Source organism: Microbulbifer epialgicus (genome assembly GCF_041447265.1).
Taxonomy (GTDB): domain Bacteria; phylum Pseudomonadota; class Gammaproteobacteria; order Pseudomonadales; family Cellvibrionaceae; genus Microbulbifer; species Microbulbifer epialgicus.
The window spans coordinates 1-112968 of the sequence record NZ_JBGMEK010000008.1 but is presented as its reverse complement, the minus strand read 5'-3'; the positions used below and the strand labels follow the sequence as shown (position 1 = coordinate 112968).

110 protein-coding genes are annotated in these 112968 nt (G+C 53.2%); 51 read left to right on the top strand and 59 right to left on the bottom strand.

Going from position 1 to position 112968, the window contains the following annotated elements:
* Positions 1 to 168: 168 nt before the first annotated feature.
* Complete coding sequence (locus ACCI49_RS06010) at positions 169 to 1293, bottom strand: aminopeptidase (RefSeq protein WP_371838063.1); 1125 nt, start codon at positions 1291 to 1293, stop codon at positions 169 to 171.
* Between the two features lie 101 nt (positions 1294 to 1394).
* Here ACCI49_RS06010 and ACCI49_RS06005 point away from each other — a divergent pair, with 101 nt between their 5' ends.
* From ACCI49_RS06005 to ACCI49_RS05995, 3 genes are all read left to right on the top strand, one after another.
* Complete coding sequence (locus ACCI49_RS06005; RefSeq protein ID WP_371838062.1) at positions 1395 to 1628, top strand: hypothetical protein; 234 nt, start codon at positions 1395 to 1397, stop codon at positions 1626 to 1628.
* Between the two features lie 102 nt (positions 1629 to 1730).
* The gene (locus ACCI49_RS06000; RefSeq protein WP_371838061.1) at positions 1731 to 1931 is read left to right on the top strand and encodes a DUF3149 domain-containing protein; all 201 of its coding nucleotides are present in this window, start codon (positions 1731 to 1733) and stop codon (positions 1929 to 1931) included.
* Positions 1894 to 2133 (top strand): hypothetical protein, encoded by a 240-nt coding sequence (locus ACCI49_RS05995; protein WP_371838060.1) that lies wholly within the window; start codon positions 1894 to 1896, stop codon positions 2131 to 2133. Before ACCI49_RS06000 ends, ACCI49_RS05995 begins: the two co-directional genes overlap by 38 nt.
* Positions 2134 to 2239: 106 nt before the next feature.
* Here ACCI49_RS05995 and tatC read toward each other — a convergent pair whose 3' ends face one another.
* The 8 genes from tatC to ubiE form a co-directional block, all read right to left on the bottom strand.
* Positions 2240 to 2989 (bottom strand): twin-arginine translocase subunit TatC, encoded by a 750-nt coding sequence (gene tatC, locus ACCI49_RS05990; protein WP_371838059.1) that lies wholly within the window; start codon positions 2987 to 2989, stop codon positions 2240 to 2242.
* On the bottom strand, positions 2986 to 3552 hold the full coding sequence (gene tatB, locus ACCI49_RS05985) for a Sec-independent protein translocase protein TatB (protein WP_371838058.1): 567 nt from the start codon (positions 3550 to 3552) through the stop codon (positions 2986 to 2988). The genes tatC and tatB overlap by 4 nt, the downstream gene beginning before the upstream one ends.
* Positions 3553 to 3582: 30 nt before the next feature.
* The gene (tatA, locus tag ACCI49_RS05980) at positions 3583 to 3852 is read right to left on the bottom strand and encodes a Sec-independent protein translocase subunit TatA (RefSeq protein ID WP_371838057.1); all 270 of its coding nucleotides are present in this window, start codon (positions 3850 to 3852) and stop codon (positions 3583 to 3585) included.
* Positions 3853 to 3983: 131 nt separating this feature from the next.
* Positions 3984 to 4322 (bottom strand): phosphoribosyl-ATP diphosphatase, encoded by a 339-nt coding sequence (locus tag ACCI49_RS05975; RefSeq protein ID WP_371838056.1) that lies wholly within the window; start codon positions 4320 to 4322, stop codon positions 3984 to 3986.
* An 8-nt stretch (positions 4323 to 4330) separates the two neighbouring features.
* Complete coding sequence (gene hisI, locus ACCI49_RS05970) at positions 4331 to 4732, bottom strand: phosphoribosyl-AMP cyclohydrolase (protein ID WP_371838055.1); 402 nt, start codon at positions 4730 to 4732, stop codon at positions 4331 to 4333.
* Between the two features lie 46 nt (positions 4733 to 4778).
* Positions 4779 to 6389: a ubiquinone biosynthesis regulatory protein kinase UbiB gene (gene ubiB / locus ACCI49_RS05965; RefSeq protein WP_371838054.1), complete on the bottom strand. Its 1611-nt coding sequence runs from the start codon at positions 6387 to 6389 to the stop codon at positions 4779 to 4781.
* A 2-nt stretch (positions 6390 to 6391) separates the two neighbouring features.
* Positions 6392 to 7021: a ubiquinone biosynthesis accessory factor UbiJ gene (locus ACCI49_RS05960; RefSeq protein ID WP_371838053.1), complete on the bottom strand. Its 630-nt coding sequence runs from the start codon at positions 7019 to 7021 to the stop codon at positions 6392 to 6394.
* A 53-nt stretch (positions 7022 to 7074) separates the two neighbouring features.
* Complete coding sequence (gene ubiE / locus ACCI49_RS05955) at positions 7075 to 7824, bottom strand: bifunctional demethylmenaquinone methyltransferase/2-methoxy-6-polyprenyl-1,4-benzoquinol methylase UbiE (RefSeq protein ID WP_371838052.1); 750 nt, start codon at positions 7822 to 7824, stop codon at positions 7075 to 7077.
* A 126-nt stretch (positions 7825 to 7950) separates the two neighbouring features.
* Between ubiE and ACCI49_RS05950 the strand changes: the two genes are divergently transcribed.
* On the top strand, positions 7951 to 8766 hold the full coding sequence (locus ACCI49_RS05950; protein ID WP_371838051.1) for a CHAD domain-containing protein: 816 nt from the start codon (positions 7951 to 7953) through the stop codon (positions 8764 to 8766).
* 59 nt (positions 8767 to 8825) lie between these two features.
* Here the strand turns inward: ACCI49_RS05950 and ACCI49_RS05945 are convergent, their stop codons facing one another.
* The 5 genes from ACCI49_RS05945 to hslV form a co-directional block, all read right to left on the bottom strand.
* On the bottom strand, positions 8826 to 10397 hold the full coding sequence (locus tag ACCI49_RS05945) for an alkaline phosphatase (RefSeq protein WP_371838050.1): 1572 nt from the start codon (positions 10395 to 10397) through the stop codon (positions 8826 to 8828).
* A 15-nt stretch (positions 10398 to 10412) separates the two neighbouring features.
* The gene (locus ACCI49_RS05940) at positions 10413 to 11948 is read right to left on the bottom strand and encodes an alkaline phosphatase (RefSeq protein WP_371838048.1); all 1536 of its coding nucleotides are present in this window, start codon (positions 11946 to 11948) and stop codon (positions 10413 to 10415) included.
* Positions 11949 to 12202: 254 nt separating this feature from the next.
* On the bottom strand, positions 12203 to 12577 hold the full coding sequence (locus ACCI49_RS05935; RefSeq protein ID WP_371838047.1) for a gamma-butyrobetaine hydroxylase family protein: 375 nt from the start codon (positions 12575 to 12577) through the stop codon (positions 12203 to 12205).
* Complete coding sequence (gene hslU / locus ACCI49_RS05930) at positions 12578 to 13894, bottom strand: ATP-dependent protease ATPase subunit HslU (RefSeq protein ID WP_371838046.1); 1317 nt, start codon at positions 13892 to 13894, stop codon at positions 12578 to 12580.
* A 79-nt stretch (positions 13895 to 13973) separates the two neighbouring features.
* Positions 13974 to 14513 carry an ATP-dependent protease subunit HslV gene (hslV, locus tag ACCI49_RS05925; protein ID WP_020414014.1) on the bottom strand — a complete coding sequence of 180 codons (540 nt, stop codon included), beginning with the start codon at positions 14511 to 14513 and terminating at the stop codon, positions 13974 to 13976.
* 223 nt (positions 14514 to 14736) lie between these two features.
* Between hslV and ACCI49_RS05920 the strand changes: the two genes are divergently transcribed.
* Positions 14737 to 14874 carry a hypothetical protein gene (locus ACCI49_RS05920; protein ID WP_371838045.1) on the top strand — a complete coding sequence of 46 codons (138 nt, stop codon included), beginning with the start codon at positions 14737 to 14739 and terminating at the stop codon, positions 14872 to 14874.
* Between the two features lie 48 nt (positions 14875 to 14922).
* On the opposite strand, the gene ACCI49_RS05915 is transcribed toward ACCI49_RS05920, so the two are convergent.
* Together ACCI49_RS05915 and ACCI49_RS05910 are read right to left on the bottom strand one after the other, a co-directional pair.
* Positions 14923 to 15483 (bottom strand): SPOR domain-containing protein, encoded by a 561-nt coding sequence (locus ACCI49_RS05915; RefSeq protein ID WP_371838044.1) that lies wholly within the window; start codon positions 15481 to 15483, stop codon positions 14923 to 14925.
* A gap of 82 nt (positions 15484 to 15565) precedes the next feature.
* Positions 15566 to 17779 (bottom strand): primosomal protein N', encoded by a 2214-nt coding sequence (locus ACCI49_RS05910; protein ID WP_371838043.1) that lies wholly within the window; start codon positions 17777 to 17779, stop codon positions 15566 to 15568.
* Between the two features lie 284 nt (positions 17780 to 18063).
* Here ACCI49_RS05910 and rpmE point away from each other — a divergent pair, with 284 nt between their 5' ends.
* The 9 genes from rpmE to rsd all read left to right on the top strand — a co-directional run bounded on the left by rpmE (position 18064) and on the right by rsd (position 24985).
* A complete protein-coding gene (gene rpmE, locus ACCI49_RS05905; protein WP_083922744.1) occupies positions 18064 to 18276 on the top strand; it encodes a 50S ribosomal protein L31 in 213 nt (70 codons plus the stop codon).
* 351 nt (positions 18277 to 18627) lie between these two features.
* The gene (locus tag ACCI49_RS05900; protein ID WP_371838042.1) at positions 18628 to 19881 is read left to right on the top strand and encodes a malic enzyme-like NAD(P)-binding protein; all 1254 of its coding nucleotides are present in this window, start codon (positions 18628 to 18630) and stop codon (positions 19879 to 19881) included.
* Between the two features lie 122 nt (positions 19882 to 20003).
* Positions 20004 to 20435, top strand: a complete 432-nt coding sequence (locus tag ACCI49_RS05895) for a hypothetical protein (protein WP_371838041.1) — start codon at positions 20004 to 20006, stop codon at positions 20433 to 20435.
* An 80-nt stretch (positions 20436 to 20515) separates the two neighbouring features.
* On the top strand, positions 20516 to 22099 hold the full coding sequence (gshA, locus tag ACCI49_RS05890) for a glutamate--cysteine ligase (RefSeq protein ID WP_371838040.1): 1584 nt from the start codon (positions 20516 to 20518) through the stop codon (positions 22097 to 22099).
* Positions 22100 to 22148: 49 nt separating this feature from the next.
* Positions 22149 to 22751 carry an acyl carrier protein phosphodiesterase gene (locus tag ACCI49_RS05885; protein ID WP_371838039.1) on the top strand — a complete coding sequence of 201 codons (603 nt, stop codon included), beginning with the start codon at positions 22149 to 22151 and terminating at the stop codon, positions 22749 to 22751.
* The gene (locus ACCI49_RS05880) at positions 22748 to 23239 is read left to right on the top strand and encodes a disulfide bond formation protein B (protein ID WP_371838038.1); all 492 of its coding nucleotides are present in this window, start codon (positions 22748 to 22750) and stop codon (positions 23237 to 23239) included. Before ACCI49_RS05885 ends, ACCI49_RS05880 begins: the two co-directional genes overlap by 4 nt.
* A gap of 38 nt (positions 23240 to 23277) precedes the next feature.
* On the top strand, positions 23278 to 23670 hold the full coding sequence (locus tag ACCI49_RS05875; protein ID WP_371838037.1) for a CidA/LrgA family protein: 393 nt from the start codon (positions 23278 to 23280) through the stop codon (positions 23668 to 23670).
* The gene (locus tag ACCI49_RS05870; protein WP_371838036.1) at positions 23663 to 24349 is read left to right on the top strand and encodes an LrgB family protein; all 687 of its coding nucleotides are present in this window, start codon (positions 23663 to 23665) and stop codon (positions 24347 to 24349) included. Before ACCI49_RS05875 ends, ACCI49_RS05870 begins: the two co-directional genes overlap by 8 nt.
* 168 nt (positions 24350 to 24517) lie before the next feature.
* The gene (gene rsd / locus ACCI49_RS05865) at positions 24518 to 24985 is read left to right on the top strand and encodes a sigma D regulator (RefSeq protein ID WP_371838035.1); all 468 of its coding nucleotides are present in this window, start codon (positions 24518 to 24520) and stop codon (positions 24983 to 24985) included.
* A 186-nt stretch (positions 24986 to 25171) separates the two neighbouring features.
* Here rsd and bamJ read toward each other — a convergent pair whose 3' ends face one another.
* Positions 25172 to 25960 (bottom strand): BamJ family beta-barrel-assembly machinery protein, encoded by a 789-nt coding sequence (gene bamJ, locus ACCI49_RS05860; protein ID WP_371838034.1) that lies wholly within the window; start codon positions 25958 to 25960, stop codon positions 25172 to 25174.
* Between the two features lie 453 nt (positions 25961 to 26413).
* Here bamJ and ACCI49_RS05855 point away from each other — a divergent pair, with 453 nt between their 5' ends.
* The gene (locus ACCI49_RS05855) at positions 26414 to 27304 is read left to right on the top strand and encodes a hypothetical protein (RefSeq protein ID WP_371838033.1); all 891 of its coding nucleotides are present in this window, start codon (positions 26414 to 26416) and stop codon (positions 27302 to 27304) included.
* Positions 27305 to 27496: 192 nt separating this feature from the next.
* Here ACCI49_RS05855 and ACCI49_RS05850 read toward each other — a convergent pair whose 3' ends face one another.
* Entirely contained in the window at positions 27497 to 27997 is a 501-nt protein-coding gene (locus ACCI49_RS05850) for a TIGR02444 family protein (protein WP_371838032.1), read from the bottom strand.
* 108 nt (positions 27998 to 28105) lie between these two features.
* Here ACCI49_RS05850 and ACCI49_RS05845 point away from each other — a divergent pair, with 108 nt between their 5' ends.
* Entirely contained in the window at positions 28106 to 30022 is a 1917-nt protein-coding gene (locus ACCI49_RS05845) for an ABC-F family ATP-binding cassette domain-containing protein (protein WP_371838031.1), read from the top strand.
* A 147-nt stretch (positions 30023 to 30169) separates the two neighbouring features.
* Here the strand turns inward: ACCI49_RS05845 and ACCI49_RS05840 are convergent, their stop codons facing one another.
* Positions 30170 to 31048 carry an outer membrane beta-barrel protein gene (locus ACCI49_RS05840; RefSeq protein WP_371838030.1) on the bottom strand — a complete coding sequence of 293 codons (879 nt, stop codon included), beginning with the start codon at positions 31046 to 31048 and terminating at the stop codon, positions 30170 to 30172.
* 757 nt (positions 31049 to 31805) lie between these two features.
* Between ACCI49_RS05840 and ACCI49_RS05835 the strand changes: the two genes are divergently transcribed.
* Positions 31806 to 32807 (top strand): hypothetical protein, encoded by a 1002-nt coding sequence (locus ACCI49_RS05835; protein ID WP_371838029.1) that lies wholly within the window; start codon positions 31806 to 31808, stop codon positions 32805 to 32807.
* A gap of 97 nt (positions 32808 to 32904) precedes the next feature.
* Here the strand turns inward: ACCI49_RS05835 and trmB are convergent, their stop codons facing one another.
* The 6 genes from trmB to ftsY form a co-directional block, all read right to left on the bottom strand.
* Complete coding sequence (trmB, locus tag ACCI49_RS05830) at positions 32905 to 33633, bottom strand: tRNA (guanosine(46)-N7)-methyltransferase TrmB (protein ID WP_371838028.1); 729 nt, start codon at positions 33631 to 33633, stop codon at positions 32905 to 32907.
* An 86-nt stretch (positions 33634 to 33719) separates the two neighbouring features.
* A complete protein-coding gene (locus ACCI49_RS05825; RefSeq protein WP_371838027.1) occupies positions 33720 to 34112 on the bottom strand; it encodes a DUF423 domain-containing protein in 393 nt (130 codons plus the stop codon).
* A 97-nt stretch (positions 34113 to 34209) separates the two neighbouring features.
* Positions 34210 to 35064 carry an RNA polymerase sigma factor RpoH gene (gene rpoH / locus ACCI49_RS05820; RefSeq protein ID WP_371838026.1) on the bottom strand — a complete coding sequence of 285 codons (855 nt, stop codon included), beginning with the start codon at positions 35062 to 35064 and terminating at the stop codon, positions 34210 to 34212.
* Positions 35065 to 35287: 223 nt separating this feature from the next.
* Complete coding sequence (gene ftsX, locus ACCI49_RS05815) at positions 35288 to 36304, bottom strand: permease-like cell division protein FtsX (protein WP_371838025.1); 1017 nt, start codon at positions 36302 to 36304, stop codon at positions 35288 to 35290.
* A complete protein-coding gene (gene ftsE / locus ACCI49_RS05810; protein ID WP_371838024.1) occupies positions 36285 to 36971 on the bottom strand; it encodes a cell division ATP-binding protein FtsE in 687 nt (228 codons plus the stop codon). Before ftsE ends, ftsX begins: the two co-directional genes overlap by 20 nt.
* A gap of 33 nt (positions 36972 to 37004) precedes the next feature.
* On the bottom strand, positions 37005 to 38135 hold the full coding sequence (gene ftsY / locus ACCI49_RS05805; protein WP_371838069.1) for a signal recognition particle-docking protein FtsY: 1131 nt from the start codon (positions 38133 to 38135) through the stop codon (positions 37005 to 37007).
* A gap of 250 nt (positions 38136 to 38385) precedes the next feature.
* Here ftsY and rsmD point away from each other — a divergent pair, with 250 nt between their 5' ends.
* The 3 genes from rsmD to ggt all read left to right on the top strand — a co-directional run bounded on the left by rsmD (position 38386) and on the right by ggt (position 41342).
* Complete coding sequence (gene rsmD, locus ACCI49_RS05800; protein WP_371838023.1) at positions 38386 to 38985, top strand: 16S rRNA (guanine(966)-N(2))-methyltransferase RsmD; 600 nt, start codon at positions 38386 to 38388, stop codon at positions 38983 to 38985.
* A 99-nt stretch (positions 38986 to 39084) separates the two neighbouring features.
* Positions 39085 to 39561, top strand: coding sequence for a pantetheine-phosphate adenylyltransferase (gene coaD, locus ACCI49_RS05795; protein ID WP_371838022.1), 477 nt, complete (start codon positions 39085 to 39087; stop codon positions 39559 to 39561).
* A gap of 62 nt (positions 39562 to 39623) precedes the next feature.
* Entirely contained in the window at positions 39624 to 41342 is a 1719-nt protein-coding gene (ggt, locus tag ACCI49_RS05790) for a gamma-glutamyltransferase (protein WP_371838021.1), read from the top strand.
* A gap of 48 nt (positions 41343 to 41390) precedes the next feature.
* On the opposite strand, the gene ACCI49_RS05785 is transcribed toward ggt, so the two are convergent.
* From ACCI49_RS05785 to radC, 7 genes are all read right to left on the bottom strand, one after another.
* On the bottom strand, positions 41391 to 42995 hold the full coding sequence (locus ACCI49_RS05785) for an amidohydrolase (protein WP_371838020.1): 1605 nt from the start codon (positions 42993 to 42995) through the stop codon (positions 41391 to 41393).
* Positions 42996 to 43207: 212 nt separating this feature from the next.
* Positions 43208 to 43747 carry a disulfide bond formation protein B gene (locus ACCI49_RS05780; RefSeq protein ID WP_371838019.1) on the bottom strand — a complete coding sequence of 180 codons (540 nt, stop codon included), beginning with the start codon at positions 43745 to 43747 and terminating at the stop codon, positions 43208 to 43210.
* A 13-nt stretch (positions 43748 to 43760) separates the two neighbouring features.
* Positions 43761 to 43910 (bottom strand): DUF5993 family protein, encoded by a 150-nt coding sequence (locus tag ACCI49_RS05775; RefSeq protein ID WP_371838068.1) that lies wholly within the window; start codon positions 43908 to 43910, stop codon positions 43761 to 43763.
* Between the two features lie 245 nt (positions 43911 to 44155).
* Positions 44156 to 44971, bottom strand: coding sequence for a bifunctional DNA-formamidopyrimidine glycosylase/DNA-(apurinic or apyrimidinic site) lyase (gene mutM, locus ACCI49_RS05770; RefSeq protein WP_371838018.1), 816 nt, complete (start codon positions 44969 to 44971; stop codon positions 44156 to 44158).
* Positions 44972 to 45066: 95 nt separating this feature from the next.
* On the bottom strand, positions 45067 to 45222 hold the full coding sequence (gene rpmG / locus ACCI49_RS05765) for a 50S ribosomal protein L33 (RefSeq protein WP_020413983.1): 156 nt from the start codon (positions 45220 to 45222) through the stop codon (positions 45067 to 45069).
* Positions 45223 to 45258: 36 nt separating this feature from the next.
* Positions 45259 to 45495, bottom strand: coding sequence for a 50S ribosomal protein L28 (rpmB, locus tag ACCI49_RS05760; RefSeq protein WP_020413982.1), 237 nt, complete (start codon positions 45493 to 45495; stop codon positions 45259 to 45261).
* Between the two features lie 213 nt (positions 45496 to 45708).
* Positions 45709 to 46383, bottom strand: coding sequence for a RadC family protein (radC, locus tag ACCI49_RS05755; RefSeq protein ID WP_371838017.1), 675 nt, complete (start codon positions 46381 to 46383; stop codon positions 45709 to 45711).
* Positions 46384 to 46533: 150 nt separating this feature from the next.
* Between radC and coaBC the strand changes: the two genes are divergently transcribed.
* From coaBC to slmA, 4 genes are all read left to right on the top strand, one after another.
* Positions 46534 to 47742 (top strand): bifunctional phosphopantothenoylcysteine decarboxylase/phosphopantothenate--cysteine ligase CoaBC, encoded by a 1209-nt coding sequence (gene coaBC, locus ACCI49_RS05750; RefSeq protein WP_371838067.1) that lies wholly within the window; start codon positions 46534 to 46536, stop codon positions 47740 to 47742.
* Positions 47743 to 47769: 27 nt separating this feature from the next.
* Entirely contained in the window at positions 47770 to 50154 is a 2385-nt protein-coding gene (locus tag ACCI49_RS05745; RefSeq protein WP_371838016.1) for a phosphomannomutase/phosphoglucomutase, read from the top strand.
* A 168-nt stretch (positions 50155 to 50322) separates the two neighbouring features.
* Positions 50323 to 51225, top strand: a complete 903-nt coding sequence (argB, locus tag ACCI49_RS05740; RefSeq protein WP_371838015.1) for an acetylglutamate kinase — start codon at positions 50323 to 50325, stop codon at positions 51223 to 51225.
* A gap of 127 nt (positions 51226 to 51352) precedes the next feature.
* A complete protein-coding gene (gene slmA / locus ACCI49_RS05735; protein WP_371838014.1) occupies positions 51353 to 51961 on the top strand; it encodes a nucleoid occlusion factor SlmA in 609 nt (202 codons plus the stop codon).
* A 90-nt stretch (positions 51962 to 52051) separates the two neighbouring features.
* Here the strand turns inward: slmA and ACCI49_RS05730 are convergent, their stop codons facing one another.
* Both ACCI49_RS05730 and pyrE read right to left on the bottom strand, forming a co-directional pair.
* The gene (locus tag ACCI49_RS05730; RefSeq protein ID WP_371838013.1) at positions 52052 to 52639 is read right to left on the bottom strand and encodes a hypothetical protein; all 588 of its coding nucleotides are present in this window, start codon (positions 52637 to 52639) and stop codon (positions 52052 to 52054) included.
* A 74-nt stretch (positions 52640 to 52713) separates the two neighbouring features.
* Positions 52714 to 53367 (bottom strand): orotate phosphoribosyltransferase, encoded by a 654-nt coding sequence (gene pyrE, locus ACCI49_RS05725; protein WP_371838012.1) that lies wholly within the window; start codon positions 53365 to 53367, stop codon positions 52714 to 52716.
* 114 nt (positions 53368 to 53481) lie between these two features.
* On the opposite strand from pyrE, the gene ACCI49_RS05720 reads away from it, so the two are divergent.
* Positions 53482 to 54249 carry an exodeoxyribonuclease III gene (locus tag ACCI49_RS05720; protein WP_371838011.1) on the top strand — a complete coding sequence of 256 codons (768 nt, stop codon included), beginning with the start codon at positions 53482 to 53484 and terminating at the stop codon, positions 54247 to 54249.
* A 108-nt stretch (positions 54250 to 54357) separates the two neighbouring features.
* Here the strand turns inward: ACCI49_RS05720 and rph are convergent, their stop codons facing one another.
* Positions 54358 to 55077 carry a ribonuclease PH gene (gene rph / locus ACCI49_RS05715; protein WP_371838010.1) on the bottom strand — a complete coding sequence of 240 codons (720 nt, stop codon included), beginning with the start codon at positions 55075 to 55077 and terminating at the stop codon, positions 54358 to 54360.
* Positions 55078 to 55187: 110 nt separating this feature from the next.
* Between rph and ACCI49_RS05710 the strand changes: the two genes are divergently transcribed.
* Together ACCI49_RS05710 and ACCI49_RS05705 are read left to right on the top strand one after the other, a co-directional pair.
* Positions 55188 to 56075, top strand: a complete 888-nt coding sequence (locus ACCI49_RS05710; protein ID WP_371838009.1) for a YicC/YloC family endoribonuclease — start codon at positions 55188 to 55190, stop codon at positions 56073 to 56075.
* Positions 56076 to 56667: 592 nt separating this feature from the next.
* The gene (locus ACCI49_RS05705) at positions 56668 to 58401 is read left to right on the top strand and encodes a S8 family peptidase (RefSeq protein ID WP_371838008.1); all 1734 of its coding nucleotides are present in this window, start codon (positions 56668 to 56670) and stop codon (positions 58399 to 58401) included.
* A 74-nt stretch (positions 58402 to 58475) separates the two neighbouring features.
* Here the strand turns inward: ACCI49_RS05705 and ACCI49_RS05700 are convergent, their stop codons facing one another.
* Positions 58476 to 59021, bottom strand: a complete 546-nt coding sequence (locus ACCI49_RS05700) for a carboxymuconolactone decarboxylase family protein (protein WP_371838007.1) — start codon at positions 59019 to 59021, stop codon at positions 58476 to 58478.
* Positions 59022 to 59080: 59 nt separating this feature from the next.
* Between ACCI49_RS05700 and ACCI49_RS05695 the strand changes: the two genes are divergently transcribed.
* From ACCI49_RS05695 to ACCI49_RS05670, 6 genes are all read left to right on the top strand, one after another.
* On the top strand, positions 59081 to 59689 hold the full coding sequence (locus tag ACCI49_RS05695; RefSeq protein ID WP_371838006.1) for a TetR/AcrR family transcriptional regulator: 609 nt from the start codon (positions 59081 to 59083) through the stop codon (positions 59687 to 59689).
* A 139-nt stretch (positions 59690 to 59828) separates the two neighbouring features.
* A complete protein-coding gene (locus ACCI49_RS05690; RefSeq protein ID WP_371838005.1) occupies positions 59829 to 61073 on the top strand; it encodes a sterol desaturase family protein in 1245 nt (414 codons plus the stop codon).
* 226 nt (positions 61074 to 61299) lie between these two features.
* The gene (gmk, locus tag ACCI49_RS05685; protein ID WP_371838004.1) at positions 61300 to 61920 is read left to right on the top strand and encodes a guanylate kinase; all 621 of its coding nucleotides are present in this window, start codon (positions 61300 to 61302) and stop codon (positions 61918 to 61920) included.
* Positions 61921 to 62021: 101 nt separating this feature from the next.
* Positions 62022 to 62285 carry a DNA-directed RNA polymerase subunit omega gene (gene rpoZ, locus ACCI49_RS05680; protein WP_020413965.1) on the top strand — a complete coding sequence of 88 codons (264 nt, stop codon included), beginning with the start codon at positions 62022 to 62024 and terminating at the stop codon, positions 62283 to 62285.
* Between the two features lie 55 nt (positions 62286 to 62340).
* On the top strand, positions 62341 to 64458 hold the full coding sequence (gene spoT / locus ACCI49_RS05675) for a bifunctional GTP diphosphokinase/guanosine-3',5'-bis pyrophosphate 3'-pyrophosphohydrolase (RefSeq protein ID WP_371838003.1): 2118 nt from the start codon (positions 62341 to 62343) through the stop codon (positions 64456 to 64458).
* Positions 64459 to 64596: 138 nt separating this feature from the next.
* Positions 64597 to 64980 (top strand): RidA family protein, encoded by a 384-nt coding sequence (locus ACCI49_RS05670; protein ID WP_371838002.1) that lies wholly within the window; start codon positions 64597 to 64599, stop codon positions 64978 to 64980.
* 52 nt (positions 64981 to 65032) lie between these two features.
* Here the strand turns inward: ACCI49_RS05670 and ACCI49_RS05665 are convergent, their stop codons facing one another.
* Both ACCI49_RS05665 and ACCI49_RS05660 read right to left on the bottom strand, forming a co-directional pair.
* The gene (locus ACCI49_RS05665) at positions 65033 to 65917 is read right to left on the bottom strand and encodes an NAD-dependent epimerase/dehydratase family protein (RefSeq protein ID WP_371838001.1); all 885 of its coding nucleotides are present in this window, start codon (positions 65915 to 65917) and stop codon (positions 65033 to 65035) included.
* Between the two features lie 224 nt (positions 65918 to 66141).
* Positions 66142 to 66402 (bottom strand): GlsB/YeaQ/YmgE family stress response membrane protein, encoded by a 261-nt coding sequence (locus ACCI49_RS05660; RefSeq protein ID WP_371838000.1) that lies wholly within the window; start codon positions 66400 to 66402, stop codon positions 66142 to 66144.
* Between the two features lie 189 nt (positions 66403 to 66591).
* Here ACCI49_RS05660 and ACCI49_RS05655 point away from each other — a divergent pair, with 189 nt between their 5' ends.
* Both ACCI49_RS05655 and recG read left to right on the top strand, forming a co-directional pair.
* On the top strand, positions 66592 to 67515 hold the full coding sequence (locus ACCI49_RS05655) for a hydrogen peroxide-inducible genes activator (protein ID WP_371838066.1): 924 nt from the start codon (positions 66592 to 66594) through the stop codon (positions 67513 to 67515).
* Positions 67494 to 69596, top strand: coding sequence for an ATP-dependent DNA helicase RecG (gene recG, locus ACCI49_RS05650; RefSeq protein WP_371837999.1), 2103 nt, complete (start codon positions 67494 to 67496; stop codon positions 69594 to 69596). Before ACCI49_RS05655 ends, recG begins: the two co-directional genes overlap by 22 nt.
* A gap of 11 nt (positions 69597 to 69607) precedes the next feature.
* On the opposite strand, the gene ACCI49_RS05645 is transcribed toward recG, so the two are convergent.
* Positions 69608 to 70927: a dicarboxylate/amino acid:cation symporter gene (locus tag ACCI49_RS05645; RefSeq protein WP_371837998.1), complete on the bottom strand. Its 1320-nt coding sequence runs from the start codon at positions 70925 to 70927 to the stop codon at positions 69608 to 69610.
* Positions 70928 to 71073: 146 nt separating this feature from the next.
* On the opposite strand from ACCI49_RS05645, the gene ACCI49_RS05640 reads away from it, so the two are divergent.
* The 4 genes from ACCI49_RS05640 to phoR all read left to right on the top strand — a co-directional run bounded on the left by ACCI49_RS05640 (position 71074) and on the right by phoR (position 74831).
* Positions 71074 to 71658 carry a chorismate--pyruvate lyase family protein gene (locus ACCI49_RS05640; RefSeq protein WP_371837997.1) on the top strand — a complete coding sequence of 195 codons (585 nt, stop codon included), beginning with the start codon at positions 71074 to 71076 and terminating at the stop codon, positions 71656 to 71658.
* Between the two features lie 66 nt (positions 71659 to 71724).
* The gene (gene ubiA, locus ACCI49_RS05635) at positions 71725 to 72567 is read left to right on the top strand and encodes a 4-hydroxybenzoate octaprenyltransferase (protein ID WP_371838065.1); all 843 of its coding nucleotides are present in this window, start codon (positions 71725 to 71727) and stop codon (positions 72565 to 72567) included.
* Between the two features lie 109 nt (positions 72568 to 72676).
* Entirely contained in the window at positions 72677 to 73381 is a 705-nt protein-coding gene (gene phoB / locus ACCI49_RS05630) for a phosphate regulon transcriptional regulator PhoB (RefSeq protein ID WP_371837996.1), read from the top strand.
* A gap of 124 nt (positions 73382 to 73505) precedes the next feature.
* Positions 73506 to 74831 (top strand): phosphate regulon sensor histidine kinase PhoR, encoded by a 1326-nt coding sequence (phoR, locus tag ACCI49_RS05625; protein WP_371837995.1) that lies wholly within the window; start codon positions 73506 to 73508, stop codon positions 74829 to 74831.
* A gap of 25 nt (positions 74832 to 74856) precedes the next feature.
* Here phoR and ACCI49_RS05620 read toward each other — a convergent pair whose 3' ends face one another.
* From ACCI49_RS05620 to ACCI49_RS05605, 4 genes are all read right to left on the bottom strand, one after another.
* Entirely contained in the window at positions 74857 to 75216 is a 360-nt protein-coding gene (locus tag ACCI49_RS05620; protein WP_371837994.1) for a hypothetical protein, read from the bottom strand.
* Positions 75216 to 75830: a DUF938 domain-containing protein gene (locus tag ACCI49_RS05615; protein ID WP_371837993.1), complete on the bottom strand. Its 615-nt coding sequence runs from the start codon at positions 75828 to 75830 to the stop codon at positions 75216 to 75218. Before ACCI49_RS05615 ends, ACCI49_RS05620 begins: the two co-directional genes overlap by 1 nt.
* On the bottom strand, positions 75827 to 76603 hold the full coding sequence (gene yaaA, locus ACCI49_RS05610) for a peroxide stress protein YaaA (protein ID WP_371837992.1): 777 nt from the start codon (positions 76601 to 76603) through the stop codon (positions 75827 to 75829). Before yaaA ends, ACCI49_RS05615 begins: the two co-directional genes overlap by 4 nt.
* A gap of 150 nt (positions 76604 to 76753) precedes the next feature.
* Positions 76754 to 77233, bottom strand: a complete 480-nt coding sequence (locus tag ACCI49_RS05605; protein ID WP_371837991.1) for a DUF4265 domain-containing protein — start codon at positions 77231 to 77233, stop codon at positions 76754 to 76756.
* Positions 77234 to 77302: 69 nt separating this feature from the next.
* Between ACCI49_RS05605 and ACCI49_RS05600 the strand changes: the two genes are divergently transcribed.
* Positions 77303 to 78586 carry a M48 family metalloprotease gene (locus ACCI49_RS05600; protein ID WP_371837990.1) on the top strand — a complete coding sequence of 428 codons (1284 nt, stop codon included), beginning with the start codon at positions 77303 to 77305 and terminating at the stop codon, positions 78584 to 78586.
* A 70-nt stretch (positions 78587 to 78656) separates the two neighbouring features.
* On the opposite strand, the gene ACCI49_RS05595 is transcribed toward ACCI49_RS05600, so the two are convergent.
* The 7 genes from ACCI49_RS05595 to ACCI49_RS05565 form a co-directional block, all read right to left on the bottom strand.
* Complete coding sequence (locus tag ACCI49_RS05595; protein ID WP_371837989.1) at positions 78657 to 79514, bottom strand: putative porin; 858 nt, start codon at positions 79512 to 79514, stop codon at positions 78657 to 78659.
* A 292-nt stretch (positions 79515 to 79806) separates the two neighbouring features.
* Positions 79807 to 80121, bottom strand: coding sequence for an antibiotic biosynthesis monooxygenase family protein (locus ACCI49_RS05590; RefSeq protein WP_371837988.1), 315 nt, complete (start codon positions 80119 to 80121; stop codon positions 79807 to 79809).
* Positions 80122 to 80203: 82 nt separating this feature from the next.
* Positions 80204 to 80905 (bottom strand): phosphate signaling complex protein PhoU, encoded by a 702-nt coding sequence (phoU, locus tag ACCI49_RS05585; RefSeq protein ID WP_020413945.1) that lies wholly within the window; start codon positions 80903 to 80905, stop codon positions 80204 to 80206.
* Between the two features lie 25 nt (positions 80906 to 80930).
* Entirely contained in the window at positions 80931 to 81806 is an 876-nt protein-coding gene (gene pstB / locus ACCI49_RS05580; RefSeq protein WP_371837987.1) for a phosphate ABC transporter ATP-binding protein PstB, read from the bottom strand.
* 33 nt (positions 81807 to 81839) lie between these two features.
* The gene (pstA, locus tag ACCI49_RS05575; protein WP_371837986.1) at positions 81840 to 83126 is read right to left on the bottom strand and encodes a phosphate ABC transporter permease PstA; all 1287 of its coding nucleotides are present in this window, start codon (positions 83124 to 83126) and stop codon (positions 81840 to 81842) included.
* On the bottom strand, positions 83119 to 84498 hold the full coding sequence (gene pstC / locus ACCI49_RS05570) for a phosphate ABC transporter permease subunit PstC (protein ID WP_371837985.1): 1380 nt from the start codon (positions 84496 to 84498) through the stop codon (positions 83119 to 83121). Before pstC ends, pstA begins: the two co-directional genes overlap by 8 nt.
* A 140-nt stretch (positions 84499 to 84638) precedes the next feature.
* A complete protein-coding gene (locus tag ACCI49_RS05565) occupies positions 84639 to 85691 on the bottom strand; it encodes a PstS family phosphate ABC transporter substrate-binding protein (protein WP_371837984.1) in 1053 nt (350 codons plus the stop codon).
* Between the two features lie 183 nt (positions 85692 to 85874).
* Here ACCI49_RS05565 and ACCI49_RS05560 point away from each other — a divergent pair, with 183 nt between their 5' ends.
* From ACCI49_RS05560 to ACCI49_RS05540, 5 genes are all read left to right on the top strand, one after another.
* Positions 85875 to 86447, top strand: a complete 573-nt coding sequence (locus ACCI49_RS05560) for a TRAP transporter small permease subunit (protein WP_371837983.1) — start codon at positions 85875 to 85877, stop codon at positions 86445 to 86447.
* The gene (locus ACCI49_RS05555) at positions 86444 to 87802 is read left to right on the top strand and encodes a TRAP transporter large permease (protein WP_371837982.1); all 1359 of its coding nucleotides are present in this window, start codon (positions 86444 to 86446) and stop codon (positions 87800 to 87802) included. Before ACCI49_RS05560 ends, ACCI49_RS05555 begins: the two co-directional genes overlap by 4 nt.
* A gap of 435 nt (positions 87803 to 88237) precedes the next feature.
* Positions 88238 to 89131 (top strand): ABC transporter ATP-binding protein, encoded by an 894-nt coding sequence (locus ACCI49_RS05550; protein ID WP_371837981.1) that lies wholly within the window; start codon positions 88238 to 88240, stop codon positions 89129 to 89131.
* 19 nt (positions 89132 to 89150) lie between these two features.
* Positions 89151 to 92732, top strand: a complete 3582-nt coding sequence (locus ACCI49_RS05545) for an ABC transporter permease/M1 family aminopeptidase (RefSeq protein WP_371837980.1) — start codon at positions 89151 to 89153, stop codon at positions 92730 to 92732.
* Between the two features lie 177 nt (positions 92733 to 92909).
* Positions 92910 to 93308: an acyl-CoA thioesterase gene (locus ACCI49_RS05540; RefSeq protein WP_020413936.1), complete on the top strand. Its 399-nt coding sequence runs from the start codon at positions 92910 to 92912 to the stop codon at positions 93306 to 93308.
* Positions 93309 to 93384: 76 nt separating this feature from the next.
* Here ACCI49_RS05540 and ACCI49_RS05535 read toward each other — a convergent pair whose 3' ends face one another.
* Positions 93385 to 94530: a TRAP transporter substrate-binding protein gene (locus tag ACCI49_RS05535; RefSeq protein WP_371837979.1), complete on the bottom strand. Its 1146-nt coding sequence runs from the start codon at positions 94528 to 94530 to the stop codon at positions 93385 to 93387.
* Between the two features lie 134 nt (positions 94531 to 94664).
* A complete protein-coding gene (uvrD, locus tag ACCI49_RS05530; RefSeq protein ID WP_371837978.1) occupies positions 94665 to 96869 on the bottom strand; it encodes a DNA helicase II in 2205 nt (734 codons plus the stop codon).
* Between the two features lie 139 nt (positions 96870 to 97008).
* On the opposite strand from uvrD, the gene hexR reads away from it, so the two are divergent.
* Positions 97009 to 97863 carry a transcriptional regulator HexR gene (gene hexR, locus ACCI49_RS05525; protein ID WP_020413930.1) on the top strand — a complete coding sequence of 285 codons (855 nt, stop codon included), beginning with the start codon at positions 97009 to 97011 and terminating at the stop codon, positions 97861 to 97863.
* A 651-nt stretch (positions 97864 to 98514) separates the two neighbouring features.
* On the top strand, positions 98515 to 99774 hold the full coding sequence (locus ACCI49_RS05520; protein WP_371837977.1) for a multidrug effflux MFS transporter: 1260 nt from the start codon (positions 98515 to 98517) through the stop codon (positions 99772 to 99774).
* Between the two features lie 28 nt (positions 99775 to 99802).
* On the opposite strand, the gene gstA is transcribed toward ACCI49_RS05520, so the two are convergent.
* From gstA to ACCI49_RS05505, 3 genes are all read right to left on the bottom strand, one after another.
* Entirely contained in the window at positions 99803 to 100399 is a 597-nt protein-coding gene (gene gstA / locus ACCI49_RS05515; RefSeq protein ID WP_371837976.1) for a glutathione transferase GstA, read from the bottom strand.
* Between the two features lie 65 nt (positions 100400 to 100464).
* Positions 100465 to 101436: a glutathione S-transferase family protein gene (locus ACCI49_RS05510; RefSeq protein WP_371837975.1), complete on the bottom strand. Its 972-nt coding sequence runs from the start codon at positions 101434 to 101436 to the stop codon at positions 100465 to 100467.
* A 60-nt stretch (positions 101437 to 101496) separates the two neighbouring features.
* The gene (locus ACCI49_RS05505) at positions 101497 to 101895 is read right to left on the bottom strand and encodes a DoxX family protein (protein WP_371837974.1); all 399 of its coding nucleotides are present in this window, start codon (positions 101893 to 101895) and stop codon (positions 101497 to 101499) included.
* A gap of 422 nt (positions 101896 to 102317) precedes the next feature.
* On the opposite strand from ACCI49_RS05505, the gene ACCI49_RS05500 reads away from it, so the two are divergent.
* Together ACCI49_RS05500 and ACCI49_RS05495 are read left to right on the top strand one after the other, a co-directional pair.
* Positions 102318 to 103625 carry a cation:proton antiporter gene (locus tag ACCI49_RS05500; protein ID WP_371837973.1) on the top strand — a complete coding sequence of 436 codons (1308 nt, stop codon included), beginning with the start codon at positions 102318 to 102320 and terminating at the stop codon, positions 103623 to 103625.
* 13 nt (positions 103626 to 103638) lie between these two features.
* On the top strand, positions 103639 to 105495 hold the full coding sequence (locus ACCI49_RS05495) for a monovalent cation:proton antiporter-2 (CPA2) family protein (RefSeq protein WP_371837972.1): 1857 nt from the start codon (positions 103639 to 103641) through the stop codon (positions 105493 to 105495).
* Between the two features lie 23 nt (positions 105496 to 105518).
* Here ACCI49_RS05495 and ACCI49_RS05490 read toward each other — a convergent pair whose 3' ends face one another.
* The 4 genes from ACCI49_RS05490 to ACCI49_RS05475 all read right to left on the bottom strand — a co-directional run bounded on the left by ACCI49_RS05490 (position 105519) and on the right by ACCI49_RS05475 (position 110413).
* Complete coding sequence (locus ACCI49_RS05490; RefSeq protein WP_371837971.1) at positions 105519 to 107180, bottom strand: Na+/H+ antiporter; 1662 nt, start codon at positions 107178 to 107180, stop codon at positions 105519 to 105521.
* Positions 107181 to 107250: 70 nt separating this feature from the next.
* Positions 107251 to 108066 (bottom strand): class II aldolase/adducin family protein, encoded by an 816-nt coding sequence (locus tag ACCI49_RS05485; protein ID WP_371837970.1) that lies wholly within the window; start codon positions 108064 to 108066, stop codon positions 107251 to 107253.
* Between the two features lie 281 nt (positions 108067 to 108347).
* On the bottom strand, positions 108348 to 109367 hold the full coding sequence (locus ACCI49_RS05480; protein ID WP_442928484.1) for a zinc-binding alcohol dehydrogenase family protein: 1020 nt from the start codon (positions 109365 to 109367) through the stop codon (positions 108348 to 108350).
* A gap of 200 nt (positions 109368 to 109567) precedes the next feature.
* On the bottom strand, positions 109568 to 110413 hold the full coding sequence (locus ACCI49_RS05475) for an alpha/beta fold hydrolase (RefSeq protein ID WP_371837969.1): 846 nt from the start codon (positions 110411 to 110413) through the stop codon (positions 109568 to 109570).
* A 1435-nt stretch (positions 110414 to 111848) separates the two neighbouring features.
* Here ACCI49_RS05475 and ACCI49_RS05470 point away from each other — a divergent pair.
* Both ACCI49_RS05470 and ACCI49_RS05465 read left to right on the top strand, forming a co-directional pair.
* Positions 111849 to 111989, top strand: coding sequence for a hypothetical protein (locus ACCI49_RS05470; RefSeq protein WP_226643980.1), 141 nt, complete (start codon positions 111849 to 111851; stop codon positions 111987 to 111989).
* Positions 111990 to 112382: 393 nt separating this feature from the next.
* A partial coding sequence (locus tag ACCI49_RS05465) for a transposase (protein ID WP_371837968.1) occupies positions 112383 to 112968 on the top strand: 586 nt, incomplete at its 3' end.

The following is a 112968-nucleotide window of genomic DNA, read 5'->3' as shown; positions in this document are numbered from 1 at the left end:
TCTTCGCCTCTATGTCAAGCTAGTTTTTGTCCGTTTTTTGACCCATGAAACTCTAAACTCTAGTCTAATACTTAAAACGAAAGAACATTTCGGCCCTAGGAAGCATCTAAAGCCCTTAAGTATATCTGCAGAATCTTTGAAAGATTCTTATCTATATAAATCCCACCCCTAAGGTGAGTTTACCGTCATACAGGTCTTCGCCTCAAAAGTACTTTGCGCATTAATCACACTATTCGAAAGACTGTACTCCTCACTTAGCTGATGCAACTTCTGTTCGCGATCATTTTTATCCATTTCTCCCACCCACTGCGTCGCGTTATAAAAAGCTTCCCAACTGTCGCTCTCCAAATACAACTGCTTAAAAGCCGGCACCAGAGATTCGTACTCAGCGACCAATGCGAGAGTGGCGTTGTTGGCTTTTTCTATATAGGCCTGGTAGCGCGTCGGATTGGGCCAGTCTTCGGATATTTTTCGATAACATTGACGCAGTCGTGCCAGCACTAAATTTTTCTGCTCGAGCTTGAGACTGTCTGATTCAGAAGAGTTGTAAATCGGCTTAAGCTGCTTACGCGCCATATTCATCAGTTGACGTACGGCCATTGTCTCGGCACGGGCTTGGGTGGCGGAACCGGTCAGGCCCTGACTGGCAAGCCAACCCGGCAGGGCAATTTCCGAGACGGCAGTTGCGAAACTTTCATTGAATTGGGTATCACCAGAAATATATACCCGCCTGTGCGCCAACTCATGGAATAGCAACCCGGCTAGACGCTCTGGTGGCCAATTTACAAAACTGGAGAGTACTGGGTCATCAAACCAGCCAAGAGTACTGTACGCGGGTACCGGCCCCAGATAAATATCGTAACCCTGTGCTCTCAAACTATTGGCTTTCGCGATTGCGGCAGACTTCCGGAAGTAGCCTCGATAGCTGGCGCAACCAGCAACAGGGTAGCACCAGCGTTTTGGGGTTAGGGAGAATTCAGGAGCAGCCAGAACATTCCAGATGGGATATTGATCTTCCAGCTGTACGTAAGAGCTGTAAGCTTCGCCCACCGGCAAATCCAGCTGTTGAGCGGCATAAGCCCGTATCTCCTGCACCAACATTAACTGTCGCCTCAGTTTCTCATCAGTGTCGGGCTCCTGTACCACCTTTTCAATTGGCTGGCGCGCGGAGAGAATCCGCCACTGACCCGCTGCAGCTTGAGCGTAATAACCGACTGTCTCGCAACCACAAAGAAACAGTGTGATGACTAATAGCCAGATATGCCTGCTATGAGGACTTAATACAGACTTCAAAACTCCAATGCTGATATACACTTTTGTCCTATTTTCCTTTTTATGTAGTGCCATATCTGTGGATCTACCCAGTCTTCGCCAAATCTTCAATGGGTTATAGCATGTTGCCAGTTAGTGCAATTCTGATGGTATTTGCCCTGGCTTTCACCTCCATTGCCTGGTTGCGCTTACTTAGAGTCTGCTTTTCTGATAGCCCCCTAGCTGGGTGCTTTGCGCTGTTTTTACCTCCCCTGGCGCTGATTTTACTCCTGCCCCGCTGGCGTGAGGAAAAGGAGTTATACCAACTACTGGGTGCAGCCTGTATCTGTTTGATACTGAGCCTGACGCTACAGTAAACCCCACCGAGACTAACTCGGCTCCGGTTGATTTAGGTCAAGAGGCTTACTTTTCGACTCCATACACTGCTTAGATGAAGCATTGGCGTACTGGAGAGAGAGATGGATGCCTTGATTGATCTATTTACCAGTTTTTCCGGCTTGCTCAGCCTGGCCGTAATCGGGTTTATATTACTGATGGCATTTTATTTTTATCGTTTGGTTCGCAACAATGTGGAAAAGGCGGTGGCAGAGCAAGAAAGGCAAGAAAAGGCGGCGGCTTCCCATGGGAATAAGCCAGCTGGCGCTGCTGTATCCCGCTGAGGTTCAGGATCTCAGGGTGATTAATATTAGCCGCGAAGGTTTTGCGGCTAAAGGCGATTTAGCAAAGCCCGCTTTGCAAATTCGTCGATTTATCAAGCTGACCGCCCAGTTTTTGTCGCGATGGGGGCTTGCTATTAGTGGCACAAAAGCCGGGATCGATCAGCTTTATCTTGCATGGAACGCAGACTGCCCTTACACCTGAGCAACTCTTGTATTGAGAGCACAGGGTTACAGTTAGGGGTAGGGCAGATAAAACAACAGGGCTATTGCCCCGGTGGTTTCGACCGCCGGGGTACTTTAGCATAGGGCTATTGAGCCTGTTCTTTGTTGGAATCCCTCTTTATCCATCGGCCAAACAAAATTCCCACCTCAAACAACAGCCACATAGGTACTGCCAGTAGCGACTGGGAAATAACATCCGGTGGCGTGAGTAGCATACCAATCAGGAAGCACCCCACAATGACAAAGGGTCGCTTACGCCCCAGGGTTTTGGCATCCACTGCGCCACTCCAGATCAACAATACAGTGGCAATAGGTATCTCGAAGGCAAAGCCAAACGCAAAAAACAACTTCAGTACCAGATCAAGGTAGCTGCGCATATCCGGCATCACTTTGATATCTGCGTGGGCGGAACCGACGAAAAAATCAAATAAAATGGGAAATACAACAAAATAAGCAAAAGCGACGCCAGCATAAAAAAGAAACACGCTAGTGACCAGGATTGGTACCGCGATGCGCTTTTCATTTTTATACAACCCGGGGGCAATAAATGCCCAGGCTTGGTAGAGTACGAAGGGGATCGCAATAAAGAAAGATACTATAAATGTGGTTTTAAATGGGGTCAGAAAGGTGGAAGTGACTTCCGTGGCAATCATTCCCGCATCACCTACCAACCTCTCCTGCAAAGGATTGGCAATGAAGTTATAAATATCCGAGGCAAATGGTACGAGACAGGCGAATAAGACCACTACCACCAACAGAGTACGCAGCAGGCGATCGCGCAATTCGATCAAATGATCGATAAACGGCTGCTGGCTGTCTTGTGCTTGATCGCTCATTGTTGCTTGTCTTTTTCCTGTTGCGATTCTTTTTCTTCATCCAGCTCAACATTTTCAGGGTGATCCGGATTCATTTCCGGATCGCCGAAGTCGTGCCAGTGTTCGGGATACTCGGGGTCTTGCAACTCCTCCGTAGTTTCATCCTGTTCGGGCAGGTAGTCCTCTTTTTCCGCACGGGGATGGGCCGGTTCCTCAGACATTTTGGGTGAGTTTTTTTCTGCTGACTCCAGAGCGCTCTTCCCGGACTGTTGCGTGGGAGGCTTTTCCTCCTCAGGTTCCTGTAAAGATTCTTTCACTTCTCGATTGGTCTCGCTGAAAGTGCGCTCCATTTCCCGGCGACTTTCCTCGATCTCGCGTAGGATGCGCTCATTGTGCAACTCGCGACGAATATCATCAGCGCCCACTTCCTTTTCCAGCTCCTCACGGGCGCTGTGCAAAGTGCGCTTTAAGCCGGACCACCAACGGGCTGTGGTGCGGATGGCGTCGGGTAGGCGCTCGGGCCCAACCACGAGCAGGCCCACCACGGCGACCAGCAGCAGTTCAAAAAAGCCTATATCAAACACGGAGCATTACTCGCGTTAATGGTTGCCGAATTATTTGTCCTGGGATTGCTTGTCTTTTTCCTTGGTGGCACTGCCTTGTTCTGGCTTTTCTTCCTCGTCGTGCTGCAGGCGCTCTGGATCTTTATCCTCATCGGCATCTGCGTCTTTTTTCTTGTCCTCATCCTTGATCGCTTTGCGGAAGCCCTTGATAGCTCCACCGAGATCACCACCAAGGTTTTTTAGACGCTTGGTTCCGAACAGCAGAAGGACAATGACCAGAATAATCAACAGCTGCCAAATGCTAATTCCACCGAATCCCATAATTATCTCCATGTCATTTAATGCGATAGCCAGACGCTAGGCGACCACAGGCTATCATTGGTAAAACTACAATTTTTGGAAACCTTCAATTACAACAGCAAAGGCTCCTGAATACTTTCATTACGCGCTTGTCAGCCCTCTTTGGATCGAGCGGCTTTCTCCTCCAGACCTGAAAGGCCAAAACGCCGACCCAATTCCTGTAATACATCCTGCGAACCCGCCCCCAGGTGAGAGAGCATCACCATCGAGTGAAACCACAAATCCGCCGTCTCGGCGATCATATCCTGATTATCGCCGCTGGACTGTGCGTCCTTCGCCGCGAGAATAGTTTCTGTAGCCTCCTCGCCAACCTTTTCCAGGATTTTGTTCAAACCCTTTTTATGCAGGCTGGCCACATAGGACTTCTCAGCATCGTCTTCACACTTGCGGCTTTCCAATACGGCGTCGAGTTGCTGTAATAGTTCACTCATGCTGGGGCTCAGTTGTAGATGGCTTTAGGGTCTTGAATCACAGGCTGATTCACCTGCCACTCACCGTCCTGTAGAAGGTTGTAGAAGCAGCTGCTGCGCCCAGTATGGCAGGCGATACCACCTTGCTGTTCCACCATCAGTAGCACTGTGTCTCCATCACAGTCGAGGCGTATTTCACGCACCTTCTGTAGAAAGCCGGAAGTTTCACCCTTGCGCCATAGGTTCTTGCGCGAGCGCGACCAGTAAACCGCGTAGCCCTCGCTGGCGGTAAGGGCCAGGGATTCGCGATTCATCCATGCCATCATCAACACCCGCCCACTTTTATAATCCTGGGCTATGGCTGGTACCAGGCCATCACTGTTCCAATTGACCTGGTCAAGGAAACCGGTTGTCGCTTTTGCTTGAGTCAATGTCCCTTCCTTCAGAGTTCCAAGTGTAGGTCGGCCCGAGCCGTACCTAAGGCCAGAGCAACAATACCAGGGCGGCAATACCCAGGGCCCAGCCCGAGGGTGGCAACTGCTCTAGCCATTGGGGTTTGCTCAAGGCCAGGGCTCCTGCGGCGAGGAATACACCGCCAACACGACGGAGGTACTGCCAACGCCCGCGGCGCTGACCACTCGCCAACTTTTCACCGATATTCTCCAACTGTGGTGCCAGTTCCCGTGACTGCTCCAGGGCGGAATACACCAGCTGCGGCATCTGCGGGAATTTCTCCAGCCACTCGGGGCCGTAGCGTTTAATCTCACCCACAATGGTTTTCGGGTGGATGCGATCACGCATCCAGCGTTCCAAAAATGGATGAGCAGTCTTCCATAGATCCAGCTGCGGATAAAGCTGTCGACCCAAGCCCTCAATATTCAACAGGGTCTTTTGCAGCAATACCAGCTGCGGCTGAACCGCCATATCAAAGCGGCGTGCGGTCTGGAACAGACTGATCAATACCCGCGCAAAAGAGATTTCTCCCAGCGGTTTCTCAAAAATGGGTTCGCATACCGCGCGGATCGCCGCCTCAAAAGTATTCACCGGCGTATCGGCCCGCACCCAACCACTCTGCACATGCAGCTCGGCCACCATACGGTAATCGCGGCGGAACATGGCTAGCAGGTTGCGCGCCAGGTAGTACTGGTCCTCACGTGAAAGGCTGCCGACGATTGCAGTGTCGATGGCAATATACTGCGGGCGTTGCGGATGTTCGCGGGAGACAAAAATATTGCCCGGATGCATATCTGCGTGGAAGAAGTTGTTTTCAAATACCTGTTTGAAAAAGATCTCCACACCGCGCTCTGCGAGCAGTTGCATATTGGTATCCTGAGCGCGCAACTGCGCCAGGTCGGTAACCGGAATGCCTTCAATACGCTCCAGTACCAATACGCTCTCACGTGTGTATTCCCAGTACACCTCGGGGACATAAAGCAGCGGAGAGTTATTGAAATTACGCCGCAACTGGGTGCCATTGGCCGCCTCACGCACCAAGTCCAGCTCTCCCTCAATGGTGTGGCGATAGTCCTCCACTACCTCCACCGGGCGCAGGCGTCGCCCATCCGGCACAAAGCGCTCAATACCGCGGGCTAACACTCCCAGCAGGCGCAGATCTTCCTGGATTACTTCACCGATACTCGGGCGCAACACTTTTACAACCACCGATTCACCGGTGGTGAGCACGGCCGCGTGTACCTGTGCCACCGAAGCCGCCGCCAGTGGCTCGCGCTCAAAACTCGCGAAGACCTCATCGACACTGGCCTCCAGCGCTTCTTCAATCAGCGCGGCACACTCATCGCTGGGGAAGGGGGGCACCTTATCCTGCAGGTAATCGAGTTGTTCTACGATATCCGGCGGCAACAGATCGGGCCGGGTAGAGAGCAACTGGCCAAATTTGACGAAAATCGGCCCCAATTCTTCCAGGGCTCGGCGCAGGCGTTCACCGCGCTCCATTTTTGGTTGCGGTAATAGTTTGAGTGGAGCCAGTATTCCGCGCAGCCACAGCGGGCGGCGCTCGACAGGTAGCAATTGATCGAGACGGTAGCGCAGGAAAACCCGCGCAATGGTAAAACTGCGGAAAAGCGGCAAAACTACTCGGCCTCCCTGCGGGAAAACTGTTCTTGCAGCAAGCGCACCCGCGCCTCCAGGCGCTCAGTGGCCAGGGACAGCTCGGCAAGGTCATCGGCAAAGGCTTCAAATTGTGCCTGTGGTGGAGTCAACTGCCACTCTTCGCTGATGGTCTCCGCCGCCGCAACTGGCGCGCGGCTGAGACTGGCGCTCAACCAGCTACTGGCACTACGCAACACACTGCCAATGGAGTGGGCGGGAATATCGCCAACCAGTTGCGCCAGCGGCGCCTCCCAGTCGATATCCAGGTCACTCATAATCCACTGCAATTCCGCCAGCAGGGCACTGGAACCGCTGATTGAGACTCCCAACGCCGCGGGAGTGGCATCCGGATCTTTTAGCAGGCGCATGAAAGCAATAGCCGAACCACTGACAGAGGTGGTGACATCTCCCTCCCAGTGTTGGCGCACACGCACCTGATCACCTTCAATGCACAAGCAGCACTGCAACTTTGGCGCAGTCAGATTGAGTGCCATAACTTTGCCATCCAGCCCCTGCAGGCGTGCGCGGGTGGTGGGATCATACTGCAGCGCGGTATTAATGGCGGTTTCCAGCGCGGCGTCAAAGCCTGCGCGGTAAGTCGGATCACTCATGGGGGCTACTGGCCTCGTGCCATCACTTGGGAGTAAATCACGTCAAGCGCCGCTCAGGGCTTGATGCCACGGTGCAACGCCACGATGCCGCCGGTCATATTGTGATATTCACAATCGACAAAACCGGCATCCGCCATCATCTGCTTGAGGGTTTCCTGGTCCGGGTGCATGCGAATGCTCTCCGCCAGATAGCGGTAACTATCCGCATCGTTAGCCACCAGCTTGCCCATAAATGGCAGTAGCCGGAAGGAATACTGATCGTAGACTTTTTCCAGCAGCTTCGACTCCGGCTTGGAGAACTCGAGCACCAGCAAACGTCCACCGGGTTTTAGCACCCGTAACATGGAGCGCAGCGCCAGATCCTTATCAGTGACATTGCGCAGACCAAAAGCGATGGTGATGCAGTCAAAGGTATTGTCAGGGAAGGGCAGATACTGGGCATCCGCCTGTACTGGCACTACATTGCCGGCGACACCGCGGTCAAGCAGGCGGTCGCGGCCAACCCGCAGCATCGATTCATTGATGTCCGCTAGCACCACTTGGCCGCTGGCGCCCACAATGCGCGAGAAGCGTGCGGTGAGGTCGCCAGTGCCCCCGGCGATATCCAAAATATGCTGTCCCGGTCGCGCACCGGATAATTCAATGGTAAAACGTTTCCAGAGGCGGTGGATGCCCCCGGACATCAAATCGTTCATTACGTCGTAACGTGCCGCCACTGAGTGGAACACTTCTGCCACACGACCGGCCTTTTCCTCCACCGGAACCTCTTGGTAGCCGAAGTGGGTGGTCTTGCGATCCTTCATGCTGTGCTGCCTGCTGAGCCAAAATCAGGGGGCCATTGTACATCTACGAAGCCGACGGAACACCGCCCAACATCAGCTCCTTGGAAACTCACTAGAATTATCAGAACGATATACTGGACAAGATCCATGAGTTACCGGCTCGATTGCGATCTCCTTCCTGAGCATGGGTTGCGGCTTGTCGCCCAGGCAGAAGTCACTACGGCAATCAGCCATACAAAACGGCTTCTCGACGAGCATGCAGTGCATGAATTACGCAAACACTGCAAGAAATTGCGGGCCCTGCTGCGCCTTGTACAACCAGATCATCCACTCTTGTTCCAGAGCGAAAATATTCACTACCGCAACCTGGCGCATAGCCTCGCCCAAAGCCGCGATCCGGTTTCTATACGAGGTGCCCTGCTTGCGATAGCCCCGCCACACCACTTCCCCACAATGCACACGCTGCTGCGCCATATGCTGTATCAAAAAATAGATAAAAGGACCTTGGCGCAGGTCGAGTTGTTACTAATCAAAAGGCGTGGGCGTATCGAGAGCTGGTCATTAGAGGGGGTTCGCTGGGCGCACCTCGAACGTGGATACCGTAGAGGTTACCGACGAGCGCGCAGTGCCTGGCTTCAAGTGCAAAAAGTGGATAGTGCGGAGACTCTGCACCAACTGCGTAAGCGGGTGAAAGATCACTGGTACCACAGCCGCTTGCTTGAAGAAAAATTTCCACAGTCGGCTGCATTGCGATGCGAACCACTAAAACAATTGGCCCAAGCACTGGGTGACTGGCGCGATATCTATCTACTATGTCGCCTGGCAATTGCCACGGGGGAGAGTCTGGGAAAAGAATTAATACCAATCTTGGAGCTGGGAGACTGGCGCAAGATGCGGCTGCGCCGGGAAATAGAAACACTGTGCTCTGCGCTCTTCACCAGGGCAAAGCTAAAAGTCGATTGAATGCAAAACGGCGCAGGGAAAATACCTGCGCCGTCGCATTGTAACTACCAGCCACGAAATTATTCGGCGCTCTGCTCCAACAAGCCGCCTGAGCGCGCCATCACATGGAACAGGTAGTTCTGCTCATTGGTACCGCTCACCAGGTGTGCACCCGGCCCGCGAGCCCAAACACCAACATCTTCACCTGCGTGAGATTCACTGCTCATAGGCACCAGAGCATCCTGCTGATAGTCGAGTGCCGCGGTATCAGCACTTGTGAGATCACCTCGGCTGCCATCATCATTGGCGCTGTAGCCTGGGCCATTGGCATAAGTCAGGGTTGTGTAGGGCAGGCCATCTTCAGCCAGTGCAGGGGAGATTTCCGCCTCACCACTACTGTCATTACCAATCACCTTGCCAAGAATCGGGTTGCCGCGAGTGGGATAACCGGCAATCGTCATCACGTGGCTGTGGTCCGCAGTGACGACTATCAGAGTATCTTCTGCACTGGTGTTGTCCATCGCGTATTGGATAGCCTCAGCAAACTCCACGGCATCGGTCAGTGCGCGGTGGGCGTTGCCGGCGTGATGGCCATGGTCAATACGGCCGGACTCTACCATCAGGAAATAACCCTTTTCGTTTTTCTGCAGGAGTTCAAGGCCTTTAGAGGTCATCTCAGTGAGGGAGGGCTCACCGGCAGTATCGTCTTCGCGGACAGCTTCATACTCCATGTGGGAAGAGTTGAACAAACCCAGTAACTTGTCAGTTGCAGCGCTATCTACAGCGTTAAAGCCGGTAGTGTCTTCAACATAAGCAATATTGTTCACACCGTCGTTGTAACGGGTCTTCCACTCATCCACCAAGTTGCGCCCGTCTTCACGGCGCCCGGCTTCCCCTTCTATATCGGTGATATCACTGGGCAGAAAGTTGCGGCGGCCTCCACCCATTACAACGTCGATACCATCACCGGCCTCCAATTCAACTAACTGTGTGGCAATATCAGTGCAACCATCAGGGGCAGATGATTCCCAGCCGCGCTCAGGTACCTTGGCATAGGTGGCTGCTGGAGTTGCGTGGGTGATGCGCGCAGTGCTGATAATACCGGTGCTCTTGCCCAGATCCTCTGCCAGCTCAATGGCAGTGGTAAGAGGACGCTCCAGGCTGGCTGCACAATCGCCGCGCGCCACATCTTCCGCAACACTTAATACGCCGGCCTTGGTTTTAACCCCGGTAACCAGAGCCGTCATGGTGCCGGCAGAGTCCGGAGTTTGCTGGTTGGTATTGTAGGTTTTCACCAAACCGGCAAAAGGCATTTTTTCAAAGCTCAGCTGGTGCTCCTCACCCTTGAGCCCTTGCTGCTGACCGGCAAGAATACGGGCTGCGGTCACTGTGGAAATGCCCATGCCGTCGCCGACAAACAAGATAATATTCTTAGCAGCTCCGGGAGTATTGTTAATTACCTGCGCCTGCGCAGCCTCTACAGCCTCTTGGCCCTGTTTGAACCAGTCGCTATCGAGCTGCCCTTGGGGCAGGTTCAGCACATCTTCTGGCTCTGGGAGTTCAACAGGGTTGGAGCTGGACTTATCGTCACTGCAACCAGCAGCCATCAGGGCTACGGAGAAAGCCAGCAGGGTCTTTTTAAAATGTCTCATGGTGAATACCCCCAGTTATTCTTCTGTCAACGACAGGTCAGTCGCCGCAGTCATCACATGGAAAAGCGCACTTTGCTCCAGGCTACCCTGTACCAACTTGGCGCCGGCACCAATGGCATGCAGGCTGATATCTTCACCCGCGTGGCTCTCAGAACCTAGATGCACTAGAGCTTCCTGGTGAAAGCCCGGTGCCTCGGTGTCTATGCCAGAGAGATCCTTGCGACCGGCATCAGCAGCTATCTCATAACGCTCATCCGCATCGGTGTTCTCACCCAGGTCGGCAAAGCCCAGACCATTGGCGTAGGTCAGCGTGGTATACGGCAAGTCGTCATCTGCGGTTTCTACTTCCGCCTTGGCTGCACCGCTATCGTCATTCTCAATCACTTTGCCGAGAATGGAGTTACCACGGGTTGGGTAACCGGCAATAGTCATCACATGGCTGTGGTCCGCAGTCACCAAGATCAGGGTGTCCTCCAGGTCCACCTTATCCAGTGCCACCTGTACGGCATCGGCGAAGGCAATCGCATCGTGCAGCGCGTTATAAGCATTACCTGCGTGGTGGCCGTGGTCGATTCGACCGGATTCCACCATCAGGAAGTAGCCATCACTATCTTTCTGCAGGAGTTCGATCGCGATACCGGTCATCTCGGCGATACTCGGCTCATCACTCTCTTTGGCAATGCGGTCCGCATCGTAACTCATATGGCTGCTGGTGAAGAGCCCCAACAGCTTATCTGTAGAGGCGAGATCCACGCTTGCCAGCGCAGTTCCAGTCTGCACATATGCAGCACTCTGTTCACCTTCATAGCGCTGTAGCCACTCACTGGTAAGGTCGCGTCCGTCTTCACGCTTGCCACCTACATCGGTCGTTGTAAAGCTGCGACGACCACCACCGAGCATCACGTCGATGCCGTCCCCATATTCCAGTTCAATCATTTGCGTGGCGATATCTACACAATTTCCTTCAGCTTCATATTCCCAGCCACGCTCTGGACTACGCGAATAAGTTGCGGCAGGCGTAGCGTGGGTCAGGCGGGCAGTAGAAACAATGCCGGTAGACCTGCCACGGTTCTCCATCAATTCGAGGAAGGTATTCAGTTCTTTGCCTTCGGCACTGGCGCAGTCAGCGCGCAATGCATCTTCATCAATATTGATCACACCCGCGCGGGTTTTCACACCGGTCATCATCGCGGTCATGGTGCCCGCAGAGTCCGGGGTCTGCTGGTTGGTGTTATACGTTTTGATCAATGCGGAATAGGGGAACTCCTCAAAGGAGAGGGCATTTTCCTCACCGTTCTCACCGCGCAGTTGGCCCTCGAGAATACGTGCAGCGGTCAGCGTGGAAATACCCATACCATCACCCACAAACAGGATGACATTTTTCGCAGTTTTTTCTTCACGAGAGAGAGCAACACGCTCTTCCAGGCGTTCAATGCTGTCGGTAAACCAAGCGCTATTGGTTTGATAATCGGGCAGGCTCGCAGCCGAAACTGCGGAAGCGAGGGGGATTAAACAAAAGGCGCTGAATGCGCGGACAAGTTTTTTTGCCACTGTGGGCCTCCAGAACTCGTGAAATTTCGCGAGCATTAGAGTCCGGAAATATGACAAAAGAATTACGCGCCGGTTAACTTGTAAAATTATCTGTTAAATAGGCGTAAATAATTTATCTAAGAGCAAAAGCACTGACATACTTTTGTTACAGTAACAATAAAATTACTTTGAAACAGTTGTTTTTAAACACTTTTTTTGGGGGGGCGTAAAAAGTGCGCCGCGTTGCATAAGCTACGTAGATGGCACACACAGCTTTAACCTATAAATTTCACCACGCTCTCATCGGGATCACGTCCTTTGCCTTCAGAGCGTAAGCGCTGCAGGTAACTCTCCCAATTCGCACTGTAATTTACAGCCAACTCTCGCAGGTACTCCCAGGTATAAATGCCTGTATCGTGGCCGTCATCAAAATCAATTTTCAGCGCATAGCGACCGGCGGCCTCGACCCTGTCGATACCCACATGCATTTTGCCATCCACCAGAACCGGAGCGCTGTTGCCGTGGCCTCGCACCTCGGCACTGGGGGAGTAGACGCGCAAATACTCTGCCGGCAAAGTAAATTCACCATCGGCAAATAGTAACTGCAGGCTTTTCTCTGCGCGATTCAATCGGATTTTTAGCAGTTTCATTTACAGGATAAAACGCGACAGATCCTCGTTTTGGCTGAGTTCACCCAGGTGACTGTCCACATAGGCGGCATCCACGTTCACCGTCTTGTCACCGTCACCAGCGTCAAAAGAGATCTCTTCCAGCAAGCGCTCAAGCACTGTGTGCAGACGGCGCGCACCGATATTTTCCGTGCGCTCATTGACCTCATAGGCCACCTCGGCAATGCGGCGGATACCGTCATCAGTAAACTTCAGATTCAGACCTTCGGTGGCGAGCAGAGCCCTCTGTTGCTCGGTCAAAGAGGCAGAGGGCTCTGTGAGGATACGCTCAAAGTCTGCCGAAGTCAGTGAACTCAATTCCACCCGGATCGGCAGGCGCCCCTGCAGCTCGGGAATCAGGTCCGATGGCTTGGACAGATGGAAAGCACCAGAAGCGATAAATAGGATGTGGTCCGTCTTCATCATGCCGTACTTGGTATTAACGGTACTGCCTTCAATCAGCGGCAGCAGGTCGCGCTGCACGCCTTCGCGGGACACATCGGCACCGCCGCTTTCCTGGCGTTTGGCCACTTTGTCGATCTCATCGATAAAGACGATACCATTCTGTTCTGCGGCACGAATTGCACGGGTTTTAATATCTTCATCGTTAACCAGCTTGGCCGCTTCTTCATCGGTCAGCTGCTTCATGGCCTGCTTGACTGGTAGCTTGCGCTTGCGGGTCTTGCCCTGGGACATATTCGAGAACATGCCCTGCAGTTGGTTGGTCATCTCCTCCATCCCCGGGGGCGCCATTATCTCCACCCCCATAGGCGCGGCGGCCATATCCAACTCGACCTCTTTGTCGTCCAGCTCACCTTCGCGCAATTTCTTGCGGAACAACTGGCGGGTGCTGGAATCTTTATCGCTGGGCTCAGTGGAGCGCGCCGGAGGCAACAACGCGTCGAGTATACGTTCCTCAGCGGCATCCATAGCGCGCTGCTGAACACCAGCCATTGCCTGTTCGCGCTCTTGCTTGACCGCCATTTCAACGAGGTCACGCACGATGGATTCCACATCGCGACCCACATAACCCACTTCGGTAAACTTGGTCGCCTCCACCTTGATAAAGGGGGCATTGGCCAGCTTGGCCAGACGGCGGGCAATTTCAGTTTTACCCACGCCGGTGGGGCCGATCATCAGGATGTTCTTCGGGGTAATCTCTGCACGCAGATCCTCGCTCACCTGCATGCGGCGCCAGCGGTTGCGCAACGCAATGGCTACGGCGCGCTTGGCGTCCTGCTGGCCGACAATATGGCTGTCGAGTTCATGGACGATTTCACGGGGGGTCATCTGGGACATACAAATTCCTGCAAAACATTTAGGCGAATTACTCGGGGCAACCCGCCAGGCCACTGGCGCCAGAAAGGTGCCGAGGCACTTAAAAATTCAATTCTTCGATGGTGTGGTTCTGGTTGGTGTAAACGCAGATATCACCGGCGATTTTCAGACCCTGCTCAACGATTGCACGGGCATCCATATCGGTGTTGTCGAGTAGCGCCCGTGCCGCAGACTGGGCGAAAGGCCCACCAGAACCAATAGCGATCAGATCGTCTTCCGGCTGAATAACATCGCCATTGCCGGTCACTATCAGACTGGCGGTCTCATCTGCCACCGCCAGCAGGGCCTCCAGGCGACGCAGGGCGCGGTCGGTGCGCCAGTCTTTGGCCAGCTCTACCGCTGCGCGGGTGAGTTGACCACCGTGGGCTTCCAGCTTGGCCTCAAAGCGTTCAAATAGGGTAAAGGCGTCGGCGGTACCGCCGGCAAAACCGGCAATTACCTTATCCTTGTACAGGCGGCGCACCTTGCGCGCATTGCCTTTCATGATGGTGTTACCCATAGACACCTGGCCGTCGCCGCCGATCACGACTTTGCCATTGCGGCGACAGGATAAAATGGTGGTTCCGCGATACTGTTCCAATGGAGACCTCTCGGATTACGCGTGTGCTTCAGCAGCGAGCGTTAGCTATTTCTCGCGCCGGGAATTTCATTCAGGTTAGATAAGTGAGGACGGCATACGCCGATTTCAATAAGAGGAGGGGTAATTACTATACCCAGAACCCGCTATCCACTACAGATTTCCTTTTGGCTGCCTTCCCTTTACGGTATTTCAATCGGTTTTTACCCTTGTTATGAGCCGGCTGATGTCAGGGGAAATTCCGGAGCAATCCCCTTTTCTCATGGGAGAATGGAAATTAGATTCATCGTGGTATGGGTTAGGCTTTATTGCTGGTCTCGGTTATCTCAATGGCGCTGCCGCCGCCAATCAGACCATTGATTAACAATTAGCGGCACATTGGGCGGGGCCGGACGGAAGTCCAGCCTTTGAATCAGTTGGCCGGGCGCTTCAATACCAATGGCATCAGCCTGTGCTCGGCTAATACCTGGCGCGCCTTGGCCATACGCGAGCGGTTGTCGAAGGGACCCACCAACACCCTATGCCAGGTGCCGCGGCTGTCGCTGGCGGACTCCACTTTCACATCCAGATTGGCCAGGGTGAGCCGCGCTCGCAAACGCTCGGCCTCCGTCGCCTCGCGAAAAGAAGCTGCCTGCAGAATATAGACTTGCCGAGAAGACTCACTGGGCGCCTTTTGCGCAGGGCCGGAAGTCTGCTGGTGACGCGCGGGCTTGGCCACCTTGGGTGGCGGCACAGACACCTCGTTCTCCTTCAGCATGGTGTAGAAGTCAAAGCGCGGCTGGGATGGTTCCTTTACTGCCGGCTTGGCCGCCTGCTGCTTGTCACCGGTAGAGCTTTTACCCTCACCAGCAATACCGTAGTGAAGGAGCAGGAATACTGTGAAGCCGCCGACGATATTGCCGAGAAAAAACCAGCCCCAGGCGGGCTTTCCCGCGGAACTCTTACTGCGGCGATTGGTTTTGCGACGGCTCATTGAGGCTCTCTTCCCTGGTTAGTCTGCTCAGCGTGCGAATTGTACCGTCAATTCGGTCCGGGGCAGTGATTTCCGGCAATATTCACGATAATTCCTGTGCATCCATATCCACCGCCCAGCGCAATCGACGGTTCCTATTGCCTTCCGCCCAAGCGCACACACGCACTAGAAGTGACTGTAATAAACCGCGGTTCTGCGCGGTAATCTGCAAATAGAATCGGAAACGCCCGGACTTACGCTCCAGCAGCGCCGGCACGGGTCCCAAGTATTGCAGCTGTGGGGAGGGCGGCACCAGTGACTGCATAAACATTCTCGCATTCTGCAGGAACTCTTCAGCCCAAGCCGGCTCCTCGCACTCCGCCCGCACCAAGGCCATAGCACTTATCGGAGGCAGCTGTGCTAGCGCGCGATCTCGTAAGAGTTGGCGTGCAAAAGTACCGTAGCCCTTCTCCAGCAACATTTGCAGCAGCGGGTGCTCAGGGAAACGGGTCTGTACCAGCACCCGACCACTCAAGCTGCCTCGGCCAGCACGGCCGGCAACCTGCTCCAGCAACTGACCGGTACGCTCAGGGGCGCGGAAATCTGCACTAAAAAGACCCCCATCGGCGTCCTGGATCACCACCAGGGTCACTCTCGGCAGGTGATGCCCTTTAGCTAACATCTGGGTACCCAATAGCAGGCAGGGTTCACCATCGCGCGCGAGTGCCAGCAATCGGTCCAAGGCCTGCTTACTGGCGGTGGTGTCCCGATCGACACGAATTACCGGGTAGTCAGCGAAGCGCCGCGTAAGCAGTTCCTCGCTTCGCTCGGTGCCCCCTCCCAGAGCCGAGATGGAGCGGCTGTGACACTGGGGGCAGCTGTCCACTAACGGGCGGCAGTAATCGCAGTGGTGGCAGCGCAACTGACGCTGACGCCGATGCATTGTGAGCTTACTGGAGCAATGTGGACAATCGGCCAACCAACCACAATCATCACAAGTTAGGGCTGGGGCGAAGCCGCGCCGGTTGATAAATACCAGTACCTGTTCACCACGCGCCAGGGTATCGCCAATATGGCGCAGAGCCTGAGGGGAAAACCCCTCCTCAAGCGGTTCACGCAAAGTGGGCACTACATGGATTTGCGGCGGCCGGGCATCACCGGCACGCTGGCGCATATGCAGGTGTTGGTAGCGGCCGCTGAGCGCATTGTGCAGGGTTTCCAGGGACGGCGTGGCAGACCCCAGCAGTACTGGGACATTGGCATTACGCGCCAAAACCACCGCTAGATCACGAGCCGAGTAGCGCACACCATCCTGCTGTTTAAAGGAAGCATCATGCTCCTCATCCACCATCACCACGCCAAGCCTCTGCAATGGCGTCATAATCACTGAACGGGTGCCAATCACAATATCCGCCTGGCCAGCCACAGCTGCAAGCCAGGACTGGGCGCGCTCCCCCTCAGCCAGCCCCGAATGCAGGGCCGCAATACTGTATTCGGGAAAGCGCGCGGCAATACGCCGCAGGGTCTGCGGAGTGAGGCCTATTTCCGGCACCAGTAACAAGGCCTGGCGCCCCTCGGCCAACACCCGCTCCATCAGGCGCAGGTAGATCTCTGTTTTACCGCTGCCAGTGGTTCCCTCCAGCAAGGTGGCGGAAAAATGGCTGCAATCCACCGAATCCAACACCTGCTGCTGCTCATTGTTCAATTGCGGGGCCGGCGACGGCTCCGCCTCAGGCAGCGGTGGTGGTACCGTGGGGCCCGCTATCCACTCCACCAAGCCGCGCTCCTGCAGGGCTCGCACTACTGTTGCGCTGTGCCCCTGAGCTTTCAGGCGGGTACGGCTCTGCGTCCCTTCTTTTAGCAACAGTTGCAGCAAGGCTTGTTGTTTTGGCGCCCGCGCCAATGCCGACTCGGGTAACCCCTTACCTTCGGTGGAAAGTTGCAGCCACTGCTCGGCCCAGTGGTCCGCCGGCTTGCCCTTGCGCAGAGCAGTGGGCAGGGCAGCGGCATAGACTTCTCCGATTGGCGCTTGATAATAGTCAGCAATCCAGGCAAGGAGTTTGCGGCTGTTTCGGTGGAACAGCACCGCCTTGTCAACCAGTTCCAGCGCAGACTTTAGCTCCGCCAGTGGCGACTGCTGTACTATATCTACCAGTACCGCCAACAGCTTACGTCCAGCGAAAGGCACCCACAGGCGTTGACCCGGAGCTAGCTCCCCAGGATCCAGCCCCTCCGGAGGTAAATAGTCGAACAGGCGCCGCAGCGGCACAGGCACCGCCAACCTTAAGATGATTTTTTGTTGGACCGCCTGTTGCACCCCACCCCCAAGACCGTATTAAAAGGCGCTAGTGTACTGGTTGGCGCGGCCAGGTACAGTGAGTAATAGGTTGCTGACCAAGCTAGCTCACTAGAAAGGAGATCGCATGTGCAGATTCAGCGAAGCAATTACTACAGTAGGGCCCAGTAACAGGCTTGAACCCCGGCGCTAATCTGATAGTATGCGCCGACTTTTTAATCGGCCTGGAACCAGTCCGGTTCCTACTCCAACGACGATACCGTGCCCGGCAACAGATCGAGTGGCGGTTTCGAAAAGAGGCAATCATGAAAGCAGATATCCATCCTAACTACACCGACATCACGGCCACTTGCTCCTGCGGCAATGTAGTCAAGACTCGTTCCACTCTGGGCAAAGACTTGCAGATCGACGTATGCTCCCAGTGCCACCCCTTCTACACTGGCAAGCAGAAGCAGGCTACCACCGGTGGACGCGTAGACCGCTTTAAGAAGCGTTTCGGCAGCCGTATCGGTAAGTAATCCGAACATTGAGGCACCTCGGCGCCTCGGAAAAAGGCACCAGGGGGTTCCCCCGGTGCCTTTTTTTGTGCCCGAAGACCCGGATTTACGCTCTTGGGTATCCGGGACGTAATTTCGATGTGAATCGCTTAATGTTGTCGATTTTGACGGTAAATTTATCCTTTAAATTTGCGATTTAACAATTGATCATCCTTAAACTAGCCATTTGTTAAGGGCAAATTAGTAAGAAATCCTAGCCCCGCCACCATTCGAACTTGTGGCTCCAAGCGCCCCTCGGTTATTCTCTTGCCACCGCAGTAACCGGGATAACATAGTAATGTTACCCCCAGTATTCGAGAGAACAGCCCCCAAATGACGGATTCATTGCGCCAGGCAGCGCTCGATTACCACGCGCTCCCCAGCCCCGGAAAACTTTCAGTTGAGCTAACCACCGCCGCCGAAACCCAGCAGGACCTGTCCCTGGCCTATAGCCCGGGCGTAGCGGAACCGGTGCGCGAAATTGCCAAAGACCCGGAGTCAGCTTACCTCTATACCGGTAAGGGCAACCTGGTGGCGGTTATTTCCAATGGCAGCGCCATCCTCGGCCTCGGCAATCTGGGACCATTAGCTTCCAAGCCGGTCATGGAGGGCAAGTCTCTATTGTTCAAGCGCTTCGCCAACATCAATTCGGTGGATATCGAGGTGGATGCCAACAGCCCGGAACAGTTTATCCAGACCGTTGCCGCCATCGCCAACACCTTTGGCGGTATCAACCTCGAGGACATCAAGGCTCCAGAATGCTTCCATATTGAAGAGGCTCTGATCGAACGCTGCCCGGTACCGGTATTCCACGACGACCAGCACGGCACCGCTATTGTGACCGTTGCCGGAATGCTCAACGCACTGGAAATTCAGGGCAAAAAGATCAGCGAAGTACGTATGGTATGTCTGGGTGCCGGCGCCGCCGCCACCGCCTGCTGCAAACTGCTGCTGGCTGCCGGTGCACGCAAGGAACAAATCACCATGCTCGACAGCCGAGGGGTGATTCACTCAGGCCGTACCGATATCAATGCCTACAAGGGTGAGTGGGCACGGGATACGGATATGCGCACCCTCGATGACGCCATCACCAATGCCGATGTATTTCTCGGGGTATCCGGGCCAGACCTGCTCTCCGCCGAGCAGCTACGGCGCATGGCGCCCAAGCCTGTAGTTTTTGCCTGCTCCAACCCGAACCCGGAAATCAAGCCGGAGCTGGCTCACAGTGTACGCGACGACCTGATTATGGCCACCGGGCGCTCCGATTACCCGAATCAGGTCAACAATGTACTGTGCTTTCCGTTTATCTTCCGCGGCGCCCTGGATGTACGCGCGGCGCGTATAAATGAGGAGATGAAGCTGGCTGCAATCGAAGCCATCCGCAAGATCGCCCACCTGCCGGTACCGGACTCAGTGCGCGAGGGCTATGGGGGCGTAGAGTTAAGTCTTGGCTCCGACTATATCCTGCCCAAGCCCACAGACCCTCGCCTGTTACCGGAGGTAGCGGCAGCCGTGGCTCGCGCAGCGGTCGACAGCGGCTGTGCGCGCCTGCCATATCCAGAGCACTATCCACTGAAAACTCTCTAGTGATCCCCACCTCAACCCACGAGAGCGGGCGTTTGCCGCGTTCGCTCTCACAGACTTCTTGAGCCGCACAGCACCCGTCGCTAAACTGCCTTTCTGTCACAGTATCAAAGTTGCCCAACATAATGAGTCACGTGTACGTGCTGACCAACCAGCACCAGCAGTTCCTGAGCAAAAGCGGCGAATGGCTGGATGGCCGCGAGCCAAATAAACTGTTTCGCAGCGAACATAAAGACGTCGCCATAAACCAGATGTTCGAGGCCAATACCCGTGATGTCAGCCTGCGCATTGAGTTGCTGCAGTGCGAGTTGAATACCAAGGGCCACCCTCTGGTACCGGAAGACTCCCTGGCAGATATTTCAGAAACACAGGGTGATCCGGAAATCGAGCCAGCGACACCAGAGGAAATCCCCGGGGAGGACACCCCCGAGGTGGACCCGCAGCCTCAACCGGAAATCCCCCCGGAACAGGCTCCCGAGGTTACGCCGGAACAGGCCCCAGACGAAACGCCCGCTCAACCTGGCGAGAACAAATCGGAATCGGAGTCCGCCGCCTGAGCGGCGACTCTTTTAAAGCCGGCACAGTCGCCCGACCCAGCGACCAAAAATAGAGATCCGGTAGTACCAAGGAGATTCGAGTGCCTATCCCCCATCTCGCCGCCCTATCTCAGGCCAAGCCTGTACAACTTCTAAAAGGCATCCGCCGCGGCCTCGAAAAAGAGAGTCTGCGGGTCGCCAGTGACGGCACCCTGGCACAGACGCCCCACGCACAGACACTTGGTTCTGCCCTCACTCACGAGAGTATTACCACCGACTTTTCCGAAGCACTGCTGGAATTCATCACACCACCAGTCACCACCCCCGAAGAAGCCCTGCGAGTTCTTGATCGCATCCATCGCTATACCTACAGCCAAATCGGTGAGGAGCGCCTATGGGTCAACAGCATGCCCTGCGTAATCGGCACCGACAGCGATATTCCAGTAGCCCGCTACGGCGATTCCCATAGCGGCAATATGAAGACCATCTACCGCCTTGGCCTCGGGCTGCGATATGGCCGCGCCATGCAAACTATTGCCGGTATCCACTACAATTTTTCACTGTCCGATGAATTTTGGCAGTGGCTACATGAATTTGAGGACAGCAGCGAGTCACTGAGCGAATTCAAGACCCGCCGCTACTTCGATCTGATTCGCAATTTCCGTCGCAATTACTGGCTGCTGATCTACTTGTTTGGTGCAGCTCCAGCAGTCTGTGCCTCATTTGTAGAAGGTCGCGAGCACAAACTGGAACCGTTTAACGGCGATGAACATACCCTTCATGTCCCCCATGCCACTTCTTTGCGTATGGGGGACCTGGGTTACAACAGCGATGTCCAGAAGTCCCTCATCGTCTGCTACAACAACTTACGCAGTTATCTTTCCACCCTGTGTTCGGCCATCAGCCACCCCTTTGACCCCTATCACGAGCTGGGAATAAAAGATACAGAGGGTGATTACCAGCAACTTTCCACCGGCATATTGCAGATCGAAAATGAATTCTACTCGCCCATCCGGCCCAAAAATCCAACCGAGCGCGGTGAGACGGCACTGGCCGCTCTGGATAATCGTGGGGTCGAGTATGTAGAGGTCCGCTGCCTCGACCTGAATCCCTTTTTACCCCTCGGCATCGACGCGCAACAGATGCGTTTCCTCGACAGTTTCCTGCTGCACTGCCTGCTCACCAACAGCCCTAAAACCAACGATGCGGACTACCGTGCAACCCAGGAAAACCAACAGCGCATTGTCTATCGCGGCCACGAACCAGGCCTGAAGCTTCGAAACAGTGACGGGGAGCGAGAAATCGGCGACTGGGCCTCCCAACTGCTGGGAGAGATGGATTCCGTAGCCGAATTGCTCGACCGCGCTTGGGGCGGCGATCAATACCGTAGCGCCGTAGGAGTGCAGCGCGCTAAAGTAAGGGGCGAAATTCCCACACCGGCGCAGCAAATACTGGCTGAAATGGAGGAGCAGAACCTGAGTTTCTACCAGTGGGCCATGGAGAAAGCCGAGCAGCACCGCCATTATTTTCTCGAGCGCCCCCTCGACAGCGATTCAGTGCGGGACTTCTCCCGCCAAGCTGAGAAGTCACTGCTTAGGCAGAAGCAGATAGAAGCTGAAGATAAGGGCTCTTTCGAGGAATTCCTCAGCCACTACTACGCACAATACATTTGTTGCCAGGGCTAGCCGGCAATCGGCGCGGAGCCAAGAGTGTGGGACCCAGCGGATTGAGCGTATGAATTATCTCGCACACTTATTGCTTTCCGGCCCTGAAGCACGCTGGCGTTTAGGCGGACTGCTGGGCGACTTTGTCAAAGGACCGCTGAAAGGCGAACGACCCGCCGACATTGAAGCGGGCATCAAGCTGCACCGCCGAATCGATGCAACGACTGATTTACACGGAGCTTACCGCGACGCCCTGGCACATTTGGACCCCAAATGGCGCCGATACGCCGGCATCGCCCTGGATATCTGGTTCGATCATCTGTTGGCGCAGAATTGGCAGGTATGGCATCCACAGGACCTGGAAGATTTTTGTGCTGAGTGTTGGAGAGACTTTCGCAACGACAGCCGGTATATTCCGCCGCGCGCCAAAGAATTTATGGTGCGCGCAGAACAATTTAAACTGCTGCAGAGTTACCGCGAAGAGCGGGTGATCGGTCTCACCCTGGAGCGTGTCGGCCAACGCCTGCGCCACCCGGTCGCTTTGCAAGAGGTTCTGCCCGAACTGAGTGCCGGGCGGGAAACCCTGGAACACAATTTCAATAAACTAATGAACGACTTGAATCTCGAAGCCCTCCGGTTTCGGCAGCACTATTCAGGATCCGATAAATCATGACCTTACCCAATCCGCGTATCACTTTTCTGCTGGTTTTCCTTATTGTTGCCTCCCTGCTTGGCGCTGCGTTCTACCTCGAGTACGTTCGCGGCCTGGAGCCCTGCAAACTATGTATCACCCAACGGGTTATGTTCCTCGGCGTAGGGCTGGTCTCACTGATCGCCTTCCTACACAACCCGGCCACTATCGGCAGACGAATCTATGGCCTGCTAGTTTCCGTCTGGGCGCTGGGCGGACTCTACTTTGCCGGCCGCCAACTGTGGCTGCAGAGCCTGCCTGAGGACCAGGTACCCGCCTGCGGCCCCAGCGTCAGCTATATGTTGGAAGCCTTCCCCATGGCCGATGTACTCAAAGCACTACTCACCGGTGACGGCAACTGCGCAGAAGTGCAGTGGACAATGATGGGCCTGAGTATTCCTGGCTGGTCCGCGCTCGGTTTCGCTGGTCTGGTCCTGTTTGGCGGCTGGCAGGCATTCCGCAAAACCTAATAACAAGCTGCGGCTCCACGGAGCCGCACTCTCCCCAAATGACCCTTCCAAGTCTGCACAACATAGTCCATTGGCTGATTGGCGCCGCCATACTTTTTGGCTGCGAGCGTCTTGGCAGCCTAGCCAGTACCATTCTTGTGCTGCCGGTACCCGGCGCGGTGGTGGGCATGTTACTGCTGCTGTTCGGCCTAATGATTTACGGCGGTGTACCCCGGGGCCTGGCCCAGGTCAGTGGCCAGCTACTGTTCCTGTTGCCGCTGCTGTTCCTACCCGCCGCTGTAGGAGTTTTCTTCCTGCGTAACCTGACCCTGTCTGACTGGCTCGCACTCCTCGCCGCTATTGTTGTCGGCACCGTGATCAGTTTGGTTCTGTGTGCCCTGCTGCTGCGCAAGCTGTTGGAAAAATCTGGTGAGGTAGGCAGGGATGAATGAATTTCTTCACAGCCCACTATTTGCCCTACCGCTGAGCCTGAGCGCTTTTTGGGCCGGGGTATGCATTTATCGACGCAGTGGCACCGTATTGTTCCACCCAATAGTGACCGCCAGCCTATTGGTGACGGCGCTACTATATACCCTGGATATTCCCTACGGAGACTACCAACAGGCCAGTGCATTGCTGTATGCACTGCTCGGACCCGCAGTGGTAGCCCTGGCCGTACCGCTGAAGCAGAATCTGACGGTGCTCCGCCGAGCCGGCTGGCCCCTGCTCGTGACAATTACGGTGGGTGCCTTTCTCGCCCCAACGGTGGCCGTCCTAATCGCACTGCTATTCGGCGCCGGCGAATCTGTACTGCTCGCGCTCAGCGGCAAATCCATTACCACGCCAATCGCCCTCACAATTGCCGAAAAAATCCACTCCGCAGTGAGCCTCACTGCAGGCATCGTAATCCTAACCGGGGTGGTAGGTGCTCTAGCCACACCGCCGCTGCTTAAGCGCCTAAGCATTCGCGATGAACGTATCTTAGGTGTGGTACTCGGTATCAATGCCCACGCGGTAGGCACCGCGCGCGCACTGGAAATCAGCGCCCTGTGCGGTGCCTGTGCCGCCTTCGCCATGGGGCTTTGTGGTGCACTGACCGCTCTGGTATTGCCACTGATTGTGGGCGGCTGAGTAGTGCGCTATCCCGCTATCAAAATCACAGACTTGTCACAGTATTCTGGCGTAGTTTGCACTACCCAACTTGCTGCCGGCGGGGGAATCTCCTATCTTCCATAGGGCCTCCACGATCAGCAATAAAGCTGGCCACTGCGGCAACTGTAACAAAAGGACATTTTCAGGATGCTGGAAAATTGCAAGTCAGCGCGGGAGCGCTGGGGTGGTGTCAGTGAAATTATCGACCGCTGGCTACAATCACGCCAAAATCTATTGGTGAGCTTTTATCACCTATCTGAGATAAAGGAATTTACCGAGGAAGACCCTGAAACCGAAGACCGGGTACGCCAGTTGTGCCAACTGCTGGTCGATTATGTCTCGGCTGGCCACTTCGAGGTTTACGAACAGTTGATGCGCGAAGGGCAAGCTTTCGACGATAAGCAGGGCCTACAAAAGGCCTGTGAGCTCTACCGGGATATCGATACCACCACCGATATTGCCGTAGACTTCAATGACAAATACCTGGAGACTGATGACCTAACCAGCCTGGCTCCAGATCTGTCAGAGCTTGGGGAAGCCCTGGAAACCCGCTTCAGCTCAGAAGACAAAATGATCGCCTTGTTGCACACTGCACATAAAAACCAGATTGTATGAGACTGAAATCCCGCAGGTAACCTATTTGTTTTACCGCGCCCCAGAAGAAATTCTCCGGCCGCAACGAGCATGTGGCATTTAGCCGGTTATTCGCCCCCCGGTTGTTATTTTTTTATATCGTCACTTACTCAAAATGCAAAGGGGCGCCCAACGGCGCCCCTTTTCGAAAAAGTCTGGAGAGTCAGATTATTCAGACTCCGACTCCTCTTTCTTTTCTTCTTCTTTCTTAGGCTCAGCTTCGCCACTGACATTAGCTTTGTGCAGTTCCACTTCAAAAATCAGAGTCGCATTCGGGCCAATTTTACCACCGGCACCACCTGGACCGTAGGCCAAATCAGAAGGAATATAGAGTTCCCACTTGGAACCTTCCTTCATTAGCTGCAAGGCTTCAGTCCAGCCCTTGATTACGCCGTTAACCGGGAATTGTACTGGCTCTCCGCGAGCGTAGGAGCTGTCGAACTCCTCACCATTAATCAAGGTACCCTTATAATCGACTTCAACGGTGCTCTCGGCGGTAGGAGTACTGCCGCTGCCTTCAGTAATTACCTTGTATTGCAGACCGGAATCAGTGGTGATCACGCCCGCTTTTTTGGCATTCTCTGCGAGGAACGCCTTACCTTCTGTCAGGTTTTTCTCAGCAGTCTCTTTGAACTCTTGTTCCTGCTGAGCCAACATTTCCTGCTGCTTCTTCTGCATTTGCTCCTGGAAGGCAGCGATGGTCTGCTGCTTTTCTTCGTCAGACAGGCGCGAGTCGTGGTCACTGGCAACATCATTAAGCGCCATCAATACCACCTGCGGGTCCAGCTTCACATCCTGGGCTTGAAGACGCTTGGCCATATCTTCAGCAATGATATAGCTGACCTTCTTCTCCTGAGTATCCAGGGTAACTTCTTTTTCCTGCTCAGATCCCTGTTCGTTACAGCCGGTCAGCGCTAGGCCAAGGGCAATTGCTGCAGCCAAAGGGTATTTATTCATGAGTGTTGTCTCTTTGTCCGTATTGCGTTTATGGATTCGCGCTTGACCTTGGGCCAACGCCATCGGCGATTTCTCAAGCAACCCTTTTGCGGCCTATAGCCACCAGGAGCACAGTATTCGCCAGTGCGCTCAAGTCTAACCTAAGGCGACAGCCGGTGCATACCGATGACTTCTACACTGTGCAGGACACCACATTCCCCCTACAGGTTCCAGCTTCCAGCATAAAAATGTGCAACCTGCGTTTTTTCATCTCACACGGCATACATTTTTTTTTAAAACAGCGCTATTATCGACCAGTCACCGGTTGTTGTCCCGGACTGTTTGAGGTGCTTTTCAGTTTCGGACAATGTGCAGTGCGCACGTCTGCTCATTGGTGGTATCCACCATGTTTACAGTATGGCGCGTGCACCCCCCGGAAGTGCCAATCGATAATAAACGTCAGGACATTTACTCATGGCTGCCAAACGAATAGCTGTCAATCCGGTCGCAGAGCTGGAAGCACAAATTTCCAAACTCACCGTAAAATTGGATAAAGCTCGCAACAAAAAAGTCACCGATGCCGGAAAAGCGGTACTAAAAGCTGGAAAAGCTCTGACTTCGGCAAAAGAAAAACTGGCCAAGGCCAAAAGCAAACTGAGCGAAGCCCGTACTGCGGCAAAAACCACCAAAACTGCCGCCGCAAAGAGACGGGTTGATACCGCGAAGGCCAATGTAGAAAAGCTCAACGAAGCATTTCAACTTGCCAAGGGATCGGCAGCCGAAGCCAAGGATATGCAGGCTCGAGCAAAAGCCGAACTGAAGGCAGCAGAGGCGGTGCGAAAAATCGCGGCCAAGACGGAGAAGGAGCTTACCAAGAAGCAGCCCAAAACCGTAAAACCCACTGCGATGAAAAAGAGTACAAAGAAGGCTGCAGCCAAGGTGACAAAAGCAGTTGGTACTAAAAAAACCGTATCTAAAAAAGCTACAGTAAAAAAGGTTGCAGAAAAAGAAACTAGCGCACGCAAAGGCTCAGTCAAAACCGCAGCTACCGCGAAGAAGGCTGCAGCCAAATCTACAAAGACCACCGCCAAACAAAAAGCAGTAAAGCCCGCCAATAAAAATACAGTGAAGTCCAAGCCCGTAGCGCCGGCAAAATCTCCTGTAGCGACCAAACCCAAAAGTGAAAAACCCAAACCGACGGCGGACAGTGGAACTGCTGCAGTGGAAAAAGCCAAAGAGGATGTAAAAACCTTTGCGGCGGCTGAGGAAAAAAAGCCAATCGAGCCCACGCCACCAGCACCAACTATTACGCCAACCACGCCCGCCAACAGCCTGTTTTCCCCTGAAGGACACAGCGGCGAGTAAGGTTACCGGCGATTGGCTTTCCGCTCACAGCGCCCTCGCCGGTTTTCCCATTCCCGGCAGGGGCGCAAGCGCAGTAGGTTTACTGTGCTTGCGAATCCCCCCATCATCCAGGCCCGCATGGTATGTGGTCGTTTTTCCCCTCCGCCAAATGCACGGTCTTATGCCGCTTTGGTAAACAGAGCAGACAAATTTCTACACGGTGTCCGCATTTTTCGAGCTTGTCATAAAACTCTCAATCAAATCTGACCATCGGGCCAGTTCCTTGTGCAGCAGTCCGTATTGCTGTCCAGCAAGCTCCAGAGCATGGCAATCCCCCGGCCACTCCTCGGCACAGATTTTCCACAGTGCCGCCAACTGTAGTCGTTCGAGGTGCAGTTCATAGCGTTTGCACATCTCATAAATCCGCAAGCTATGCGGGTGAAAATGCCCCAGTAGGCGTCGCAGGTTGCGTACGCTGATAATCATGCGCCGCCTTGGTGCCAAGCCACGATCCGCCACCCTCCAACTCTCTTCACTCAACTGACGCCCGCAGGCAGTGGCGTAGCTCGCCCATAGCATCAAACACACATCAGCACCCTTTCTATCCTGGCAGTCGAGCAGGAATGGCTCGACATCTGCGTGGCGGTAAAAGTCCAGACTGAACTGCCACAGTGGATTTTCCTCTGGAGAATATGGAGGTAAAGAATCTGTCACGTTAGAATCCCGACCTTTTGTGGATCGGCGCGTTATACGGGCGGCGATTGGGCTCAAATACGACAAATAGCCTAGCATCCATCAGCCTGTTCATATGAGGTTTTTCCAGTGATCAATTTGCAAGGTGTCTCCCTTCATCGGGGTGAACGAGACTTGTTAGACGGCGCGGATTGCCGGATTTTTCCGGGCCATAAAGTGGGAATTATTGGTGCGAATGGCTGTGGTAAGTCAACATTATTCAAACTTTTGCTCGGCCAGCTGGAGAGCGATGCTGGGCAAGTTTACCTGCCCAGCACTTGGCGAATTGCCCATATGGCTCAGGAAGTTGAAGCCAGTGAACAATCCGCCCTAGATTATGTACTTGATGGCGATCAGGAGCTTCGCCAACTGCAGGAGCAGCTGACGCTGGCGGAGAGTAGCGGTGATACCGATGGCCACAAGCTGGGAGAGCTGCATGAACGCATGGCCAGCATCGACGGCTACAGCGGGCCGGCGCGCGCGGCACAGCTGCTCGACGGCCTGGGTTTTTCACACGCCGATCAGCAACGGCCTGTACGCAGCTTTTCCGGTGGTTGGCGTATCCGCCTCAATCTGGGCCGGGCTCTGATGTGTCCCGCAGACCTAATGTTATTGGACGAGCCCACCAACCACTTGGACCTTGATGCCACTCTTTGGCTGGAACAGTGGCTACAGCGCTTTCCCGGTACCTTACTTATTATTTCCCACGATCGGGATTTTCTCGATGCAGTAGTCGACGGTATTGTCAGTTTTGAGCAGCACAAGCTGGTGCTTTACAGCGGGAACTATAGTGCTTTTGAGCGCTCCCGCGCCGAACGTCTGGCACAACAGCAAATACAATACGAAAAACAGCAGGCAGAGCGTGCGCATATGGAGGACTTTGTGCGACGCTTCCGAGCTAAAGCCAGTAAAGCCAAGCAGGCACAGAGCCGGTTGAAGGCTCTGGATCGTATGGCCCAAATTGCCCCGGCCCATGTGGACTCCCCCTTCCATTTCACCTTGCCGTCTGCAGATAAAACCTCCAACCCACTAATCGACTTACGCGAAGCAAACATCGGCTATGCCGATAAAGTGGTGGTACATCAAGTACAACTGGGTATTCAGCCCGGCCGCCGCATTGGCCTTCTCGGTCCCAATGGCGCGGGTAAATCCTCGCTAATCAAAACCCTTGCAGGGGAGCTCTCACCACTGAGTGGTAAGCGACAATGCGGGGAACACCTGGCGATCGGTTACTTTGCCCAGCACCAGTTGGAAGCCCTCGACAGTGCCGCCTCACCACTGTTGCACTTGCAAAGGCTAAGTCCAGATGCCAGCGAACAGTCCCTGCGGGACTTTCTTGGTGGCTATGGTTTTATCGGCGACCGGGTTTTTGAAACCGTGGCGGGTTTTTCCGGTGGTGAAAAAGCACGCTTGGCATTGGCGATTTTGGCTTGGCAAAAACCCAACCTGCTACTGCTTGACGAACCCACTAACCATCTGGACCTGGAAATGCGCCACGCCTTAACCATGGCACTGGCGGAGTTCCCTGGCGCGTTGGTGTTGGTCTCTCACGATCGACACCTGTTGGCCAACACCACCGATGAATTTATTCTCGTAGCCGATGGACGTGCCGCCCCCTATAGCGGCGATCTTGATGACTATAAGCAGTGGTTATTGGGTTTTAATCGAGACAAACGCCGCGAGGAAAAATCCACAGAAGAATGTGAATATACAATCAGACCCAGCGAAGTTAAAAAGGCACAGCGCCGCGCTGCCGCCGCACTGCGCGAGCAGCTGAAGCCTCTCACTAACAAGCTGAAGACCATTGAACGGCAGATAGCCTCCACAGAGGAAAATCTAAATCAGATCCAGGAACTACTTGCGGATGAAAACCTGTACAGCGGTGGACAGCAGGAGGAAATCTCCCGCCTCAATAAAGTACAGGCAGAACAGCGCGAGATACTCGATACACTGGAAATGGAGTGGCTTGACATCTCTGAACAGGTGGAAGCAATGCAGGGGAAATGATCGCCCCGTCTCCGCTGCCCATCCATAAAAGCAGAATTTTGATGAATTTGTTTCTTTGCGGTTAGTAATCAGCATCATGAATTTCTTCCCGTCCGGATGCAGTCAGAAGATGGTGATGCTCTGCGACAAGTCTTTTCCCTCCAATTTCTAGCTGCGGATGCAGCCGTATTCATCCACAGCTATTCCAATAGGGGTATTTGGGCACTGGTCAATATAGGTAGGTACGCCATCGAAATCTGAATCGAGAGGACAACCATCAAGCCCCACATCCACACCGACTGGTGTCTGTGGGCATTGATCCGTAGCATCAATCACACCATCAGCATCCTCGTCATACCAGAAATCCGGATATTCAATCCACTGATAGCCCACAGCAAGACTGGCAAAGCCGTCCAGCCCGCCTTCCTCTATACCTTGGAATAGTCGTAAATCAGCACGTGCCTGCCAACGTGGTCCAAGAGTGTATTTCACGCCGATACCGAGGTTTGCCATTGTTTGGCGATCATGCCAATTACAAATGTATTTAGGGTAATAATACCCATAGGGGTATTCATGCTTGTAATGACAGTCATATCGATATTTGCCGTCTTTATCTTTGTAGTACCTTTTTGGCGCATCATCGAAATTAATACGAATTTCACCAAGACCAAAGACAACATAGGGCTGCCAGCAAAAATCACCACAAAACTGCCCTCCAAACTGATAGAGAAGATCCAGGTGATAGTTATAGACATCAACTTTTTCAGGAATCTCTTCGATATTAACCACGAAGTAATCGGCAACCCCCTCCATTGCCCAGTAGTTCGTTAGATTGAAACCAAATCCACCACCAACACCAGTCGTATCCTGCATAGTTAACCCATGAAATGGCGTGCCATTCAGTCGGTCACTATTGAACCAATATTTCCCGCCATTAGTGTAGAGATTCAGGGTGCCAACAAAATCAGCAGAGGTCCCTGAGCTAAAAAAGACAAGAAGAAAAAACACTCTGTGGTAGGTTGAAAGCAGCGAGCGATACTTCCTCATTAGAGACACCGAAATTCCTTTTCCAGCCAATCCCCCTAAGTTTTTATTTACATCAGGCTTTTAAATAGAAATTATTTGACTTAAAAATACATTTTTTACTGCGCTTTTAACCCAAACTGATAATTAATAGTACGCTCCGTAGCAGGAACCCGCTGAAGAATTCCGTAATATCTCTTCGGGACTTTCAGAGGCTCCCTAAATCATAGACTGGAAATAGAAAAATCCATTGATAAGGGCAGGTGATATAACCGATGCTGCCAGTATGCCCTTTTCAATTTTCAGCAATACAGATTTCCCCCCTTACTCGCCACCACTTAAAAAAGCGCGCCAAAAAATTATGCTTTCGCCCATTCCCACCTGACAGCTTTACTAATCGAATAATTTCCTAAACCATATATTACCTTTGAGGGGCACTTCGACCTCTCTACGTAAAGTTCCAAATATCGCCTTTTTTCGATACTTTGGAACAAATATAATGTGATACCTGGGATAATGGTTGCCATGAGCTTGGCTCTGCCAATCCCTCATATTACCTGCTAGTAGAACTTGGGTTCGCTTCATGGGAGGTCGTATTCTCCATCCTGCATCACTGAAGGGCTGAGCCATGTCGAGTGTCAGTGCCGGAGGCGGTGGTTTACCTAGGTGTTAATTAGTTTAGGGAATAGTGATAGGCACTTCACTCAAAAAATCACAGGCAGTAAAAATAACATTAGTTAAAAAAACACGGGAACCCGACACACACAAGGAGCCAACCTTAATGTTGCCAGCTAATATAGATACGTATATTCGCAATATAGCCCAGACAGACCAACTCCAGACTAGGTGCCAGCCATCACAGCTTTTTCGCGAATATGCGACAGATTTTCAGAGAAATTCTCAGTCCGGCTGGCACAGCCGGAGTGGGGATGGCCTGGACCGAATCGATGATATAGTAAGATCAGCTGCACAAATACAAACTTTGGATTATGTGCGCATCGCCTATGTCTCCAGACTCCTGGTTATGGCGTTGTATCAATGGTTAATCGGTAATAATTCTTCAAATCCGAACCAAAGACTCAGCGTCAAAAGTATTAACCGGCGCCGGGATGCCATCATTGCTTTGACGGGAGGAGCTTACTGTTGGTACCGGCAGAGCTATGAAGCTGCCAGCTCAGAGCAAATCGGCCTTAATAATATTCAAACTCAAACCGATATATCTTTTAACCTTTACCGATATCGTTTTAGCCGCCCGGGATACAACCTGCACATGAGCCCAGGCCGGCTCTATCGCGGCGATACCCGTTCACCGGCGGTACTCTGGCGGTCCGGGGGATTCTTTCCAAAGATGGCCAACCCAATCTGCTACGACCCCCATTTTAATGACGGCGCATCACAGCAGGTGATATCCAGCACAGATGACCTTAACCTGGTCACTCGTTTCGCATGGCATAACCCTGCCTATTGCCCGAGAAGGTTCTACTGCCTACACGGAACCAGCAATGCCGATAAACCAATTGCCGGCTTTATCTATGAGTTCGACAAGAGTGGGCATGAGTGTTTAGAAGTGGCCAATGTACCCGCAGGGCGTGAAGCCGCCTACCTGGCAATACCCAATCAATTTATACGCCGCTTTCGCATGCGCTATTATGCGGGCAGCCAAAATAACATCGTGCTCTCAGACTGGATGTACTATAACGACCGCTCAATTCAAAATATCAGAATCTTTGCCGACAGGCAGACCTGGCAACAAGCTCAACGGCATTGGCACGCTACGCATTAAAGTCTCGGGCTTTTGCCTCAATATTCTGGCCAAAAGCCCGACCTATCTGTAACAGTTTGGAAAACCAGCTCGGTTGGGCTTACTAATCCAGAAAAGTCTATCTAGCTTCAGGCAAACGCCGATATACCAGGTCCCACACCCCGTGCCCAAGGCGCTGGCCTCGGCGTTCAAACTTGGTTTCCGGGCGCCACTCAGGGCGTTCAACATAGTCTTTATTGGGAGAAGTATTTTCCAGTAACTGCTCTGCCTGCAGTACCTCCAGCATATGCTCGGCATAGTTTTGCCAGTCTGTTGCCATATGCATAAGCCCACCGGTCCTCAGCTTGCTACAGACCAGGCGCACAAATTCCTGCTGTACAATGCGGCGCTTGTGGTGCTTTTTCTTGTGCCACGGATCGGGGAAATACAACTGGAACCTGTCCACGATACCTCCACTGATACAATCGTTGAGAACATCCACCGCATCAGCCATATAGACCCGCAGGTTCTCCACACCAGCTTTACCGGCACCGTTAATCAACCTGCCGACACCCGGGGGATGCACTTCGATACCAATAAAATTCTTGTCCGGCTCCGCCTGGGCCATAGCGAGCAGGGAATCCCCCATGCCGAAACCGATTTCCAGGACTAGCGGGGCCTCGCGCCCGAAAGCCTCATTTGGATCGAGTGGCCCATCAAAAAGCGACAGGCCATATTGCCCCCAGTAGGTATCAAAAGCGCGACGCTGACCCTCAGTCATTCGCCCTGCGCGAATCACATAGCTGCGGATGGACTTTTTCTTGTACTCGGTGCGGTAGGGAAACTCCTCCGCAGATTCGTCTTGCATTCTTCGCGACCTCTTATGCGAAACGGTTTTCTCTCATCGGGAATCGAGTTTACCGGGCGCCAACTTAATAAATAAAACTGGCTCGTCTATTTGGAATAATTTACAGCGGCAAAAAGAAGGGTAATCCAGCCGGCAATCATCAGGGTCCCACCAATTGGGGTGACTGGCCCCAACCAGCGCGGCCCTCCAAGAGCGAGGGCATAGAGACTACCGGAAAAAAATATCATGCCAAACACAAAGAAAGCACCGCTCAGGGTGAGAGACAGGCGCCCACCCCAATTCTGGATCAACAATGCCACGCCAAGCAGCGTCAGGGCATGAAGCATTTGATATTGCACCCCGGTCTTATAGGCCTCCAGCAGACTTTCTGTCACCTTTCCCCGCAATCCATGGGCACCGAGGGCACCGAGAGCGACGCCACTGGCGCCGAACAGTGCAGCGAGCATCAGATAGAGTTTGGCCATCACTTGCCCTCTCATCAGTTGCCTCCCAGGGTAGACACCGGGAGCTCATATTCACGGAAATAAAAAAACCGCGCCTCTGCGCGGTTTTCTACCGAACTGTCAGTGCGTGAAATCAGGCCTCCATGGCCGCACGCACTTTCTTCATGGCATTCTTTTCCAGCTGGCGGATACGCTCAGCGGAAACACCATACTTGTCTGCCAATTCATGCAGCGTGGACTTCTCCTCACTCAGCCAGCGTGCCTGGATAATATCGCGGCTGCGCTCATCCAGTTGTTCCATAGCATTGGCAAGGCTGCTGAGGTTGGTTTCCTGCCAGTTATCACGTTCCAACTGGGCGGCTGGGTCGAAACTGCGATCTTCCAGATAATGCGCCGGTGCCTGCCAGGCGGTGTCGTCATCGTCATCTACACCCGCATCGAATGCGGCATCATGTGCAGCGAGACGGCCTTCCATCTCATGGACCTGGGCAACGTCCACATTTAAGTCTTTTGCCACAGCCTTGGCTTCATCGTTGCTGAGCCAAGCCAATTTCTTCTTTTGCCCACGCAGGTTAAAGAAGAGCTTGCGCTGTGCCTTGGTAGTGGCGATCTTCACGATACGCCAATTTCGCAGGATAAACTCATGGATCTCTGCCTTGATCCAGTGAACCGCAAAAGAAACCAGGCGCACCCCTTTTTCGGGATTAAAGCGCTTGACCGCTTTCATCAAGCCAACATTGCCTTCCTGTACCAGGTCAGCCTGATTGAGGCCATAACCGGAGTAAGATTTGGCAATATGCACCACAAAGCGCAGGTGGGACATCACCAGCTGGCGTGCGGCATTAATATCTTCACGGTAGTAGAGGTCTTCTGCCAGGCGCTTTTCCTCTTCGGCAGTCAGCACATCGAAGCCGCTGACCGTTTGGATATAAGCTCCCAGGTTGGCGCCCGGAGACAGCGTATGCACTGGCTGTAGGCTGGTTCCCATTCAGGTCTCTCCTTTCATTATTAGTCGGCCGGCTCCACCGGCCGCTGTCGTCGGATACTGTTTCCCGCGACAAGCTGGACTCAGTGTAGCACTTGCACAGGCGGATAAGAAAGTCCGCCGCCACTTGCCGTATTCCGCTGTATTGCGGGCAATTAGAGGGCCGAACAGCCCCAGGGGTTCCCACTGCTGCAACAGCTTTACGATTCTTGATGGAACTAACCGGTCAAGTGGGTTCAATGGCCCGAATATGTCGGGTTGCTGCCAGCCAGGCACCCGACAACCCCAAGAGGGCGGCACCAGCGGTCAGCCCTATAAAGTAGCTGAATCCGGGACCTGCCAGAGCATAGTTGCTTCCATAACTGGAAGAGAGGCCCGCAATTGGCCCCGACAACAACAGTACGCCGCCCAGTAACAACAACCAGGCCAGTATTCCGCCACAGAAGCCATAACAGAGGCCGCTGTAAAGGAAAGGCCTGCGCACAAAGGCATTGGTACCCCCCACCAGTTTTACCACCAAAATCTCCTCGCGGCGGCTCTCGATATGCAGGCGAATGGTATTGACCACCACCAGGATCACTCCCAGTGCCAACAGGACCGCAAGCCCGGCAGAGAGGCGCTGCCCCACCTCAGTGAGCTGGGTAAGGCGCTGCACCCAAGCCAAATCCAGCACCACGGAGTCAGTCAGGGCCTGTTGCTGCAAGTTCGCCACCAATATCTGCAACTTGTCATCATCCTGGGTATCTCGTGGGCGCAATAGCAATACCGCTGGCAGAGGGTTCGCATCGAGCCCCGCCAACACATCACCCAACCCCGATGCCTGCTCGAACTCAGCCAGGGCCTCCTCCGGGGAGATATAGGTCACTTCGGCAATCGCAGGATCACTGCGCAGTTTTGCAGCAAAAGATTCCACCGCAGCATCCCGCGCATCCTTATGTAAGAAAACCGAAACTTGCGGCTGTCCATCCCAACCAGCCACGGCACGCTGAAAATTCGCCAGCCCCAACTGCAGAGCAGCGGGCAAGGCTAAAGCTATCGCAATAACCAACGCTGTCATGGTGCTTGCCATGGGTGTAGCAAAAAAACGTCGCAAGGATTCCAACGCCACCTCTCGATGGTGGCCAAGCCAGCTGCGCCATAGGTCGCCAAAACCGGTGCGGGCTGCTACCGCCCCGGTGCTGCGCGTGCGCTTATCGGCGCCGGGGCTGGCCTGGCGCTGTGCCCTAGACTGGGTTTGCTTCACGGCTTGGGACTCCGTCATAAATCAACTGGCCAGCCTGCAGCGTCAATACCCGCCGGCGCATTCGCGCAATCAATTCCAGGTCGTGACTCGCCACCAGTACAGTAACGCCCACCGCATTAAAATCCGCGAACAACCGCATAATTTCCTGGGATAGTTGCGGGTCAAGGTTGCCGGTCGGCTCATCAGCCACCAGGATGGCCGGCTTGTTCACTACCGCGCGGGCTATACCAACTCGCTGCTGCTCTCCGCCGGACAACATAATGGGATTTTGCTTTTCCTTGTGCAGGAGGCCAACCTTGTCCAACGCAGCGCGTACCCGGCGGCCCAGTTCGCGCTTATTACAACCGGCAACTGACAGGGGCAGGGCAATATTGTCGAAGACACTGCGATCAAAGAGCAGCTGGTGGTTTTGGAATACGATGCCCAGGTTGCGACGATAGTAGGGAACCTGGCTATTGCGCAGGCGATTGAGGTTCTGCCCAGCAACCAGGATAGTCCCCTTGGTGGGACGTTCTATCGCAGTAAGCAATCTCAGCAGGGTGCTTTTGCCCGCACCGGAGTGACCGGTGAGGAACACCATATCCCCGCGGGGAATTTCCAGGCTGATACGCACCAGGGCATCTTGCCCCGATGCATAGCGCTTGTTCACATTGTCAAAGGTGATCACGGTTTCTAATTCTTGTTATTCCCTAACGGACAGTCAGGCGGTATCGCGGCCAAACAGTGCCGAGACGAACTCGCGCGCCCGGAAAGGCTGCAGATCTTCCGCCTGCTCCCCCACACCGATAAAGCGTACTGGGATGCCGAAACGGCGCGCCAGGGCAAATATCACCCCACCTTTGGCCGTGCCATCTAGTTTGGTAAGAACCAGCCCGGTAACACCAGCCGCCTCGCGGAATTGAGAAGCCTGATTGATCGCGTTCTGGCCTGTACCGGCATCAAGCACTAGAAGCACTTCGTGGGGAGCACTGGGGTCCAGTTTGCCCATTACCCGACGCACCTTGGCCAGCTCATCCATCAGGTTGGATTTGGTATGCAGACGCCCTGCAGTGTCAGCAATTACCACATCGATGCCGCGAGCCTGAGCTGACTGGACCGCATCAAAGATAACTGATGCGCTGTCCGCACCGGTATGTTGGGCAACAACTGGAACATCGTGGCGCTGACCCCAAACCTGCAACTGCTCCACAGCAGCAGCGCGGAAGGTATCGCCTGCGGCGAGCATGACCGACTTACCCTCACCAAGAAAACGATGCGCCAGCTTGCCGATTGTGGTGGTCTTGCCAACACCGTTGACACCCACCACCAGGATCACATACGGCTTCTTACTCGTATCAATTGTCAGCGGCGCATCGACACTCTCAAGCAGCTCCGCCAGTTCCTGTTGCAGAGCCTTGTACAGGGCATCACCATCGGCAAGCTCGCGACGGGACACCCGCTCGGTCAGGCGCTCGACAATCTCGCTGGTGGCCTCCACACCCACATCTGCCATCAGCAATTGGGTTTCCAGCTCTTCGAGTAAATCCTCATCGATTTCCTTGGCGCCAAGGAACAGATTACCCATTCCCTCGACGAACTGGTTGCTGGTGCGGCTAAGACCGCGGCGGATTCGGGCAAAGAAGCCCTCTCTTTTTTTCTCACCAGGTTTTTCCTGAACTTGCGCAGGTTTCGCAACCGGCTCTGGTACCCGCTCGGCAGCGGATACTTGCTCCGCAACAACCTGCTGCCGCTCGGGTTCAGCCCCAGCTTTTTCATCCGTGACTACTGCGGGCTTTTGTTCCGGAGGTGCCGGTTCGGGGGCCGCAGTAGGTTCCTCTCGCCCTTCAGTGATAGGCTTTTCAACTACGGGAGACACATGCCCCGCTACTGGAGCGCCAGTTTCCGGAGTCGAGGGCTCTTGCTCAGTGGAAAGCTCCTCAGAGGAAGCGGCAACTTCCGCATGCTCCTGCTGGGACTCGCTTTGTTCAGGCTTGCGCTTTTTCTTTTTACGCAGGAAATCAAAGATCATTCGTGTATCCGGGTGTACCGCTTGCAGAAAGACGCTAATCTTAGCATCGCTAAGCCCCCAGTAGAGAGTTACCTTGGCCAGAAGTTCACCACGCAAGCCTACCCCACAACCCCTTTCCCAACTTCGCATCATCGGAGGGCAGTGGCGCGGACGCAAACTACACTTCGCGCCGGTAGAGGGACTCAGGCCCACCGGTGATCGCCTGCGCGAAACCCTGTTCAACTGGCTGCAGTTTTACCTGCCTGCCGCCCGCTGCCTGGATCTGTTCGCCGGTTCCGGAGCCCTTGGCCTGGAAGCCTTGTCTCGCGGCGCCGCCTTAGTGGATTTTGTCGAGCTGAATCCTCATGCGGCACGCACCCTCAAGCAGCAATTGCAGTTGCTGGGCGCACAGGGAGCCCAGGTGCATAACTGCGGGGCAGCCGATTTCCTGGCGAGTAGCGACAGGCAATACGATATTATTTTTGTCGACCCACCGTTTGCCGAAGACCTGTGGCAGGATAGCTTGAGCGCCCTTGAGGGCCATCTATCTGCGGAAGCATTGGTATATATCGAAACCCCTCGCAACACGCCTCCGCCGGTATTGCCAAACTGGCAATTAACCAAGGAAAAGCGCGCAGGTCAGGTTTGTATGCGCCTATATAGCGGCACCAAACAGAGCTCAACTGGATACTGAGGAGCCAAGAAAATTATATGAATGCACCCGGTTTTGAGCCTTAGCCGTAAATTGTTTACCATTCGCATCTCTTTCGGCCCGCATTAAAAGCCTTGGCGTATGAAAAAAGTCGTCTATCCTGGAACATTTGATCCAATCACCAATGGCCATCTGGACTTGGTAGAGCGGGCCTGTCGCCTGTTCGACCATGTTATCGTCGCTGTGGCCGCCAGCAGCCGCAAAAACCCGCTGTTCACATTGGATGAACGAGTGGAGTTATCCCAACAGGTACTCGGCCACCTACCCAATGTGGAAGTCATAGGCTTCGATATCCTGCTGGCCGATCTGGTACGCCAGGTAGACGCCTACGGCGTGCTGCGAGGTCTTCGAGCAGTATCCGACTTCGAGTACGAGTTCCAGTTGGCCAATATGAACCGGCAGCTGGCCCCCAATATGGAAAGCCTGTTCCTGACCCCAGCAGAACATTTGTCCTACATTTCCTCGTCATTAGTGCGGGAAATTGCCTCCCTGAATGGTGATGTCACCAAATTCGTTCCAACGGCAGTACAGGATGCACTCCAGCAGAAATTCCGCTAAAACGGGATCTGGTTATTTCTGATACACTCGAGCGGATTTTTCCACAATCTGCGGAGTGTGTTGTGCGCTACCTTCTCCTCGCATTTGCCGTCTTTTTGACCCCAGCAATAGCCGACGAGCCGCAACCGGAGATCGATACCGGTCGCAGTGCGATCAAGTCGGCCACGGCTGATACTTTTATGGCGGTAACCGCTAATCCGCACGCCAGCCAAGCCGCCGTACAGATTCTCTCCCGTGGCGGTACCGCTGTGGATGCTGCAATAGCTGCGCAAATGGTATTGGGTTTGGTGGAGCCTCAGTCATCGGGCATCGGTGGCGGTGCCTTCATGTTGAGCTACGATGCCAGGCTCAAGAAGCTTCACTATTACGATGGGCGGGAGACCGCGCCTGCTGAAGTGGATGAAGATTACTTTATGCACGATGGCCAGCCGCGCTCGTTTATACAGGCTGTCATCGGCGGCTATTCTGTGGGGGTACCAGGGGTTGTCCGTATGCTGGAGATGGCACATAAGCGCGACGGCAAACTGCCCTGGAAATCCCTGTTCCAGCCGGCGATCCAACTGGCCGAGTCCGGTTTTGAAGTTTCCCCCCGACTGCACCAACTTCTACTCAGACTTCCCAAAGTCTCAGCCAGGCCGGCTATCGCCAATTACTTCTTTAACAGTGACGGCAACCCCCTACCGGTAGGGCATAAGCTCAAGAACCCCGAGTATGCCCAGACACTGCGGAAGATCGCCAGCGGGGGAGCTGACGCCTTCTACCGAGGGGGAATCGCCAGAGCCATAGTGGCAGCCGTACAGGGCGATCCGGAAAACCCCGGCTTACTCAGCCTTGAGGATATGGCCAATTACCAAGCAAAACAACGAGAACCTCTTTGCTCCGCCTTTCTCGAATACCGAGTCTGCGGTGCCAATGCACCCTCCTCAGGCGGCACCACCGTAGGCGGGATACTGGGCATGCTGCAGCAGTTCCCACTAGACGATATGGAGGCCGGAGATGACCTGCTTACCCACCTGTTTATCGAGGCCTCAGAACTAGCATTTGCCGACCGCAACACTTACTCTGCCGATGCGGATTTCGTCAGTGTACCCAGCAAATCCCTGGTATCTCCCGGTTATCTAAGCAGCCGTGCAGCATTAATTGACCCGGATAGCGCCAGTGTGGCTCAGCCCGGCAACCCCATGGCCGACACAAATAAACGCACGATGACACAGTCACCGGAGATGCCCAATACCAGCCACCTTGTGGTGGTGGACCGCTACGGAAATGGTGTCAGTATGACTACCAGTATTGAAACCGGTTTTGGCTCGCGCCTTCTGGTAAAAGGGTTCTTACTGAATAACCAACTGACTGACTTCTCTTTTACTCCCAAGCGGGCGAGTGGGCAGCTTGTAGCGAACCGTATCCAGGCGGGAAAGCGACCGCGCTCTTCCATGTCCCCCACTATCGTTTTTAATAGGGATGGCAGTATGCGTTTACTGGTCGGCTCACCCGGCGGCTCCCGTATTATCGACTATACAGCGCGCACCATCCTCTATCATCTGGGGCTGGATGTACCAATCGCCGACGCCATTGCTGCGGGTAATATCGGCGCGATCGGTAAGCATGTGGAGCTGGAACCGGGCCTCTTCAGCGAAGACACAGTAAGCAGGCTTAGGGCGCGCGGGCACCAGGTTGTCGAGCGCAATCTCAACAGCGGCATCCATGCGATTGCGCTGAAAAATAATAAGCTCTATGGCGGTGCCGATCCCCGCCGCGAAGGCAGCGCCCTGGGACATTAATTGCCGGGCAGTAGTCCCTAAAAAATTCCCTGCTTAGCTTCAGTTTTTTCAGTCGCTGGGGTATTTCCCGCTATCGCTTTCATGGACCAACCGCCCCTTATAGTAGGTGCGCAATATACTGGCTTTATGGATATCCCCCACAGGAATCTGAAATAAGTTGCGATCCAATACGATGAAATCCGCCCATTTACCCTGCTCAAGACTGCCGGTTTCCGCCTCCAACCCATGAGCATAAGCTCCATTAATGGTGAAGGCCTCAAGCATCGCTGCCAGGGGGATACTGCGTTCGACCCCGGATTGAATACCAGACAGTGGGCTGTCTACTTCGCTTGGCGACCAAGAACATCCAGATACCAGGGTCAGCCCCTTGGGGAAAAAACCCTCGCCGTTAGCTCCAATTAGACCCCATTGCAAGGGTATCTGTGCAGGGTGTAATACAACTACAATTTTTCCCTGAACAAACTGCTGTAATTCCCTGGCATCAGTAATAGAGGCGTTCAGTATACTGTTACGTAAATTTTGACGCTTTGCCATTTCATTTAGTTTCGATAAAGCCTGTAGGGCTCGTTCAGTGCTTTCCCGGTCGCGCACATGGAATTGTACGGAAAAATTGTGGATATTAGCCTGCTCAATCAGCCGGGTAACTGTATCCACAGAAATTGTTTCAGAGGGGATAGTATCAGTGCTTCTCCCTTTCTGTAGTGGGGTAAAACCACTTACACTGACGGACCCTATTTGAAAATCCTCGCCAGAATAACGTTTTGCAAGAACCTGTAGTGCCCGGAATTGTGCGGCAGTAATATTGGGCTGCACAGTAAAGGAACCCCTGACCCGTACATTTAGTGGGGTCAGACCAGATAGCTTATCCAAGGCCTTCATTTGTCCCCCATCATTCACCAGGGGCGTATTGGTCTCATAAAGTGTTGTCACCCCCCAACTCGGGGCCAACTTACTGATACGTAAAATATCTTCCCAGTAGTTTGTTGGACCGCTTTGCGGTATTAATTTTTTCAGAAGTACAATGGCATCATGCCCACTCATATACCCAACCGCTATGCCATGTTCATTTTTAGCGATAAATCCATTCGTGGGATTTTCTGTATCATTATTGATACCTGCGGCGGCGAGCCCTTCAGAATTTGTCCAGGCGCTAGTGCCATCGGCAGAAAAGAGAATAATAGGAATTAAATCATTAATTTGGTCCAAGATCCCCTTATGAGGCAATTGAGACGAAAACACTTGAGAACGCCACCCATAACCAACAATTATCTGCTTTTTTGAATTCTCATCTATATACTTTTTAATCATCTGCCGGTAGTCCTCAATAGACTTACCCGAGAACAGATCAATACCGGTAGCGGCTCCCCGTATTTTTGCTCCCTGAATAAATCCGGGTAAAATCAACTTCCCATGAAGGTTTTCAATTTTTGTGCCCGGACCAATATAATCTCCAACTCCATTAGCTTTACCCACATAAACAATCTGCCCATCCCTGATTGCCATTGTCGAAGCGACTGATCGAGCCTTATCCACGGTATAGATATGTGCATTTTTCAACACCAACTGGGCTGGTGCAATCACAGATTCCCTTTGGGTATCTTCCCGATCACAAGACAACAATAAAAGGCCAAATAAAATCCAGAGAAAACGCATTTTGCAATCTCCACATTTTTGAAGGGGCACCCTAAATTTCTGGCTTCACCGAAAAACCCACCTCGTTAGCACATTACTCAGGTAGCAAATAGAATTTATCGGTATAACCATTATTTACATATAAAAAATTTTAAGGAGAACTTAGGTGAGAATATAATTCACAATAGCTGTGACAAATTATAGAAAAAGGAAAGAAAATTTGTTTCGAGCACCTAAGACCAGAGCCAATGATAACCAAAAGAGCCACTGGTACAGGGACCTAGCCCACACTCGAAAATGGTGCTGACCAGGTTAACCAGGACTACTGTTAAAAAGGCTGCAGCAATAAATTTCTCGGGAAAACTAAATCGACGCGGAGCAAAGTTACGCCGCGTAAAGCCCAGCATCATAGCCACACCGCAATAAACCAGCAGCCCAAAGAACGCCACTACGGCCCACGTATACAAGTGCAATCCCAAAAAAGAATCTCCAAAACCAGGGCTCCCTGGTAGGATGTGCAACAATACCTGCCGTCCCGCCGCTGCCAGTCCAGCAATGCTCGAGAGAATAACAATGCCATAGTGCGCTGGGCGCACACCAAAGCGGAGGTTCATCAGCAGGCCGACCCCCACCATGGAGAAGGCTACACGCTGCAGCAGGCATAGAGGGCAGGGAAGCTGGTGCAACAGCAACTCCATAAAAAAGACAACCAACAGAGCAACTGTAATAATCAGAAGAGTCAGGGCATCGAGTTTTCGCACCGTGTAAACCATGACGATACCTGCCCTAAAAAGAGAGGTTCAACTCACTGGTTATGTGATAAGCGAACCAGATGATATAGACCACCATCGTTACCATCCACCAGCCTATCGCCACCTTCGGGCGCCCTTTCCATATATACCAGACAGACATAAGGATGGTCAGGAAAGGCAACATCATTACCACGAGCTATCTCCGCAGACAGCAATGGGTTGATAGTAGTATTGGCGACTGTGGTTCCCCAGCCCCCCTAATTACTAACAGACTGTTGAAAAAGTCATCCTGACTTTCTCAACGCACGCAAAGGATAAAATGTCATTTTTCCTTTGTCCCCAAAATCAACGACTTACAGTCGTCGATTTTGCCATCACCTCCCAGTGATAGACGCAGGCCGTAGAAAAGCGGGGTTTTTCAACAGCCTGCTAACGTTGGCAATAAGTGCAAAAAAAAGTATTGCGCTGCCCCAGGATGATATCCCGAACAGGGCGGCCACAGGAGCGGCAGGGCTCCCCCGTGCGGCCATAGACACAGAGTTCCTGGGCAAAATAGCCTGGCTGCCCATCCCCCCCAAAAAAATCCCGCAAAGTGGTGCCCCCCTGGGCGATTGCTCGCTGTAATACCTGCTTGATAGCCCCCGCGAGGCGCTGGTAGCGGCCTTTGGAAATAGAGCCCGCCTCCCGATCCGGGCGGATACCCGCCAGGAAGAGGGACTCACTTGCGTATATATTGCCCACTCCCACAACAATGCGCCCATCCATAATGAAAGCTTTCACCGACTGCCGGCGTTTGCGGGAGGCAGAGAACAGGTAGTCACCATTGAATTCCGTGGAGAGGGGCTCTGGTCCCAAATGACCGAGCAGGTCGTGGGCCAATGGATCGCCGGCAGTCCACAACAGGGCACCAAAACGGCGCGGGTCCCGGTATCGCAGAGTCAGGCCACTGTCGAGCCGCCAGTCGATGTGGTCGTGCTTCTCGGGTACAGTTCCATCACCTACGAGACGCAGGCTGCCGGACATCCCCAGGTGCCAGATTGCGCAGCCTTTGTCAGTGTGCACCAGCAGATATTTAGCGCGGCGTTCCAGCTTTAGGATCCGGGCGCCCTCAATATGCTGCTCAAAATCCGGTTCCACCGGCCAGCGCAGGCGGTGCTCGCGTACCTTGGCAGAGCGTACCTTATACCCCTCCAGATGGGGCCGCAGACCGCGGAGCGTGGTTTCTACTTCAGGGAGTTCTGGCATCTTTCAATTTACCGGCGCTCACCAGTTTACTTAATTAGCAGATACAAAAAAGCCCGGTAAACACCGGGCTTTTCCTACAAGTACACGGTGGGCAATTACTTGATTTTGCCTTCCTTGTACATCACATGCTTGCGCACAACGGGATCATACTTTTTGATCTCCATCTTTTCAGGCATGTTGCGCTTGTTCTTGGTAGTGGTGTAGAAGTGGCCAGTACCGGCGCTGGAATTCAGACGAATCTTCTCACGCATTGCTCTATCTCCAATCTATTTGCTGGGCTACAGCCGTTACACTTTTTCGCCGCGGGCGCGCAGCTCAGTCAGGACAGCGTCGATACCTTTCTTATCGATAACGCGCATGCCTTTTGCGGAAACACGCAGTTTCACAAAACGCTTCTCGGACTCAACCCAGAAACGGTGGCTGTGCAGGTTCGGCACGAAGCGACGCTTGGTGCGGTTCTTAGCGTGGGATACATTGTTTCCGGTGACCGGACGCTTACCGGTTACCTGACATACCTTGGACATCTGTTGGCCTCTTCAAAACGCTTGTGCCCGCATGGCGCCAATCCTGAAGAGGAAAAGGTAGTGCGGGAACATAAAAATCGGGATTCTAATCCGGTTCCTGGATGGCGGCGGAACCTGTTCAGAATCTGGCCCGGCCGCAAAGAGCGGCGTTTTATACCAAAAGAGCCTGAAGGGAGCAAGTTTTGTACAACACTTCTGCCGATCGCAACGCCATTAGATTAGCCCCTGTTCAGCAAAGGATAGCGCCGCGCCCTCGCCAACGATCAAATGGTCCAGGACCTTGATGTCAACCAGTTCCAGGGCCTGTACGAGGCGCTCAGTAATCCAGATATCCGCCTGACTGGGCTCGCAGATACCAGAAGGGTGGTTATGTGCCAAAATCACAGCCGCCGCATCCCGGTACAAGGCCGCCTGTACCACCTCGCGCGGATAAACATTAGCAGCATTAAGTGTCCCCTCAAACAACTCTTCGAAGGCAATCACTCGGTGCTGGGTATCCAAATAAAGGCAACAAAATACCTCGCGGCGGCGGTGGCGTAATTGCATGGCCAGGTAGTCCCGCACCGCTGCGGGACTACACAGGGCACTACCGTGCTGTACTGTCTCTGCCAAATGGCGCCGCGCCATCTCAAGCGCCGCCTGCAGCTGGACAAACTTGGCATCTCCCAACCCCCGAGCGCGACAGAACTGCTCCCTGTCCACCTCAAGCAGCGCACGCAAACCACCAAACTCGCTTAGCAACCGACGCGCCAGGTCCACCGCCGAAACGCCAGGCAATCCCACGCGCAGGAATATGGCCAACAATTCCGCATCCGACAAAGCGCGAGCCCCCTTCTCAAGCAACTTCTCCCTGGGTCTTTCAGCTGCGGGCCAATCCTTGATTTTCACTAGTTTTCCCTCCCTTGACGGCTTCGTTAGATAAACCTCCTCTCCCTACAACAACTTCTGCCGATACCTCCAAACTCCGCCCTCCGCCTTATATGAACAGAGGCATCAATGATAATCTTACCCGCTCGCACCAATTCGGAAACCACACCTATGTCCTCCCTCACCAATAAACACATTCTTTTGGGTATCAGCGGCGGTATCGCCGCGTACAAGAGCGCCGATCTGGTACGCCGCCTGAAAGAGCGCGGTGCAGAGGTGAGAGTGGTGATGAGCGCCGGCGCCCGCGAATTCGTCCAGCCGCTCACTTTCCAGGCCCTATCCGGTAATCCGGTACATACCGACCTTTTGGACCCAGCGGCAGAGGCAGCCATGGGGCATATCGAGCTGGCCAAATGGGCCGAGCTGATCCTGATAGCCCCTGCCAGCGCCCAAGTAATGGCGAAACTTGCCTGTGGCATGGCAGACGACCTGCTCACTACCCTGTGCCTTGCCAGCGAGGCACCAGTGGCTCTAGCACCCGCCATGAACCAGGCCATGTGGCGCCACCCGGCCACTGCCGCCAATACACTGACTTTGCGCGATCGCGGAATCCACCTGTGGGGTCCGGCCGCCGGTAGCCAGGCCTGCGGTGATGTGGGACCCGGCCGTATGCTTGAGCCTACCGACTTGGCACAGCAGGCAGAAACTCTCTTTGGCAGTGGCGACTGCCTGCGTGGCAAGGACGTAGTGATAACTGCCGGCCCAACCCGCGAAGCACTGGACCCGGTGCGCTACCTCAGCAACCACAGTTCAGGCAAAATGGGCTTCGCCCTTGCCCAAGCTGCACAGCGAGCCGGAGCCCGGGTGACTCTGATCGCAGGGCCGGTAAATCTAAACACCCCAACACATGTAAAACGTGTCGATGTTGTCGATGCACGGGAAATGCGCGATGCCGCCGAGCGCGCAGCCGATCTCTGCGATATTTTTATCAGCGCCGCTGCAGTAGCCGATTTCCGTCCGGCGAGTGTGGCCGAACAAAAGCTTAAGAAGCAGGAGGACCAGGACGAATCCGCCATTGTCCTGGTAAAAAATCCCGATATCGTCGCGGGCATCGCCTCGCGCACCGAACGCCGCCCATTTACCATCGGCTTTGCCGCAGAAACCCAACAGGTGGAGCAGTATGCGCAGAGCAAATTGCAACGCAAGAATCTCGATATGATTATTGCCAATGACGTAAGCTGCGCGGGTAGCGGCTTTAATAGCGACCACAACGCCGTCACGGTGATTGACCGCAATGGCAGCCATACACTGCCATCAGCCCTGAAGACCGACTTGGCTAAGCAGCTCATAGAGATCATCGCCGCAAAGACACAACAATAATACAAAGATATACGGACAGGATAATCAGTGGTTTCCAACAAAAACAATCAGCGCAACTCACCGTTGCACAAGGGGCTGCTTTTGCCTTCTTTGCTGGCCGCCGTGGCCTGGCTCTGTGGTGCCTACTTAATTGTGGAACACGTGGTAAATCCCCATAATCGCACCCAGGTGGCTCAGGCCGCCCAGAAACAGGGAGAGACGTTCGCTCAGTCAGTTCAGCAGTACTTGGGTGAACGCACCCGGCGTCTGCAAAAAATTGATGGCATACAGCCAGAAGCACTGCTGCAAAACGCCGGCCTGCCAGAGCAATTCAGAGTGCAGGTATTTGACGAACCGCAGGTCCAGCTGGGTGCGGGCACAAACCCAAGCCTCAATTTTGCCCTGATAGATCTGCTCAAACGCTCACAACAGGGCATACAACAGCCACTGGAGATACTCCGTACCGGTACCGACAACAACTGGCAACTACACAATGCAGTTAAGCTGGCAGATCAGCAACTGTTAATCAGTCAGTCCTTTTCCGCACTAAAAAACACTCTGGATACCCTCGATAAGAGTCCCGGACGAATCCAGTTGATTCAAAAGTTTCCCGATGCTGCAGCGCAAACCCTATGGAGTGGAGGGCAGGGCGGAGGACATGCTTCCTCGGTGAATATTCAGGGCAGCTATCTAAGCGTGCAATTCAGTCCCTCTAGAGAGTTTACCCAGCAATACAGCCTGCCGGTTCTCTGGATTTATGTTGGCGGTGGCATCGGCCTGCTTATCACCCTGCTGCTATTAATGCGTTTCCTCCCCCGCAACACCAAGGCGCCGTGGGAGCGCGAAAATAAAGGGGGGGCTAAAGCTGAGGTAGAAAACAACAAACTGGCGACACCTGAGCAAGCTGCCCGGCAGGATATAGATGAGGGTTCGATACCCCAGGGCTTAGCCTCGGCCCCCATTGTGACCCCGGAGATATCTGAGCAGGTTAGCACCACAGTTAAACCCCCTGCAGCGAGCAAGTCGGAACCGGCCTTCGGTACCGAATTTCCGCAACATGTATTTCGCGCATACGACATTCGCGGTATTGCTGGAGAGGAAATTAATGAGCCCTTCGCTTATCAGCTCGGACGCGCCCTCGGCACCTTGGCACAACATGCTGGCGAACGTATCCTGCTGGTGGGCCGCGATGGCCGCAACAGTAGTGAACTTCTCGGCAATTGCCTGATGGAGGGCATTCTCGACAGTGGTTGCAATAGTGTTGATCTGGGACTGGTTCCCTCGCCACTGCTCTACTACGCCTGTGCAAAAGGAAAAAACACCAGCAGCGGTGTTATGGTGACGGCCAGCCATAATCCCGCCGAGTTCAATGGGTTTAAAATCATTCTCAAGGGCCGCCCACTCGCTGAAGAAAAACTACAGGGCCTTTACCAACTGATGCGCAAAGGCCCCTTCAAGAGCGGAGAAGGCAGCAACCGCGAGCAGGAGATTAAAGATAAATACATCGACGAAGTCTTCAATAACGTAGCCCTGGCCGGACAACCCCACTTAGTGGTGGACGCTGGCAATGGTGCCACTTCAGTGCTGGCCCCGCGTCTGTTTGAACAGCTGGGCTGTGCGGTAACACCTATATTCTGTGAAGTAGACGGCGATTTTCCCAACCACCCACCAGACCCTTCGCGCCCAGAAAACCTGCAGGCCTTAATTGATAAGGTGGCGGAAACCAGTGCGGACCTAGGCGTGGCACTAGATGGCGACGGCGACCGCGTTACCCTTATTTCAGGCAGTGGACGTATCGCCTGGGCTGATCAGCTGGTAATGCTATTGGCCCGGGATATTCTCGGGCGCCACCCCGGGGAAAATATTGTCTTCGATGTAAAAAGCAGCCGCAGCTTGGCACAACTGGTCAGTCAGTACGGTGGCCGCCCGGTAATGTGGAAGACCGGTCACGCGCCGATGAAAACCAAAATGCTCGAGACCAAAGCCATTCTCGGCGGAGAATTATCCGGCCATATTTTTATTAAGGACCGCTGGTTCGGTTTTGACGACGGTATTTACGCGGCTGCACGTATCCTAGAGATAATGGCCCTACGCGAACAGAGCCTGGATGAACTCCTGGATTCATTACCCAAAATGCAAAGCACCCCAGAGATCCTGCTACCGGTAGACGAAAAAGAAAAATTCTCCCTGATAGAACAGCTGCAAGAGCAGGGCAAATTTGCCAACGCAGATATTACAACTATCGACGGTCTGCGCATCGAATTCACAGATGGTTGGGGGCTGGTGCGCGCCTCCAATACCACCAGTGCCCTGACACTGCGTTTTGAGGCCGAAAACGAAGAAGCTCTGGAACGTATTCGCAAAGAGGTGATGGATCAACTGAAGAAAATCGATCCCACCATCACGGTACCCAACTGGCAGCTTCTCGATTAGTGAGATTGACTTGGCCTGATTATACCACGGTACAGGCATGTGCCTTCGCCGACCGCTGGTCGGCAAAATTTTTTATCCACAGGAAACTAGCGCAATTGCGCGGTATCCTCTGCGACCCCGGGTGAATCGGAAACCCCGCGAGTCGTATCCCATCAGAAAGGAATTACCATGTCCCTTGATAAGAAGTCTGCGCTACGCGTCGCTCAGGTATTGAACGAGTCCCTGCCCTATATCCAGCAATTTACCAATAAAACCATTGTGGTGAAATTTGGTGGCAACGCCATGATAGATCAGGAGCTACAAAACAGTTTTGCCCGAGACATTATCTTAATGAAACTGGTGGGCATGAACCCAGTGGTAGTACATGGTGGTGGCCCGCAAATTGGCCACCTATTGAAGAAACTAAATATCGAATCCCGTTTCGTCGATGGTATGCGCGTTACCGATAGCGAAACCATGGATGTAGTGGAAATGGTATTGGGCGGTACAGTCAATAAGCAAATCGTCAATTTGATCAACCATAACGGCGGTCGTGCTGTAGGGGTTACTGGCAAAGATGGCCTACTGATCAAAGCGCGCAAGCTCAGCAGAAAAAATGAGAGTGCCGGGCTGCACGCCTCGGAAATTATCGATATTGGCCAGGTAGGCGAGGTGGAAAAAGTCAATATTGATGTGATTGATATGCTTATCCATGGAGACTTTATTCCAGTAATTGCCCCAATTGGAGTTGACCAGAATGGCGTTTCTTACAACATCAATGCGGACCTGGTCGCAGGGAAAATTGCCGAGTGCCTGCAGGCCGAAAAACTGATGTTACTTACCAATGTCGCGGGCCTGCAAAACAAACAAGGAGAAGTACTTACCGGTTTGCGCACACGACAAGTAGAGGGACTCATTGAGGACGGTACAATTCATGGCGGTATGCTACCGAAAATTGCCTGTGCACTAAATGCTGTCAAAGCTGGCGTGACCTCTGCACATATTATCGACGGGCGAGTCCCGCACGCAGTACTGCTGGAAATATTTACAGATTCCGGCGTTGGCACCCTGATTACCAACAATGAGACATAAAGCAGACGCGTAATCGCGCTTGGCAATTGAAGACAGCCCAGCGAATCGGTAGGATTCCGCCGCCGCAATATTAAGGCAACAAGAGCAAAAACCACCGTCCGCCACCCAAGCGGACTAAAGGCAGTCAATGAGCAGCGAAAAAATCAATCGGCGTCAACAGATCCTGGAAGCTCTGGCACACATGCTGGAAGTCAGTCCCGGCGCACGTATTACAACTGCGGCCCTGGCCAAGGAAGTCGGCTTCTCCGAAGCGGCGCTTTACCGCCATTTCCCCAGTAAATCAAAAATGTTTGAAGGTCTTATTGAGTTTATCGAGGAGACTATTTTTACTCGCATTGCAATGATTCTGCAGGAGGAGCCCTCAGCCTTGAACCGTTGCCAGAGAATTCTGCACCTTCTTCTGGCATTCTGTGAGCGCAACCCGGGTATAACCCGCCTGCTCACTGGCGATGCACTGACGGGTGAAACTGAACGATTGCACGGACGAATCCTGCAGCTGTTCGACCGCCTGGAAACCCAGATTCGACAGATTTTACGCGAAGCCGAGCTACGCGAGCACCTACGCCCGGCACTGCCGTTAGGTGGTGCCGCTAACCTGTTACTGGCCAGTGCCGAAGGCCGTATTGTGCAGTATGTGCGCAGTGGCTTTAAACGCAAGCCCACCGAATATTGGGCGGAACAGTGGCCGGTTTTAACCTCCGGATTTTTTCGCGAAACTATAGTCGCGGCCAGGTAACTGGCCGCGACTGCCGGTTGGAAAAAGTTGGGGGAGCGGCACCAGTCAGTGCCTGAGGATAAATACCGAGGGGAAAACCCCGGAGAACTTTCAGTCCGATAAAGGCTTGGCCATTATCTCGGCGTAACGGGCCGCGGCTTTGTCAAACTCCTGATTGATTGAGAAAGCCTCATCAGCGCGCCGGCTGAGGCGTTCGCGCAGTACCGAGACTTCCTTTCGCAAGTCAACGATGCGCTGTAAAAGTTCTGGAGCCACCTCGCGGCCTCCGCGCTGGGTTCGTGCTGCCGATGCTTCTTCTTCGGCGATCTGGCGGCCGAGGCTGCTGATATTCGAGCGCATAATTGCCATATCCTGCTCAACAATCGCCAGCTTGCGTTTGCGTGCACTCTCGATATCGGCAACGCTGTTGTAGCGTTTGGTCAGTTTGCGATCCGCTTCCTTCTGGGCCTCCTGTTGGCGCTGCGCCTCATACTCCTCAGGGCTTAACTGCGGCGGTACTACCTCCAGTACACGACCGGAAAGGTTGAGAATCTCATAACCTCCAGCCACGTACTCGGGCGGCACCATCTCATTAAGCACCAGGATGCCCTGCCTATCCGTATAGCGGTAAAGAACCTGACCCTTAGCTCCTTGCGCAGCATCCAACTGAGTGGAATGTAGCAGAAGGACAGGGAGCATAATTCGTACTATGGGGGCGACTCGCATCGCTCTTCTCACTGATTAGTGCGGCCCGCGACGAAAATAGGTCGTATTTATTGACCCGAAACGCCATAACGCTGCCGGTAGTTCACAATTTTTTGCAGGGTTTCGCTGTCCTGCGATTCCTGCTCGAGAAAGCTGATTACATTGTCCAACTGCACAATGCTGATCACGGGGATATTGTACTGCCTCTCCACCTGCTGAATAGCGGAGAATTCACAATCCTCACTGGCTTTTTCCTGACGGTTCAAACCGATTACCACGCCGGCCGCCTCAGCACCATGAGAGTCAATAATCTGCATCACTTCGCGCACTGCAGTACCCGCCGTAATAACATCATCGATAATCAAAACCTTGCCATTAAGCGGCGCACCTACTAAGGTTCCGCCTTCGCCGTGATCCTTGGCTTCCTTACGGTTGTAACAGAAAGGTTTGTCGATGCCCTTCTGGGCCAATGCCACAGCAGTCACCGCACCCAGTGGGATACCCTTGTAAGCCGGTCCGAAAATGACATCAAACTCCGTTCCCGAAGCGATAATTGCTTCGGCATAGGCATGTCCGAGTGCAGCCAGCGCCGCACCGGTGTGGAATCGGCCGGCATTGAAGAAGTAAGGGCTTTGACGGCCTGATTTCAGGATGAAGTCGCCAAAACACAGCACCTGATGATCCAGGGCCAATTGGATAAAATCGCGCTGATATTGCTGCATGGAAAATTGTTAACTATTGGCTAAGGTGAAGGGAGACCTCCCCGAAGCAATTCCGGGGATAGGCATGCGAATAATGTTTCTAATGATACACAGTCCGCTGGTAAGGGGCTAATAATGCGAATAGTGAGCTTGTCTGTAGACGGCGTTCATCAGGCCGCACAACGCGGTCTCTACGATTGGTTGGCTGAGCAGGATGCAGACATAATCTGCCTTCAGGACCTGCGCTCTCTCGAGCCAGAGCTTGACCACCCCATATTCCACCCCGATGGCTATTACAGCTACTTCTTCGACTCGGGAACGCCCCATGAAAATGGGGTGGCGATCTACACACGTAGCCAACCCAAGGCAATAATCTTCGGAATGGGTTTTGCCAATGGCGAAGATATGTATGGGCGTTATCTGCAAGCGGATTTCGAGCGCCTGAGTGTCGGTTCCCTGCTCGCTCCTGTAGCTACAGATGAGGCCTCACTGGAGAAAAAAGTCCAGTTTTTCGACGATATGCAGGCTCACCTACAAAAAATCAGCCGCAAACGCCGCGACTTTATTTTCTGTGGCAACTGGGGCATGACTCATCGCCGCGCCGATGTACAGAACTGGCAAGACCATCAGGATACGCCCGGGTTTATGCGACATGAACAACGCTGGCTCGACCAATTGTTCAACGAAATCGGCTACGTCGATGCCTTCCGCCGCGTTGTCAAAGACACTGATGAATTTACTTGGTGGCCAAGCGGCACCGTGGGAGAAGGTGATGGCTGGCGCACCGATATGCAGATTGTGTCACACGGCCTGAAAAACCGTATCGAGTACGGCGCCATCAACAAGAACGTGGCTTTCTCCAGCCATCTGCCATTGATGATGGATTACGACCTGGAAGTATAAATGCCAAAGCGCCCGGCATTTTGCCGGGCTCTTTGGCAAATCGATGCCCCCATATAGCTACAAGGCTACAGGTTGTCATATCGAGATAAACTTGAGCCTCAGAAGCCCTTATTCATCCAACACTTTTTGCTGTAGTGCGATCAACTCATCAATTCCCGCCTTGCCCAGACCCAGCATTTGCGCGAACTGCTTCTCCGTAAAGGGCACCCCCTCGGCCGTGCCCTGCACTTCAATCATGCCGCCGTCTGCCGCCATTACCAAATTCATGTCGGTATCGGCAGCACTATCCTCGGGGTAATCCAAATCCAATACGGCCTCACCGTCATAGATCCCCACGGAAACCGCAGCCACTAGGTTGAGCAACGGATCTTCGATAAGAATTTTTTCCCGCTGCATATGGCGCAATGCATCTACCAGAGCAACACAGGCTCCGGTAATTGCTGCAGTACGCGTGCCACCATCGGCCTGGATCACATCGCAATCCAAGGTGATTTGGTTTTCCCCGAGTTTTTCCAAATCCACCGCCGCACGCAGGGAGCGGCCAATCAAGCGTTGGATCTCCACGGTGCGACCGCTCTGCTTACCCTTGGCCGCCTCTCGAGGCATACGTGAATCGGTAGAACGCGGCAACATACCGTACTCTGCGGTAATCCAACCACTGCCTTGACCACGCAAAAACCGCGGCACTTCACTCGACACGGAGGCATTGCACAAAACTTTTGTGTCGCCAAATTCTACTAAAACAGAACCTTCGGCATGGCGGGTGTAGTTGCGGATAATTTTGATCGGACGCAGTTGCGCCGGTGCGCGGCCACTGGGACGCTGCATAGCTCACCTCAGAAAATTGAATGAAAGCCCAGCATTATATACCCCAGCATGCATATCCGAACGCTGTGCTATGATGCCGGGCCGATAAATACGCCTGCAGGGGATCAGCAATGGCCAATAAACGGGAACAAAACAAAGTGCGGAGCATGACTGCCTTCGGCCGTGCCGAAAGTACTTACGCCACAGGAACCGCCATCTGGGAGTTGCGCTCAGTCAACCATCGCTACCTGGAACCGCATTACCGCCTCCCCGAGATTGCGCGCCCTCTGGAAGCTCAATTACGCGACGTACTGCGTAAGACACTATCTCGTGGAAAAATCGAACTTACCCTGACTATCAAGCCCAACAGCATAGAAAATACCGGACTCGAAATTAATCAGCCACTGGTACAAGCTTTAATTCACGCCGCCAAACAAGTCGCTGCAGGCGAAGAGACTCAGCCACTAAACCCCCTACAGATTTTGCAATGGCCCGGTGTAATCAGCGAACCGGAGGCGAATACCGAGCAACAGTCTACTACTATCCTCCAAGCATTCAGCGAAGCACTGCAACAACTGTGCGCGAATCGCGAGCGTGAGGGCGCCGAACTGGCCAAATTTATCGAGGTCCGCTTAAAGGGTATTGAGAAGCAAGTTGCCCTGGTGCGTGAATTACTTCCAGAGATACTGGAAGCACAGCGGGAAAAACTGCGTAGCCGATTGGAAGAACTCTCTGTGGATCTGGATAAGGAGCGTTTGGAGCAGGAAATTGTGCTACTCGCTCAAAAAGCCGATGTGGACGAAGAGCTGGATCGTCTCAGTGCACACACCGCAGAAACCCGTCGAGTACTCGCCGGTGGCGGGGCCATAGGCCGACGTCTGGACTTTCTAATGCAGGAGTTTAATCGCGAGGCTAACACCCTCTCATCGAAGTCCATTGTGACGGATACAACCCAAGCAGCGGTTGAACTGAAAGTATTGATCGAGCAGATGCGTGAACAGATACAAAATATTGAGTAATACAGGAAAAAATTAATATCAATAATTCCTGAAAATTAATCAATCAAAAATCACGCTCTAGGAATTTGATCAACTCTCACCACAACTTCAACCGAAAAAAATTCGGTATTCAGGAGGATAAATAAAAATCAGAAGTAAAAATACGGTGTGAACCAATTATCATTTTTTACAGATTAATTTTATATCAAAAGCTGCAAAAATATTTTAAAAAGAAAAAACGTAATTTCCTGTCTAGCAGGAAAATTAGAATAAATATTTTCGCAAACTCTTCCTGTGAACGACGATACACCCCACAAGCAAAAAAATCTCAATACCTGACTTTGTTCTCAAAATTTATAAGTTTTTACATGAAGCCGCTTAAAATTCTGGTGTTCCGTTGAGGACAATGATTTCAATATCGTTATATTCCATGCCCGATCAAAATACTGGTACTAATTTTAGCCAAGTTGACTAATTGATCTCGAAGTTGACAGTTATTCGGCTTGTCCGCTTGGCGGATTTATTTTTCCAGTAAAGGGCAACTCAGGAGTAGCTGGCCTACCAGAACATTGACTGGTAACAGGACAAATCTAACCTCGGAGATATAACAATAATGAAATCAACCTTGAAAAGCCTTCTGCAGAAGACAACTTTGGCGAGCACGGTTTCGCTACTGTGCGCAACGCCTTTTGCTGCCCATGCACAAGAGGCCGACAATACACTGCTGACCGATCGCATCATTATAAAATACAAAGAGAGTGCCAAAGTTGGCCGGGCTGCCATCATGGCCAGAGAAACGGTGGAAAAGGTTTCCCACCGCGCCGGCCACAAGATGCGCCACCTGCGCCGTATGGCAACCGGTGCGCAAGTAATGCGCCTGGAGGGGCGAAAAAATAAAGCTGAGCTGAATGCTATTGTCAGCCGCCTGAAACAGGATCCGGATGTCGAGTATGCAGAGCCAGACCTGATCATGCGCGCAATGGCTACACCCAACGATCCCAGCTACCTTAACCAATGGCACTACTTCGAATCTACTGGTGGCCTGAATTTGCCCAATGCCTGGGATGTCACCCAAGGTGAAGGCGCTGTCGTCGCCGTCCTCGATACCGGCTACCGTCCTCACCCAGATCTGATCGGTAATATATTGCCGGGCTACGACATGATTTCTGACACTTTCATCTCAGTCGATGGAGACGGCCGTGACAGTGACGCCACCGATCCCGGCGATTGGTATGAAAACAATGCATGTCAGATTCCAGACCCAAGATATTGGGAGGCCGACAGCAGCTGGCATGGCACCCATGTTGCCGGCACCATCGCAGCAGTCGGCAATAACAATATGGGTGTGACCGGCGTCGCTTATAAAGCAAAAGTGGTTCCGGTTCGGGTCCTCGGCCGCTGTGGCGGTTACACTTCCGATATTACTGACGGTATTGTTTGGGCCGCCGGCGGCAATGTTAGTGGTGTGCCAACTAATGCCAACCCAGCCCAGGTTTTGAACATGAGCCTCGGCTCCCCAAGCGCAGCGTCCTGTTCCATTAGTTACCAGAATGCCATTAGTACTGCGCGCAATCTTGGCGCAACCGTGGTGGTTGCCGCCGGTAACGCCGGCGCTGTAGCCAACCACCCACCGGGCAACTGCCCCGGCGTTATCAACGTAGCCGCAACCAATCGCTCCGGCGGCCTCTCAAGCTACTCCAACTACGGCAGTGCCATCACTGTTTCGGCACCCGGAGGGCAACAGAGCTTTTTAAACGACCCCAACGGTATACTCTCCACCCACAACAATGGAAGCAGAAACCCCGGCAGCGATAGCTACTTTTACAACCAGGGTACCAGCATGGCAGCCCCGCATGTTGCCGGCGCAGCCGCTTTACTCTACTCAGTGGACCCGAATCTGACTCCGGATGAGGTGGAGTCTATCCTCACCAGCACCGCCCGTAGCGCTTGTAATGGATGTGGCGCCGGCATCGTCGATGCGGCCGCTGCGGTTGCCGTAGCTGACGGTGGTGACAATGGCGGCGGCGGTGGTGATGGCAACGGAAATGGCGATGGGGTGAGCTGGACAGAAACCAACCTCTCCGGCAGCTGGCGCAGTCGGCAGGACTTCACTATCGAAGTGGCGGCTGGCACCTCTTCCCTGAATGTGCAAATGTACGGCGGCGAGGGTGATGCTGACCTGTACGTAGGCCACAGCAATGCCTCGCAATGGGAATGCATCTCCAGAGAATCGAGCAATAACGAAAGCTGCACCATCAGTAACCCACAGACCGGCACTTGGGATATCACTGTATACGGCTACAGATCCTATACTGGTGCAACTCTGGAAGCGGAAACCGTGCCCTAATCGGCAAATTGAACTTACCGCCATCGGAAAAGGCCGGCATATGCCATAATGCCGGCCTTTTTTCACCACCTAATTTATGCGCGCACCAAAGAGGCGAACTGAGCATCCACTGGTGTACCGGCAAAATGATTGATGTAATTACTCATCACCTTCTGTGCAAGGCCCACAATAATTTCCAGTAAGTTCTGCCGGTTAAAGCCAGCCCCATAAAAACGCTCCAATACCTCATCAGATACCACTCCGCGCTCACGCACAATTGCCAAAGTAGTGTCCCTCAACACCTCGAGTTTCTCGGTAGGAAGGGGTGTTTTATCACGCACTGCCTCGTTAATTGCATCATCCACTTTCATAAGCTTGGCAATCGCACTATGTGCCGGCACACAATAATGGCAGCTGTGTTCCACATTGATGGTCTGCCACACCACTGTCATCTCATCTGCATTAAATGAGGTATCTAAGAAATGTTGGTGCAAATTCTGGTACGCGGCCAGGGCTTGAGGTGACTCCGCCATAACCCCATGCAAGTTGGGGATAGACCCAAAGGCCTTGATGGAATTCTGTAGTAGGGGTTTGCTGCCCTCTGGAGCACTGTCGAGATCGTGAACCTGAAACTCTTTCATTGCAGAACCTGCCTTTTCTCTCGGATTAAATTTTGAGCAACCGCTCAATTGGAGGCAGCATGGCCAATACCGCGAAATTTGATCGTCAGAAAGTTATGGATAAGGTCACGCGCCTTTTCTGGCAGAAGGGATTCCACTCTACCTCAACCCGAGACCTGCAGCAGGCCACCAACTTGCGTCCCGGCAGTATCTATGCAGCTTTTGGTAGCAAATCCGGGCTTTTTGAAGAAGTTCTCGATTTTTACGCGCAAAATCGTAATGAGTTGCTCGAGCGTTGTATGGCCGGTGAAGAGGTTAGGCTGGGTGGCCTGCGTGCCTTTTTCCACCTAATTCTGCTCGAAGAGGATCCGGACGCCCCAAATGAATTATGCCTGCTAGCCAAGGCGATTTCCGAGCTGGATGAGAGTGAGGAGGCATTATTGAAGAAAACCCGAGCCCTGCTGGCCGCACACGGAGCAAGATTTCGCCACTATATCGAAGAGGCGACAGCCACCGGCGAGCTGCCCGAAAGCACTGACTCAATTTTGCTTGCCCAACAGCTACAAGTCCAACTCATTGGCTTGCGCACTTTTCTTCGCGCCACAGATAACCGTTCAGCCGTTGAGCAGATGATCGAACAGCTCTTTAATCCAGTAGTTAAATCTGTCGCCTCAGGGAAAATCCACTGACGATATGAACTAGCCTTTAAGGTCTCCACGGGAGAACACTGACGGATTTCGGAATTCAGCCCCTGTGAATATTTGCCACACCCAACCCATGTGGCAAAGTCAGGCTATACGGTATGAGCAATAACTATAAGAGGTCGCCGTGAATCTGATTACCTATGCCATCCCTTTTTTCCTGATCTCCATTCTTGCGGAGCTCGCCCTAGACCGCTGGAAAGGTTGGGGGGTTTACCGCCTCAACGATACCTTGGGCAATCTCAGTACGGGTATCCTCAGCCGTATTTTGGGACTGACCTATAAAAGCCTTTTCCTCGTTATCTATATCCCGCTGTATCAACTACTGCAGCCTTATTACCAGGCAATGGGCTTTGACTGGTCCATGAGCAACGGCTGGCACTTGCTGATCGCCGTAATAGCCTACGACTTCTGCTACTACTGGAAGCACCGAATTTGCCACGAAATCAATGTGTTCTGGGCCGAGCACTTGGTGCACCATCAGAGCGAAGACTACAATCTGAGCACCGCTCTGCGCCAGTCCAGCGGCGGCCTGCAATTGGACTGGATTTTCTACCTGCCACTGCTGTTTATCGGCTTGCCGGCGGAATTGGTAATCGTTGCCGGTGCGATTGATCTGATTTACCAATTCTGGGTACACACCCAAAAGATCCCCAAGGCCCGCTGGATGGAATGGCTGTTTATCACCCCCTCCAATCACCGGGTGCACCATGCGCAGAATAAGGTTTATGTAGATAAAAACTATGGGGGCATATTAATTCTTTGGGACCGGCTATTCGGCACCTACCAGGAAGAGCTTGAGCATGAACCCTGTATCTACGGTGTGCGCAAGGCTTTAAATACATTCGACCCCCTGGCGGCCAACCTGCAGCATCTGAAGCGTATGGCTCAGGACGCTTGGTACACCAGGAATTGGTGGGATAAGTTCACCTTATGGTTCCGCCCTACGGGTTATAGGCCCGCCGATGCCGAAGCGGCCATGCCTGTTCACTCTACCGATCTCACACATTTCCAGCGCTTCGACCCACACATTCGCCAGGCCCGTCGCATATATGCGCTGCTCCAGCACTTATGTTATTCGGCTGCCACCTTGGTCCTGCTCTGGTATTACGAGTCATTGGATTTTCCCCAGCTGCTCTCAGTAGTGGTGCTACTGGTTTTCAGCCTGGTTATCAACGGGCGCATCCTTGATGGACACCGTCTGGTGAAATACTTGGAGCCCCTACGTATAGCGCTTTTAATTGGACTACTGCCACTGCTAAATGCGCAATTTGTCCCACTTTTTGTCGCCTATATCGCCATCAGCGCGCTGATGTGGTGGTGGTTGGCAATCACTGACAAAGAGGATAAAGTCGCTGTCGTTAGCGATTAGCAACAAGGGGCAAACCTCAGTCGCATGATGTTGGTGATGATTGAGCAAACCTCTGCTGGGCGATCCCGGCCGGGCTCAGGAGTGTAGTTTATACGCACTCCTGAAACTCCCAACACATACCCCCAACTCCGGCCGGGGTTTAGCCTCCCGCTGCCTCCCGTTTGAAGCCGCGCGAAAGTAGCCGCTTCGGTTATAATGCACGCTTTGCCCTCGAACAGGATCAGTTGTGCCTACAGGAACTCTCTATACCGTGTCCGCACCTTCAGGTGCGGGGAAGACCAGCCTGGTAAAAGCTCTGGTGGACAGCGACAATCAGGTCACCGTCTCTATTTCCCACACCACCCGGGCTATGCGTCCCGGTGAGGTCAACGGTGTCGACTACCACTTTGTAGAGCGCGTAGAGTTTCTGGCAATGCTCGAGCAGAACGCCTTTCTCGAGCACGCCCAAGTGTATGGTGACAACTATTACGGCACCTCCAAAGGCAGCATTGAAGAGATTCTCGCCAGTGGTCGCGACGTGATCCTGGAAATTGACTGGCAAGGGGCCGCCCAGGTACGCCGCTTGCTCCCGGATACGGTAGGTATCTTTATCCTGCCACCCTCCCAGGAAACGTTGTGTCAGCGGCTCACCGGGCGAGGCCAGGATGATCAAGCCGAAATAGACCGGCGTATGGACCAGGCCATCGACGAGATGACCCACTATGTCGAAGCGGATTACCTGGTAATCAACGATCATTTCGATCAGGCCCTGGTGGAACTGCGCTCTATCATTACTGCGCAGCGTCAACGTCTTGAACAGCAACAGCTACGCCACGGTGAATTGTTGAAGGCATTGCTGCGCCATTGAGCTGATTGATCGAATTGCGTACACTCCGCGGTCCGGTAAAATAACCGGTCCTCCCGAACAGAATTCGCCCCTCCGGGCACAGTGAATGGAACCGAAAGTTTATGGCACGTATTACAGTTGAAGATTGTCTCGAGCACGTCGACAACCGCTTCGAACTCGTTATCGTGGGCAGCAAGCGCGCCCGCCAGATCGCCACCGGCGGACAGGACCCCATGGTTCCAGAAGAGAATGACAAACCCACGGTGATCGCCTTGCGCGAAATCGAAGAAGGCCTGGTAGATGCCAGTATCCTAGACCAGCCAGATCGCGAAGAGGCCCCAGCACCAATGGTGGCACCGGCCTACTTATCCGACCAGGAAATCTGATCCCAGTCTGTTCGAACTGAAAGTTTTATGAGTTATATGAGAGGCGCGCGCGGCATTGCACACCATCGATAGTCTGGCCCACCGCCTCTCCTCATACCTGCCCCCCGACCAGATCCAGATAGTCCGTCGCGCCTACTTCTACGCGGAACAAGCGCACGACGGTCAGCAGCGCCGTTCCGGTGAGCCCTACGTCACCCACCCGCTCGCGGTAGCCACTATCTTGGCTGGCATGCATATGGATCACGAAAGCCTGGCCGCGGCCATGCTGCATGACGTGATCGAAGATACCGGAATTCCCAGGGCGGCCTTAGCCGAGCAGTTTGGCGGCGAGGTGGCCGATATCGTCGACGGTGTCTCCAAACTAACTCAGTTTGAAACCGACAGTGCGGCGGAAAAGCAGGCAGAAAACTTCCAGAAGATGGCCCTGGCCATGGCGCGTGATATCCGCGTAATTCTGGTCAAATTGGCCGACCGCCTACACAACATGCGCACCCTTGGCGCCCTCAAACCACAGAAGCGCGCGCGTATTGCCCGCGAGACCCTGGAAATCTATGCCCCCATTGCCCACCGCCTGGGCATGAATGACGTGCGCATTGAATTCGAGGACCGCGCCTTTTTCGCCATCTACCCACTCCGTGCTAGTCGGCTACGCGCCGCACTAGTTGCCGCACGCGGCAACCGCAAGGAGCTACTGGAACAAATCCAGAATGCCATTGAGCTACGCTTGCAACGCGAAGGCATCAGTTCCCTGGTTATTGGCCGCGAGAAACATCTGTTTAGCATCTACCAGAAGATGCGTGCGAAGAAAAAGTCCTTCAAGGAGATCATGGATGTCTATGCCTTCCGCATAATCGTGGACAGTGTGGATACCTGTTACCGGGTGCTGGGTGTTATGCACAGCCTGTACAAACCGGTCATCTCCGAATTCAAGGACTATGTCGCCATCCCCAAATCCAACGGTTACCAGTCACTGCATACTGTATTGCTGGGCATGCACGGGGTGCCAATCGAGGTCCAGATCCGCACCAAGGAAATGGATGAGATGGCCAACAGCGGCATCGCCGCCCACTGGTTATACAAGGCCTCTGGCGATGAAGTCATCAATACCGGAGGCACCAGCCAAGTGCGCGCACGCCGCTGGGTACAGGGCCTACTGGAAATGCAGCAACGCGCAGGCGACTCGCTGGAGTTTATCGAGAACGTCAAAATCGACCTCTTTCCCGACGAGGTTTACGTGTTCACCCCCAAGGGACAGATTGTCGATCTGCCCGCCGGTGCAACGGCGGTGGATTTCGCCTACTCGGTACATACCGATATCGGCAATTCCTGTGTGGCGGTGCGTATAAACCAACGTCTGGCGCCCCTGTCGCAGCCACTGGAAAGTGGCCAGAAAATAGAAATCCTCACTCGCAAGAGCGCACAACCAAACCCCAACTGGCTCAATTTCGTCGTCACCGCAAAGGCGCGCAGTGCGATTCGCCACTTCCTCAAGCACCAACGCCACCACGATTCCATCGCCCTGGGCCGGCGCCTATTGGAAAAAGCCCTGGGCAAGTTCAACACACGCCTGGAAGAGCTGTCTCCGCAACAACTGAAGCGCGGCCTGCAAGAAGCCAAGTGCACAACCCTGGATAAATTGCTAGAAGAGATCGGACTCGGCAATAAAGTCGCTTTCTCCGCCGCCAAGCTATTGGCACCGTCACACAGCGTGGAGGCGGAAGCCAGCAATATTTCCTCACCACTGACCATCGACGCCCAGGAAGGCATGATGATTAGCTTCGCGCGCTGCTGCCGGCCAATTCCCGGGGATACCATCATCGGCCATATCAGCTCTGGCAAAGGGGTGGTGGTCCATAGGGATACCTGCCGCAATACCAATGAGTTTCGTGAGCATCCAGAAAACCTGATGCTGGTGAACTGGTCTCCAGATGTAATAGGGGAATTTCTCGGCGATGTACGTGTGGAAGTGGAATCCGAGCGCGGCATTATTGCACGCTTGGCCACACGTATTACCGAAGAGGGGGCCAGTATCGAACAGATCAATGTGGACGAGAAAGATGCACATAATAGCGTCATTTCCCTGACCCTGGAGGTGAGTGGACGGGTACATCTGGCGCGCGTAATGAAACGGCTGCGTAACCTGCCATCGGTAATCCGTATCTCGCGCCCCTAAGGTATTCAGCAGCTTATTATTCGCCACCACCTGGCAATGCGATTGTGACCTCCAGTACCGCTGACATTCTTCATCAAAGCGCGCTATATTTATCGGCTTTCCGGTTCAGCAAAAGTAATAAGTAATGGAGTGCCCCACATGCCCAACCGCGCAATTATCAAAACAGACACGGCCCCGGCCGCAGCCGGTACCTATTCACAGGCGGTGAAGGTTAACAATACGGTTTACCTATCCGGGCAGATAGGACTGGACCCAGAAAACCAGCAGATGGTTTCCGGCAGTTTCGCCGATGAAGCACGCCAAGTATTTCGCAACCTTGGTGCCGTGTGCGAAGCGGCAGATGGCTCACTCAGCCATATTGTTAAGCTGAACCTGTACATTACCGACAGCAACAATTTTGCCGCTGTTAACGAGGTAATGATGGAATTCTTCCAGGAACCCTACCCGGCGCGAGCCACGGTGGTTGTCAAAGAGCTACCTCTGGGAGCCCAGTTTGAAGCTGAGGGCGTGATGGTGCCCTAATCTTCATAGCAGTAAACTTGAGCCGGGCAATCGGCCCGGCTCAAGTTTACTATTAGCCCTCCGCTTCTAGCAGAGCGCTGTAGCCCACTTTGTAATCCGGGAATTTCAACTCGTAGCCGCTGGCGAGCATACGCCGGTTACTGACCTTTTTCGAGCGACGCTCACTGGTCTGCACTATCTCGCGCAAATGGGCACTAGTGTAGCCCATCGCCTTCACCAACCACTGCTGCAGCTCATACATGGGCACGGGTTTACTATCGGCGCCAATATATAAGGGTTCTGGAGCCCAACCCTGCTTTTGCCTTTCAACAAGGTGTAACAAAAAACCAATGCAGTCGTCGATATGGATACGGTTGCTGTACTGTGGTGGCTGTGGGGGTGCACAGCGCCCGGCGCGTACCTGGGACAGCAAACGGTCGCGGCCTGGTCCATAGATACCGGCAAAGCGGACTATACAAGTAGCGGGTATGGCCGAACGAATAATATCCTCCGCCGCCAGTAATGCTTCCCCCTGAAAGCCACTTAGGGCCGGCGGTGTCAGCTCATCAATAAAGTCGTCCCCACTCTGGCCATAAACTCGAGTAGAAGAAACCCAAAGTACCAGGCGCGGTGGTTTGGGCAGGTGCGGAATCGCCTCACTGAGAGACTTGGCAGTTTCTACATAGGCGCGCTGGTAGCCACTAGGACTATGTTCATCCGGGGTGAATGTTGCGAGGACAATATCGGCACCATCTGCCAATAGACGCTCTATGTCCCCCGCCTTGGTAGCATCCCCCCTGCGCCAGTTAACGACATCCGCACGGCGCTTGCTCGCCAAGGCTACCAGCGGATTGCGTCGCATTCCGTATACACTGTACTTTTTGCGGTCGATATTTAGCGCAAGACGCGCTCCGAGGTCACCACACCCAAGGATCCAAAGCTTTTCTTGTTGTGTCATATAGTTCTCAGCGAAACAGCGCCTGAAGCCACGCCGTTCGCCATATTCCCTTGCTTTTGTGCTGTTGACTCCTGTTGGAGAAACCCTTGGGCCAGAACCCTTGTGGTCACTCCATCTTCAGGCCACTCCAAATTAACCCGCAATCGTTTGCGGCGCCACCATCCATGGATTACAACGCGGAATACCCTGTACCCCGCAACTTAATCTGCCGCTCTGATTTTGAACTAACTTCCGCGCCGTTTGAGTAAACGGTAAACAGCAAGAAAGATTATCGCACCAATGGTTGCTGTTATTATGTCTCCAAATCTGAAGCCGGTCACTGGTCCGCCGAAGCCGATTAAGGCGCCCAGCCAACCTCCGATAAAGGCACCGATAATGCCGATTACCATGGTTACGATCCAGCCACCAGGATCTTTCCCCGGCATAATCCACTTCGCCAAAGCGCCGGCAATCAACCCAAGAATGATCCAGGAAAGAACGCCCATGACATTTCTCCGTTCAGTGTGCCCCCATAAGATATAGCAAAATTTTGCGCCTCAATCCCCTATCGGCTCCTAGAATTGGTAAATTTTTCCAACTTTCAGAAACCATTGGCCGGGTGAGAGATGGTATTGGCCAGCAGCTATTATTTATGAATAATAGCTATCACCTGAGACCATTTGATTGCCTTTACCATGACTCTCAATGAATTGCGCTACATAGTCACTCTCGCCCAGGAACAGCACTTCGGCCGCGCTGCCGAGCGCTGTTACGTGAGTCAGCCAACCCTGTCCATCGCCGTTAAGAAGCTGGAGAAGGAACTCGGTGTGGCGCTGTTTGAGCGCTCCAAGACCCGGGTAAAGGCAACCCCATTGGGAGAGCGCATTGTCGCCCAGGCCCAACTGGTGCTGGAACAATCGGCAGCAATTAAGGACATCGCCAGCGCAGGCAAAGACCAGCTGGCAAGCCCACTCTCCGTGGGTGCGATCTTTACCATTGGCCCCTATCTATTCCCGCATTTTATTCCTCAGCTGCAACACCTGGCACCGGATATGCCCCTATACGTAGAGGAGGGCTATACCGCCACACTGCGCCAGCGGCTGCGTAAAGGGGAGTTGGACGCAATTATTATCGCTCTGCCATTTACTGAGCCGGATGTGGTCACGCAGCCCCTCTATGACGAGCCCTTTGTGGTGCTGATGCCTGCGGGGCACCCACTGGCAAAGTTTGAGAGTATCGACCCAGACCAACTCACCGAAGACAACGTCCTGCTGCTGGGAGAGGGCCACTGCTTTCGCGATCAAGTTCTCGAGGCCTGCCCACACTTGCAGCTAACTATGGAGAAAGAAGTCGGCTCAGGAGGCATCCGCACTGCGGCTGACGGCAGCTCGCTAGAGACTCTGCGCCACATGGTTGCCTCTGGGCTCGGCATCACCGTGTTGCCGTTGTCTGCCGCCACAGCTTCACAATATGCGACTGGACTATTGGAAACCCGCCCCTTCGCAGCTCCTGGACCACGCCGCACAGTAGCCCTGGCCTGGCGCGCCAGCTTCCCGCGTCACCGCGCTATCGATATCCTGCGTGAGGCTATCAGCCAGTGTCATCTGATCGAGCCCTAGCCAGCCTCGCAGAGCAGCCTGTCACTGTCCTCAAGGGGGTGGGGGACAAATTTGCCCAGGTGCTGGCGAAGCTACATATCCACTCGCTGCAGGATCTTCTGTTCCACCTGCCACTGCGCTACCAGGACCGCACTCGTGTAGTACCGGTTGCCGGGCTAACCATAGGCATGGATGCAGTTATCGAAGGCGAGGTGACCGCCGCAGATATTGTCTTCGGTCGCCGGCGCAGCCTGGTTGTGAAGCTACAGGACATGAGTGGCAGTATCACCCTGCGTTTTTTCCACTTTTCTGCAGCGCAAAAAAACCGCTTTGCCCGCGGCGTACGCCTGCGCTGCTTCGGCGAGGCTCGCCGCGGCGCCGCCGGACTGGAACTCTACCATCCAGAAACTGAGGTAGTAGGAAGCGAGAACAGTACCACTGAAGACACCCTCACCCCGGTATATCCTTTGACCGAGGGTGTGAGCCAAGGGCGCATGCGCGGGCTGATGCAGCAAGCCGTGACATTCTTACGAGGTGGAGCCGTCACCGAGTTAATCCCCACAGAATTATTACCCAAGGCATTGCGTTACCCCCTCAGGGATGCCCTGATTTACCTGCACTCACCGCCAGCCGGGACTCATCTGGAACAGCTCGGCGCTGGTGTACACCCAGCACAGCAACGCTTGGCGCTGGAAGAGTTACTCGCCCACCATTTAAGCTTGCTGGAGCTGCGACGCAATAGCGCCAGGGTTGCAGCGCCGCCACTACCGGTGAACAAATCCCTGGAGAGGGATTTCCTCTCGCGCCTGCCATTCTCACTCACCGGCGCGCAGCAGCGTGTATGCGAGGAAATCACCGAGGATCTCGCCCAGGAAACCCCTATGATGCGCCTGCTGCAGGGAGATGTCGGTGCCGGCAAAACCCTGGTAGCGGCCATGGCTGCACTTAAGGGCATAGGCGCCGGAGCCCAGGTGGCTGTGATGGCGCCCACCGAAATTCTCGCTGAGCAGCACAGGATTAATTTCTGTAACTGGCTCGAACCTCTCGGAGTGCAAGTTGCCCAGCTGACCGGCAACTTGAGAGCCGCTGAGCGTCGCGAGCAGTTGGCTAAAGTAGCCAGTGGTGAGGCGCAACTGGTGGTGGGGACCCATGCGCTTTTCCAGGAAGAAGTGGTTTTCCACAACTTAGTGCTGGTAATTATCGATGAACAGCACCGCTTCGGTGTACGCCAGCGCCTGGAGCTTCGTGAGAAGGGCGCTGCCAGCGGTGCCACCGGCCGGCTGCAGCCTCATCAGTTGATCATGACCGCAACCCCAATCCCTCGCACCCTGGCCATGTCCGCCTTTGCCGACCTGGACTGTTCCATCATTGATGAGTTACCGCCGGGGAGGCAGCCCATTAGTACCGTGGCAATTTCCAATGATCGCCGAGACCAAGTGATGGAGCGAGTGCACAGCGCCATTGCCGCGGGCCGTCAGGCCTACTGGGTCTGCACTCTGATCGAGGAATCCGAGAGCCTGCAGGCTCAGGCAGCGGAATCCACGGCAGAAGAGCTGGCAGAGATGCTGGATGGCGTGCGCGTGGCGCTGGTACACGGGCGCCTCAAGCCGGAACAGAAAGATCAGGTGATGAGCGCTTTTAAGGCAGGGGAAGTGGACCTGTTAGTAGCCACCACAGTAATCGAGGTGGGGGTGGATGTGCCCAACGCCAGCTTGATGATTATCGAAAACCCTGAGCGGCTCGGCTTGGCGCAGCTGCACCAGCTGCGCGGTCGAGTGGGGCGCGGCTCTATCGCCAGCCACTGTGTTTTACTCTACGGCACACCTTTATCGCAAAATGGGCGCGCACGTTTGCAGGCCCTACGCCAGCACAGTGACGGTTTTGCTATCGCGGAGGAAGACCTGCGCCTGCGTGGCCCGGGTGAAATACTCGGCACCCGCCAGACCGGTGAGATCCAACACCGCATCGCCGACCTTCAGAGAGATGCTGATTTATTGCCACAAGTACAGAGGATTGCCGCATCTCCGGTGCTGGACCAAGAGATGCGGCGCCAGCTGATTAAGCGCTGGCTACAGAACAAGCCCCGTTTTGCCGAAGCCTAATGGAAAGCGCCTCAATGGGCGCCTATGGTGTTTTGTGAATCATTGATACTCACACTGTCATAGTTCGAGTCGTAGTAAGTCTCCTCGTCCAACGCGCCCTCACTCTTCGCCACCACGCTGCTCACCACCGCGTCGCCAGTGATATTCACAGCCGTGCGCACCATATCCAGCAGGCGATCGACGCCAATTACTATGGCGATCCCCTCCAGCGGCAAACCCACCTGTTGCAGTACCATACCCAGCATAATCAGGCCCACACCGGGTACTCCAGCAGTCCCGATAGAGGCCAGGGTCGCAGTAATAATCACGGTCAGGTAACCGGTAAGGCCAATCTCCACACCAAAGAACTGGGCAATAAAGACCGTGGCAACCCCCTGCATGATTGCGGTGCCATCCATATTGATTGTCGCACCGAGAGGCACGGTAAAGGCGGCAACCTTGTTATCTACCCCTAAGCGCTTCTCTACCGTCGACAAGGTTACCGGAATGGTGGCCGCAGAAGAGGCAGTGCTAAAGGCAAATACCATGGTGGAACGCATTTTCTTGAGCAGCTCCAGCGGGTTGAGACCGCTCAGCAGCTTCAACAAAATCGAATAAACTCCCAGAGCGTGCAAGAGCAGGGCACCTAACACCACCAGGAAATACTTCCCAAGCTGAAGCAAACCGCCAAAACCCAGGTCCGCAAAGGTTTTCGCCAATAGCGCAAAAACTCCGTAGGGTGCAAAAACCATCAGTACCCCAACCATGCGCAGTACAACCGTGTTGAGGTCGTTAAAGAAGGCCGCGATTCGCTGGCCTGGTTCTCCGCAACGGGAGATGGCATACCCCATCAACAGGGCAAATACGATAATCTGCAGCATATTGCCTTCGGCCATCGCTGCCACTGGATTTGTGGGGAAAATATTTACCAGCACATCGGACAGCGGCGGAGACTCTTTTGGCTGGAAAGTAGAGCTTGCCGCAGCTGCAGCCTCGTTCACACCGATACCGGGCTGGAATACCAGTGCCAGACACAGAGCCAGAGTGATAGCCACCGCTGTGGTCAGCATATAGAGCAGAACCGTTTTGCCCGCCAACGGCCCGATACGGCTTCCCTCTGAGAGTGCACAGGCGCCACTGATCAAGGAAACCAGCACCAGCGGTACCACCATCAGCTTCAGCGAGGCGATAAAGATACGACCGATAATGTCAAACAGGCCCTCGGTCAGATAGAGATTGATGGCATTGGTCACACCCGCACCAAGCAACTGGCTGCTGTTCAGGAAATTGAACAAGACTCCCAGAATAATGCCGGCAATCATCCCCACCAAAATTTTGGTAGTAAGCCCCATAACAAGCTTCTCTCTATAGATTCGTTGTTTTCATTGCAGCGAGCACTATATCCATTGCCGCCCCAGGGAGCAAAAGTGCAACAGGGTGAGGCCAGCCGCCAGCGGGCAAGGTACAATGCCCTCTTTTCCAGACTGCGGAGTTATCGTTGCACCAATCTCCATATGTACCCACCGGCGATTGGCGTGGGCAGCCACTAGAAGCGACACAGCCTCAGCCCCCTGCGCCGCTATTACCCTGGCTGGAATATTCGGGTTCGCTGACTGCCGCCTTAAAACATCTGAGCGATGGGGATTTTCACGTAAAGGTACTCAACCAGGGCTGGCAACTCCCCCGTGCAGAGGAATGCCATGTACTCAAACTGCATGAGCACAGCCGTGCCCTGGTAAGAGAAGTACTGCTGTATGGCCGTGGCCAGCCTTGGGTCTATGCACGCAGTGTACTGCCCTTACGCAGCCTGCAGGGCAAGTCCCGCAATTTGCGCAGTCTGAATGACCAGCCGCTGGGGGAATTGTTGTTCAGCGAACCGGGAATTCGCCGTAGCGACATCCAATTTAATCGCCTGCAACGCAACCCCAGGCTTCAGCCAGAGGTGCTCTGCGGTGAGCATGAAAATGCCTGGGGACGACGCTCAACTTTCTGGCTGCGGGATAAGCCTCTGTTGGTAGCCGAGACTTTCCTCTCGGCCTTCCAACCTGAAGGGCCTCCCACAGCAACTGTAATCAATAACTAGACACCTGGAGAGAGGAGAGAGTCCACCGTGATCAGCCAACAGATTGCTACCCGCTGGCCTTCAGTGATGCCCTATTGGCAGTTGGCGAGAATGGACAAGCCTATCGGCTCACTCCTGCTTTTATGGCCCACCTGGGCAGCACTGTGGCTCGCTGCTGGTGGCTGGCCGGGGTTGCACCTGTTTGCAGTATTCACTTTTGGAGTCATCTTGATGCGTGCTGCCGGCTGCGCGGTAAACGACTTCGCGGATCGCGAAATTGACGGCCGTGTAAAACGTACTGCAGAGAGACCCCTGGCCAGCGGCGCCATCACACCTCGCGCTGCTCTGGGTTTGTTTGCCGGGCTCAGCCTGGTGGCGTTTGCCCTGGTACTGACCACCAACAAACTGACCATTCTGCTATCGTTGCTGGCATTGGGACTGGCCTTTTGCTACCCATTTGCCAAGCGCTATACGCACTTGCCGCAGGTTGTGCTGGGCGCCGCCTTTAGTATGGGAATCCCCATGGCCTTCGCCGCAGTCACCGGAGAAATCCCCCCCCAGGCGTGGCTGCTGTATACCGCAAACCTCCTCTGGACCCTGTGTTACGACACCTTTTACGCCATGGTGGATCGGGATGATGACCTGAAAATCGGGGTCAAATCCACAGCAATTCTGTTTGGGGAGATGGATAAAGCCATGACGGCGACCCTTCAGCTTCTGGTACTGATAGCCCTACTGTTTATCGGTCAGCGCTTTAACCTGGGAGCCATTTATTACCTGTCACTGATCGCAGTAGCCGGGCTCTTTGCCTATCAGCAGTGGTTGATACGCGACCGGTTAAGAGGAGCTTGCTTTCAGGCTTTTCTCAACAATAACTGGGTGGGATTGGCGATATTCGGCGGAATTTCCCTGCACTATCTGTCGAATTAGCCTTTGACTGGGAGACAGCAAGCAACCGTCATATATTTGTCATATAAATCCCGTTTAATCCCCGGCCATAACCGGGAAATCCTGACAACAGAGCGGGCATGGCAGGCAAATGCACAGTAAAACGATCTTGATTGTCGATGACGAGGCCCCAGTACGCGATATGCTGCGGGTCGCGCTGGAAATGGCCAACTATCGCTGCCTCGAAGCGGAGAATGCCCAGGAAGCCCACGCCCTGGTCATTGATGAGAAACCAGACTTGATCCTGCTGGATTGGATGCTGCCGGACGTCTCCGGTGTCGAACTGGCCCGGCGTCTTAAGCGCGACGAACTGACGACTTCCGTACCCATCATCATGCTTACTGCCAAAGGCGAGGAAGATAATAAAATCAAAGGGTTAGAGACGGGCGCCGACGACTATATCACCAAGCCCTTTTCTCCTCGTGAGCTGGTTGCGCGTCTCAAAGCGGTACTGCGTCGCGCCGGTCCTGCCACACCAGAAGACCCCTTGAGCGCCGGCAATCTGGTGCTGGACCCCCTCAGCCACAGGGTCACCATTCAGGGACTGCCTGTGGATATGGGTCCCACGGAATTCCGTCTGCTGACCTTCTTCCTTTCCCACCAAGAGCGCGCCTACACACGCACGCAGTTGCTGGATCATGTCTGGGGGGGCAATGTATACGTGGAGGAACGCACCGTAGACGTGCATATTCGCCGCCTGCGCAAAGCCCTGGCGATGGACGGTCACGACCGCTATATCCAGACGGTGCGCGGCACAGGTTATCGATTTTCTGTGCAAACTGTCGAAAAAGTGTGACAATCCCCTTGGGTCGGCACTGACTCCCACGGAAACCTGTGGTCATTTTTCAAAAACCGCGGGGTTCCACGATGTATTGAGTGCGGGAAGGACACAGTCCTCCGTCAGGTAACACGGCAACGCTATGTTGGATCGCAGTATCGGCGAATTTTCACGATTTGTAGTTATCGCTCTGGGCTGCACCATTCTCGGTTTCACTTCAGGCAACTGGTCACTCGCATTGATTGCAGGCCTGGCCGCTTACCTGATATCCGTGCTTTGGCAGCAACACCGCTTCAACCGCTGGCTGGCCAATGGCCGGCGCGGACCCGCCCCCACCGCATTCGGAGTCTGGGGCGAGATTTACGATGATTTCTATCGTATGCAGCGCCGCCACCGTCGTGAAAAACAAAAGCTGCACGCCATGCTTCGTCGGGTACAGGATAGCACCAGCGCCCTGCGCGAAGGCATAGTGGCCCTGGAAAATGGTGACCACCTGGCTTGGTGGAACCCCGCCGCCGGTGAACTCCTCGGCCTGCAGACCAGTGATGCCGGGCAATCCCTGGTCAATTTTGTGCGTGACCCCGGCTTCGTCAGTTATATGCACAACGAAGACAGCGACTCGCGTGAACCTCTCACCCTACCTGCCCCAGGTAATGAGGCACTGCGCCTACAGCTGGAAGTCACCCGTTATGGTCAGGATGAGGCGCTGGTTATCGTGCGCGATATCACCCGCCTGCATAATCTCGAGCAGATGCGTCGCGACTTCGTCGCCAATGTTTCCCACGAGCTACGCACTCCATTAACAGTGATCGCCGGCTACCTGGAGACCCTGCAAGGCAGTGATATGGCACCACCCGCGTGGCAGCGCCCTTTGGCACAAATGGAGGAGCAGGCCGTCCGTATGACCACACTGGTCAACGACCTGCTACTGCTGGCGCGCTTGGAAACCTCGGAGCGCAGTGGTGGCGATATACCCGTGGACGTTAATGAGCTGATGGAACGGGTAGCACGGGAAGCACGCAGCTTCAGTGGTGGTCGCCACCAAATTGAGGTGCAATGCGAGGGCCACAGTAGTATCCGCGGCGATGCCAGTGAGCTACACAGCGCCTTCGCCAACTTGGTGCTGAACGCAGTGAAGTACAGCCCGGCAGATGGAGAAATCCGACTGCGCTGGTGGCAGGATAGTCGTGGCGGCCATTTCAGCGTCGAAGATCAGGGGATTGGCATTGATCCAATCCATATTCCGCGCCTGACAGAGCGCTTCTACCGGGTCGATCCCGGTCGCTCGAGGGATAGCGGCGGTACCGGCCTGGGGCTGGCTATCGTCAAGCATGTACTACTACGCCACAGTGGTGAAATGAGTGTAAAGAGCATTCCGGCCCAGGGCAGCACTTTCATTTTGCACTTCCCTGCGAGCAAAGTAGATACAAAAATAGAGAATAATTATGGAGAAGTAGCAGGTACCTGACACTTCCCCAAGGTACCAGTTAAGGCTACTCGAACTCCTGCAGCCTCACCTGTTCACCATTTTTCGTATAGCTAATTTCATCTTCCTCGTTCACCGGAGTGCTCTCCCGACGCAGGATCAGATGGTGCAGCTGCAAGTCCCCATCGCGTAACAGCAGGTGCTCATTGCCATCGTCATCTGTAGGCAGAGGTTTGGCACCTAACAGAGCATCGCGCAGAGCGCGCAGGCGGGGCACATCCTTATAGCGATTCAAGTCATTGGAAAGCCGCGCTTTCATGCGCTCACTCTCGTGCAGGGCGGCGGCAGTTTCGCGGTATTTGGCAAAAAAGAAAACCGCACCAATGGCAAAGGCCACAATTATCGTCACTTCAAACCACGCAGGCATCATTTCTCCTTATTATCATTTTTGCGCCAGACCACCAGCTGATTGTTGGCCGGCAGGAAATTTAATTCTTCGCGAAACATGCCACTATTTTCGGCAAGCTGGTCCAGCCACTCCAGGTCGCGGATACCACTGGCTGGGTTGCGCTCCTTCAGCCACTGGTCAAATTCGGCATTGCTCGGTCCGATAAAAGTCCCATCAATTTTCATGGGGCCGTAGACAATTAGCTGGCCACCAGGCTGCAAGACGGAGGGGAGTTTGCGGAAAAAACGCTCCACCGATTCTCTCGACATGATGTGCAGGGTATTGGCAGTAAAGACCGCATCTGCACTGAGCTCTGGCCAGTCATTATCGACATCCAGGGTAAGGGGCTTTCGCAGGTTTTCTGCGGGCTGCTTCTCCAGCCAGGCACAAACGCCCGGTAACATCTCCGCGCGCTCAGAAGTCTGCCAGGTTAACTGAGGCAATTGTGGGGCAAAATAGACCGCGTGCTGCCCGGTACCGCTCCCAACTTCCAGCACTTGCCGGCTATTAGCCAGCAGTCTGCGCAGTTGCTCCAGGATTGGACCTCGGTTGCGCGCGCAAGAGGGCGCATCCGGCAGGCTAGGTTCGCTCATTGCGCCTCATCCCGAGTAAATACCCAATCGCGCTCACCAGACATTTGCGGGCTATAGCTGTAGCCCGCCACATCAAAACCTTTGAGGTCTTCCGCCTTTTTTACCCGCTGATCAATGGCCCAGCGACTCATCATACCCCGTGCCTTCTTAGCGAAAAAACTGATCATTTTATATTCGCCGTTCTTTAAGTCCTTAAAGTGTGGGGTTACGACCTTGGCATCGAGCATCTTGGGCTTAACCGACTTGAAGTACTCGTTGGAGGCGAGGTTAACCAACTCACGGCTCTTGACGCTGTGTAGCTGCTTATTGAGGGCCTCGGTAATCTGCTCTCCCCAAAATTCATACAGGTTCTTGCCGCGGGAATTCTCAAACTTGGTGCCCATTTCCAGGCGGTAGGGCTGCATCAAGTCCAGCGGGCGCAGGATACCGTAGAGCCCCGACAACATACGCAGATGTTTTTGTGCATAGCCGAAATCGCGCTTGCCCATAGATCCTGCATCTAGCCCGGTATACACATCGCCTTTAAAAGCGAGCAGTGCCGCTCGTGCATTCTTAGCCGTAAAAGGCCGCTTCCATGACTGGAATCGATCGTAATTCAGGACTCCCAGCTTGTCAGAAATTTTCATCAGACTGGAAATCTGCGGTGGGCTGAGTTCACGCAACTCTTTGATCAGTGCTGCGGACTCCTTGAGAAACTCCGGCTGGGTGGTCTCCAATTCCGGAATTTCGCTCTCGTAATCCAGCGTTTTCGCGGGAGAAATCACTATTAACATCGGATACCTTACTTTCTTCTGCCTAGCCATCACTGCCAGCGACATTCATACCCAATCGCGAATCTGGGTATGCCTGAAAATTTGCCCGGCTCTCTTATCACAATGGGGCAGCAACTATTGTCATTAACCCTCAGCTCATGCCGGCCGAAACTATTCCGGCTTTAGAATATCCTGCCACCAGTTTAACGGTGTCTGGCCATCCTTGGGATCATACACGTTGCCGTAATACCAGACACTGTTGGCCCCATCGCAGGCATTATTGAGGATCTTTTCAATCTTATCGAACCCACAGCTGACATGAATGCTGTAAACCAGCATACGCGGAACTTCCAGATCCAATTCACCTCCAAGTTTCTCTAGCTGCGGGGTCAATTTATCTGAAAGCTCTGCGCTATCTCCGCGGCAAAACACGCGGATCGCCAGGTTGCCGGAACGCTTTACCAGCTCAAACTGCTGGGTATCCTTGTCCACTTTGATGCTGTCGCCACTGGCGATGCCTTTGATAAATGCAGGCGAGCGTACCAGCTGACAGCTGTCGTCCTCGTTGATGCGCACCTGCAGGCGCTCCACCACTGGTTCGCCATCGGGGTTGGTACCCGCAAACAACTCGATTACCTGTAGTGCTGTCATAACCTCTCTTCCCGGACTGTGTACAATGGGTGATCGCTAAATACTCAGCATTATACAGGGAGGCAGGCAATGATCTCGCGCAACCAGACTTTATTCGCTGCTGCGGCATTCGTAGCAACCTCAATTCTCAGTGGTTGCGTCGTCAACCCAGTAACCGGTGAACAGCAATTCTCACTGGTCTCACCCCAGCAAGAGCTAAGCCTGGGGCAGCAACAGTACCCTATCAACCAGCAGCAGCAGGGTGGGCAATACACCATAGACCCCAGCTTGCAGGACTATGTGAACAGAGTGGGACAAAAGTTGGCACGGGTTTCCGACCGGCCTCAGCTCCCCTATGAATTCGTCGTTCTAAATAACTCTGTACCCAATGCCTGGGCATTGCCGGGAGGCAAAATCGCTATCAACAGGGGGCTATTGATATTACTTGAAGATGAGGCCGAACTGGCCGCAGTGCTGGGCCACGAAATAGTTCATGCTGCCGCACGCCATTCGGCAACTGCCATGTCCCAACAGCAGGTACTGGGTGCCGGGCTCGCAGTGCTCGGTGCAGCAACCAAAGATTCCGCTTACGGAGACTTGATATCCACCGGCAGCCAACTGGGCGGCTCTGCCTATATTGCGCGCTACGGCCGTGGCAACGAGCTGGAATCAGATGAATACGGGATGAAATATATGGCCGCCGCCGGCTATGATCCCCTGGGTGCTGTACGCCTGCAGCGGAAATTTGTCGAGCTCTCCCAGGGCCGCCAGAGCAACGGACTGGAAGCACTATTCGCCAGCCATCCCCCGTCACAATCCCGGGTTACAGCAAATATTGAACATAGCAAAGCACTACCCAAGGGCGTCACCAATCGAGATGCCTATCAAAAAGCGATTGCTCAATTGAAACGCGATGCCGATGCCTATAAAAATTATGATGATGCACTGGAGGCGGCGAGTAAAAAACAATATGGAAGTGCCCTCAGCCTTGTGCGCAAAGCACAAAAGCAGCAACCCAAGGAAGCAGCTTTCTTCGCCCTGGAAGGTGATTTGCTGGCGCAGAAAAAACAATACTCCGACGCTCACAAAGCCTACGACCGCGCAGTACAGAAAAACCCAGCGCTGTTTTCCCACTGGTTAAAACGCGGAATGGCGAGTGCACAACTCAAGGACTATACATCCGCCGAGCGAGACCTAAGCCGCTCCCTTCGCTATCTGGAAACCGGTTATGCGCACTACTACCTGGGTGAAGTTTATGAGAAGCAGGGCAATAAGCAAAGTGCTTTCAAACATTACCAAACAGCAGCAAAGGCTGGAGGGGAAATTGGCACTAAGGCGCAGGCTAGAATACAGGCGCTGACAGGGAAAATTTAGGTAGGGTTGATCAAAATAACCCGTAAAAAAAAGGGCTACTTACAATAGCCCTTTTTTGTCTAGCTATAAATTACAGCTGTACAGTCAGACCCAGCTCAAATTTATCAACTTCGATATCGGCACTTGAACCCGAAGAATAAGCTTCATTGCCAAAACTACGAAGATTCAAGTCATCAAATAGCATAGTACTGTAAGCAGCTTCGACAGCAATGTTTTGGCTGAAGAAGTGTGAATAACCTAATTTAAAGTCCTGATTATCATCATACTTTACACCAATAGAAGTACTCTTGGTGAAATAATATTCAGCACCAACCTTCCAGTAGTTATCACCATCGTCAATGCTTGTGTAAGCAAAGTCAGCCGTCCAGTATTGATCACCACCCAGGCTGGCAAAGTACTTAGTAGAAAAAACCCGAGCGTCGAAATCGTCATCAGTAACAAAATCAAAGCCAATGTAATCGTTGCCATTCAACTGATAGTTATAACGAGCCTCAACTAACGTCTCATCATCGTAATCATTGTCTACATGGGACAATTTTACTAGGAAGTTAGGGGTAAATAAATATCCAAGGGATATCGTATTTACATTGTCATCATCCACTTCTGTAATGTTGGCACCAACCATCAGACCATTATTGGCAAAGTACTCGCCTGCCACAGCAAAATTATCACTATCAAAGCTTCCTACATCAAAATGAGTAAAAGCCGCGGATACATTAGTAACTTTATTAATGTATTCAAATTCCTTTAATGGACCCAGTGATTCCTTACCACTGAAATAATAACTGGTTTCAGCACCAAATAGATTACCATCCGCGCCATCAAGGTCCAGGTTTGAATAATCAACAGTAGTAATGGATGTGTATTCCTCAGCAGTTGCAGTTACGGCGAGAAGCATCAGGGGAAGAGCAGCGAGCTTGAATCTCATATCAAAATCCTTCGTTAACGTTGGGATCCAAATTGGGCAGAGAATTGTAACAAAAGTTTTTTAGTTCGCAACAACAGTAAATTACAAAAAGTTAGTTAACTATTTTTTTGCGGCAAGTTGAATAAAACAGGTGGTTGAATTGACTGGAACAAAAAGATAAAAATACTTGTAATGCAGCGTAATAACTAACTAGAAAAACAAATCACAAAAAATAATATAATTTTATATTTTTTTAATTCTTATCGGCTTCACTAGCTTTATTCAGCTTACATTCAGTTTGTACTCACTAATATTAATCCAAACTAAAATTAACAACCCATTGCGGGTCTTCAAATTCACCCAGTGAACGAATTTCGACGAAGGGGGCAACACTGCGAATGATTTTATCGATCTCCACCAAATGTTGTGCCTGCATTGCATCCCTGTCTTCCTTACAGCGCCAAGTGGCAACAGCAAGCAACTTTCTTGGATCATCAATCTTGCGGTGAAGTTCCGTTCCCATAGCGCCGGGATATTGCTGAATTAACCTGGATGCTCGTACCCAGGCCTCAGCATATTCCTCTGCACTGAATCCCTCTTTGATATGAACTTCGAAAATATATTTCATCGCTTCCTCTCAGGGCGCCCGAGCTGGAAAAACCTGCAATAAAAAAGGCCGCTTAATGCGACCTTTGTAGCGGGCTGGAAGTTCAAGACTTCCGCAGATTTTTTTCATGGCCGTGGCGAATATCCGCACCTTCCACCAAATAAACCACCTGCTCACAAATATTCTTCGCATGGTCGCCAATACGCTCCAATGAACGCAGCGCCCAGAGCACATTGATCACTCGCGAGATACTGCGCGGATCTTCCATCATATAGGTGACTAACTCGCGCACCGCGGTGCGGTAATCCATATCCACCTGCTCATCTTCCGCCAGTGTGCGTAGGGCCGATTCCACGTCAAAGCGGGTATAGGCATCCAGGGCATCGTTAAGCATCTTGCGCACGGCATTGGCGATATGGCGTATTTCAGTGTAGCCGCGCGGTGAGGTGCCTTCATCGGTGAGGGCAATGGCCATTTTTGCAACCTTGCAGGCCTCATCGCCGATGCGCTCCAGATCGCGAGCGATACGGGTTACCGACATCACCATCCGTAAATCCGAGGCGGCGGGCTGGCGCTTGGCGATAATTAAAGTCGCGTGCTCGTCGAGTGCCATCTCGCTCTTATCGATCTCCTCTTCGACACGCAGAACCTCCTCGGCCAGCTGACTATCAGCATTGGACAAGGCATCAACAGCATCGGCGACCTGGCGGGCGACCATGCCGCCCATCTCCAACATCTCGGTCTTAATACCTTCCAGGTCCTCGTTGAACTGACGGGAGATATGCTGATCGAAGTGCATTTCCATAGTGTTCCCTCGGGGCGTGGCCGACTCAGCCGAAGCGGCCGGTGATATAGGCTTCGGTTAATTCGTGCTCAGGGTTGGTGAACACGGTTTCGGTATCGTTAACTTCGACAAGTCGACCCAGATGGAAGTAGGCCGTACGCTGACTGACGCGAGCGGCCTGCTGCATTGAGTGTGTAACGATGGCGATAGTGTAGTTCTCGCGCAGCTCGTCAATCAGCTCTTCGATACGTGCGGTGGCGATGGGGTCCAGGGCCGAGCAGGGCTCATCCATCAGAATAACTTCAGGGCTAACCGCAATAGCGCGGGCAATACACAAGCGCTGCTGCTGACCACCGGAGAGTCCGGTGCCCGGTTTATCCAGACGATCCTTTACCTCATCCCATAGCCCTGCGCGGCGCAAGCTGTTCTCAACAATTTCATCCAGATCGGCGCGGCGGCTGGCGATCCCATGGATCTTGGGGCCATAAGCCACGTTCTCATAGATGGATTTTGGGAAAGGGTTTGGTTTCTGGAATACCATGCCCACCCGAGCACGCAGGGGCACGACATCCACCTTGGGGCCATAAATAGGATCGCCATCCAGACTCAACTCGCCCTCGACACGACAACCTTCAATGGTGTCATTCATACGGTTGAGGCAGCGCAGGAAAGTGGACTTACCACAGCCGGAAGGGCCAATCATGGCCACCACTTCATTGCGGCCAATATCCAGGCTGACGGAGTGGATAGCCTGGGCCTCGCCGTAAAATACATTCACATTGCGCATGCGCAGTTTGGCGGTATCACAGAACGGCTTGCCCACGGTTTTCCGGACTTCGGCGCTCGCTGCAATTTGCCCGCCAGTCAGTTCGGATCGCGCCGCCTCTGTGCGCCCTGCGGCATCCAGGGTCATGGTACTCATAAATAATCCCGCTTTCTGTTAATCCGCGCTGTGTTACCAGCGGCGCTCAAGTTTCTTGCGCAGTAATACCGCGCTGGCATTCATTACAATCAATACGCTCAGCAGCACCATAATTGCTGCCGAAGTGCGCTCGACAAAAGCGCGCTCAGGGCTGTCGGCCCACAGGAAGATCTGTACCGGTAGCACAGTGGCTGGATCAGTCACCCCGGCGGGCACATCGACAATAAAGGCGACCATACCAATCATCAACAGCGGTGCTGTTTCACCCAGTGCCTGGGCCATGCCGATAATCGCACCGGTAAGCATACCCGGCATCGCCAGTGGCAACACATGGTGGAAAACCACCTGCATACGCGAGGCGCCCATACCCATTGCCGCTTCACGGATAGAGGGCGGAACCGCCTTTAGCGCCGCACGGCTGGAAATAATAATCGTCGGCAGTGTCATCAGGGTGAGTACCAGACCACCTACCAACGGCGCCGAACGGGGCAGCTCGAAGAAATTGATAAAGATCGCCAGCCCCAACAGGCCGAATACGATAGAAGGTACCGCGGCGAGGTTATTAATATTCACCTCAATAAGGTCGGTCCAGCGGTTCTTCGGTGCATATTCTTCCAGGTAAATGGCGGCGGCTACGCCGATAGGGAAGGACAACGCCAGTGTCACCAACAGAGTAAACAGCGACCCCATCAATGCCGCACGAATACCGGCCTGCTCTGGCTCACGGGAATCCCCATTGGTAAAGAAGGTGGTATTGAAACGTTTTTTCAGCTCACCACTATCCAACAGTTGCTCAATCCAGCCGGCTTTCTGCTCAGAGGTGCGACCACGAAAACCCTCCTTGGAATCCTTGAGGCTCTTAACAAAGGTGTCCACATCGTCATCGGCGGCGAGCCATACCATCTCGCTCTTGTCGAGCAGATCCGGGTTATCAGCCAGGCGGTCACGCAGGGTGAAAGGCGCACCAGAGGAAACCAGGGTATATAGCTCACGCTTTTCACCGCGGCTGGTCACTGAGGGAAAGCGCTCGCGCAAGGCTTGGCGTATCAAACCGGAGAAGTTGGCCCAGGCCAGACTCTCGTCATCGACTTTGTCGATGCCGAGCACCTGCGCATCGTAGTGTATTTCCAGCTGAATAGCGGTCTGGACGAAGGCACCGCTACCCTTGCTGATAATATCACTGAACAAAATTACAACTGCGAGTATACCGAAGGCAATACTGGCAATGCCCAATCCACGAAAGAGCTTTTCCTTGCGGTGGCGGCTGGCGAGGCGCTTCTCGATACGCTCACGAACCTGCGCCTGAGTCAGATTAGTCATACTGCTCCCGATATTTTTTCACTACGTGCAGGGCGATAAAGTTCAGCACCAATGTGGTAACAAACAACATTAAGCCCAGGGCAAAGGCGGCCAGGGTTTTGGGACTGTCAAATTCCTGGTCACCAACCAGCAGGGTCACAATCTGAACGGTAACGGTGGTCACAGACTCCAGCGGGTTGGCGGTTAAGTTAGCTGCGAGTCCCGCCGCCATCACCACGATCATGGTTTCACCAATTGCCCGTGACACCGCCAGCAGAACACCGCCGACAATTCCCGGAAGAGCCGCCGGAATCACAACTTTGCGCACTGTTTCAGAGTGGGTGGAGCCCAGGCCCAAAGCACCATCGCGCAATGATTGCGGCACCGCATTGATCACGTCGTCTGACAGGGAGGAGACGAACGGGATGATCATAATGCCCATCACCAGGCCTGCGGCCAGGGCACTTTCACTGGAGGCCTCCAGGCCAACCGAGGTAGCCAGGTCACGAATAAAGGGCGCAACCGTCAGAGCGGCGAAGAAGCCGTATACCACCGTGGGCACACCGGCAAGAATTTCCAGAATTGGCTTGGCGAGGGCGCGCACACGCTTGCTGGCATATTCCGCCAGGTAAATCGCTGCCATCAAACCAACAGGTACTGCGACAAACATTGCGATGGCGGAAACCATCAAGGTGCCGGTAAACAGGGGCACTGCTCCGAAGGCGCCGCTGGAACCAACCTGATCCGCGCGCAGGGCCATCTGCGGGCTCCAGTGCAAACCGAACAGGAACTCGGTAATAGGAACCGACTGGAAGAAGCGCAGGGACTCAAACAACACCGAGAACAGAATACCCACGGTGGTAAAAATGGCCGCGCAGGCACAGGCAATCAATATAGCCCGCAAGACCTTCTCAACTTTTTCTCGAGCGCGTAATTGTGGGGAAAAACGTAAAAGAGCAAAAGCTCCGAGACCCACGGCCAATATCAAGCTCATAAAGGCTTGCATAGTATTGGAGCTGCTACGCAGTTGGCTGAGGTGATCTGCCGCTTCTTGTAAACGCGGAGTGGCTTCCCCCAACATATGGCCTGCGGCCAGATTTTGAATTTGGGCGTAGAGCAGATTCTGCCCTGAAATTGTCTCGGGTTTGTCGGCAACACTGTTCAGCACCATAGCCCGAATAATGGCATCGTCAAATATCAGCCAGGCACCGAGTAATACCAATGCCGGCAGACCACACCAAAGCGCGGCAAATATTCCGTAATAACTGGGCAGAGAAGCCAGGTTGCGCAAGCCACCTAAGCTACGTGCAGCGCTCAGTGCGCGGCTAAAGCCGGTACCATAGGCCACCAGAATCAACAGCAGCAGAAGGGCGAACAGTGTGGGGGTTTGCATTAATTTACCGTGCTAAAAAAATGGTTGTCGGCATTATCCCGACATTTCCCTCGGATTCCACAGTGCTGTGGACAAAGAAAAGCCAAGCCCTCTCGGGCTTGGCCGTCAATTCCCTTTGACTGTACTACTCCAGGATAGGGTTATTTTGCAGCGAGATTACTCAGTGCGTTCAGCTTGCGAACATCAGTAGCGATTTGCTGACGCTTCTCTTGGGGCAGCGGAATCATACCTTTGTCTGCCAGGTAACCTTCATCACCCCAGGCGCGTTCATTGGTGAACTCCGCCAGGAATTGCTTGATGCCCGGTACTACGTCAGCGTGAGCTTTCTTCACGTAGATAAACAGCGGGCGGGATACCGGGTAGCTCTGGCCAGCGATAGAGTCGAAAGTCGGGGCCTGACCTTCAATCATTGAGCCCTGTACTTTGTCGGCATTCTGATCGAGGAAGCTGAAGCCGAAGATGCCCAGGGCATTCGGGTTGGCAACCAGCTTGTTCACGATCAGGTTGTCGTTCTCACCAGCTTCTACATAAGCGCCATCTTCGCGCACGTTGTGACAGATCGCCTTGTAAGCGCTCTTGTCTTTTTTCTTCATGGCCTTGATCCAGCCAAACTTCTTACAGCCACCTTCCATCGCCAGCTCGGCAAAGGCATCGCGGGTACCGGAAGTGGGGGGCGGGCCCAGAACTTCAATTTTGGTATTGGGCAAAGCCGGGTTTACGTCTTTCCAGGTCTTGTAAGGGTTGGCCACCAGGGTTTCGGAACCGTTCGGGTTCGGTACTTCTTTAGCCAAAGCCAGGAAAATGTCCTTGCGGGACAGCTCAAACGGAGCGGCTTTCTTTGCGTTGGCGAGTACGATACCGTCGTAGCCGATCTGGACTTCCACAACATCAACGCCGTTGCCGTTACACATTTCCAGCTCAGACTGCTTGATGCGACGGGATGCACCGGTGATATCCGCAGTGCTTTCGCCAACGCCCTGGCAGAACAACTTCATGCCGCCGCCAGTACCAGTGGATTCAACTACCGGGGTTTTAAACTGGGTAGCGCGGCTGAAGCGCTCTGCCACAGTAGTAGTAAAAGGGTAAACGGTAGAGGAACCGACAACACTGATGTAGTCGCGAGCCGCCATAGCCACCTGAGAAGTGGCAAGGGTCAATGCCGCCAGGGAAGTGGCCAGAATTTGCTTGTTCATGTGGAACTCCGATGAGTGTTTTTTATTTCACGCGGCGATGCTAGGAACAACGGGTGACGATTCTATGAACAAAAGATGACAAAAAGATTACAGCTTGAAATTTGGCCGGCTGGTGCATGGACCGCCAAAACGGTAACCTTCGTGCAGCCAAGATAACAATAAGATGTAAAGAGAGAAGCCCCCATGCCTTTTCTGTTGCGTGGAGCCCGTGCATTGGAGAGTCTGTCCAGTCGCACCGGCCACCTGCTGGCCTGGTTTACCTGGGCCATGGTTTTACTGCAAAGCTGTGTCGTGGCACTACGCCATCTTTTCGATAGCGGCTCTATCGCCCTACAAGAATCCGTAGTCTATCTGCACGGTGCTGCCTTTATGCTCGGCCTGGCCTACGCCCTGCAAACTGATGCCCATGTGCGGGTAGACATCCTCTATAGGCGCATGGGGGCCAGGGGCAAGGCCTGGGTTAACGCCGTAGGTTATCTCATCTTTTTATTACCAATTTGTACTTTTATGCTGATTAGCAGCTGGCAGTTTGTACTGAACAGCTGGTCAGTGCTTGAAGACAGCGCCAATGCCGGCGGCCTGCCAGGGGTATTCCTGTTGAAGAGCCTGATCCCTCTTGCGGCAATTACCCTAGCCCTGGCCGGCACAGCCCAGTTTATGCGCGCGCTCCTGCAACTGATGGAAACGCCAGCCCCGACAACCAAGGCCTCGGCCAAGCCCCGGTTACTAAGGCAAGCAGAGGAGGCTGAGGCATGATGGAGCTAATCCCCCTGCTGATGTTCGCCGCTGTCTGTGCAATGTTGATGTTCGGCTATCCGGTAGCCTTCACTCTTGGTGGAACAGCACTAATCACCGCTGGCCTGGGTATTGTGTACGGCGTCTTTGATGCAGAATTGCTGCGCGCCTTTCCCGATCGCCTCTACGGCATTATGCAAAATGGTACCCTGGTGGCCGTGCCATTATTTGTGCTGATGGGTGTGATACTGGAGCGCGCCCGAATCGCCGAGGATTTACTGGTCAACTTAACCAAGGTATTTATGGGGGCGCGGGCAGGAATGGCCATTTCTGTAGTAGTGGTTGGTGCACTGCTCGCCGCCAGCACCGGAATAGTGGGTGCCACGGTAGTCACTATGGGTCTGATGTCCCTGCCCACCATGCTGAAACAGGGCTACTCTCCCAAGCTCGCCACCGGTACCATCTGTGCCACCGGTACCCTCGGGCAAATTATCCCTCCATCTATTGCGCTGGTATTACTGGGAGATACTCTCTCCAATGCCTACCAACAGGCACAGCTGTCTGCCGGAATCTTTAACCCCAAGCCAGTCAGCGTCGGTGACCTGTTTATCGGGGCAATTATTCCGGGCTTACTGCTGGTAGCAGCCTACATTATTTACCTGTTATTCGTGGCTCGCCGCGAACCGGCGAAAGCTCCCTCCACCGAACAGGAGGCACTGGAAGTCTGGCCTTTGATTAGCAGCCTTTTTCCTCCTATTGCCCTGATGTTGGTGGTTTTGGGCTCTATTATTACCGGTGCAGCAACTCCCACAGAGGCCGCTGCGGTAGGTGCACTGGGCGCAGGTTTGTTGGCTTATAGCCGTGGCGCCCTAAATTGGGCACGAGCGGGAGAGGTTGGGCGAAGCACCTTACAAGTAACAGCGATGGTCTTCGCAATCCTAATCGGAGCCTCACTATTTTCCCTGGTCTTCCGCGGTTATGGCGGCGAAGAATTGGTAACCAGTATTTTCCACAGCCTACCCGGTGGCGTGGTGGGTGCGACACTGTTAGTAATGCTGGTGATCTTCTTACTTGGATTTATTCTCGATTTTATCGAGATCACCTTTGTGGTTGTGCCTATTGTGGGTCCCGTACTGTTAGCAATGGGAGTCGATCCAGTTTGGTTAGGCATTATGATCGCCATTAACCTGCAAACTTCCTTCCTGACACCACCGTTCGGTTTTGCCCTCTTTTATCTGCGCGGCGTCGCACCCAGCACCATAGCTACCTCCGCTATTTACCGTGGTGTTGCGCCATTTATTGCCATACAAATTCTTTTGCTTTGCCTATTGGCACTCTGGCCGGCTCTGGCAACCTGGCTGCCGGGAGTTATTTAAAAGTAACAGGCACAAGCTCTGTTTTTACTTTTGGGTCAGAAGGAAAGAATACACTGCGCTCGAGACGCGCTGTGAATACATCCCTGTAAGCTCGTAATCGACATCCATGCCTCATACGGTCCCGAGCGCAGTGTATTCTTTCCTTCCCCCTTTTTTGTACATCTATAAAAAAAACCAAAGGGAACCGGTGCAACTGCGCCGGTTTTCTCTTTAGTTTTAAGCGCAAAATTCCACACTCCGCGCTTAACTACACCACCTTTAAAACCCTCCACCCTTTAAAACTTTCAACGCACCTTATTGTCCCACTCTTTACCATACGCTCTGTTACATTGATGGTTAAAAACCAGGTGCAACTACCTCTTTATCAGTGGAGAGGCAGGTCTATCGATATTCAAAATAATTAAGAACATAAAAATAGTAAAAGGGAATTAAAAAGTGCTGAAAATCTCTAATCTTTCCAAGACTTATGATAATGGCGTGCATGCGCTAAATAACGTCAACCTGGATATCCCCAAGGGTATGTTCGGTTTGCTCGGCCCCAATGGCGCCGGTAAGTCATCATTGATGCGCACTATCGCCACGCTTCAGTTCGCCGACCGTGGCTCCATCACTTTTGATGGAATCGATGTGGCCACGAATTCGCAGAAAATCCGCAGTACCCTGGGTTACTTGCCACAGGATTTCGGTGTTTATCCAAGAATCAGTGCCGAAGATATGCTTGATCATATGGCAGTACTTAAGGGTATCAGCAATCGAAAGGAACGCCGTGAGCTGGTGGCTGAATTATTGCACCAAACCAATTTATTTCGTGATCGCAAGAAAAATCTGAGCGGTTACTCCGGCGGTATGCGCCAGCGCTTTGGAATTGCCCAAGCCCTGATTGGCGATCCGCGCCTGATTATTGTCGACGAGCCCACAGCCGGTCTCGATCCACAGGAGCGCAATCGCTTTCATAACCTGCTCAGCGAAATCGGTGAAAATGTGGTGGTAATACTCTCCACCCACATTGTGGAAGATGTTGCCGACCTGTGCCCCAATATGGCAATTCTCGCCGCAGGCAAAATCGTTGCACAAGGCAAACCGGAAGAGCTGACTTCCAAGCTGCAAGGGCGCGTATGGCGGCGTATCGTCAACAAATCAGAGCTGGAAGAGTGCCGCAATAAATTCGATGTGATTTCCACCCGTCTATTAGCCGGCCGTCATGTTGTACATATACTGGCGGACTCCCAACCGGATGAGGGGTTTGAGCAACTACAACCCGACCTGGAAGATGTCTACTTCTCCACCCTCTTCAGTAATGAAGAATCTCGAGTGGCTAGCGCCGCCTGAGGCGGGGGAGGGTATCGATATGTTTTTATCTATTGCTAAGTTTGAATTTCACTATCAACTGCGCCAGCCGGTATTTTATGTCACCAGCCTGGTATTTTTTCTTCTTACATTCGGCGCTACTGCCTCCAACAGCATACAAATCGGCGGTGCCGGCGGCAGCACCCTGATCAACTCTCCATTTGCGATCATGCAAACCCTGCTGATCATGAGCTTGTTCAGTATTTTTATTACCGCCGCATTCGCAGCCAACCCGGTGCTGCGTGATCGCGATATGAAAATGGATGGTATCGTCTTCAGTACCCCTATCAGCAAGCGCGATTATTTGTTGGGGCGTTTCAGCGGGTCATTTGCGGTCGCCTTCCTGGCATTTTCAGCCTCTGCCCTGGGGATGCTGTTCGGTTCCTGGATGCCCTGGCTGGACCCGGAGCGGTTAGGCCCAACACAAATATCTCATTATCTGCAAACACTATTCGCACTCATTCTTCCCACGATGCTGTTTTGCAGCGCATTATTTTTTAGCCTGGCAGCCGTAACTCGCAGTATGATGGCCACCTACTTGGGACTGATTGCTTTTCTGGTTCTCTATTTTACCAGCCAGGGGATGATGGACGAACCCGCTTATCGCAGTGTAGCCGCACTGGCCGACCCCTTCGGTCTCGGTGCCTTCGATAATGCCACTCGTTATTGGACCGCCTTCGACCGCAATACTTCCATGATTGCCCTGGAGGGAGAGTATCTAACCAACCGCATAATATGGCTCGGCGCCAGCTTGCTAATCATAGGGTTTGGCTATAAACGCTTTTCCTTTGCCGAGCGTAAATCACTCTGGTCACGCAGGCGAGCGGTAGAAATCCAGACTGAAGAGACGTCTCGTTACAACAAGCCACTGCCGCGAATCACCCCCACTTTTGACACAGCCACTATCTGGCAGCAATTCAGGTTACGTTGCGGATTTGAAGTAAAAGCCGTGGTGAAAAGCCTGGCCTTTTGGGTAATCCTGGCAATAGGTGTTTTCAATGTACTTGGCTCTGCGGTCAATCTAGAAGCTTGGTTCGGTACTGCCGTATACCCAGTTACCCGCTCTATGGTAAGCCTGATAGAAGGCTCCTTCAGTCTAATTATGATGATTATTCTGATCTACTATGGGGCTGAAATAGTGTGGCGTGAACGCCAGGCCGGCTGCCATGAAATTATGGATGCAGTGCCCACACCAAACTGGGTGTTTGTGGCAAGCAAGTTTATCGCGATGTTAGTAGTTCTGGCCGGTATATTAATTGCCAGTATGCTCACTACTGTTGCCGTACAGCTGGGCAACGGATACACCACCCTGGAGCCGGGGCTCTATTTTTACGGCCTCTGGTACCAGCTCGCAATGCCCTTCTACCTGATGGCAATCCTCTCCATCTTTGTCCAGGTTATCACCCGCAATAAATTCCTCGGCATGTTACTGATGGTCGGCTACCTGATTAGCACTATTGTGCTTGACAGCCTGGGCTTTGAGCACAATCTCTATCAGTTTGCTGGGTGGAATGCTGCTCCCTACTCCGATATGAATGGCTATGGCCACTTTGAGCAGGGTCGGGCCTGGTTTGCGTTTTACTGGACCAGCTTCAGCCTGATATTAGCAATATTGAGTTATGGGCTGTGGCAGCGAGGCACCCTGGCTCCACTAGCGAGCAGGTTCAAAGCCCTTCGTTTCCAGCTCGGGCTGCCCAGTCGTTTAGCTGGTGCCACTGCTTTGCTGCTGTTTGTTGCTAGTGGAGCCTTTATTTTCTACAACACCAATATTCTCAACGACTATGAAACCAGCAAGGATCGCGAGCAACTGGCAGCGGACTACGAGAAAAAGTACAAATCCCTGGAAGACAAGCCAGCGCCACACATCATCGATGTCAATGTAGATGTGGATATCTTCCCCGATGAACGCCGCTATGAAGTGCGTGGGCGTTACTTCCTGATGAATAAGCGCGATAAATCTATCAATGAAGTAGCCATCGGACTGGATCGCGGTCTCACGGTCAACCAGCTATCCCTGAGTCAGGCCAAACTACGCGAAAAGGATGAACAATTCGGCCATTATTTCTTCGAGCTGGAGCAACCCCTGGAACCTGGAGAGTCACTTACACTGGAGTTTGATCTTAGCAGGATCAGCCGTGGCTTTATGAATTCCGGCTCCTCCACCACTATTGTCCAAAACGGAACTTTCTTTAATAACTTTGAGGCGATGCCCTTTATCGGTTACAACAGTAATATTGAATTAACCGACCGTCACCTGCGCAAGAAGCACGACTTGCCGCCGCCGCAGCGTATGCCCAAACTCGAGGATACAGATCACTACCGGGAGTCCTACCTGCTCAGCGACTCCGACTGGATCAATTTTGAAACCACAGTCAGTACCTCGGTAGGGCAAGTGGCGCTGGCACCTGGCTACCTGCAAAAAGACTGGCAGGAGGGAAAGCGACACTATTTTCACTACAAGATGGATGCCCCGATACACAACTTTTTCTCTTACCTATCTGCGGACTACACCGTAGCTAAAGACCGGTGGCAGGACGTGGCCATTGAGGTCTACCATCACAAACCACACGATTACAACGTGGACCGCATGGTTGAAAGTGTGAAGAAGTCTCTGGAGTATTTCAGTGAAGCCTTCAGCCCTTACCAGTATCGTCAATTGCGAATCGTTGAATTCCCCGGGTATGAACGTTTTGCCCAGGCATTTCCCAACACCGTCCCCTTCTCTGAGTCTATCGGTTTTGTCGCCGACCTCCGCGACCCCGATGAAATTGATTACGTCTTCTATGTGACTGCCCATGAGGTTGCGCACCAGTGGTGGGGACATCAACTGGTCGGAGCCAACGTGCAAGGCGCCACTTTGCTCTCCGAAACCCTGGCCCAGTATTCGGCACTGATGGTTATGGAGCGGGAATACGGCCCGGAAAAGATGCGTCGCTTCCTCAAGTATGAGTTAGACCGTTACCTGAGCGCACGGGGTGCGGAGCTGCTCGAGGAGCTTCCCCTGACTCACAATGAAAACCAGCCCTATATCCACTATCAGAAGGGCTCTCTAGCCATGTATGCCCTCAAGGATGCTATGGGTGAGGATGCTATAAATACGGCCCTCGCATCGCTGCTGGAAGAGAAGGGCTTTTCCAGTGACCCCTACCCCACCAGTATGGATTTGGTAGCGAGACTCAGGGCTCACGCCAAAGCATCTCACCAGGAACTGATTACCGATATGCTGGAGAGGGTGGTTCTTTTTGACCTCAAGGTCGCGAAGGCTACATCCGAGCTATTGGAAAATGGCAATTATCGCGTCCTACTAGAGCTGGAAGCGCACAAGTTTGAGGCCGATGGGGAAGGGCAGGAGCAAGAAATTCCCCTCAAGAACTGGATAGATGTTGCCATTTTCAAGGAAGATCCCGACAAGAACTCCAGTTCAGATAATGTACTCTACTTCGCCAAACAGGAGATCAACGAACAAACCACCGTGCTGGAATTTGAAGTGGAGGGTAAACCGAGCATCGCCGGTATCGACCCCTACATCAAGATGATTGATAAAAACCCAGACGACAACCTGCAGGAAGTAGAGGCTTTGTAATGTAAAGCCCAGATCACTAGTCTCCCGGCCATCTGAGATGGTGGCCGGGAAGCAGGATGGCCAGTTTTCTCCAGTAAAATCTGGATAAGCACTGGTTAATTACTGCGCAATTTGTGTTAGAATGCGCCACCTATCTAGAAGTAGTACCCAATAACTCTAACAAACTGTGAGCAGTCGATGTCCGCACTTTCAGCCCTAGATGAAAACCCGCAACCCACAGGTACGCTAACCCTGCAAACTCTGGCCATGCCCCGTGATACCAATCCCCAAGGGGACGTATTTGCTGGCTGGCTGATGTCGCAAATGGACCTGGCGGGCGCAATCCTGGCCCAAAGTATCGCACGGGGCAGGGTAACCACCGTTGCGGTAGGCAGTATGGTGTTTTTACGCCCGGTACCTGTTGGCTCCACAGTCAGCTGCTATGCCGAGGCTATCGAGGTGGGTCGCTCTTCGATCAGGACTATGGTTGAGGTGTGGCTGACACGGGTTGATTCCGGTGAGCAGGTGAAGGTCACTGAAGGTGAATTTGTATTTGTCGCTATTGACGATAGCGGGCATACTAGGCCGCTGCCTTAAGTTATTCACAAGAAGTCACTCGCTGAATCGCTGCGGGGGAACTGTCTGGTACACAGCTTCCCCTCATTGTCCCCATTTAATCCTTCCTGTTCTCATTATCCAGCTCTCGCGCCTGGTAATAGGCCTCTTCACTAATCTGGTGGTAGGGGCGTACATCCCGCTCAAAATCCTTAAAAGCTTTATAGATACGGGCAAATTCAGGGTCCTTGTTTGCAGTCTCCTGCATTATTTGCGTGTTGATTTGCTTTAAATGAGAAAGTACATCATCCGGTAGACGCCTGAGCTTTACACCGTGCTCCTCTACCAGTTCACGCAGGGCGCGATTATTGCGCGCGGTGTACTCATCCAGCATGTCCTGGTTTGCTTCCCGGGCTGCCACACGCACAATTGCCTGCAGGTCTTTGGGCAATTTATCGAAGGCTTTTTTATTGATGATAAATTCCATCATTGAGCCAGGCTCATGCCAACCAGGATAGTAGTAATACTCGGCAACCTGGTGAAAGCCGAAGGCTAGATCATTGTACGGGCCAACCCATTCAGTCGCATCAATGACGCCAGTTTGCAACGCTGTATAAAGCTCACCACCAGGAATCGTAACGGCCGTGCCGCCGGCCCGGTTTAACACTTCACCTCCCAGACCGGGAATTCGCATTTTTAAGCCCTGCAAATCCTCGACAGAGTTAATCGGCTTATTAAACCAACCCGCCATTTGCACCCCTGTGGAACCACCGGCCATGGGAATCAAATTAAAAGGCTCGTAAATCTCCTCCCAGAGTTCCAAACCACCGCCGTGATGGAGCCAGCCATTCATTTCCTGGGCATTCAAACCAAAAGGTACCGCAGTGAAAAACTGGGCCGCCGGAATCTTGCCTTTCCAGTAATAGGCTGCACCGTGCCCCATCTGCGCCGCACCTTCTGAAACAGCGCCGAAAACCCCCAATGCAGGCACCAGTTCACCAGCACCGTAGACCTTGATTTTGAGACGGCCAGCGGACATCTGCTCCACTGCTTTGGCGAAGCGCTCCGGTGCCTGGCCCAGGCCGGGGAAGTTTTTTGGCCAGGTGGTAACCAGCTTCCACTCAAACAATTCTTTATCATCAGTATCAGAAAAGTGTTGTTGAGGCCCTTGAGCCGCACGGGAAGTTACCAGCGCGGCAAAAGTAATCACCAGCAGGGCGAGAAGGCCCAAAATAACTGCAGGGTACCAATTAATTTTTTTCATCGCTTCTAATTATCGTTTTTCTTGTAAGGCGCTGACTGTCAGCTAGCTAACTTTAATTATCGTGGCTCCAGTAATACCGGAGCCACGTTAGATTTGCTTCTTCAAAATAGATTACGGTTTTCCAGGCTCGCGATCTACAACGGCTGCAATTTAGCCATAGCCACCACCAGCCATTTACTGCCGGCATCGTCGAAATTCACCTGTACCCGCGCGCGTGGGCCATTGCCCTCAAACTGCACTACGGTGCCCTCACCGAATCTGGCATGCTCCACTCGCCCTCCCAGGGCGAGCGGTGGCAAATCATCAAAGTCCGGGGCCGGATCGGAAAACTGACCCACTTTGCCATAGTCCGCCTGGTATAGCGGCCGGGAAATCTCAGTCTTGAGGCGCACTTCGTGCACCAAATTAGCTGGAATTTCACCAATAAACCGTGAGGGGCTGTTATAGGTCTCGCTGCCAAACAGGCGGCGGTTTTCCGCGTAGGTGATATACAGTTTGCGCATGGCGCGGGTAATTCCCACGTAGCAGAGTCGGCGCTCCTCCTCCATGCGACCGGGCTCCTGCGCGGACATCTTGTGGGGAAACAGGTTTTCCTCCACACCCGCCATAAACACCAGGGGAAACTCCAGGCCTTTGGCGGAGTGCAGGGTCATCAGCTGGACGGCATCTTCAAACTCATCCGCCTGGCCTTCGCCAGCATCGAGGGCGGCGCTGTCGAGGAACTGGTTAAGAAGAGGGATTTCCTCCTCATCTTCCTCCCCTTCGGGTAGGTCCACACCAGAGAAAGCGCGACAGGCAGTCACCAGTTCCTGCAAGTTCTCCACCCGTGTTTGGCCTTTCTCGCCTTTCTCTTTGCCGTGAAACTCCAGCAAACCGCTGTTTTCGATCACATCCTCAGCGATAGCATCCAGGTCTTTGTCTTCTGCATTCGCTGCCAGCTGGTTAATCAGGTCCAGGAAGCTCTGCAAGGCATTGCCGGCGCGAGCAGCCAATACCCGTTGCTGCAACATCAGCTTGGCCGCCTGCCACAGGGAACAGCCCTGCTCCCGGGCATAAGAACGCACCATCTCTACAGTGCGCGCGCCGATGCCACGGGTGGGCGTATTCACCACCCGCTCAAACGCAGTGTCATCATCGCGGTTGGTAATCAGGCGTAGATAAGACAGGGCATTCTTGATTTCCAGGCGCTCGTAGAAACGCTGGCCGCCATAGATACGGTAGGGCACCTGCTCGCGCAAAAGTCCCTCTTCAAGTACCCGGGATTGTGCGTTGGAGCGGTAGAGGATGGCGATGCTGTCGCGGCGGTTGCCATCGCGCACCCAGTCATTGATGCGCTCGACAATAAAGCGCGACTCATCCTGTTCGTTGTAGGCCGCATAGACGGCGATGGGCTCACCCTCTTCGCCCTTGGTCCACAACTCCTTACCCAGGCGACCGCTGTTATTGGCGATCACCGCGTTGGCCGCATTCAAAATGGTGGAGGTGGAGCGGTAGTTTTGCTCCAGGCGCACCGTCTGGACTTCTTTCAGATCTGTAGAAAAGTGCTGAATATTCTCGATCTTGGCACCTCGCCAGCCGTAAATGGACTGGTCATCGTCACCCACAGCCGTGATATGGCACTGTTCACCAGCAAGCAGGCGCAACCAGGCGTATTGAATCGTGTTGGTATCCTGGAACTCATCCACCAGAATAAAGGGGAAGCGCCGGCGGTAATGGGCGAGAATAGCGTCGTTATTCAACCAGAGTTCATGGGCGCGCAGTAACAGCTCACCAAAATCCACCAATCCACCGCGCTGGCAAGCCTCTTCATAGGCAAAGTAGATTCGCACCAAGGTCTGCAACCAGGGGTCGGCGCCAGCATTGATATATTGCGGACGCAGGCCTTCATCTTTCTGCGCACCGATCCACCACTGGGTTTCCCGTGGCGGCCACTTTTTATCATCCAGCCCCAGATCCGCCTGTACCCGCTTGATCAGGCGCAGCTGGTCGTCGGAATCCAGGATCTGGAAGTTTTGCGGCAACTTGGCTTCTTGCCAGTGGGCTTTAAGTAGGCGATGGGCCAGACCGTGGAAGGTACCCACCCACATGCCAAAGGTATTCACCCCCAGCAACTCTTCGATACGGGCGCGCATCTCGCGGGCCGCCTTGTTGGTAAAGGTCACCGCCATGATGGAGTAGGGCGAGGCGCCCTCCACCTGCATCAGCCAAGCGATGCGGTGCACCAGCACCCGGGTCTTACCCGAACCGGCACCGGCCAAAACCAATTGATTGCCGGGCGCGGCTGCTACTGCTTCGCGCTGGGCGTCGTTGAGGGGGTCTAAAATCTGAGATACGTCCATGGGCGATGATTGTACCAGAGCTGCTGTGCGAGACCTGTGTAAATAAACAGCATTTTGCCCATCCTGACAACGCAAAGCCGCTCGCCAGCGGAAGACACAGCAGCTACACTGCGCCATTCGGCATTGCGAAGGTAGTCCTGTGAAACCAGCGGAAGTCACGCAAAAAATCAGCGAACAGCTGTCGTCCATGCGCAAATCTGAGCGCAAGGTGGCGGAGTATATCCTCGCCAACCCGGATGAAATTATTCATATGCGTATTGTCGACCTGGCCACCGAGGCCCAGGTAAGTGAGCCCACGGTAGTGCGCTTCTGTCGCGCAGTAGGCTGCTCGGGCTTTCAAGAGTTCAAGCTGAACCTGGCCCAGCAGCTGGCCTCCAGCCCCAGTTTTGGCCAGATTGCAGTAACCGAAACCGACACCATTGCTGAATACAAGCGCAAAGTATTCGATTCCACTGTGGATACATTGTTAAAGGTACGCGACAGGATTGACGACCGCGCACTGGAAGCCGCAGTAACCGCCATGGCCGCCTCTAAGCGGGTAGAGTTCTTCGGCTTTGGTGCCTCCGGTGCTGTCGCTGCCGATGCTCAGCACAAATTCTTTCGCCTGCAACTGGCTACCGCTGCACACTCCGACCATCACATCCAAAATATGTCGGCTATGTCGATGCAACCAGGGGATGTTGTGGTGGCTATCTCCCAGAGTGGACGTACCAAAGCACTGTTACGCTCCATGAGCATGGCAAAAGAGCAGGGCGCTCTGGTAGTGGGACTGGCCCCAAGTGGCTCTCCGGTAGCCCAGCAGGCGAGTATTCCATTGGAGGTGGATGTAGAAGAGGACATCGAGATCTACACGCCACTGTCCTCGCGAATTGCCCACCTGGTGGTAATTGATGTACTCGCGATTGGCGTAGCCCAGCGTAAAGGACCACAGTTGCAAGAACACTTGCTAAAGCTTAAACAGGGCCTTTACACCCTTCGTGAGGACAAGCACTGAGAGCATGCGGGCGCCCTCATAACGAAAAGATTAACCGTAGACATCGCATTAATTGCTTCCCACAGCAGCCGATGCACTGCCATCGGCCAACAGAAATTTATTGCTCCAGCACTACTAACTATCCCGTAAATACTGCAATACAAAACTAAACTGCTTGGCATCCCCAATAAAGACACTCGGCTCTCGGTGGCGACCAGCTGATGGTGGATTAAGGATGGTCTTAGCCGCATCTCCCTAGAGGATTACGCCATCGCAATGATGATGAACTGGAGTAACCTCAACATATTCAGCAGCGTGTTTCAGTGGCTTACTAATGGACTCTGTTGAGCTAAGAGATCGGAAGTATTGATGAGCTGGTGAAAAGGTCTTGGCCCCGTTACCATGGAGCCACACTGGGGCTCAGGCAAAGGGCTACCAGATTCGTACCCTCGGCCGGATAAATTCCATTTCTATGTTTAATATCCAGCCGACATACCCGAATATACCGCCTTCTCAGCGCCTTTCGCGATACGAAAAAAGCTCTATACCCAAAGAACCGTCTTAAATTCACAGGTTTGATATTGAGCTTGCCGTATTCTCGACTGTGGTCTGCCTATAACAGGTCGACCAATGCGTTTTACGGTTTTCCACTGAGCTGTATCAGAGTCAACTATGAGTTCTAAGCCAAAACCCGATGAAAAAACCACACCGCGCTGGCTGGTGGTATGGCTGGCGGCTCTCGTATCCCTAACGCCCTTTTCGATTGACAGCTACCTGCCAGCTATTCCCGCCATGGCTGCGGCACTGGATACCGAGGTGGAGCGAGTACAGTATTCTGTTTCCAGCTTTTTGTTGGGCTTCGCCATTGGGCAGTTGTTTGGTGGCCCTCTGTCAGATCGCTGGGGCCGGCGCCTGGTGGGGACTATCGGTCTCAGCATCTATATCGTCAGTTCCCTGTTAGTGCTGTTCACAGACCATGTCGACCAGCTGATTATCCTGCGCTTCCTGCAGGCCATTGGTGGAGGTTTCGCTACTGTGATCTGCGCAGCAATTGTGCGGGACCTGCACAGCGGGCGCGAGGCCGCCAAGATTATCTCCATGATCAGCACCATTATGTTGATCGCCCCGCTGATTGCACCAGTTATTGGGTCGCTACTGCTGGCTGTTGGCGGCTGGCAAAGCATTTTTGTTTTTTTACTCCTATACGCGGTAGCCATGCTGGTGCTGGTGCGCTTATTGCTGCCTGAGACTGTGCCGCGCTTTACCCGCGCGCGTCGGCAACTGATGCCTCTGGGGTCTCTGATCTCAAGTTATGGACAGGTATTGCGCAATCGCCGCGCTCTCGGTTTCCTGGGTGCCCAGGCCTGTGTGAGCGGCTCAATGTTTATCTATATCACCACGGCGCCCTTTGTATTTATGGATTATTTCGAAGTCAGTGCCAACCAGTTCCCGTTGTTTTTTGGCACCTGTATCCTTGGCCTGATCTGCATGGTTCAGGTCAATATACGGCTGCTAAACCTGTTTCAGCCACGCAATATACTGCTCGCAGGCATCACACTGCAGATGTTGGGCTGTGGCCTGCTATTGCTCGGCACTATGACTGGTATCCGGGAAATAGCCCTTTGGATGGTGCCGCTGGTGCTAGTGATGAGCTGTATCGGGATTACCGGCCCCAACGCCGCCGCCTGCTATCTGGAGTTTTTCCCTAAAATCAGTGGCAGCGCCAATGCCCTTTACGGCGCAACGATTTTTATTACCGGCGGGGTTCTCGGAGGGTTGGTCAGCAGCCTGCACACTGGAACATTAATACCTATTGCAGGGTCCATGTTTGGCTGTGCGGTGGCGGCATTATTCTCTGCCGTAGTGATTGCACAGGCGCGCAAGCCTATTGAATCGGATATTCCGGCGACCAAGCGCTTCACCCCGCGATAACTTGCGGGGTTTTAGGGAAGTGGGTCTTCTACAGTTTTTCTTCTTGCAGCGCCTGCTTTACCGACGGTCTCTGCGCCATGCGTTCCTGAAAGGCCTGCAATTTGGGCCACCGTGACATATCAAACTGTTGATCCTCAAGCCAGCGCGACAGCACGTAAAGGTAAGCATCGGCCACGGAGAACTCATCGCCCATCAGGTAATCCTTAACCAAGCGCTTCTCGATATAATCAAAGCGTCGTACCAAACTTTCCCGCGCCTCCTTCTGTTCATCCTCAGGACCATCCCAGAACAGTGGTTTAAACAATTTATGCACTTCTGCGCTAAGGAAATTTAGCCACTCCAGCAGGCGATAGTGGGCGAGGCTCCCCACTGGCGGGGCTAGGTGCGCATTGGGTTTTTGCTCGGCGAGAAACTGCACTATCGTCGCCCCTTCCGTCAATATCTCTCCCCCCTCCAATTGCAATGCAGGGATATAGCCTTTGGGGTTGATCTTCCTGAAATCATCACCGTTTTCCATCGTGTGAGTCTTCAAGTCCACCTTGCACAGATCCAGATCAATACCCGCTTCAAGAGCGACAATATGAGGGGACAGGGAGCAGGCACCGGGGGTATAGAAGAGTTTCATGACGATCCTCAGATAACAGTTGCACAGCAACCAGCAGTATAGATGTGCTTTTTAAAGCGCTTGGGCTATCTGCGACCGTGGGGTGCAGCATAATCCAACTCAGGACCCTTCGGCACTATGCCGGTGGGATTGATATGTAGGTGGCTGCCGTAGTAGTGATGTTTGATATGGAAAAAATCCACGGTTTCTGCAACGCCTGGCCACTGGAAGAGTTCTCGGGTAAACCCCCACAGGTTTTTATAATCTGCCAAGCGCTGTTTATTGCACTTGAAGTGGCCGTGGTAAACCGCGTCAAAACGGATCAACGTGGTAAACAAGCGCCAGTCGGCCTCAGTTATCCTGTCACCAGCCAGATAGCGGTTATTCTGCAGACGCTGCTCCAGTTGCTCGAGTGTATTGAACAGGGATTCATAAGCACATTCATAGGCCTCCTGGGAAGTGGCAAATCCGGCACGATAAACTCCGTTATTCACCGTTTCATACACCACATGATTGGTGGCATCGATATCACCGCGCAGGTCCTGCGGGTAAAAATCCTCTGCGTTACCGGTGAGGTGATCGAAGGCGCTATTGAGCATGCGGATGATTTCCGACGATTCATTGTTAACGATACACTGGCGCTGTTTGTCCCAAAGGACCGGCACAGTGACACGGCCGCTGTAATCGCTGCGGTTACGCAGGTAAATCTGGTAAAGGTAGTCACAGCGAGAAAGGCGATCGCCGCTGCTACCCTCCTCGGTATTAAAGCTCCAACCGTGCTCACGCATAAACGGGCTGACGATCGATATGTCGATAGAATCCTGCAACCCCTTTAAACTGCGGAAAATCAATGTGCGGTGGGCCCAGGGGCAGGCGAGGGAGATATACAAATGATAGCGGCCGGACTCTGCGGCAAAACCACCCTCTCCACTGGGACCCGGACTACCATCGCTGGTCACCCAGTTGCGTAGTTGTGCCGCCTCCCGCACAAACTCGCCCTGATGTTTACCGGTGTCATACCAATGGTCGCGCCACTGTCCATCGACCAAAAGGCCCATCGCCATCTCCAGATGCTACAGTGAACTACCTCCAAGGGCGGATTGAAAATAGCGCAACAACTACTTTTTACGTACCCAGTGATCCAGGCTGAAACGCCCGGCACCGGCACAAGCGAGTATCAGGAAGCCGCCAGCAATAGTGATATTTTTCATAAAACTTGTCATCTCATTGGGGTCGCCGGGAACAAGGTGCACCATCCAGGCACTGGCCAAGCAGAACAGAAAAAGTATCAGTGCCGCACAGCGAGTAAAGAAGCCGAGCAATACTGCCAACCCCCCAATCAATTCAACCACAATCACTAAAGGCAACAACAGGGCGGGAAGCCCCATAGACACCATAAAGGCCTCTGTCATCTTGTATCCGCCAATTTTGTTCCAGCCGGCAAAAATAAACAGTAGGGACATCAATACCCGCCCAACTAATTTGGAGGTATCGCACAATGCAGGGTGATTTACCATGACTCTCTCTCGCAATAGCGAACTAACAGATAGTGAGATGCATCAAGTGTAGTTGGGAAGCTCTACGGTAGTCGAAAAGTAAAATTTGTTAGCCACACGAAACGACTTACAACAGGGAAAAAACTGACAAAATTTGATGAAAATCAAGAAATGGTAATCTGGACAACCCGTCTTATTCGCCTGAACGTAAAAATGAAAATTGCTGTTGTGCCTCACCTGGGAGCCGTTACAATTGCGCGCCCCTACGTACTCTGATATCCGGAGCGAGCCCGTCCCACGGGTAAATCGAACGGCCCCTGCACGGCTACAATAACGGCACACACACAACTGATAAATTGACCCGCTGAAAGAGCAAAAGCACTGCTCCTTTTTGAGGGCTGGGAGTCATCCCGGAAATTTCACCCCTGGAGTCCACGCACTGCATGGAAGTCTATTACACCTTTTGTTTTCTTGCCGCTGTGTCGGTCTTTCTCGGTTTCCTCAACCAGTATGTATTGCGCGCGCAAACCACCATTGCGATAACCACCGGCGCCCTGGCACTGTCTTTGGTAGTAACCGGCCTCGGAAAATTGGGGGTGGTGGAACTGCGCACCTGGGCGGACCAATTGCTGCCTTTACTCAACCTGGAAGATATCCTGTTGAAAGGCATGTTGGGCTTCCTGCTTTTCGCTGGTAGTTTACATATCGATTTGCTGGCACTGCGTAACCAGAAAGTGGAAATTGGTCTGCTGGCTATCGTCGGCACCCTAATTTCCACATTTATTGTGGGTGCACTACTGTACTGGTTCCTAATGCTGGTCAATATGCCAGTGGCCTTTGTTTACTGCCTGTTGTTTGGCGCGTTAATTTCCCCTACCGATCCCATTGCCGTGCTGGCAATTATGAAAAACCTGAAAGCGCCAGAGCAGGTTTCTATCCAGGTGGAAGGAGAGTCCCTTTTTAATGACGGCTTTGGCATAGTGATCTTCGCTGTGATCTATGCCCTGGCATTTGAGGGCGGCCAGCCGACAATCCCCGCTGTCGCAGAGCTATTCCTCGTGGAGGCTGTCGGCGGCATTCTGCTTGGGCTGATTATTGGTGGGCTGTTCCACTGGCTGATCTGTTGTACCGATGACCACAGCCTGGAATTGTTGCTCACCCTGGTAATCCCCACCGCCGGATTCTCCCTCGCCAATATCCTAGGCGTATCGGGCGCTCTGGCTATGGTGGTGAGCGGTATTATCATCGGCAATTTTACCCGCGAGCGCGGTTTTTCCCGCGTCAGCCAGCACGAACTGGATAACTTCTGGAGTATCACCGAAGACTTCCTTAACGGTTTACTGTTCCTGCTGGTGGGCCTGTTCCTGATTACTATCGACCTACGTCCGGCAGACTACCTGTTGATGATCGTGGGCATAGTCATCGTACTGCTGGCACGGGTCGTGGCAGTCACTGTCCCCTTCGCTTACCTGAAAAGGCGGCGCCGCTATCATCCGTATACCAATCGAATTTTGATTTGGGGCGGCCTCAAAGGTGGCCTGGCACTGGCACTGGCCATGTCGATTCCCTCGAGTAGCGCCTTTGTACAGGGTCAGGACCTTCGCTACCTGTGGGTGGTGATGACTTATGGCGTGGTGCTCTTTTCTATCGTGGTCCAGGGCTCTACCATAGCGCCGTTAATTCGCCGCAGCCGGGAGTTTGCCGAGCCGGAAAGTGCGGTGGAATCCAGCCAGCAGCAAACTGCAAAATAGCGATAACTGATAAATGGAACACTCAAACTTCCTCCTCGAGGCGGTCATTTTTATGGGCGCAGCGGTGATCGCCGTGCCCATTGCCACACGATTGGGGCTGGGCTCGGTGCTCGGTTACCTGCTCGCTGGGGTAGCCATAGGCCCCAGTGCGCTGGGCCTGGTTGGTGATGCCAGCGATGAAATGCATGTGGCCGAATTTGGGGTAGCTCTGATGCTGTTTTTGATCGGTCTGGAGTTGCAGCCGAAAAAACTGTGGCAGATGCGTGGCGCCATTCTCGGTACCGGCAGTGCCCAGCTACTATTGACCGCTGCTGCAATTGCCGGGGTGGCGCTACTTTTATTTGATATGGGCTGGCGTTCCGGAGTCGCTATCGGCCTGATCCTGGCACTCTCCTCCACCGCCATCGTACTGCAGTCCCTCAGTGAAAAGGGGTTACTGAAAACCCAGGGCGGGCGCAGCGCCTTCGCAGTGCTGTTGTTCCAGGATATAGCCGTTATCCCCATCCTTGCGCTTTTGCCACTACTCGCGGGCACACCAGCCGAGGCCCACGCCAGTGGTCTGAGCGGATGGCAATATGGCGCCGCAGTAATCGCCACCATCGCCGCTTTTGCCATTGCCGGCCGCTATTTACTCGGCCCATTGCTGCGCCTGGTAGCGGGTAGTCAAGTGCGTGAGATGTTCACCGTCACCGCCCTGTTGATTGTGTTTGCCGCCGCAGCGGTGATGAGCTGGCTGGATTTGTCGCCGGCACTGGGAACCTTTCTCGCGGGAGTCCTGCTAGCGGAAAGTGAATTTCGTCACGAGTTGGAAGCGGATATACAGCCGTTTAAAGGGTTACTGTTGGGCCTCTTTTTTATTGCTGTGGGAGCCAGCCTGAACTTCGCCCAGATCGCGGAAAATCCGCTGTTGTTATTTGGGCTGGTTATAGCCCTGGTATTGGTGAAATTCGCAGTTCTGTTTGCCCTGGCACGCATCATGCGCTTATCAAAAGGGGAGGACTGGCTGTTCGCCCTATCCTTGGCCCAGGCGGGGGAGTTCGGTTTTGTGCTGGTGTCTTTTTCTACCCAAATTCAGGTGTTGGATGCCGGTTCAAGCAGCCTGTTGGTAGCCTTGATCGCCCTAACCATGGCACTCACCCCAGTACTGCTATTGGTGTTTGAGCAGTTTATCCAGCCACGCTTTCTGGTTGGGCCAGAAGGCCCTGTCAAGCCCCATGATGCGCCACCGGTAGACCATGGCTCACCGGTGATTATCATCGGTTACGGGCGCTTTGGACAGATTACTGGGCGCCTGCTTAACGCCTGTGGCTTCGGTACCACCCTACTAGAGCGCAACGCAGAACAGCTCGACTTAGTGCGTCGCTATGGCATTGAGGCTTATTACGGAGATGCTTCGCGAGAGGACCTACTGCGCGCAGCCGGAGCAAAAAATGCACGCCTGGTAATCCTGACCCTAAGTGATCAGGCAGCTTCCCTGGAAATCGTCACCCAGCTGCAGAAACACTTCCCGAATCTGACTATTCTGGCTAGGGCGCGCAATCGTATGCATCAATATGCGCTGATGGAAGCGGGAGTGAAATATATTTTCCGCGAGACCGTAGACTCAGCACTGGCTATTGGTGAGAAAGCCCTGGTATTGCTCGGTCTCAGCCCAATGCAGGCCCGACGTGCGGCGCGCAAATTTAAGCAGCACGATGAACGCATGCTGGAAGCACTGTTTCCCTATTGGCGCGATGAAACCCAGCATATCGCGCAGACCCGGATCTACCGCGAACAGCTGCTACAGGCTTTGCAGCAGGACAGGCGCGACAAGGATTTACACTTGGATCACTATTGGGAAGAGGCCCAGCCTGAGACAGAAAAATCTTAGAAACTCAAAGGAAAGCGGGCTGCCTAGCCTTTTGATATCAGGCTTGCCTCTACCAAGTCCACTTCCAATACCAGTTTGCGGTGGAGCTCATCGTCAATTTCCCTGCGTATCCTCAAGGCGAATAGCTGCTTGCGTTCGGCGGCGAGGGCTGCAAGACGGAAATTGCGTTCCACCCGCGCTCGTACCCAAACCTCCTTCTCGCTTTCATTGTCATCACTACTGATCCGCCGACGATAAACTTCCAAAAGATGGTCAATGACCTCATAGGCAATATCTTTGTGCTCCCAATGCCCATCAATGCCACTGCGTAATACTATCAGGCGCTGCTCTGCAGCCTTAGCCGCAGAGATCCTCGCCCCTCTCTCATCGCCTATTGCCGCTAGTTGTGGGGTATCGGGCAAGTGCTTCAGCAAGAGGGGGAGAGAGACACTGGCGAGCAGCAGTGACACCAGGATTACACCCATAGCAATCGCGAGCGCCAATTCGCGTCCTGGCAACAATGAACCATCGGGCAAAAATAAAGGCAGAGAAAAAGCGCCAGCCAGGGTAATTGCTCCGCGTACCCCTGCAAGGCTCAATACGCTGACCAAAACAAAGTGAGTAGAAAACGAAGGGATGCTCCGGCGAAAACGCGAGAAGTAGAGTGACACCCAAACCCAAATGAAGCGCAGCAGTAGTAGTACCAAGGAAATAGCCAGGATATATATAGCCACCATACCAAGGCCCGTATGCCTCGCCCCACTTAGGTCCGCTTCAGAGAGGCTCACTAATTGCTCCCCCAGCAATACAAAAATGATGCCATCTAACACCGTCTGAACGGTATTCCACACCGCTCGGCGATCCATCCGTGTCGTTGACATTTCCGAGCCATGCAGGCTGGTGTAGTGGGTGGCTATACCAGCGGTAGCTGCCGCCAGAATGCCCGATACCTGCAGGCTCTGACATACCAGATAAGCCGCAAAAGGCACTAATAGGCTCACAAGTATCTGTATTGCAGAATCCTCTCCGCCGATTCGCACCAGCCAACGCAGCAGGTAGCCACATGCAAACGCGACGCCAGCGCCAACCGCTATCCCCCCCACGGCAACCCAGACAAATCCACCTAGTGCCTGTGAAAATGAAAAGCTGCCGGTCATTGCAGCCGCTACCGCAAAACGGAAAATATCCAACCCTGATGCATCATTAAATAGGGACTCCCCAGCAAGAATATGTTCCAGTCGCGCTGGCATGGCACTGCCACCGTGCACTACCGAAACCGCCACTGGATCTGTAGGCGCAAGTATCGCTGCTACGGCAAAAGCCACAGCTATAGGCATAACCGGCACCAGCCAGAAAATAAAAAACCCCATTCCCACCACGGTAAAAACTACAAGTCCAACTGCGAGGGTAACAATCAGTCCCAAGTCTCTAAAAAACGCACCCTTAGGAATACGCCAACCGGCAAGAAATAACAGTGGTGGGATAAACAGCAGGAAAAAAATTTCAGGATCGAGCGGTACTTTGATACCGAAAACACCACCTAGGAGTGCCCCTCCCACGATTTGTATTAAAGGCAGTGGAATAGGCAAAGGAAGAATGCGTGCGACAATAAGGCTAAGCGCCACCACCAACAGCAACAGTAGTGCAATAACGAGATAGTGCATCGCCCACTCAGAGTCCTTGTGAGGCCCACCGCGTAGCGGCATTTACCCGACATCCACCGGGTTAATCATTTCAGCCAGTATAGGAAACTACGAATATCAGGCGCGTACTGCGCTACTCGAACATCTCCGGCTGTTCCTCGCAAATCACACTGTACAGCGGCTGGAAGCTAAAGAGTCCAGCCAGCTCTGTGCCCACTACAGCACGCGTGCGAATCGCCACTTCTGGTTCGATCAATACCGGCTTCCCCGCCGCCTCAGCCATTAACTGCACCTGGCAGCTACGCTCCATGGTGATATACCACCAAGCTGCTTCATCCACCGTTTTCCCTACTGTGAGCAATCCGTGATTCTGTAATATCAAGGCCTTGTAATGACTCAGGGCCCGCGCCAATGCCTCCCCCTCCCCCATCTCCAGAACAACACCGGAAAAAACATCCAGTAAACCGTGATCCCCAAAAAAGGCACAGGCATCCTGGGTGATAGGATCCAGCAGGCGCCCAAGAGAAGACCAGCTTTTTCCGTACAGGGAGTGGGCGTGGGCAGCAGCGACAATTTCCGGGCGCGTACGGTGGATATGGGAGTGAATGGTAAAAGCGGCACCATTTAAATAACCGTCGCCCTCTACCACCTCACCTCGATGATTGACCAGTAACAGCTGCGACATGCGTAAATTTTGGAAGGCCACTCCCATTGGGTTTACCCAAAAATGATCCTCATATTCTGGGTCCCGTACAGTAATATGGCCGGCAATTCCCTCATCGTAACCAAATTTCCCAAATAGCCGAAAAGCAGCCGTCAATTTTCTTTTGCGCTCTTCTCGTACCTGTGCCGGTGGCAATAGCGGGTCTCCCAGCAACATATTGATGTCGCCATTCATAACCGCAGCATTGATGCCTGTCTTTTTTATGGTTTTTTCTGCAGTGCTCATCAGCCATCTCTTTGTAGTAGAGAAAATTACGAAAGCTGGTTATAGCATGTAATCTCAATATGAGGCGAGAGAAAGTGCCGGAGTTATTTTTTTCGAAAATAATTCTGAGGGATGACTTTTATGCCTTAAGGTGAGATTTATAAGGTAGGTAAATGTCGCATTTTTTATATATCAAGAAACCGTATATTTTTAAAAAATGGGACATAAATCCATGCCCCATTATTTTAATAAAAAGATATAACTCTTAAGTGAAAAGTAAAGAAATTATGGTTCTTCCCGATTTATTCAAATCCTTCCAGAACAATTTTTCCTCTAGCTGCCTGCGACTCAATCAGAGCGTGGGCCTTGCGCAGGTTTTCGGCATTTATTTTTCCAAAATGCTGGCCGAGCGTAGACTTAATTAGCCCATCATCAATCAATTCAGTCAGTTCACTGAGAAGGTCGTGTTGTGCGCGAATATCCTCAGTTTCAAAAAGCGAACGGGTGAACATAAACTCCCAGTGCAGAGAGATGCTTTTCTGTTTGAGCTTTATCACGTCCAGTGAAGCGGGGTCATCGATTAACGCAAACTTACCTTGGGGTTTTATGCTTTTCACAATCTCCGCCTGATGATCCTCAGTATTAGTGAGACTAACGACATAATCGACCTCACTGAGGCCCGCGCCAGCTAACTCCTCACTCAAGGGATTGTGGTGATTAATCACATGATGCGCACCGAGGTTCTTCAGCCAGGCTTTCGTTTCCTGGCGGGAGGCTGTGCCAATGACTGTAAGGTTGGTCAATCGCCGGGCCAGCTGAACCAGGATAGAACCTACACCCCCCGCAGCACCTATCACCAGGATAGACTTGCTATTGGCCCCTTTTCCCACCTCTACCTGTAAACGGTCAAAAAGCATTTCCCAAGCGGTAATAGCCGTCAGGGGCAGGGCGGCGGCCTCCGCATCAGTCAGGCTATGTGGTGCTCGGCCGACGATGCGTTCATCTACCAGCTGGTACTGAGCATTGCTACCAGGGCGGGAGATATCCCCCGCATACCAAACTCGCTCTCCAACGGAAAACTCTGTAACCTCTGGACCAATTTCTTTAACAACCCCTACAGCATCCCACCCCAGGACTTTCCACTGCCCCTCAACGGGCGTGACTTTGGCACGTATTTTAGTATCTACAGGATTTACCGATATCGCACGAACCTCAACCAGTAAATCTCTCCCGGATGCTTCGGGAACCGGCAAGGAGATGTCCTGCAGAGATTGGGAGTCAGAAATGGGCAGGGATTGTTGATAACCGACGGCCTTCATCATTATAAAACGTCCTTTGTGAACAACCCGATTGGGATGGCGTCATCTTAGATATTGTTGTCCACTAGAAAAACCACCTAAATGTGTAAGGTGTTTCAAAAAATATTTTAAAGTCCAAACCGCCACCTAAAAGTTCCCGCCTACTTCCCCCTGGGATAATGCGATTTTTTACATGAGATACCCCTATAGAAAACCAGCCGGGGCTAACCTAAAAAGTCGCGCAAAATTCCGTTGAATCTGCTTGCTGCCTCCAAAAACAGGAAGTGACTGCCTCCATCGATGGCATCAATAATTTCCAATCGCGAGCCTCTAATCTGCTTGTGAATCCACTGCTGGCACTCCACCGGGTGAGGACTGGCCCTACCGAAAGCGATCAAAGTGGGCTTTGCTATACGGGGGATAAAGTCCCGCCAGTCACGGGTGACATTGTCGATAAACAGGCGTGCCGCCAGTGCACGGGGGAACTGCAAATTGACCGCAATCAGCTCTTCCCTTTGTTGTGAGGTCATTGCCGGGGTCACCATAGACATCAGGATATCCCGGGTGGCTCGCTCCCCATTGGGGCCTATCAACTGGTTGGTAAACTGGTAGAGTCCATCAGGTGTGAAAATTGCCCCAGCATCTAAACACTGTTTTTCCGACCAGCCAGGATCGGCGAGCAGGGCAGCGGGCTCATCGATAAAAACCAATTTAGAAACCAAGCCATCACCGAACATCTCCAGGTAATTCCAGATAACTGAGACACCCGCCGAGTGGCCGAGCAGGTAGAGTGGGTCTGGCCTAAGGTCGGTAATCAGCTCCTGCAGATCCTTGGCCAAACGGGCAATTCGGTATCCATGTGAGGGTTTGTCAGAAAGGCCGTGGCCGCGCATATCCAGTGCGACCACTCTCAGGTGATCGCTCAGTCCTGCGAGCTGATGCTTGAATAAGGCGGCCCCCTGGGACCAACCATGTAGTATCAATAGAGTGGGCCCGGAGCCCGCCTGCAGGTAGCGGAGCGTCACCCCATCCGAAGTAATAAATGCAAACCGTCCTGCAGATTTATTCATAAGCTGTAAATAGACAACAATGTTTCATACTTTCTATACTGAGGAGTTATACCAACATTCCTTCTGGACAAGTCAGTATTGAAAAATGTGTAAAAGGAATTATCTGTATTGGCATGACTAGACACTCAGCATCTGGACGGCAGTTTCTTCCCGTCTTACAGTAAACTAACCTCCTCTAATAAAGATTTAGACTAACTCCCACCTTCTCGTTAGTTTGTTACTCAGCTTTGGAACAATGATCCTACCCAGCAACAACAGACATCATAAAGCAGCTAGTTCCCTCCAGTCTCACGACAGTCTTTCACAGACCAGTATACTAACGTGTATAGCCAGAGTGCGGTTCATTTTGACTTCAGTTATCACTTAGTCTCGCATTCGACAGTGTGTTGAAACCCATATGACTCATAAAAATGCCCTTATGCGACTCATAGAGTTGTGATCTATGATCCATCTACAAGAATACTCTCCGAATTACTCAGTAACTTCCTCGGTATTCGCCCTAAAAAAATGAATTACATACCATCAGCTGGACTGCAAGCCGACTCCCCCTTCAGAGCATTTCTCTGGCCATTTCTACGCTCCGCGAAAACACATCCGGAACAACTATCGACGTATAAATCCTAATTCATAAAAATGAGACAAAATTCATCTTACTATAATGATGCAATCAATTTATATCGATGATAATTTTAATTTCAAGAGAAAAGTATTAGATCCTCAAGGCGATGGCTGAGCGACTAAAAATACAACAATCCAAGATCAGTCAAATTCTTGCAGAAGGGTTTCCTGGAGGTTTTGGTGCAATAAAACCTTATTTCCAGTTATGGAGTGCGCTATATGAAGAACATTACGTATATAAGAATCTTGAATTTAGTTTTCTTACTATGCATATCATTTACTTCCTATGCGGAGTTCCCAACAAAAGATTTTTTATTTGAAGCATCCAAGCTACGCCTATTTCACCCAGCGCAGCTCTGATTGCTGTGAAAGTATGATGCTTTATTTTCATTCTACAAAGCCATGTAAGTTAACAATAAAGTATCATACTTTCTATATTGAGAACTTTCTTGCAAGTACGAATGCTGATCCATCTCCCATTGACCGCAGGAGATCCTCGCCAGTTTAATCCATTCCCAACTGCACACCGGATTACGCTTTTGAAGCCTACCTTAGTGTCCTCATACACCATCATTTTTGATAAGTGTGAGTCATAGAGTGAGCTACTATGAGTCACTTTAAGGGTGTTTTATGAGTCATAGATACAAGAGTTCCTCCATCGCTCTATACACAGAAGGGACTGCCGGAAGAGATCGGCGCGACACGACGGGTCATTGTCTACTACGAGACCGAGAGCGAACACCCACCGGCCAACCTGCTGGTAGACCTGGCGCAGGCCCTCAAGGTCAGCACGGACGAGCTACTCGGTGTTAAGCCGATGAAGAAGATCAAGCAGCCGGATTCCAGATTGCTGAGACGGATGCAGCAGATTGAGAAGCTGGACGCCGCCACCAAGCGGCAGGTGATTCAGGTGATCGATACGTTTATCGAGAATGCCAAGCTGAAGAAGCAGGCTTGATAACCCATAACGACAAAGCCCCGGCAGGTCGTTCTACCGGGGCTTCTAGGTAATTAGGCGTCTCGCTTATTTATATTCAATAGGCACTGCCTGCCAATGCATTTCTTTTCTAAGTACATCCGCGTCAGCTATACCTTTGGGTAAAGTGACATTTAATTGATCCGAGCTTAGCCACTCAACACGTACATCTCCAGCAGCCTCCACAATAAATATGTCTTCAGGGTACCTCTAAAAATTCACTAATTTCCGGTAAAATAGTCTAAACGCTCACTAGTAAAGGTTATTGTCAAATGGAGCTATAACCAAATCTGGTGTTTAAAGGTTTGAAAAAAAGCGGCGTATCTGGTTGATTTGTTATCGCCAGACAATAAACCAACTAAGGGATACGCCGCCATGGACAAGAATACCGTTGTCGAGTTTTCAGGTCGAGAGGAGACGACCGATCCGCTAACAGAAATTCTACGCAGGGGAGCACGAGAACTACTTCAGCAGGCTATAGAAGCCGAATTATCCACTTTTATGGATACATTCCGTGAGCGTCGTTTAGACGATGGCCGCGCGGCTGTTGTACGCAATGGACACCTGCCTGTGCGCGATATTCAAACTGGCATTGGCCCGGTTGCGGTGAAAGTGCCAAAGGTACGTAGTAAAGATGGCAAGCCCGTAACCTTCCGTTCCGCATTAGTGCCGCCATATGTGCGCAAAGCTCGGACCCTGGAATCTGCACTGCCCTGGCTTTACCTGAAAGGCGTATCAACAGGAGAGATGGAAGAGGCCCTGAGGATTCTGGTTGGCCCGGAAGCGAAAGGCTTGTCGGCCAGTACAGTGTCACGCTTAAAAAGTCAGTGGAAGCAAGAATACGAGGCATGGCGGAAGCAGGGACTGAATAAAGATCGCTGGGTTTATATCTGGGTAGATGGCATCTATAGCGGCCTGCGTTCAGAAGAGAGTAAGCTCTGCGCTCTAGTTGTCATTGGTG

Excerpts from the sequence above, each read along its gene's own strand:
- ACCI49_RS05835 (WP_371838029.1), top strand. The coding sequence starts at position 31,806 with ATGTTGCCAGCTAATATAGATACGTATATTCGCAATATAGCCCAGACA.
- ubiE (WP_371838052.1), bottom strand. The coding sequence starts at position 7,824 with ATGAAGGATCGCAAGACCACCCACTTCGGCTACCAAGAGGTTCCGGTG.
- ACCI49_RS05660 (WP_371838000.1), bottom strand. The coding sequence starts at position 66,402 with ATGGGCGTTCTTTCCTGGATCATTCTTGGGTTGATTGCCGGCGCTTTG.
- trmB (WP_371838028.1), bottom strand. The coding sequence starts at position 33,633 with ATGCAAGACGAATCTGCGGAGGAGTTTCCCTACCGCACCGAGTACAAG.
- ACCI49_RS05705 (WP_371838008.1), top strand. The coding sequence starts at position 56,668 with ATGAAATCAACCTTGAAAAGCCTTCTGCAGAAGACAACTTTGGCGAGC.
- ACCI49_RS05960 (WP_371838053.1), bottom strand. The coding sequence starts at position 7,021 with ATGAGTGATCCGACTTACCGCGCAGGCTTTGACGCCGCGCTGGAAACC.
- ACCI49_RS05915 (WP_371838044.1), bottom strand. The coding sequence starts at position 15,483 with ATGAGCCGTCGCAAAACCAATCGCCGCAGTAAGAGTTCCGCGGGAAAG.
- gstA (WP_371837976.1), bottom strand. The coding sequence starts at position 100,399 with ATGAAACTCTTCTATACCCCCGGTGCCTGCTCCCTGTCCCCTCATATT.
- rsd (WP_371838035.1), top strand. The coding sequence starts at position 24,518 with ATGCTGGAAAATTGCAAGTCAGCGCGGGAGCGCTGGGGTGGTGTCAGT.
- ACCI49_RS05540 (WP_020413936.1), top strand. The coding sequence starts at position 92,910 with ATGTCCGCACTTTCAGCCCTAGATGAAAACCCGCAACCCACAGGTACG.
- ACCI49_RS05855 (WP_371838033.1), top strand. The coding sequence starts at position 26,414 with ATGGCTGCCAAACGAATAGCTGTCAATCCGGTCGCAGAGCTGGAAGCA.
- ACCI49_RS05590 (WP_371837988.1), bottom strand. The coding sequence starts at position 80,121 with ATGAAATATATTTTCGAAGTTCATATCAAAGAGGGATTCAGTGCAGAG.
- ACCI49_RS05920 (WP_371838045.1), top strand. The coding sequence starts at position 14,737 with ATGTCAGGGGAAATTCCGGAGCAATCCCCTTTTCTCATGGGAGAATGG.
- ACCI49_RS05780 (WP_371838019.1), bottom strand. The coding sequence starts at position 43,747 with ATGGTTTACACGGTGCGAAAACTCGATGCCCTGACTCTTCTGATTATT.
- ACCI49_RS05720 (WP_371838011.1), top strand. The coding sequence starts at position 53,482 with ATGCGAATAGTGAGCTTGTCTGTAGACGGCGTTCATCAGGCCGCACAA.
- ACCI49_RS05485 (WP_371837970.1), bottom strand. The coding sequence starts at position 108,066 with ATGAGCACTGCAGAAAAAACCATAAAAAAGACAGGCATCAATGCTGCG.
- rpmE (WP_083922744.1), top strand. The coding sequence starts at position 18,064 with ATGAAAGCAGATATCCATCCTAACTACACCGACATCACGGCCACTTGC.
- yaaA (WP_371837992.1), bottom strand. The coding sequence starts at position 76,603 with ATGTTAATAGTGATTTCTCCCGCGAAAACGCTGGATTACGAGAGCGAA.
- hslU (WP_371838046.1), bottom strand. The coding sequence starts at position 13,894 with ATGTCCCAGATGACCCCCCGTGAAATCGTCCATGAACTCGACAGCCAT.
- ACCI49_RS05885 (WP_371838039.1), top strand. The coding sequence starts at position 22,149 with ATGAATTATCTCGCACACTTATTGCTTTCCGGCCCTGAAGCACGCTGG.
- ACCI49_RS05475 (WP_371837969.1), bottom strand. The coding sequence starts at position 110,413 with ATGAATAAATCTGCAGGACGGTTTGCATTTATTACTTCGGATGGGGTG.
- rpoH (WP_371838026.1), bottom strand. The coding sequence starts at position 35,064 with ATGGGAACCAGCCTACAGCCAGTGCATACGCTGTCTCCGGGCGCCAAC.
- ACCI49_RS05655 (WP_371838066.1), top strand. The coding sequence starts at position 66,592 with ATGACTCTCAATGAATTGCGCTACATAGTCACTCTCGCCCAGGAACAG.
- ACCI49_RS05700 (WP_371838007.1), bottom strand. The coding sequence starts at position 59,021 with ATGAAAGAGTTTCAGGTTCACGATCTCGACAGTGCTCCAGAGGGCAGC.
- ACCI49_RS05875 (WP_371838037.1), top strand. The coding sequence starts at position 23,278 with ATGACCCTTCCAAGTCTGCACAACATAGTCCATTGGCTGATTGGCGCC.
- ACCI49_RS05895 (WP_371838041.1), top strand. The coding sequence starts at position 20,004 with ATGAGTCACGTGTACGTGCTGACCAACCAGCACCAGCAGTTCCTGAGC.
- ACCI49_RS06000 (WP_371838061.1), top strand. The coding sequence starts at position 1,731 with ATGGATGCCTTGATTGATCTATTTACCAGTTTTTCCGGCTTGCTCAGC.
- pstB (WP_371837987.1), bottom strand. The coding sequence starts at position 81,806 with ATGAGTACCATGACCCTGGATGCCGCAGGGCGCACAGAGGCGGCGCGA.
- phoR (WP_371837995.1), top strand. The coding sequence starts at position 73,506 with ATGTTGGATCGCAGTATCGGCGAATTTTCACGATTTGTAGTTATCGCT.
- pstC (WP_371837985.1), bottom strand. The coding sequence starts at position 84,498 with ATGCAAACCCCCACACTGTTCGCCCTTCTGCTGCTGTTGATTCTGGTG.
- rpmB (WP_020413982.1), bottom strand. The coding sequence starts at position 45,495 with ATGTCCAAGGTATGTCAGGTAACCGGTAAGCGTCCGGTCACCGGAAAC.
- argB (WP_371838015.1), top strand. The coding sequence starts at position 50,323 with ATGTCCCTTGATAAGAAGTCTGCGCTACGCGTCGCTCAGGTATTGAAC.
- ACCI49_RS05605 (WP_371837991.1), bottom strand. The coding sequence starts at position 77,233 with ATGACAGCACTACAGGTAATCGAGTTGTTTGCGGGTACCAACCCCGAT.
- rpmG (WP_020413983.1), bottom strand. The coding sequence starts at position 45,222 with ATGCGTGAGAAGATTCGTCTGAATTCCAGCGCCGGTACTGGCCACTTC.
- ACCI49_RS05995 (WP_371838060.1), top strand. The coding sequence starts at position 1,894 with ATGGGAATAAGCCAGCTGGCGCTGCTGTATCCCGCTGAGGTTCAGGAT.
- ACCI49_RS05565 (WP_371837984.1), bottom strand. The coding sequence starts at position 85,691 with ATGAACAAGCAAATTCTGGCCACTTCCCTGGCGGCATTGACCCTTGCC.
- ACCI49_RS05560 (WP_371837983.1), top strand. The coding sequence starts at position 85,875 with ATGCCTTTTCTGTTGCGTGGAGCCCGTGCATTGGAGAGTCTGTCCAGT.
- ACCI49_RS05620 (WP_371837994.1), bottom strand. The coding sequence starts at position 75,216 with ATGCCTGCGTGGTTTGAAGTGACGATAATTGTGGCCTTTGCCATTGGT.
- ACCI49_RS05900 (WP_371838042.1), top strand. The coding sequence starts at position 18,628 with ATGACGGATTCATTGCGCCAGGCAGCGCTCGATTACCACGCGCTCCCC.
- ACCI49_RS05730 (WP_371838013.1), bottom strand. The coding sequence starts at position 52,639 with ATGCTCCCTGTCCTTCTGCTACATTCCACTCAGTTGGATGCTGCGCAA.
- bamJ (WP_371838034.1), bottom strand. The coding sequence starts at position 25,960 with ATGAATAAATACCCTTTGGCTGCAGCAATTGCCCTTGGCCTAGCGCTG.
- ACCI49_RS05975 (WP_371838056.1), bottom strand. The coding sequence starts at position 4,322 with ATGAGTGAACTATTACAGCAACTCGACGCCGTATTGGAAAGCCGCAAG.
- phoU (WP_020413945.1), bottom strand. The coding sequence starts at position 80,905 with ATGGAAATGCACTTCGATCAGCATATCTCCCGTCAGTTCAACGAGGAC.
- ACCI49_RS05695 (WP_371838006.1), top strand. The coding sequence starts at position 59,081 with ATGGCCAATACCGCGAAATTTGATCGTCAGAAAGTTATGGATAAGGTC.
- ACCI49_RS05520 (WP_371837977.1), top strand. The coding sequence starts at position 98,515 with ATGAGTTCTAAGCCAAAACCCGATGAAAAAACCACACCGCGCTGGCTG.
- ACCI49_RS05840 (WP_371838030.1), bottom strand. The coding sequence starts at position 31,048 with ATGAGGAAGTATCGCTCGCTGCTTTCAACCTACCACAGAGTGTTTTTT.
- rph (WP_371838010.1), bottom strand. The coding sequence starts at position 55,077 with ATGCAGCGTCCCAGTGGCCGCGCACCGGCGCAACTGCGTCCGATCAAA.
- ACCI49_RS05500 (WP_371837973.1), top strand. The coding sequence starts at position 102,318 with ATGGAAGTCTATTACACCTTTTGTTTTCTTGCCGCTGTGTCGGTCTTT.
- ACCI49_RS05880 (WP_371838038.1), top strand. The coding sequence starts at position 22,748 with ATGACCTTACCCAATCCGCGTATCACTTTTCTGCTGGTTTTCCTTATT.
- ACCI49_RS05495 (WP_371837972.1), top strand. The coding sequence starts at position 103,639 with ATGGAACACTCAAACTTCCTCCTCGAGGCGGTCATTTTTATGGGCGCA.
- ubiA (WP_371838065.1), top strand. The coding sequence starts at position 71,725 with ATGCCCTATTGGCAGTTGGCGAGAATGGACAAGCCTATCGGCTCACTC.
- ACCI49_RS05775 (WP_371838068.1), bottom strand. The coding sequence starts at position 43,910 with ATGTTGCCTTTCCTGACCATCCTTATGTCTGTCTGGTATATATGGAAA.
- mutM (WP_371838018.1), bottom strand. The coding sequence starts at position 44,971 with ATGCCAGAACTCCCTGAAGTAGAAACCACGCTCCGCGGTCTGCGGCCC.
- rpoZ (WP_020413965.1), top strand. The coding sequence starts at position 62,022 with ATGGCACGTATTACAGTTGAAGATTGTCTCGAGCACGTCGACAACCGC.
- tatC (WP_371838059.1), bottom strand. The coding sequence starts at position 2,989 with ATGAGCGATCAAGCACAAGACAGCCAGCAGCCGTTTATCGATCATTTG.
- ACCI49_RS05545 (WP_371837980.1), top strand. The coding sequence starts at position 89,151 with ATGTTTTTATCTATTGCTAAGTTTGAATTTCACTATCAACTGCGCCAG.
- ACCI49_RS05480 (WP_442928484.1), bottom strand. The coding sequence starts at position 109,367 with ATGATGAAGGCCGTCGGTTATCAACAATCCCTGCCCATTTCTGACTCC.
- ACCI49_RS05510 (WP_371837975.1), bottom strand. The coding sequence starts at position 101,436 with ATGGGCCTTTTGGTCGATGGACAGTGGCGCGACCATTGGTATGACACC.
- phoB (WP_371837996.1), top strand. The coding sequence starts at position 72,677 with ATGCACAGTAAAACGATCTTGATTGTCGATGACGAGGCCCCAGTACGC.
- ACCI49_RS05935 (WP_371838047.1), bottom strand. The coding sequence starts at position 12,577 with ATGAAACTGCTAAAAATCCGATTGAATCGCGCAGAGAAAAGCCTGCAG.
- pyrE (WP_371838012.1), bottom strand. The coding sequence starts at position 53,367 with ATGCAGCAATATCAGCGCGATTTTATCCAATTGGCCCTGGATCATCAG.
- pstA (WP_371837986.1), bottom strand. The coding sequence starts at position 83,126 with ATGACTAATCTGACTCAGGCGCAGGTTCGTGAGCGTATCGAGAAGCGC.
- ACCI49_RS05490 (WP_371837971.1), bottom strand. The coding sequence starts at position 107,180 with ATGCCGCTACGCGGTGGGCCTCACAAGGACTCTGAGTGGGCGATGCAC.
- ACCI49_RS05600 (WP_371837990.1), top strand. The coding sequence starts at position 77,303 with ATGATCTCGCGCAACCAGACTTTATTCGCTGCTGCGGCATTCGTAGCA.
- ACCI49_RS05950 (WP_371838051.1), top strand. The coding sequence starts at position 7,951 with ATGAGTTACCGGCTCGATTGCGATCTCCTTCCTGAGCATGGGTTGCGG.
- ACCI49_RS05505 (WP_371837974.1), bottom strand. The coding sequence starts at position 101,895 with ATGGTAAATCACCCTGCATTGTGCGATACCTCCAAATTAGTTGGGCGG.
- ACCI49_RS05470 (WP_226643980.1), top strand. The coding sequence starts at position 111,849 with ATGAAGAAGATCAAGCAGCCGGATTCCAGATTGCTGAGACGGATGCAG.
- coaBC (WP_371838067.1), top strand. The coding sequence starts at position 46,534 with ATGTCCTCCCTCACCAATAAACACATTCTTTTGGGTATCAGCGGCGGT.
- ACCI49_RS05555 (WP_371837982.1), top strand. The coding sequence starts at position 86,444 with ATGATGGAGCTAATCCCCCTGCTGATGTTCGCCGCTGTCTGTGCAATG.
- ACCI49_RS05665 (WP_371838001.1), bottom strand. The coding sequence starts at position 65,917 with ATGACACAACAAGAAAAGCTTTGGATCCTTGGGTGTGGTGACCTCGGA.
- ACCI49_RS05945 (WP_371838050.1), bottom strand. The coding sequence starts at position 10,397 with ATGAGACATTTTAAAAAGACCCTGCTGGCTTTCTCCGTAGCCCTGATG.
- ACCI49_RS05615 (WP_371837993.1), bottom strand. The coding sequence starts at position 75,830 with ATGAGCGAACCTAGCCTGCCGGATGCGCCCTCTTGCGCGCGCAACCGA.
- tatA (WP_371838057.1), bottom strand. The coding sequence starts at position 3,852 with ATGGGATTCGGTGGAATTAGCATTTGGCAGCTGTTGATTATTCTGGTC.
- slmA (WP_371838014.1), top strand. The coding sequence starts at position 51,353 with ATGAGCAGCGAAAAAATCAATCGGCGTCAACAGATCCTGGAAGCTCTG.
- ACCI49_RS05870 (WP_371838036.1), top strand. The coding sequence starts at position 23,663 with ATGAATGAATTTCTTCACAGCCCACTATTTGCCCTACCGCTGAGCCTG.
- ACCI49_RS05595 (WP_371837989.1), bottom strand. The coding sequence starts at position 79,514 with ATGAGATTCAAGCTCGCTGCTCTTCCCCTGATGCTTCTCGCCGTAACT.
- ACCI49_RS05645 (WP_371837998.1), bottom strand. The coding sequence starts at position 70,927 with ATGGGGCTTACTACCAAAATTTTGGTGGGGATGATTGCCGGCATTATT.
- ACCI49_RS05670 (WP_371838002.1), top strand. The coding sequence starts at position 64,597 with ATGCCCAACCGCGCAATTATCAAAACAGACACGGCCCCGGCCGCAGCC.
- ACCI49_RS05535 (WP_371837979.1), bottom strand. The coding sequence starts at position 94,530 with ATGAAAAAAATTAATTGGTACCCTGCAGTTATTTTGGGCCTTCTCGCC.
- ACCI49_RS06005 (WP_371838062.1), top strand. The coding sequence starts at position 1,395 with ATGTTGCCAGTTAGTGCAATTCTGATGGTATTTGCCCTGGCTTTCACC.
- coaD (WP_371838022.1), top strand. The coding sequence starts at position 39,085 with ATGAAAAAAGTCGTCTATCCTGGAACATTTGATCCAATCACCAATGGC.
- ACCI49_RS05825 (WP_371838027.1), bottom strand. The coding sequence starts at position 34,112 with ATGAGAGGGCAAGTGATGGCCAAACTCTATCTGATGCTCGCTGCACTG.
- ACCI49_RS05710 (WP_371838009.1), top strand. The coding sequence starts at position 55,188 with ATGGCCAATAAACGGGAACAAAACAAAGTGCGGAGCATGACTGCCTTC.
- uvrD (WP_371837978.1), bottom strand. The coding sequence starts at position 96,869 with ATGGACGTATCTCAGATTTTAGACCCCCTCAACGACGCCCAGCGCGAA.
- ACCI49_RS05785 (WP_371838020.1), bottom strand. The coding sequence starts at position 42,995 with ATGCGTTTTCTCTGGATTTTATTTGGCCTTTTATTGTTGTCTTGTGAT.